Raw genomic sequence first — 84986 nt, forward strand, 5'->3', positions numbered from 1 at the left:
CGACCCGGCCTTCGGCTCGCCGGCCAGCGTCGTGGTCAGCACGGGCCCGGTCTCGGTCAGCCCGTAGCCCTCGAACACCGGCAGCCCCACGACCCGCCGCACCCCGTCCAGCACGCCGGGCGCCAGCGGCGCGGCGCCGGAGGTGAACAGCCGCACGGTCGCCAGGTCCTCGCGCAGCCGCTCGACCGGCAGGGTCAGGATCGCCTGGTACATCGGCGGCACGCCGACCAGCGTGGTCACCCGGTGCTCGCGGATCGCGGTCAGCGCCTGGTCCGGGTCGAACCGCTCCAGCAGCACGGCCGTCGCGCCCGCGCCCGCGACCTGGAGCAGCCCCGGCCCGAGCCCGTAGACGTGGAACAGCGGCAGCGCCAGCAGCACCCGGTCGCCGGCGGTCACCGGCGCGGGCCGCAGGGACGCGCACTGCTCGACGTTGGCCAGCAGCGCCCGGTGCGACAGCATCGCGCCGCGCGGCGTGCCGGAGGTCCCCGACGTGTAGCCGAGCACGGCCAGGTCCTCGGCCGACCCGATGGCGGTGAACTCCTCGCCCGGCTCGAACCCCGGTTCCGGCAGCGCCTCGACGTCGACCTCGCCGGCGTCGCCGACCAGCAGCCGCGCCCCGCTGTCCTCGATCAGCCGCCGCAGCTCGCGGGCCGGCTGGCCGGGCCCGGCGGGCACCACGACCCCGCCCGCGCGCAGCGCGCCGAACACCGCCACGCAGAAGCCCGGACCGGTCGGCAGCCGCACGGCCACCCGGTCGCCCGGCGTGACGCCCGCCCGGACCAACCGGTGCGCCTCGGCGTCCACGGCGGCGTCGAACTCGGCCCACGTCCAACTGCCCGAGGTGGTGACATCCACCAGTGCGACGTGCTTGGGTCCTCGGTGCGCGGAGGCGCGAACCAGGTCGGCGACGTTGCGAGCGGATGCGGTCAACTCGACCTCCTGGGGACCACGGCGTACCTCAGCGCAGTCTGTCACGCGCGGGCGGCGTCGCGAAGCGCCTCCACCCGCGTCGCGGACGGGGGACCGGCCACCGTTACCTACTACGGAGTAACAAGACGTATGCTGCCTCGACGGCGACCCCGCGGAGGTGTCGCGAACCGATGACCGCGAGGGCACGCGAGAACCCCGTCCGAAACATCCGCGCGCTTCGTCCGATGTGGAGCACGGAAGGGCGGTCAAGCACGATCGTGAGCGTGGAGAGCGAACCGGCGGACGAGCCGTGGAACCTGGTCCGTGCCGCGCAGGGCGGCGACACGGACGCGTTCGGCGCGCTCTACGACCGGTACGTCGACGTCGTGTACCGGTACGTGCTGTTCCGCGTGGGCGACCGGACGCTGGCCGAGGACGTGACCAGCGAGACGTTCCTGCGCGCCCTGCGCAGCATCCGGTCGATCAGCTACCAGGGCCGCGACGTCGGCGCGTGGTTCGTCACCATCGCCCGCAACATCGTCTTCGACCACGTGAAGTCCAGCCGCTACCGGCTGGAGGTCACCACCGCCGAACTGACCGACAACCGCGAGGTCACGGACGGTCCGGAACAGGAGGTCCTGACCGGTGCGGCCAACGCGGAGCTGCTGCGCTGCGTAGCCCAGCTGGGGAACGACCAGCGGGAATGCATCACACTGCGTTTCATCCAGGGCTTGTCCGTGGCCGAGACGGCCGCGAGGATGGGCCGGAACGAGGGCGCGATCAAAGCCCTCCAGCACCGGGCGGTGCGCCGGTTGGCCCAACTGCTGCCGAACTGGTTGCGGTGACCGCCGGCGCGTAACCCCGGGAGCGCCCGGTTCGTTACTCGGGACAGGATCGCTCGAAAACGGTGCGGGATGGTGGGCAGAGGGATCACGCCGTTGTGGCGTCACAGGCAGCGCGAGCAGTTCGCCCGCGCCGTCGAAGCGCACCCCGAACCGGGCGACGAGGCGTTCGCCGACGAGCTGGCGGTCGTCGCGCTGCTACGTGAAGCCGCAGTCACTTCGGGCCCGGACGAGGCCACCCGGGCCCGGATGCGCGAGCGCGTCCTCGGCACCGCCCCGCCGGCCCCGACCAAGGTCGAGCCCCACCGCACCGGCGCGCGCGGCCGATTAGCGGTCGCGCTGGCCGCCGCGCTGTGCCTGGTGTTCTCGCTGGCCGGCATGAGCCTCCTGCTCAGCCGCGACGCGCTGCCGGGCGACGCGCTGTACGGCGTGAAGCGCACCGCCGAGTCGGCCTCCCTGGGCCTGACCTTCGGCGAGGACTCCAAGGGCCACAAGCTCCTGGAGTTCGCCTCCGCGCGCCTGACCGAGGTGGAGACCCTGGTCGACCGGTACGCGGGCGGCGGCCCCCTGGGCGGCTACCTGACGGCGCTGACCGACTTCGACACCGACGCCGCGGCGGGTTCCCGCGCGCTGACCGCGTTCGGGTCGGCCGCGGACCACCGCGCCCTGGCGGACCTGCGCGACTGGGCGACGTCGCAGACCGCACGCCTGGAGCAGCTGCGCCCCACCCTGCCGGAAGACGCCGTCACCCTCTCGAACACCTCCCTGGACCTCCTGGCCCGCATCGCCGACCGGGCCACCGCGCTCCAGTCCAGGACCACGTGCACCTCCACCACGTCCGGCGAGACCGACCAGCTCGGCCCGCTGCCCGCGCGGGACGACTGCGCCCCCACCCGGCAGGAACCCACCCCGACCGGCCCGACCCCCTCGCTCCTCTCCCCCACCCCCGCCGTCCCCACCCCCCTGCCGCCCGGCAACGCCCCCGCCACCACCACCGACAACATCCCCCCGCCGCCGACGCCGACGACCTCCGTCAACGCCCCGCCGGCCCCACAACCGACGTCCCCGACCACCACGACCCGGGGCGTCCCCGTGCTGCCCCTGCCCACGTTGCCGCTGCCGTCGCTGCCGCTGCCCGGCCTCGGCGGCTGATCGCTACCCTGTCCCCATCGGACCCCGGGAGGCGCTGACGTGGTGAAAAGGGCTGTGGAAGGCACGGCCGAGCGGGAAAGGCTCGCCGCGATCGCGGGAGAGGCTTCGGCCGAAGCCGCGCTGGCGGCCGCCGACCCCACCGCCACCGACCTCACCGCGGCGGCCTTCTTCGACGTCGACAACACCATGATGATGGGCGCGTCGATCTTCCACTTCGCCCGGGGACTGGCGGCCCGCAAGTTCTTCAAGAACTCCGACCTCCTCGGTTTCGCCTGGCAGCAGTTCAAATTCCGCGTAGGCGGCCGAGAAGACCCACAAAGCGTCGCCGCGTCCCGTGAACAAGCCCTCTCTTTCGTAGCCGGCCGTTCCGTGGCGGAAATCGTCTCCCTGGGTGAGGAGATCTACGACGAACTGATGGCGGACAAGATCTGGACCGGCACCCAAGCCCTGGCCCAGATGCACCTGGACGCGGGCCAAAGGGTCTGGCTGGTCACCGCCACCCCGGTGGAACTGGCCCAGATCATCGCCCGCCGCCTGGGCCTGACCGGCGCCCTGGGCACGGTCTCGGAAAACTCGAACGGCATCTACACGGGCCGCCTGGTGGGCGACCTCCTGCACGGCCGGGCAAAAGCCCACGCGGTCCGCGCCCTGGCCGCCAAAGAAGGTCTCGACCTCCGCCGCTGCACGGCCTACTCGGACTCGGCCAACGACGTCCCGATGCTGTCGGTGGTGGGCACGGCGGTAGCCGTGAACCCGGACTCGGCCCTACGCGAAACGGCGCGCAAGCGAAGCTGGGAAATCCGCGACTTCCGCACGGGCCGCAAGGCGGCGAAGATCGGCGTGCCGTCGGTCCTGGGAGCCGGCCTCCTGGCAGGCGCGACAGCAGCCACGATCGCCTACCGCCGCCGCCACTGACCACCCCGAACGCAGGGAACAGCAGGTCCTGAACGCTGAACTCACCGGTCCCGAACGTACGACACGCCCGACCTGAACGTACGACACGCGCGTCTCCAACGTACGACACGCGAGGTCCGAACGTACGACTCGCGCAACCCGAACGTAGAACTCACCCGTCCCGAACGTTCGACACGACGGTCCCGAACGTTCGACTCGCGCGAGCCTTCACAAGACGCCGACGAGACCGGTTGCACGACGGGACCGGGGCGCGCAGTCTCCAACTGTGGGGTGCTCGTGGTCTCCCGTATGGCCTGGGCGCAGCCCTACCGCGCTTGTCCAGGGGGTGTCGCACGCTTTTCGCGACGCCCCCTGGACAAGGGTGGTTGCCTCAGGCAGGCCATACGGGAGACCACGAGCCGAGCCCTTCCCCCGGCGGCCTGCCCAGCGGCGAGCGACAGCCCGTGAACCCCACCCACCTCAGCCCAGGAAAACGTTCCGCCGCTGGGTCAACAACCGGTACAGGGTCTGCTGAATCGTCTCCCGCACCTGATCCGTCAGGTTGAACACCAGCATCGGGTCATCCGCCGCGTGCTCCCCGTACTCATCGGTCCGAATCGGCTCACCGAACTCGATGTACCACTTCGAGGGCAGCGGAACAGCCCCCAACGGCCCCAACCACGGGAAGAACGGCGTCACCGGAAAATAGGGGAACCCGAACAACCTGGCCAACGCCTTGACGTCACCGATCTTCGGGTAGATCTCCTCCGCGCCCACGATCGAGCAAGGGATGATCGGCACCCCGGTGTTCAACGCCGCCGACACGAACCCGCCACGCCCGAAGCGCTGCAACTTGTACCGGTCCTTGAACGGCTTCCCGATCCCCTTGAACCCCTCGGGCCACACGCCGACCACCTCGCCGGAGCACAGCAACCGCTCCGCGTCCGGGTTGCAGGCCAGCGTCTGCCCGGACTTCCGCGCCAACGCCCCCAGCACCGGCGTCTTGAACACCAGGTCCGCCCCGAGCATCCGCAGGCGCCGCCGCGCCGGGTGGTCGTTCCGCACCGCGAACGCCGTCATCAGGGCGTCCAGCGGCAACGTCCCCGAGTGGTTGGCCACGATCAACGCCCCACCCCGGGCGGGCACGTTGTGCATCCCGATCGTCTCGACCCGGAACCACTTCTCGTACAGCGGCCGCAACGGCGGCATGAGCACGTTGTCGGTGAGGTCCCGGTCGAACCCGAACTCGTCCACCTCGTACTCGCCCTGGATGCGCCTGCGCGCGAAGTTCAGCAGCTCGGCCAGCCGCCGCTCCCACTCGGCAGGCCCAACCGCCTCAGCTTCGGCCTCAGGGCCGGCAGCAGCACCGGCACCAGCGCCGGCAGTGGACGCCTGCCCGGCCGACCCGGCACCACCCCGCCGCCGAGGAGCCTCCCGGTCCGCCCCGTGCAACGGGATCACCCGCGCCTCCGCCACGTCCACCTCCTCACCGTCGCCCCCAGCCGCACCCACCACCGTCAACGCCCGCCCAAACTCGGCAACACCCGCCCAAGCCCCGCAGCACCAGCCAGCACCAGCCAGCGCCCCTCAACGCCACCGGGCAGCCGCACCCAGCACGCCCCGCTCCACCGCCGCCACCACCACGCCGGAGTCGACCAACGGCCGCAACCCCCGCCCGCTCACGTAGTCGTCGAACGCCTGTTGCGTGGTCCACCGCGGCGTGAACCCGAACTCGCCCTTCAGCAACGTCGTGTCCACCACCCGCCCCCAGTTGAGGAACCTCATCTGGTCCGGCGAGAAGTCCACCAACCGGGCACCGCGGAAGAACCGCCCCATCGTCGGCACCGCCGCGCTGGGCACCCTCAGGTTCACCCGCCCGGCCCGCCGGATGGCCTGCGACAGCAGCAGCACCCCGTCGCCACCCACGTTGTACACCCCGGGCAGCTCGTGCAGCGTCGCCCGCTCCAGCACCGCCAGCGCGTCCTCGGAGTGCAGCAGCTGCACCCGCGCGTCGTAGCCCAGCACCGTCGGCACCACCGGCAGGGCGAAGTACCTGGTCATCACCGTGTCGATGCGGGGCCCGATGAAGTTCGTGAACCGCAGCGTGGTCACGCCCACGTCCGGCCGCCGCCGCGAGAACCCCCGGACGTAGCCCTCGACCTCCACCGCGTCCTTGGCGTACCCGCTGGACGGCAGGTCCTTAGGCCCCATGTCCTCGGTGAACACGGCCGGGTCCCGCGAGCTGGACCCGTACACCGCGCTGGTGGACTTCACCACCAGCTTGCGCACGTGCGGCGACTTCTGGCACGCGGCCAGCAGCTGCATCGTGCCGATGACGTTCATCTCCTTCATCGCGCTGCGCCCGGTGGGCCCGGCCGGGTTCGCCGTCACCGACGCGTGCACGACCGTGTCGACCTGCGCGGTGGCGATGACCTTCGCGATGAGCGGGTTGCGGATGTCGGCCCGCACGAACTCGGCGCGCCCCATCCGGCGCAGCACGTCGCGCGGCGGCGGCTCGGTGTCCACACCGAGCACGCGCTCGACGTCGGGGTTCGCCGCGAAGCGCGCGGCGAGGTGGCCGCCGAGGAAGCGGCTGCAACCGGTGACCAGAACGACCTTGGGCGCCATGCGACTCCATGTCCGGTGCTGCGACTCGACGATGCTAACCGGCTCCGCGCCAACGCGAAGGACGGGACGCCCGCGCAGGTCGCCCCGAGCGGCCGCCCCCGGAATCCACCCGACCGAACCCCGAAGCCCACCGGCCCCCGAAGCCCCCACGCCCCCACCAACAACAACACCGCCAGTCCCCGGCACGAGACCGGGGCCTGGCGGTGTGAGAACCCGCAGGGGTTACTTGCCGCGCTTGCGACGCTGCACCCGCGTCTTGCGCAGCAGCTTGCGGTGCTTCTTCTTCGACATGCGCTTGCGGCGCTTCTTGATGACCGAGCCCATGCGGGTTCCTTAACTACTAGACGTCGGTTGCTCTCCACGCGCCTGTGGAGACACCCGTCAAGAGGGCGCGCCGACACCAGGCACGAACGGCCTTCCACTTTACCCGGCGGCCCGCGCGCCCCGTCAGGCACCCGCCCCAGAGGGGGTCCGGACGGCCGGCCACACGCTCCGGACGACCGGGCACACCTCAGGGACCAGCGCCGACACCACCTCCCGCCGACTCCTCCACCGGGGCGTCACCCGGCGTCGAAGTAGGCGTTGCGCAGGTACTCGTCCACCGCCTTCTCGGGCACCCTGAACGACTTGCCCACGCGCACCGCCGTCAGCTCACCGGAGTGAACCAACCGGTACACCGTCATCTTCGACACGCGCATCACCAGCGCGACCTCGGCGACCGTCAGGAACTTGACTTGGCCGAGCGACTTCTCCTCCGCAGGCATAGATCACCGCGTCCTTCGACACGCGTCGTGCCGTCGGCTTCCCCACCGACGGTTCGACACGCACGTGCTCCCCTGAGGGTAACGGGACACCTGGGACTGGTGCGACGGCCAATGGCGGGATCAGCCCTCTTCGTGGGCCCGTCCCAGCTCCACGGAGCGGTCGCGGGCGGCCTCCAGGGCGGCCAGCAGCGCGGCCCGGACCCCGTGCTTCTCCAGCTCGCGGATGGCCATGATGGTGGTGCCGGCGGGGGATGTGACGGCCTCGCGGAGGATCACCGGGTGCTGGTCGCCCTCGTTCAGCATGGTGGCCGCGCCGACCGCCGACTGGATGATCAGCCGCCCGGCGAGGTCGCGCGGGATGCCGAGCAGGATGCCCGCGTCGATCATGGCCTCGACCAGGTAGAAGAAGTACGCGGGCCCGGACCCGGACAACGCCGTCACGGCGTCCTGCTGGCCCTCGGGCACCCGCGCCACCTGGCCGACCGTGCCCAGCAGCTCCTCGACCAGCCCGAGGTGCTCGTCCGTCGCGTACCGGCCGGCCGAGATGGCGCTCATCGCCTGGCCCACGACCATCGGCGTGTTGGGCATCACCCGGACCACCGGCGTGCGGTCGGGGAGGCGGCGCTCGTAGAGCGAGGTCGGCAGGCCCGCGCACAGCGACACGACCAGCGTGCCGGGCTTGAGCACGGGGTTCAGCTCGTCGAGCAGCGGCTCGATGTCCTGGGGCTTGACCGCGACCACGAGCACGTCGGCCCGCTGGGCGGCGCCCGCCACGTCCAGCGCCTCCACGCCGTACTGCTCGGTCAGGGCGGTGGCCCGCTCCGGGTGCTTCTCGGTGAACAGCAGCTCGTCGGCCCTGCGGCCACCCTGCAACAGCCCCGAGAGCAGGGCTTCACCGATCTTGCCAGCCCCCAGCACGGCGATGGTCGTCATGCCCCTCAGCCTGCCACGCCCCGCCAACCCGGAATTCCGGGCGCTCCGCCCCAGGGTGCCCAGCCCCGGGTGCCCAACCCCGGACTCCCAGCCCCACGTGCCCAACCCCGGCTGCCCAACCCCGGCTGCTCAGCCCTGGGCGGCGGGCGTCAGGGCCAACTGCCGCGCCTGGCACACCAGCCGCCCCGTCGAGTCGACGACCACCGCGTCCTCGTCGAACCACTGCCCGTGCACCGCGCTGCACGACACCCGCACCCGCAGCCACCCCGGCGCGGGCTCGGCCCGCAGCAACGCCGTCAGCTGCACCGTCGGGGACCACCCGAACCGGCCGAGGTTGAACGTCACCGGCATCGAGATGTCGCCCACGACCAGCGCGAAGTACGGGTCCGGCCGCTCGCCGAGCGGGCGCGCCCACAGCCGCAGCACCAGCGGGTCGCCGACGCGCCCCGCCAGGAACCCGGCCCCCTCCGGGTCCAGCCGCACCTCGCACACCGAGCCCAGCTTGTAGACCCCGCCGGGCCCCATCGACGCCAGGTCCACCGCGTTCGCGGGCGGCGCGGCGGGCACGTCCGGCAGGTCCACGTAGTCCGGCGCCGCCGTCGGCATCCGCCCGACCGTCACCACCGCCTCCACGCAGCCGCGCCCGCGCTGCTCCAGCACGGCCGACACCACGGTGGCCGTGCGGCCGGCCTTGCGGACCTCCGTCCTGATCAGCACCGGACCGATCTCCGGCGCGCGCAGGAACTGGGCGCTCACCGACAGCGGCGCGAGTTCGCCGGGCATCACCGACCGCGCGCCGTCCACCGCCGCCCGCGCCAGCACGGCCAGCAGGAACCCGCCGTGGGGCTTGGGCCCGATCGTCCACTCCGCGGGCAGCGACGCGGTGTACGTGCCGTCGCCCAGCGGGCGGACCGCACTTGCTACCGAGAAGGACACGGGACTCCTCACGACCGGCCGAACAGCGAGCGCAGGAAGAGGGCGGCGTCCGCCGGGCGCTCGGCCAGGCGGCGCGCCAGGTAGCCGTACCACTGGTCCCCGTACGGGACGTGGACGCGCACCACGTGGCCCTCGGCCGCGAGGCGCCGCTGCTCGGCCGGGCGGACGCCGTGGGGCACCTGGTACTCGAAGTCCGCCGCGGACCGGCCGTACCAGCGGGCGCGTTCGGCGACGACCTCCACCAGGCGCGGGTCGTGGGTGGCGAACACCGGGTAGCCGGACCCCGCGAGCAGGACGTTGGCGCAGCGGACGTAGTTGAGGTCGACCTCGTGCGGGTCGGTGAAGGCCACCGACGCGGGCTCGTCGTAGGCGCCCCCGCACAGCCGGACGCGGGTGCCGGCCAGCTCGCGGCAGTCGTCGGGGGTGCGCCGCAGGCGCGCCTGGAGGACCACGCCCGTCGACGGCCAGGCGCGCCGCAGCTCGGCCAGCACGCGCAGGGTCGAGTCGGTGGTGGTGTGGCGCTCCGCGTCCAGGGTGACCGTGGTGCCGGCCTGCTCGGCGGCGGCGCAGACGCGGGAGGCGTTGTCCAGGGCCCGCGTCTCGCCCAGCGCCTGCCCGACGGCGGACAGCCTCACGGTGACCTCGACGTCCCCGGCCAGGCCGGCGGCGTGCAGCTCGTCGAGGAGCCGCAGGTGGGCCAGCACGGTCCGCTCGGCGGCGGACCGGTCGACCGCGTCCTCGCCGAGGTGGTCCAGGGTCACCCGCAGGCCGTCGCCCACCAGGCGACCGGCCGCCTCGATCGCGTCGGCGGTGGTCTCGCCGGCCACGAACCGGCGCACCACGTCGCGGCTGACGGGCGCGGTGGCGACGACCCGGCGCACCGCCCCGTTGCCCGCGGCGGCCAGGATCAGCGTCCGCAACGGATTCACGATCAAGACCCTAACCGCTGGGTGGCACGAGTACAGCCACGCGGACCGGACGCGGTGCGCCGAACGCGGGGTTGCCGACCGGCCCGAACGTGGAACTCACCCGTCCCGAACGTTCGACACGGTGGTCCCGAACGTTCGACTCGCGCGGTCTGAACGTGTAGTTCGGGGGGTCTGGACGTACGACTCGCGAGGTCTGGGGGTACGACTCGCGCGGGTCTAGGGGAGGTGGCGGCGGGCGTAGGTGAGGGACTCGGCCAGGAGGGCGGTGCGGTCGGGGGCCGTGCGGGCGCGGCGGGTGTTGACCTCCAGGACGACCTGGCCGGTGAAGCCGGTGGCGGCCAGGTGGGTCAGCAGCTCCGCGCACGGCTGGGTGCCCCGGCCCGGCACCAGGTGCTCGTCCTTCGGCAGGCCGGAGCCGTCGGCCAGGTGGACGTGGGTGAGGTTGTCGCCCATCCGCTTGGCCAGCTCCATCGCGTCCACGTGCGCGGCGGAGGCGTGCGACAGGTCCAGGGTGTAGTTGCGGTGGCCCACGTCGGTGGGGTCGGTGGACGGCCGGAACGCGGTGATCTGCACCGAGCGGCCGCGCCCGAGCGCCCGGCGCACCGGGAACATGTTCTCCACCGCGATCGCCACGCCGCTGTCGTCCTCCAGGGACGCCACCAGCTCCGGGAACGCGTCGGCGTAGCGCCGCTGCCAGGCGAACGGCGGGTGCAGCACGACCGTGCGCGCCCCCAGGTCGCCGGCCGCCGAGACGCTGCGCCGCAGCCGCTCGACCGGGTCCGGCGACCACACCCGCTGGCTGATCAGCAGGCACGGCGCGTGCACGGCCAGCACCGGCACGCCGGTCCGGTTCGACAGCCGCCGCAGCGCGCCCACGTCCTGGCTGATCGGGTCGGCCCAGACCATGACCTCGACCCCGTCGTACCCCAGCTCGGCGGCCGCCTCGAACGCGGCCCCGGCGGGTTGCGGCCACACGGCCGCGGTGGACAGGCCGACCGGGATCAAGACTTCACCAGCAGCATCGCCGCCGGCGAGACCGTCACGATCAACCCGACGAGCACGGCGAGCACGGTGGTCTGGAGGTCGTCGGCCCGGCGGATCTTGCGGACCAGCATCACCAGGCCGACGGTCACCGCCAGCGCCACGACCAGGGCCGCGGGCGCCAGGGTCCGCCAGAGGAAGTTGAAGCCGAGCCACAGCGCCGCGCCGCCGACCACGCCGACGGCCAGCTGGCCGAGCATGACCAGCCACTCCTTGCCCGCCGACCGGTCGCCCGCGGGGTCGTCGTCGTCCACGTCGTCCAGGTCGGAGAGCCCGGCCGGTTCGTCGTCGTCGTCGAAGCGGCGACCGCGGGACGGCGGCGGGTAGTCGTCGTCGTCCTCCTCGTCGAGGTCGACGTAGGGGTGGAACTGGGTGCTCTCCGGCTCGACGCGCCCACCCCGGTCCGGCCGGTCACCCCGGTCCGGCCGGTCCCGCCGGTCGCCGGGTCCGGGGGCGCCGGCGGGCCCGTCGTCGCCGAACCAGTCCTCGGCGCTCTGGTCGGGCAGCGGCTCGGGCAGCCTGGGCGGCGCGGGCGGCACGATCAGCACCGACTCGGTGGGCAGCGACTCCAGCGGCACGTTGGGCCTGAGCTCGTCCGGGATGCGCGGCAGCACCTCGGTCACCGGTTCGCGCGGCGGTCCGGGCGGCGGTGGTCCGGGCGGCGACACCGGGCGGACCAGGCTGGTCCTGGCCGCTTCCGGCACCACCGGCGTGGTGAGCCTGGTCGCCTCGGGACCGACCGGCGTGGTCAGCCTGGTCGCCTCGGCCCCGGTCGCGGGCGTGAGCCGGGACAGGTCCGGCCTGGGCAGGTCCTGCCGCGACAGGTCCGGCCTGGGCAGGTCCGGCGCCGGGGGGACGGGGCGGGGCGGCTCGCCCCCGAAGTCGTCCACGATCGGCGGGACGACGCGCGTCTCCTCGGCCGGGTCGACGTCCGGCGCGCGCCGGCGCCCGCCGGGCTCCGGCGCCGACGGCGGCCGCTTGCCGGGCGGGACGGGTCGCGCCGGCGGCTCGACCCGCGGCGGCGCGACCGTGGCGGCGGCCGGTGGCGGCGGGGGCTGGACCGGCGGCTGGTAGGCCGTCCGCTCCAGCTCGGCCTCGACGTCCCGCGACGGGGGCGGGGGCGGCCCGGCGGGCTCGTCCCGCACCGGCAGCAACCGCCCGCTGTCGGAGTTGACCCGCTCGATGATCGCCTGCGGAGCGGTGTCCGAGGTGTCCTCGGCCCGTCGCCGTCGCCGGCGCGGCGCCACCTCGCCGTCGCCGCCGCCGTACTGGGCGAGCAACTCCGCGACGGTGCGCTGGGTCCGCTCCGACTCGCTCTCTCGACTCATCAACTCCACCGTGCCCCGTGGCGGCCAGTCCGTCCAGTGACGCCCGGCGGGCGGCTGCGGCCCGCCGCGTCGTCCTGGTCCAGCCCATCAGTGTGGTCCAGCCGGCGCAGGATGACACCTTCCCGGAGAGCCCAGGGGCAAATCTCCAGTTCGCTCAGCGACAGGGCCCGCATGGTGGCCTCCGCCACCAGCGCGCCCGCCACCAACTGGTGCGCCCGGCTGGGGCTCACCCCTTCGAGATCGGCCAGGTCGGCCGACGGCATCCGGGAGATGAACGCGATCAGCTGCCGCAGGCCGGCGGCGGTCAGCACGCGCCGCGCGTGCGGCCCGGCAGATGACGGCGCGGCCCCGGTCAGCCTCGCCAGCGTCCGGAAGGTCTTCGAGCTGGCAACCACCCGATCGGGCACACCGGCCCGGCGCAGCTCCTTGGCCACCGGCGCGAGCTGCTCGTCCAGCCACTCGGCGGTCCCGTCCACCTCGTCCCGCGTCGGCGGGTCGTGCGCGAACCGCGTGCGCGTCAGCCTGCCCGCGCCCAGCGGCACCGAGAACGCCTCCTCCGGCTCCTCGTCCACGCCGGTGGCCAGCTCCAGCGACCCGCCGCCGATGTCGAGGCACAGCAGCCGGCCCGCCGACCACCCGTACCAGCGGCGCACCGCGAGGAACGTGTACCGCGCCTCGTCCTCGCCGGACAGCACCCGGAGGTCCACGCCGGTCTCGCCGCGCACCCGCTCCAGCACCTCGGCCGAGTTGCCCGCCTCGCGCACCGCGGACGTGGCGAACGCCATCAGGTCCTCGCAGCCCAGCCGCTCCGCCGCCGCCTTGGCCGCGGCGACGGAGCGCACCAGCCGGTCGGCGCCCGAGCGCGAGAGCATGCCGGAGCCGTCCAGCTGCTCCGCCAGGCGCAGCACGGACTTCTCCGAACTCATCGGCGTGGGGTGGGCACCCCGATGAGCGTCCACCACCAAGAGGTGGACCGTGTTGGAACCGACGTCTAGCACCCCGAGGCGCACGCGGTGCACCGTACCTGGTCGGGGTGGTCAGGACTCGAACTTGTATCCCAGTCCGCGCACGGTCACCAGGTGCCGCGGGGCCGACGGGTCCGGCTCGATCTTCGACCGCAGCCGTTTGACGTGCACGTCCAGGGTTTTGGTGTCGCCCACGTAGTCCGCGCCCCACACCCGGTCGATCAGTTGGCCGCGGGTCAACACCCGGCCGACGTTGCGCAGCAGGTACTCCAGGAGGTCGAACTCCTTGAGCGGCAGGCTCACCTCGGCGCCGTCGACGGTCACCACGTGCCGCTCGACGTCCATCCGCACCGGGCCCGCCTCCAGGACCTGCGGCAACAGCTCCTCGGACTCGCCGCCGCGGCGCAGCACCGCGCGGATACGGGCGATCAGCTCCCGCGCCGAGTAGGGCTTGGTGACGTAGTCGTCCGCGCCCAGCTCCAGCCCGACGACCTTGTCGATCTCGCTGTCCCGGGCGGTGACCATGATCACCGGCACGGCGGAGCGGGCGCGCAGCTGCTTGCACACGTCGGTGCCGCTCATGCCGGGCAGCATCAGGTCCAGCAGCACGATGTCGGCGCCGTTGCGGTCGAACTCCTCCAGCGCCTCTTGGCCGGTGGCCGCGAGCGCCGCGGTGAAGCCCTCCTTGCGCAGGAGGAAGGCGAGCGGATCGGCGAAGGAATCCTCGTCCTCCACGATGAGCACCCTGGTCACAGCTCTCCTCCGTGGTTGCCTGCCGCGCCGGTCGGCACGGTGGTCAGCTCCTGCCCGGTCGGGGCGACCCCGGCCGGCGCGCCCCGGGTCGGGTCGGTGGTCGACGTCTCCCGGTCCGGGTGGGCCGGGAGGCGCAGGGTGAACGTGGAGCCGGTGCCCGGCAGGCTCCACAACCTCACCTCGCCGCCGTGGTTGTTGGCGACGTGCTTGACGATGGCCAGGCCGAGTCCCGTGCCGCCGGTGACGCGCGAGCGGGCCTTGTCGACCCGGTAGAAGCGCTCGAACACCCTGGTCTGCTGGTCCTCGGCGATCCCGATGCCGCGGTCGGTGACGGCGATCTCCACGTACCCGTCGACGAGCTTGCGGCTGACCGAGACGGGGCTGCCCGGCGAGGAGTACGCGATCGCGTTGTCCAGCAGGTTGCTCAGCGCGGTGACCAGCAGCGTCCGGTCTCCCTCGACGGCCAGGCCGCCGGGCTCGTCGGTGGTGACCGCGATCTCGGCGCGCTCGGCGGCGAGCCGGGTGCGGCCCATGGCCTCGCTGACCACCACGTCGACCTCGACCGGGCTCAGCTCCGGCAGCTTCTCGGCGCCCTGGAGCCGCGACAGCGCGATCAGCTCGGTGACCAGCGTGCCCAGCCGGGTGGCCTCCTGCATGATCTTGGCGCTGAACCGGCGCACCTGCTCCTGGTCGTCGGAGGCGTCCAGCACCGCCTCGGCCAGCAGCGCCAGCGCGCCCACGGGGGTCTTCAGCTCGTGGCTGACGTTGGCCACGAAGTCGCGCCTGGTCGCCTCCAGCCGCACGGCCTCGGACTCGTCGGACGCCTCGACCACGACGAAGGACTCCGTCAGCACCTTCACCGACGCGTGCACGGCCGTGGGCTGGCGGCCCTTGATGACCTCCAGCGACGACAGGTCCACCGAGACCACGCCGCCGTCGCGGCGGGCCAGCTCGGCGGCGCGGCGGGCCCGGTCGTCCACCCGGCTGCCGCGCACCACGCCCAGTTCCTCGGCGCGCGCGTTGTGCAGCACCACGTCGCCGAAGGCGTTGAGGACCGCGATGCCGTCGTGGGAGGAGCGGACCACCATCGCCATCAGGTCGGCGACGGTGAGGCCCCGGGGGCGGCTGTCGCGGGGGCGCGCGGTGGCGCGGCCCACCAGGAACGCCACGCCGCCGATCAGCAGAGCGCCGATCGACAGGATGAAGTAACCCGTTGCGGTCACGGTCGCATGGTAAGCAGGTCAGGGCGGGGGTGGCCTAGTGCGCGAACGCGGTTCGTGACTCCCGTGACACGTCCGGGACCGATGTTCTCCCGGCAGACGACCGCAGTTCACCCAATCGTGTCCAATTGAGCCGGGTCCTGTTCGGACAGGTGCAGGTTCGCCCACGCCGGGCTCTCCTCCAGGTGACGCGCCGAGGACGTGGCGGGGTCGCGGCGGGGGCCGTGCCGGAGGTCGCGGCGGAGGTCGCGCCGAGCACGCGGTGGGGAACGTGCGGGAGGTCGCGGCGAGGCCCCGCGACCCCCGGTGGGACGAACGCGGCGGCGGCGCGGGCGCCGGGGTGTCCCCGCGCACGCGCCGCCGCCGGGCGGTGGAGCGGAAGAGCTCTAGCGGCCCTGGTTGGCCACGGCCTTGATGGCGTCGGCCGCCGCGTCCGGGTCCAGGTAGGTGCCGCCCGCCGTGATCGGCCGGAGGTCGTCGTCCAGGTCGTAGCGCAGCGGGATGCCGGTCGGCACGTTCAGGCCCGCGATGGCCTCGTCGGAGACGCCGTCGAGGTGCTTGATCAGGGCGCGCAGCGAGTTGCCGTGCGCGGCGACCAGCACCGTCCGGCCGGCCCGCAGGTCGGGCACGATCGCGGTCTCCCAGTAGGGGATCATCCGCTTGACCACGTCCAGCAGGCACTCGGTCATCGGCAGGTCGGACCCGAGGTCCGCGTAGCGCGGGTCGCGGTCCTGGCTGAACTCGGCGCCGGGCTCGATGACCGGCGGCGGGGTGTCGTAGGAGCGGCGCCAGAGCATGAACTGCTCCTCGCCGAACTCCTCCAGGGTCTGCTTCTTGTTCTTGCCCTGGAGCGCGCCGTAGTGGCGCTCGTTGAGGCGCCAGTCCCGGCGCACCGGGATCCAGTGCCGGTCGGCCGAGTCGAGGGCGATGTTCGCGGTGGAGATCGCCCGCCGCAGCAGGGACGTGTGCAGGACCTCGGGCAGCACGCCCGCCTCCCGCATCAGCACGCCACCGCGCTTCGCCTCGGCGACGCCCTTCTCCGACAGGGGGACGTCCACCCAGCCGGTGAACAGGTTCTCCGCGTTCCAGACGCTCTCGCCGTGGCGGAGCAGCACGAGGGTTCCGACAGCCATGGGCGTCAGCCTGCCAGATGGGCCCGGCCTGCTCACGAGGGTGGTCGCCGGGGACTTGATCGGTGCAGCGGGCCGGTCGCTCCTGCCGGTCCGCCGCACCGGTTCGAGCGGGGGTCAGCCGCCCAGGGCGCCGCCCAGACCACCGGTCAGGCCGCCACCGGGGGTGTTGCCGGTGCTGCCCAGGGTGCCCGTCGGACCGCTCACGCCGGTGCCCAGGGCGCCGAGGACCTGGTTCAGCACCGGCAGGCCGGGCAGGAACTTGGCGGCGCCGCCCGACGAGCCGGCCTGCGGGCCGAGGTCTCCCAGGTTGCCGGGGGCGGCGAGGGCCGCCGGGGCCGCGAACAGGACAGCCGCCGTCGCGCCGGCCGCGACGACCAGCCTTCCAAGGGTGCGCATGAGTGGATCTCCGTAACGAATCATCGGGGTGCGTGCGAAGTGCACCCGGACATGCTGGGGCGCACCCGGGCCCCGAACCACCCCGCGACCACGACATAGACACGATCGTGGGACCGACCCGCCGCAGTCGGGTGACAGCGGGCGCGACCGACCTCCGGCCGCGCCCACCGGCACCGCCTAGGACGCGGTTTCGCGGGCCCGCAGGTCCTTGCGCAGGATCTTGCCCGCCGACGACTTCGGGATGGCCTCGATGAACTCGACCACCCGCACCTTCTTGTGCGGCGCGACCTGCGAGGCCACGAACGCCATCACGCCCGCCCCGTCCAGCGACGCCCCGGGCTGGAGCACCACGAACGCCTTGGGCACCTCCTCGCCCTCCGCGTCGCGCACCCCCACGACCGCCGCGTCCGCGATCCCCGGGTGCGTCAGCAGCACGGCCTCCAGCTCGGCGGGCGGCACCTGGTAGCCCTTGTACTTGATCAGCTCCTTGACCCGGTCGACGATGGTGACCAGACCGCCCTCGTCGATCACCGCCACGTCGCCGGTGTGCAGCCAGCCGTCCGCGTCCAGGGTCGCCGCGGTGGCCTCGGGGTTGTTCAGGTAGCCCTTCATCACGTTCGGGCCGCGGCACCACAGCTCGCCGCGCTCGCCGACGCCGACGTCCTCGCCGGTGGCCGGGTCGACCAGGCGGCACTCCATGCTCGGGAGGATCACGCCGACCGTGCCGACGGAGATGTCGTCGCGGTTGTCGGGGATGGCGTGGCTGACCGGGCTCATCTCGGTCATGCCGTAGCCCTGGGAGACGCGGCAGCCCAGCCGCTTCGAGACGGCGGCCGCCAGGTCGACGTCCAGCGGCGCGGCCCCGGAGAAGATCGTGTCGATGCCCGACAGGTCGTACTGGTCGACCACGGGGTGCTTGGCCAGCGCCAGCGCGACCGGCGGGGCGATGTAGACGAGGTTGGTCCGGTGCTCCTGGATCACCCGCAGGAACTCCGGCAGGTCGAACCGCGGCATGGTGACGACCGTCGCGCCCACGTGCAGGCCGTTGTTCATCGCCACCTGCATGCCGTAGATGTGGAAGAACGGCAGCACGGCGAGGATCCGGGAGGCGTCCCGGACCTCCAGGATGGGGCCGCACTGGACGATGTTGGCCACCAGGTTCCGGTGGGTCAGCATCACGCCCTTGGCGCGCCCGGTGGTGCCCGACGAGTACGGCAGCACGGCCACGTCCTCGGCCGGGTCGATCTCCACCACCGGCACCGGGTGGTCGCCCGCCAGCAGCTCGCCCAGGCTCGGGTACCCCTCCGCGCCGTCGAGCAGGACCACGTCGGACACGCCCGCCCTCGCCGCGCCCGGCGCGGCGTTGGGCAGCAGCGCGGACACCGTGAACAGCATCTTCGCGCCCGCGTCGGCCAGCTGGTGGGCGACCTCGTCGGCGGTGTAGAGGGCGTTGATCGTGGTCGCCGTGGCGCCGGCGCGCAGGACGCCGTGGAAGACCACGGCGTAGTACGGGGTGTTCGGGCTGAGGATGCCGACCACGTCGCCCTTGCCGATGCCCCGCGCGGCCAGCGCCGCGGCCATCCGGTCGACCGCGCCGGCCAGCTGGGAGTAGGTCAGGGACGCGCCCGTGCCGCCGTCGACCAGGGCCACCCGGTCGGACCGGTCGCCGAGGTCGGCGAACAGCAACTCGTGGAGCGAGACGTCCGGGACCACGACATCGGGGTACGGACTGCGGAAGACCATGCGGCTGCCTCATTCTTCCGGGGGGCGGTGATCCCGCCATCGTGTGGTACGCACCACCCCCGGTCAAGGCGCACCGGGGACGTGACCGGTGGTCTCACCGATTCGCGCCGGCGTTACTTAACTCGGCTAAGAACACTCGAACGGAGCAACGCCGGCCCTTGTGGTGATCACCGCACTTCTGCCAAGTTGGCAGGGCCGCGCGGGTCGGCTCCCACGCACTCCGACGACTCGCCCGGCGACCGCCGCGGCTCGCCTTTCCCCCCGTCGAGCCGCGGTCCCGCTGGGAATTCCGGGCTCCCCCCGCCCGGGTCCACCGCAGCGGGGACCGACGCGGGGCGGCTTGAACTCGTGACTCCCCCTCTCTCCCAAGCCGCCCCGCGCTCCCCGCCGGGCAACCCCCCGTGCAACTCTGGGTAGCACCCCTACTTCGGCAGGCTGACCCCCGTCAGCGCGGTCTTGCGCCGGCGCCACCACAGGTACGCCGCGGCCCCGGGCAGCCCGAGCACCAGGGCGAACGGCAGCACCGCGCCCACCACGACCAGCAGCAGCCCGACGCCGTCCACCAGGGCCCGCCAGCCGCCGGCGAAAGCGCCCAGGAAGTCCTGGTCGTCCGGTTCCGGGGGCGCCGGCTCGCCCGGCCGCTCGCCGACGGTCACGGTCAGCGTCGCCATCGCGACCTGCCCCTTGAGCACGTCGTGCCGGCGCTGGAGCGACTCCAGCTCGGCCAGCCGCCCGGTCAGCTCCTCCTCGATGTCGGTGATCTCCGAGGTGGAGGAGGCGCGCTCCAGCAGCGCGCGCACGCGGCCCACGCTCGCCCGCTGGTTGGCCAGGCGCGCCTCGACGTCCACGACCTGCTCGGTCACGTCCTCGGTGCGCACCTCGCGCCGGACGACCTCCGCGCCGTCCAGCTCGCCGACCGACCTCAGCACGCCGTCCAGCTGCTCGCCCGGCACGCGCAGGGTGACCGAGGCCCGGGTGGGCGTCGCGTTCTCCTGCGACGAGTAGCCGCCCCGCAGCGCGACCAGGTCCTTGAGCCTGGTCACCGTGCCGCCGACGTCGGCGGCCACCAGCTCCACCGTCGCGCTGCGCACCAGCTGCCTGGCCGTCTGCTCGGCGGCGGGCCGGTCCTCCTTCGCCGCACCGCCCGGCACGCCACCGGGCTCACCGTTCTCGGCGACGCCACCCGGCACCTGCGCCGGCGCCGGCGCGGCGACGTCGGCCGCGCCGGACGACGTCCCGCCCGCGCCGCACCCGGTCAACACGATCAACGCGGTGGCCAACGCCACCCCGACCCGTGCACCCATCCGCTACCCCTCCCCTTCGTCGGGGAAGGGACGGGAGCGGGGGTGGGGTCAGTTGCGCCGGCGCCATCACGATTCGGACACCAGGTGCCGGAACGCCTGGAGGTTCGCCAGCGACTCGCCGCGCGAGACGCGCCAGTCCCACTCCCGCCGGATCGCGCCGGCGAACCCGATCTCCAGCAGGGTGTTGAAATCGCCGTCGGCCGCCTCGACCACCTGCCCGAGCACCCGGTCCAGCTCGTCGGGCGTCACCGCGTGCGGGGCGAGCCTGCCCACCAGGTAGATGTCGCCGGCCGGGTCGATCGTGTAGTGCACCCCGTAGAGCCTCGCGTTGCGCCGCAGCAGGAACCGGTAGACCTCCTCGTGCGCCTCGTCCGGCCGGCGGCACACGAACGCCTCCACGACCAGCGCGTGCCGGCCCACCACCAGCCAGCAGTTGGTCTGGAGCTTCTTGGTCCCGGGCAGGGTGACGAAGTACCTGCCCGGCTCCTTGCGCTCGTAGTCCAGCTCGCGGTCGTCCAGGGCGGCGCGGATCACCTCGTCGGTGTTCAAGCGGGGGACCTCCTCGGGGTGGGTCGGGGTGCTCAAGCGAAGACCTCCTCGCGGAATACCTCGCCCGCCTGCGCGTACACGGCCAGCAGCGAATCCGTCGTCCGGTCCCAGGAGAACCGGCGGGCGTGGCCGACCGCGTTGGCCGCCAGCCCCTCGCGGCGGAGCAGCGCGACCTCCGCGAGCACCCGGGCCCACGCGCCCGGCTCGTGGCCGTCGACCAGCGCGCCGGACACCCCGTCGCGCACCGCCACCGGCAGCCCGCCGACCGCCGCCGCCACGACCGGCGTGCCGCACGCCTGCGCCTCCAGCGCCACCAGCCCGAACGACTCGTTGTGGCTGGGCACGGCCACCACGTCGGCGGCGCGGTAGACCCGGGCCAGCGCCTCGCCGCCCTGCGGCGGCAGGAACCGCACCACGTCGGAGATCCCCAGCCCGGCCGCGAGCCGCACCAGCTCCTCGGGCGTCTTCAGGCCGGTCCCGGACGGGCCGCCGACCACCAGCACCACCAGCCGCGAGCGCAGGCCGGGGTCCCGGGCGAGCATCTCCGCGGCGGCCCGCAGCAGCACGTCCGGGGCCTTGAGCGGCTGGATGCGCCCCACGAACGCCAGCACCACCGCGTCGGCCGGCAGGCCCAGCACGGCCCGCGCGGGCCGCGGGTCGCCCGGCGTGAACCGCTCCAGGTCCACGCCCGGCGGGACCACCAGCACCTTCGCCGGGTCGGCGGCGTAGAGGTCGACCAGCTCGCCGGCCTCGACGTCGGTGTTCGCCACCAGCCGGTCCGCCTCGGCGACCACCTGCTCCTCGCCGATGACCCGCATCCGGGGCTCGGGGGTGTCGGCGGCGGCCAGCGCCAGGTTCTTCACCTTGGCCAGCGTGTGCGCGGTGTGGACGAGGGGCACCGCCCAGCGCTCCCGGGCCAGCCAGCCGACCTGCCCGGACAGCCAGTAGTGCGAGTGCACGACGTCGTAGTAGCCGGGCTCGTGCCGCGCCTCGGCGCGCAGGACACCGGCCGTGAACGCGCACAGCTGGGCGGGCAGCTCCTCCTTGCCCAGCCCCTCGAACGGGCCGGCCACGACGTGCCGCACCTTCACGCCGGGCGCCAGCTCCGCGACCGGCGGCAGCTCGGAGGAGGTGGCGCGGGTGAAGATCTCCACCTCGATGCCGCGCCGCGCCATCGAGGTGGCCGTCTGCACGATGTAGACGTTCATGCCGCCCGCGTCGCCCGTGCCGGGCTGCTCCAGCGGGGAGGTGTGCACCGAGAGCACCGCGACGCGCCTCACCGGCAGACCTCCGCGACGAAGCCCAGCAGGTCGTCGGCGAACCGCTCCTGCCGTTCCAGGAACGGCACGTGCCCGGTCCGCTCGTAGCGGCGCAGCTCGGCCCCCGGGACGGTCCCCGCCGCGTGCTCGCCGGCGGACGGGTCCACCACCCCGTCGGCGGTCCCGTGCACCACCAGGGTCGGCTTGTCGACACCCTTGAGCACGGTGGAGCCGTCCACGTCCCGCCGGAACAGGTCGCGGCGCACCCCCGGTGGCACGCGCAGCGCCGTGCCCAGCAGCCGCTGCACCAGTCCGCCCGGCAGGTCGGCCTGGTCCCGGAAGAACCCGGCGAGGGCGGGCACCGCGACCGCCGGGTCCTCGGACAGCGCGGCGGGCAGCGCGCGGCGCATGACCGGGCCCGCGGCGCCGCCGGGCCGGTCGCGCCCGATCTCGGTGATGGCGCCCACCAGCACCAGGCCGTCGACCCGCGCCGTGCCGTGCTCGCGCAGGTAGTCGGTGATCACCAGGCCGCCGTAGGACCAGCCGACCAGGGTCGCCGGCCGGCCCACGTGGTCCAGGACCGCCCGCAGGTCGGCGGCCCAGGCCGCCGAGTCCCGGTAGCCGGCGCCGGTGACCTCGGAGTCGCCGTGGCCGCGCAGGTCCGGTGCGACGACGCGCACACCGGGATAATCCGGCCACACCTCCCCGGACTGGGCCCAGCCGTGCACCAGCACTACCGGCGGAGCGTCGACCGGGCCCGCCTCGCGGAGGGAGAGCCGCACGCCCTCCGCGGTGAGGAGAGAAGTCTGCACGACCTACGACAACACCGGGATCATCCCATGGCTTCCCGAAGCGGCCGCTTTCGCGGGCTCCGGACGGCGTGTGTGGCACGGGTTACAGCGCGGACATCTCCTGCCACTGCGCCCAGGGCACCTGCCAGTCGTACCAGTCGTACTGGGCGGGCAGCGTGGTGATCGAGTTGGTCACCTCGACCGGGTCACCCACCAGCGCGCTGTCGTAGTACGCCTTGGCGTCGGCCTCCAGCAGGTTGGCGCAGCCGTGCGAGGTGTTGTTCTTGCCGATGTTGGCCGCGTTGTCGTTGTTCTCGTGGATGAACTCGCCGTGGTTGGAGAAGCGGACGGCCCACTTCTTCAGCACGTTGGTGTAGCCGTACCGGGGGTTGTCGAAGCTGAACTCCGAGAACTTCTCCATCACGACGAACGTGCCGTTCGGGGTGGTCAGCTCGGGGTCGGCGTCCCGCCCGAAGGACGCCGGGTAGCTCGCCACCGTCTGGCCGTCGCGCTGCACCACCAGCTGGTGGGACGGGTTGTCGATCTTCACGACCTGGTTGCGGCCGATGGTGAAGTCGCTCGTCACGTCCGCGCGGCCGACCGCGCCGCCCCCGTAGGGCACCCCGTACAGCTTGGCCTCGACGTGCACCCGCGTGTTGGCCGGCCAGTACTTCTCCGGGCGGTAGTGCACCTCGCGGGCGCTGAGCCAGGCCCAGCTGCCTTGCACGTCCGCCGAGCTGGTGACGGTCAGGGCCTTCTCCACGGTGGCCCGGTCGGTCACGTCGGCCTCGAACTTCACCATGATCGGGATCGCGACGCCCACGGTCTGGTCGTCGCCGGGGAACAGGGTGGCGCGCACCTGGGCGGCCGGGTCGAGGGTGGTGAAGGAGCCGGTGAGGTCGACGGGCTTGCCGTCGGTGCCGGTGGCGCGGCCCGCGTAGGTGTACTCCTTGCCGAAGCCCAGGGGTTCCGTGCTCGACCACGACCTCTTGTCCTCGGCGAGCGCGCCCGCGACCGCCGCGCCCTCGGGGTTGGTCAGCGCGACCTGGTCGATCGTGCCCTCGGCCACGGTGACCCGCACCGGCGTGCCGACCGGGGCCCCGGTGGCGCCGTCGGCGGGTTCGGTGGTGAACTTCGCCACGGGCGGGGCGTCCCCGCCGAGCGGCTTGGGCGTGCCCTGTTCCACGGACGCGCCGCAGCCGGTCAGCAGCGCGAGCGCGGCCAGCAGGGCGACAAATCTCCTGTGCACAACGACCTCCTGGTCGGAAGACGTCCGACGCGCCTCCAGGTGCGGGTGACATGCCTCACACGGGCAGGTGTCCCACGGGTGGGACGTACCCGGTGGACGCGCGGGCCGCACCTAGGATCGGCGCGTGAACCGTCCTACCGCAGTCGTGACCGGAGCCAGCGCGGGCATCGGTGAGGCCACCGCCCGGCGGCTCGCCGCCGAGGGCTTCCACGTGGTGCTGGGCGCCCGGCGGCTCGACCTGCTCCAGGGTATCGCGGACGAGATCGGCGGCACGGCCGTCGAGCTGGACGTGACGTCCGCCTCCTCCGTGGCGGACTTCCTGGCGGCGGTCCCGGCGGCGCGGGTCCTGGTGAACAACGCCGGCGGCGCCAGGGGCCTGACCACCGTGGCCGAGGCGGACGAGGACCACTGGCGGTGGATGTGGGAGACCAACGTCCTCGGCACGCTGCGCGTCACCAAGGGCCTGCTGCCGAGGCTGATCGCCTCCGGTGACGGCCACGTGGTCACCGTCACCTCCATCGCCGCGGTCGAGGCGTACGACAACGGCTCCGGCTACACCTCCGCCAAGCACGCCCAGTCGGCGCTGCACCGCACCCTCCGGGGCGAGCTGCTGGGGCAGCCGGTCCGGGTGACCGAGGTCCTGCCCGGCATGGTGGAGACCGACTTCTCCGTCAACCGCTTCGACGGCGACGCCGAGCGCGCCTCGGCCGTCTACCGGGGCCTCACCCCGCTGACCGCGGACGACGTGGCGGACGTCATCGCGTTCGCGGTCACCCGGCCGTCGCACGTGAACCTGGACCAGATCGTGCTCAAGCCCCGCGCGCAGGCGTCGGCGACCCGCGCGCACCGCTCGTGAGCAGGTCCACGTCGAGCTGGTCGAGCACCGGCTCGACGGGGTTGGCGAAGCCGCGGCGGCCGCTGCCGCCCAGGTAGAGCCCGACCACCCGGTTGGCGTCGTCCAGCAGGACGGCGCCCGAGTCCCCGTGGTCGCCGAACCGGGGCGACTCGACGCGGATCTGGTCGTGCAGCGTGCGCACGCCCAGGCCCACGCCGAAGTCGAGCGTGATCGCGGCGTCCGTGGAGGCCACCACGCCCTCGGTGACGGCGGTGGTGCGCCCGCGCTTGCGCACCCGCTGGCCGACCCGCGCCGCGGCGAACCCGCGCACCGGGCCGAGCTCCGCCACCTCGGCCCGGTGGCGCGGGGTGGTGAGCAGGATCGCGGCGGCGTCCACCCGGGACGACAGCGCGGCCCGCGCCAGCGCGCCGACCCGGTCGTGCAAGGGGTGGCCGCCGTCCACCCGGGACGGGTGCACCATCGGGTCCCCGACCGCCCACGCGTCGTCCACGCACGCCACGTGGAACGCGGTCAGGCCCATCACCAGGAACCGGTGGCGGGGCGTGACCAGCGCGCCGAGCGTGCCGGCCACCACGTAGTCGTCCGGTTCGGGCACGTCCGGCGGCACGAACCGGATCGCCCGGCTGGGCCCGATCCCGATGCCGCCGATGAGCAGCTCGTGCCGCTCCGCGCCGCCGACGCCCTCCGGCGAGGCGATGGTGTGGTGCGGCGAGAAGGAGTCCTCCACCACGTCGGTGGGCACGCCCAGCACGTCCGGCGGGATGGTGAACTGCGCGGCGGGACCCTTGCGGCGCACGAACACCAGGATCGCCGACCGCCCGGTCCGGCGCCCGCGCGTGGTCTTCTCGCCGAGGTCCACGCCCACCACACCGGGCCGGCTCAGGAAATCGTCCTCGACCAGCCTCTTGATCGGCCTGACGGCCGCGCGCTCGTCGTCTTGGTGAGCCATGACGACCTCCCACGGGTGCCCCTGACTCCATGAAACGCGCGGAGTGAGGCTTCGTCACACGCAGTCACCCATTCGGCCGGTCGGCTCCCCGGTGGTGGTCCCCCGGTAGCCCGGCGCAGGTCAGCGCGAGGTCACCCGAGGTCGCAGCCCACCAGCACCGGCTCGGGCCGCAGCTCCACCCCGAACGCCGCCCGCACCCCGTCGCGCACCTCGCGCGCCAGGTCGAGCAGGTCCTCCGTGGACGCGCCGCCGCGGTTGGTCAGCGCCAGGGTGTGCTTGCCCGACAGGGCCACCCGGCCACCGGCACCGCGGTACCCGCGGGTGAACCCGGCCCGCTCGATCAGCCACGCCGCCGACAGCTTCGCCCGCCCCCCGCCGGCCGGGTAGGTGGGCACCTCGACGTGCCGCCCCAACCGCTCGGCGATGCGGATCAGCGCGCCGGCCAGGGTGGACTCGTCGAGCAGCGGGTTGGTGAAGAACGAGCCCGCGCTCCACGTGTCGTGGTCGGCCGGGTCGAGCACCATGCCCTTGCCGCGCCGCAGGTCCAGCACGGCCTTGCGGGCCGCGTCGGCGGGCACCCGCTCGCCCTGCGCCACGCCGAGCACGCGCGCCAGCTCCGCGTACCGGATCGGCGCGGACTGGCCGCCCGCGGTCAGCGCGAACCGCGCCCGCAGCACCACCGCGTGGTCGGTGCCCTTCAGCACGCTGGTCCGGTAGGCCAGGCCCAGCCCCTCGGCGGGCACCTGGTGCACCCGGCCGGTGCGCCGGTCCAGCAGGTCGACCGAGGTCAGCACCTGCGAGACCTCCACGCCGTACGCGCCGACGTTCTGCACCGGGGTCGCGCCGACCAGGCCGGGGATGCCGGACAGGCACTCCAGCCCGCCCAGGCCCTGCGCCACGGCCTCCGCCACCACCGAGTCCCAGTCCTCGCCCGCCTCGACGGTGAGCTGCACCAGGCCGTCGCCGAGCGGGTCGAGCCGGCGGCCCACCGTGCCGACCTGCACCGCGGTGCCGTCGAACCCGGCGTCCGCGACGACCAGGTTGGACCCGCCGCCGACCAGCAGCACCGGCTCGCCGGAGGCGTCCAGGTCGCGGACGGTCTCGACGAGTTCGGCGGCCGTGGTGGCGCGCGTGAACCGCGCGGCCGGGCCACCGAGCCGCAACGTGGTGCACTCGGCGAGCCACGTCCGGGCACTGGACGGCGGGGTGGTCACGGGCGTCAACGGTAGCCTCCGCGACATGGCACGCCGCATCGAGCACCGAACCGCGTCCCCCTGGCCCGCGCGGGACGTGTACGCCGCGCTGGTCGACGAGGGTCACCTGCGGGACCGCCTGGCCGTCCTGGGCGGCAAGGGCGCCGAGCTGGTGGCGTTCACCACGACCGGTCAGACCACGACCTACCAGCTCAGGCAGGGCGTGGACGCGGCGGACCTGCCCCCGGTCGCGCGCGGCGCGCTCGGCGGCGACCTGGTGATCACGCGCACCGAGACGTGGACCGAGGCGGGCCCGGCCGGGACGATCGAGGGCCTGCTGGGCGGCGTGCCCGGCCGCATCGAGGGCGCCATCACCCTGGCCGACACCGCGGGCGGCAGCGAGCTGCACCTCGTGGGCCAGGTCGAGGTCGGCATCCCGCTGCTGGGCGGCAAGGTGGAGAAGATGGTCGTCGAGCAGGTCGCCAGGCTGCTGGACAAGGAGACCGGGTTCACGTCCGACTGGTTGGCGCGCCGCTCCTGACGATGGCCCGCACCCCACGCCTCGCCGCGGGCCGGGCCCGCGCGCTCGGCCTGCCCACGAGGGGCACGACCAACCCGAACCGGCTGCGCCGGGTCGACCGGTGGCTGGCGCACGCCCACCGCGACCTGCTGGCCGCCGGCGACCCGCTGGTGGTCGACCTCGGCTACGGGTCGTCCCCCGTCACCACGGTCGAGCTGGCGACCCGCCTGCGCGCGCTCAACCCGGACGTGCGGGTGCTCGGCCTGGAGCTGGACGCCGACCGCGTGGCCGCGGGCAGGGCGGCGGCCGACCCGCCCCGGCTGGACTTCCGGCGCGGCGGGTTCGAGCTGGCGGGCGCCAGGCCGGTGCTGCTGCGCGCGTTCAACGTCCTGCGGCAGTACACCGAGGACCAGGCCGCCGAGGCGTGGGGCACCATGCTGTCCCGCCTGGCCCCCGGCGGCGTGCTGGTGGAGGGCACGTGCGACGAGGTCGGCCGCCGGTGCTGCTGGGTGTCGCTGACCGCCGACGGGCCGCGCACGCTCACGCTCTCCTGCCTGCCCGCCGATCTGGAGACCCCCGGCGAGCTGGCCGAACGCCTGCCCAAGGCGCTGATCCACCACAACGTGCCCGGCGAGCGGGTGCACGCGCTGCTGGCCGAGCTGGACGCGTGCTGGGCGACCGCCGCGCCCTACGCCCCGTACGGGCCGCGGGCCCGGTGGGTGGAGTCGGTGCGGCTGCTGGCCGCGCGCGGGTGGCCGGTGCTGGACGACCGCAGGCGGTGGCGGCTGGGCGAGATGACGGTGCCCTGGGACGTGGTGAGTCCCTAGGGTGTGACGGGTGGAACACGCGGACTTCGTCACCCAGCTGAAGACCCAGATCGCCGCCCTGCGCGCCGCCGCGGTGGCCGCCGGTCCCGACGCGCCCGTGCCGACCTGTCCCGGGTGGACGGTCAGGGACCTGGTGGACCACGTGGCGCTGGTGCACTCGTGGGTGCTCAAGGCCCTCGCCGCCCCGCCCGACGGCCCCGCCCCGGACGCCGAGGCGCGCCCGGAGGGGTGGGACGAGCTGCTGGCGTGGTGGGACACCCGGGCGGACGAGCTGGTGGGCGCGCTGGCCGGCACCACGTCCGACACCCCCGCGTGGACGATGTCGCCGGACCACCGCACCCACGGGTTCTGGGCCCGCAGGCAGGCGCACGAGATCGCGATCCACCGGCTCGACGCCGAGCACGCGGGGCTGGGCACCGAGGTGCCGTCGCTGCTGTTCGACGCGGTGTTCGCGGCCGACGGGGTCGACGAGTACCTGACCTGGGTCCTCCCCCGCCAGGCCGGCCGCCGGCCGATCGAGCGCGAGGGCAGGCTGGTGCTGCACGCCGCCGACGCCGGCCGCGCCTGGGAGGTCCGGCTCGCCCCGGGGCAGGTGCCCGAGGTCGGTCCGATCCAGGACGCGGCGACCGAACCGGACGCCACCCTGGCGGGCACCGCGGACGCGCTGTACCGGGCGGTGTGGGGCAGGCCGAGCGGCGCCGTCGCCTCCGGGGACAGGTCGTTGCCCGCCTCGCTGCCGCGACCGTAGATACTTCCGTCGTGCCACTGCCTGAGCGACGTTACGTGATCACCTTCGGCTGCCCCGACCGGACCGGCATCGTGGCCGGGATCTCCTCGTTCCTGGCCGAGCACGGGGGCTGGATCGTGGAGGCGGCCTACCACACCGACCAGGACACGAACTGGTTCTTCACCCGGCAGGAGGTGCGCGCGGACTCGCTGCGGTTCGACGTGGCGGAGCTGCGGGCGCGGTTCACCGGGGTGGCGCGCGAGCTGGGCGCGCACCCCGGGTCGTGGCGGGTCACCGACACCGCCGAGCGGCGGCGGGTGGTGATCCTGGTGTCGAAGGAGGGCCACTGCCTGTACGACCTGCTGGGCCGGGTGGCCTCGCGGGAGCTGGACGTGGACGTGGCGGCGGTGATCGGCAACCACGCCGACCTGGCGGGCATCACCCGGGCGCACGGCATCCCGTTCCACCACGTGCCGTTCCCGGTGAGCGACCCGGAGGGCAAGCAGGCGGCGTTCGCCCAGCTGCGGCAGCTGGTGGACGCGCACGACCCGCACGCGGTGGTGCTGGCGCGGTTCATGCAGGTCCTGCCCGTCGAGCTGTGCGCGGCCTGGTCCGGGCGGGCGCTGAACATCCACCACAGCTTCCTGCCGTCCTTCATCGGCGCCCGCCCCTACCACCAGGCGCACAACCGGGGCGTCAAGCTGGTCGGCGCGACCTGCCACTACGTCACCGCCGAGCTGGACGAGGGCCCGATCGTCGAGCAGGACGTGATCCGCGTGGACCACACCGACTCGATCCCCGACATGGTCCGCAAGGGCCGCGACATCGAGAAGGTCGTCCTGGCCCGCGGCCTCCGCTGGCACCTGGAGGACCGGGTCCTCCTCCACGGCAACCGCACAGTGATCTTCTAACCCGCGAGTCGTACCCCCAGACCCCGCGAGTCGTACGCCCAGACCCCCCGAGTTACACGTCCAGACCCCCCGAACTACACGTTCAGCCCGCGCGAGTCGAACACCCAGGACCACCGTGTCGAACGCTCAGGACGGGTGAGTTCCACGTTCGCGTCCCCGGCGCGAGCCCGGGACGTAGGCTGCGCCGGTGCGCACGGAGTTCACCACCCTCGACGAGGTCCGCGCGGCCGACGACCTCGGCAACGCCGTCGTCGTCGGGCTGGACCTGAGCGCCGAGGAACTGCGCGTGCCGGTGGACGGCGCGCTGTTCCTCGGCTGCACCCTCTCCCCCGTCGCCCAGCGCCGGGCGGCGGCGGCCGGCGCGCTCGTGTTCCCCGCCATCCCGGACCTGCCCTACGACGTCTACCGGTCGCGCCTCTACACGCCCGCCGAGCTGTTCGCCGGGTTCGACCCGGCCGACCCGGGGTCCTACGCCGACACGCCCGACGCCGTGATCTACCGGCACGCCCGCGCCCAGGGCCAGAACCCCGACCCGCTGCACGCCCTCGCCGAGCGCCTGCACGACCACGCCATCACCGACGCCCTGGGCGACGCCCTGACCTGCGCGCCGGTCGCGGTCATGGGCGGGCACGCGCTGGGCCGCGACACCCCCGGCTACCGGCGCGCGGTCCGGCTGGGCGCGGCCCTCGGCGAAGCCGGGTTCACCGTGCTCACCGGCGGCGGGCCGGGCGTGATGGAGGCCGTGCCGCTGGGCGTGCGCGTCGGCGAGGACGAGTCCGTGCTCAGGGACCTGGCCAGGGCGCCGAGGTTCGGCGACGACGCCGGGTCCATCGGCCGCTGGCTCGCCGCCTGCCCCGCCGACCTGCCGACGTCGGAGCGGCCGCGCACCATCGGCATCCCGACCTGGTTCTACGGCCACGAGCCGCCGAACCCGGCCTGCGAGCTGCACGCCAAGTACTTCGCCAACTCGGTCCGCGAGGACGGCCTGCTCACCATCGCCACCGGCGGCATCATCTACACGCCGGGCAGCGCGGGCACCGTGCAGGAGGTCTTCCAGGACTACTGCCAGAACCACTACGGCTCGGTCGGCCCGGCCGCGCCCATGGTGTTCCTGGGCCGGGACTTCTGGGTCGACGAGGTGCCCGCCGCGCCGCTGGTCCAACGGCTGGCCCGGGGCCGCGAGGCCGAGCGCTGGATCCTGGTCACCGACGACGTGGCCGAGGCCGTGGAGTTCATGCGGGCGTACGCGGGGTGAGCACCCGCTCGACCACCTCCGCCGCGTCCAGGCACGTGTCCTCGCGGTAGGCGCGGCCGATCAGCCGCACGCCGACCGGCACGCGCCGTGGTCGCGCCGGCCGACGGCCTCACCGCGCACGTGCTCATCGGGCACCTCACGCCGGAGCAGGCGCACGAGGTGCTCGACCGCTGCCTAACGGGCCAGGCCCTCGACCACCTCGGCGCCGGGCAGCTTCGCCAGCACCTCGCCGGGCACCAGCAGCTTGCTGCCCCGCACCCCGCTGCCGATGACCAGCTCCGGCGCGGCCGCCACCTCGGGCGACAGCAGCACCGGCCAGTCCGCGGGCAGCCCGACGGGTGTGATGCCGCCGTACTCCATGCCGGACAGCGACACCGCCTCGTCCATCGGCGCGAACGACGCCTTGCGCGCGTCCAGCCGCCGCCGCACCACCCCGTTCACGTCCGCCCGCGTGGTCGCCAGGACCACGCACGCCGCGTACCGGACGGTGTCGCCGCGCTTGCCCGCGACGACCACGCAGTTCGCCGACGCCGCCAGGGGCGAGCCGTAGTGCGCGCAGAACTCGGCGGTGTCGGCCAGCCCCGGGTCGATCTCGGCGACGGCGAGCCGCGAGCCGTCGGGCAGCGACCGCAGGGCCGCGGCCACCGGTTCGGCCACCAGGTCGAGCCGGTCGAGCACGGGTACGGGCGTCAGGCTGCCTGCGATGGTCCACACACCACACATCCTGCCAAACGCCGCTTGACCTTGACGCTGCGTCAACACCTACCGTCGACGGGGCAGGAGGGAGGACGGTCATGGCCTGGTCGATCGCGCAGGTGGCGCGGATGTCGAGGGTGACCTCGCGGACGTTGCGGCACTACGACGCGATCGGACTGCTGGAGCCGGCGAGGATCGGCGGCAACGGCTACCGGTACTACGAGCGCGAACAGCTGCTCAGGCTCCAGCAGATCCTGCTGCTGCGCGACCTGGGCCTCGGTCTCGACACCGTGGCCGAGGTCCTGGACGGGCGGCACACCGCGGTCGACGTGCTGCGCAACCACGCGCGGTGGCTGTCGACCGAGCAGGAGCGGCTGGCGAGGCTGGCCGAGACCGTCGCCAGGACGATCGAGGAACTGGAAGGGGGTTACCGCATGAGGATGGAAGAGCTGTTCGAGGGCTTCGACGCCGACCGCCAGGCCCGCTACGAGGCGGAACTGGTGGAGCGCTACGGCGAGGGCGCCCAGGAGCACATCGACGAGGGCAAGCGCCGGCTGCGGACCTGGACGAAGACCGACGCCGACGCGTTCATGGCGGAGTGGGGGGCGATCCGGGAGGCGTTCGCCGCCCTGTTCGACGCCGGGGTCGCGCCCGACGCGCCCGAGGTGCTGGAGGTGACCGACCGGCACCACACGTGGCTGTGCCGGAGCTGGACGCCGAACCGCGAGTCCTACACCGGGCTGGGCCGGCTCTACGTCGACTCGCCCGAGTTCAAGGCGCAGTTCGACGAGCACGCCGAGGGCTTCGCCGAGTACGTCCGCGACGCCATCGCGGCCTACGCGCAGGCCAGGCTGTAAGCACCCCCCAGAAGGGTGATCACCAGGGGGTGACCACGGGGAGCTGCAGATCCCCGTGGTCGGACCCGGGTCAGAGGCCGCGCAGCCCGAACGCCTTCAGGGCCTCCCGGTTGAACGCGGGCAGGTCGTCGGGGTTGCGGCTGGTGACCAGCGTCCACCCGTTCGCGGTGCAGACCCGCACCTCCTCGTCCGCCCAGTCACCGCCCGCGTTGCGGATGTCGGTGGCCAGGCTCGGGAACGAGGTCAGCGCCTTGCCGCGCACCACGCCCGCCTCCACCAGCAGCCACGGCCCGTGGCAGATCGAGGCGACCGGCTTGCCCGCGGCCACGTGCTGCTCGACGAACCGCACCGCGTCGCGGTCCATGCGCAGGAAGTCCGCGTTCGCGACCCCGCCGGGGATCACGACGCCGTCGTAGTCGTTGGGGTCGGCGTGCGCGTAGGGCACGTCCACGTCGAACTCGTCGGCGGGCGTCAGGTGGTGGAACCCGCGCACCGTCCCCAGCTTCGGCGCGAGCAGCCTGGGCACCGCGCCCGCCTTCTCCACGTGCTGCCAGGGATCGGTCAGCTCGACCTGCTCGATGCCCTCCGTGTCGACCAGGAACGCGATCCTCTTCTGTTCGGCCATGCGCTTCGGCTACCCGCGCAGGAAGTCGACCAACCACCCGCGCACGTCACCCCGGTGGGTCAACCACGAGGGCACCAGCTCCAGCCGGCCGTTCGGGAACGCGGCGGCGACCTGCTTGGCCACGTCCTCCGGGTGCAGCGGGTCCCGGGTCGCGCCGACCACCAGCACCGGGGCTGTGACCAGCGCCAACGCCGCCCGGTCGGGCACCGCGACCTGGCCGCGCAGGGCGTCGGGGGCGTCGCCCAGCCGGGCGAACGCGGCCCGCCGCTCGGCCTGGTAGTCGGGTGGCCCGCCCACGGCGGTGATCGCCTCCTCGCGGGTCAGCGCCGGCCGCGGCTCGTCCAGCACGGCGGGCAGCAGCAGGACCACGCGCTCGAACGCGTCGGGCTCGCGGGCCAGCAGCGCCAGCAGGGCGCCGGCCGTCAGGGACACCCCGACGGCGCGGGTCGCACCGGTGGCACGGGCGAGTTCCCGCAGGTCGGCGGCTATTCGCGGGTAGGTCCAGTAGCCCTCGGGCGCGTCCGGGGCGTCCCCGTGCGAGGGCAGCGTGACGACGACCCTCGTGCCCGGCAGCCCGGACGTGGGCAGGCGCGCCTCACCGGGCGTCGCGCCGAGGCCGTGACCGACGAGGGTCACGGGTTCGCCGGAGCCGAAGCTCCGGTGGGTCACCACCGGGGGCCGCGCTGCACCTCGATCAGCCGCGGGCGCACGTCCACGACGTAGACGGTCACCGCGACGAGCCCGGCGAGCCAGAACATGGCGCCCGCCGAGAACGGGCTGAACAGCAGCAGCGCGAACGCGCCGCCGCCGGTGATGCCCAGCCACGCGGGCTTGGTCATGCGATCCGCGGCCTGGTAGGCGTCGGCCCGCTGCGAGAGTGCGTGCGCGAACGCGAACACACCCATGCCCAGCGCGGCGTAGTAAGCCACGAACATGACCCAGTGGTCCAGGTACAAGGGGCTGAGTTGCGGGATCGGGAAAAACACAGCACCAGACTACGTGCGTCGCGCGCTCCCGGTACAGCCGAAACGGGGCGTCCCGGCGGAACGCCCCGTCACGGCGGGTTCACCCCTCGCTACCGGGGGTCCTGGTCGACGCCGGTGGCCGGCTTGCGGGCCGCGGTGCTGCCGCGGGTCGTGCCGGTCTTGCGGGTGGCGGTGCGGTCCGTCGCCTTGCGGGCGGTGGCGCGCACCTCGTGGGCGACCTCGCCACCCACCTCCACGACCGCCTCGGCCAGCTTCTCGGTGGCCTCCTCGACGTCGCCGGCGGCCTTCTCGCCGACCTCGCGGGTGCGGCGGGTCACCTTGCCGAGCACGTCGTCGGCCAGGTCGCGGGCGTCCGCGGCGGCGGTGCCGGTGCGCTTCTGCGCGGTGTCCACGGCCCCCTCCACCTGGTGGAGGGCCTTCTGGAGCTGCGGCTGGGTCTTCAGCTTCTCCAGCGCCTCCTCGCCGTGGACGGCGAGGAACTGGTACAGGTTCAGCGCCGACTGCGTGTAGGCGTCCACGACCTTGCGCAGCTCGGCCGGGTCGAACCTGTCCTTCAGACCGGTGAGGTCGGCCGACTCGGCGGTCTGCTTGGCCGCCTCGGCGCGCTCGCGGGCCTTGTTCAGCGCCTCGACGACGGCCTTGGCGGCCAGGTCGCCGGCGCCCAGGGCGGCGAGCAGCGGGGTCCGGGCCGCGGCGACGGCCTGCTCGCCCGCCTTGCGCAGCTCCTCGGTGGTGGGCAGGTTCGGCATGGCGATCTCACTCCTCGGGCTTGGTCGGGACGGCGGGCGCGGGCCGGTGGTCGGCCGCCGCGTTCTCCCGCCGGAAGGACTCGTAGACGTCGAGCAGCACCTGCTTCTGCCGCTCGGTCAGGTCGGGGGCCGTGACGATGGCGTCCGCCAGCGCACCGCCCTCGCGCTGCTCCAGGATCCCGGCCTCGACGTAGAGCGCCTCGGCCGAGATCCGCAGACCCTTCGCGATCTGCTGGAGGATCTCCGCGCTCGGCTTGCGCAGGCCCCGCTCGATCTGGCTCAGGTACGGGTTGGACACCCCGGCGAGCTTGGCCAGCTGCCGCAACGAGATCTTCGCGGTGCTGCGCTGCTGGCGGATGTACTCGCCGATGTCGCGGCCGAGGTCGGCCACCGCCTTGTCGATGGGCTTGTCCACTGCGCGGCACCTCCTCGATCCGGCTTCGACGCTACGCGCGGGTGCTAGCTGTTGCAAGCGGACTGCTAGCAATCCGGACGTGGGCTCGCCCACAGGGCTACGGTGGGGGGTGTGGACCTTGCGGCGGAGCTGCGCGACCGGATGGTCGACTCCCTCACGGCCTCCGGCGTGCTGCGCGACCCGCGCTGGGAGGCGGCGTTTCGCGAGGTCCCGAGGCACGTGTTCCTACCGGGCTTCTTCGTGCAGCGGCCGGACGGCGCCTGGTCGGCGGTGACCGCCGACCACCCGGACCACCTGGCGCTGGTCTACCGCAACCAGGTGTGCGTGACCCAGTTGAACGGCGACGACCGGGCCTGGGAGCAAGCACTCGCCGGTCGTCCCGCGGTCGGCGTCCCCACCAGCTCGTCGAGCATGCCGGCCATCATGGCGATCATGCTCCAGGCGCTGGACGTGGCCGAGGGCTCGCGGGTGCTGGAGATCGGGACCGGCACCGGCTACAACGCCGCCCTGCTCTCCCACGTGGCGGGGGCGGGCAACGTCACCTCGATCGACGTGGACCCGGGCGTGTTGGCGCGGGCCTCGGCCCACCTGTCCGCCGCCGGCCACCACCCCGAGTGCGTCCTGGGCGACGGCGAGCTGGGCCACCCGCCCGGGGCGCCCTACGACCGGGTCCTGGGCACCTGCGCGGTGTCCCGCATCCCCCCGGCGTGGCTCACCCAGACCGCGCCCGGCGGCCTGGTCGTGACCACGTTCAACCGGGCGATCGGCGCGGGCCTGGTCCGCCTGACCGTGCGCGACGGCGTGGCCACCGGGCCGGTGCTGGTCGAGGACGGGCGCTTCATGCCGCTGCGCGCGCACCACGCCGCGTGGGCCGACGAAGCACTGGACAACGCCCTGGACGCGGAGCCGACCAGTGCGCGCGGCACCCTCCTGGGCGCGGAGGTGGTGCTCGACCCGGCGCACGGGTTCGAGTTCTTCGCGGGGCTGGCGCTGCCCGGCGTGGTCGTGGCCGGCGACCCGCCGCGCCTGGCCCACCGGGACGGCTCCTGGGTCCGGCACCTGGGCTCCTCGATCGCCCAGGGCGGTCCGCGCCGCCTCTGGGACGACGTCGAGGCCGCCTACGCGCGGTGGCGCGAGCTGGGCAGACCCCGCCGGCGGCACTTCACCTTCACCGCCACGTCCGCGGACCAGCACTTCTCCCTGCCCCGCACCCCCCACACCTGGCGCCTCTGACCCCGCTTCAGTCGAACAGCTCCTCCAGGAAGCCGCGCCGGCGGCGGTGGCCGTGGTACGGGTCGTGGTAGCCGGGGTGGACGGGCGGTGGCGTTCCGGGTGGTGGCTGGTAGGCGGGCACCGGGCCGGACGGCGTGCCGGGAGGGGGCTGGTAGGCGGGCGGCGGCTGGTACGCGGGCGGCGGACCGGCGGGCTGGGGCATGACGGGCTGGTGCGGAGGGGGCTGGTGCGGAGGGGGCTGGTGCACGGCCGGCGGGTGCGCGGCGGGTGGGTCGACGGGCGGCGGGTCGGCCGGTGCCGGGGTGTCGTCGGGCTGCCGGTCGTCGAACGGCTGGTCGTGAGGCTGCCGTTCGTCGGCGGTCTCGTCCGCCGCGGCCGGCACGACCCGCGTCTCCTGCTCCCCGTCCTGCGCCGGGTCGGGCCCCGCGACCGGCTCCGGAGCACGCTCCACGACGGGGACCGGCACCCCCACCGGCCCCGGGACCGGCACCCCCACCGGCAACGCCGGCACCGGCCCGCCCACCGGCAGGTACGGCGGCGCGTAGTGGGCCCGCTCGGCGGCGATGATCTGTTCGAGCTCACCGCCGTCGAGGAAGACGCCGTGGCAGTTCTCGCACTGCTCGACGTGCACGGAGCCGCGGGTGATGGTCCGCATGAGGTCCTGGCATTTCGGACAGATCACATGTTCGAGGGTACGCACGACACAAAGGTGACCGCTCCAGCACCTTGAGTCACCCCCGGGCCGTCGGTGAGCCATGATTCCTTGGTGTCCAGATTCCACCAGCGGGCCGTCCTGACCGGGTGCGTGCTGGCCGCCGTCCTCGCGGTGGCCGGCCTGTTCGTCACCGACTACGGCATCGACCCCGACGTGTGGCTGATCGGCCTGGTCCTCGGCTTCCTGGCGCTGCTCGCCGCGCTCGACCCGTGGCTCCAGCGCAGGCGCGCCGCCGGTCTCGCCACCGATGACAACCTCGCCGCCGCCGCGAACGCCCTCACCCAGGCCCTCCACACCCAGTGGAACGAGGAGTGCCGCGCCCGCGGCCTGACCGACCACCTGCTCGACCTGCACTGGAGCGCGCTGGAGGGTGAACCCGGGCACAGCGACGGCGTCCTGGGCGCGTACCGGCGCAGCGGCGGGCGCATGGTGTTCCTGGGCGAGGCGGGCGCGGGCAAGAGCACCACGGCGATGCTGCTCACCACCGGCCTGCTCGACCGGCGCCCCGACGAGGCGGTGCCGTTCCTGCTCCCCCTGTCCACCTGGGACCCGGGCGCGGAGGACGTGCGCACCTGGATGACCCGCCGCCTCTACGAGGACCACCCGGCGCTGCGCAACACCGAGCTGTACGGCAGCTACGCGGCCGAGCTCCTGGTGGAGCAGCGGCGCGTGTTCCCGGTGCTCGACGGCCTCGACCAGATCCCCGCCGAGCGCCGGGCCGACGCGCTGGACCGCATCAACCGGGCGTTCCCGAGGACCCAGCCGCTGGTGCTCACCTGCCGCACCGACGAGTTCGCCGGGGCGCGGGTGCCCGGCGCGCACGTGGTCGAGCTCCAGCCGCTGGACCACGAGGAGATCGCGGGTTACCTGCGGGCGACCTCGGACCCCGTGACGGCGGCCCGCTGGGAGCCGATCTTCCTGCACCTGCGCGACGAGCCGGACGACCGCCTGGCGGAGGCGCTGTCCACGCCGCTCTCGGTGTGGCTGGCCAGTGTCGTCTACGCCTACGGCGAGCCGAGCGAGCTGCTCGACCGCGGCCGGTTCCCCGACCGCCGCGCGATCGAGGACCACCTGGTGGACGCGCTGGTCACGGGCTCGTTCGGCGACCGCGGGATAGCCCACCAGGCCCGGTTGAGCCAGGTGTGGCCGAGGGACCGGGCGCGGCGCTGGCTGGCGTTCCTGGCCGGTCAGATGTGCGACCGGGGCGTGCGCGAGCTGGCCTGGTGGGACCTGCGGCACTCGGTCCGCGGCTCGTGGCTGGCGCTGCTGGGCGCGCTGGTGCTGGGCCTGATCGGCGGGTTCGGCGTGGCCTGGCTGATGGCCTACGCGAGCACGCCGGAGTTCGCGCCGCTGACCGGTCTGGTCGCCGGGCTGGCCGTGGCGGCGGCCGCGCTGCACGCGTCCCGGCAGCGCGCGCCGAAGCAGAAGCTGGGCGTGTGGCGCAGCCTGCTGGTGGTCAGCGGCGTGCTCGGCACGGCGGCCGGCCTGGTGTTCGGCGCCCTGTACGGGCTGTCGGCGGGCCTGGTCGTGGGCCTGGGCATCGCGGTGGCGGTGGCGCTGCGGTTCGCGCTGGGCAGCAGCGCCGAGCTGTCCCACCCGTCGAGTCCGAAGTGGACCATGGCGCGGGACCGCGTGGCGGTGTGGACCGGGTCGCTGGTGCTGGCCGTGGTGTTCGGCGCGGCCGGCGGGCTGGTGTTCGGGCCGCACCAGAGCGGCATGGTGGGCCTCGGCCTGGCGTGCGGGCTGATGCTCGGCTTCACGCTGTCCGTGCTGCACCTGCGCTGGTGGTGGTTCACCGTGGCGCGGGTGTGGCTGGCGCTGCGCGGCAAGCTGCCGTGGGAGCTGACCGCGTTCCTGGAGGACGCCCGCAAGCTCGGCGTGCTGCGCCAGGCGGGCGCCGTCCACCAGTTCCGGCACGCGCTGGTGCAGGACCGGCTGGCGGGCGCCCGCGACCGGGTGAGGTCAGGCGCCTAGCCGGCGCAGCCTGGTGATCGCCTCGTCCAGCACCTCGTCGCGCTTGCAGAAGGCGAAGCGCACCAGGTGCCGCCACTCGTCGGGGTGGTCGGTGAACACCTGCACCGGCACGCCCGCGACGCCGATCCGCTCCGGCAGCTCGCGGCACAGCTGCTCGCCGTCGGTGAAGCCGAGCGGGCGGACGTCCGCGGTGATGAAGTAGGTGCCCTCGCTGGGCCGCACCGCGAACCCCGCGTCGGCGAGGCCGGCGGCCAGCCGCGACCGCTTGTCCTGCAACGACGCCCGCAGCCGCTCGACCCAGTCCAGCTCGTGGCGCAGCGCGTGCGCCACGGCGGGCTGGAACGGCGCGCCGCCCACGAAGGTCAGGAACTGCTTGGCCGCGCGCACCGCGCCGACCAGCTCGGGCGCGCCGCACGCCCAGCCGATCTTCCAGCCGGTGCAGTTGAACGACTTGCCGGCGCCGGAGACGGTCAGCGTGCGCTCGGCCATGCCGGGCAGCGTGGCCAGCGGCACGTGCTCCCGGTCGTCGAACACCAGGTGCTCGTACACCTCGTCGGTGATGGCCACCACGTCGTGCTCGACGCACAGCCGCGCGACGGCGGCCAACTCGTCGCGGGTGAAGACCGTGCCGGTGGGGTTGTGCGGCGAGTTGACCAGCACCGCCCTGGTCCGCGGCCCGAACGCCGCCGCCAGCGCGGCCACGTCCAGGCCGAGGCGTCCGGTGCCGGGCTCCTCGACCAGGCCGACGGTGCGCCGGGTCGCCCCGGCCAGCGCCACGGACGCCGCGTACGAGTCGTAGTAGGGCTCGATCAGCACGACCTCGTCACCGGGCTCGACCAGCGCCAGCAGCGCGGCGGCGACGGCCTCGGTGGCGCCGACCGTGACCAGGACCCCGGTGTCGGGGTCGTGGTGGGTGCCGTAGCGCGCCCGGTGCTCGGAGATCGCCTGCCGGAGTTCCGGCGTGCCCGGACCCGGCGGGTACTGGTTGAGGCCGCCGTCGATGGCGTCCTTGGCGACCCGGAGCATCCCGGCAGGTCCGTCGGTGTCGGGGAAGCCCTGACCGAGGTTCACCGCCCCGGTGCGGTTCGCCAACGCGGTCATCTCCGCGAAGATCGTCGAGGTGAACGGCCGCAACCGGGGGACTAGCGCTGGTACCCGCACGACTCCGAATCTTCACGGACAATGGCGGTGTGGAGCAACTGACCGCAGCTGACCAGCTCAAGCGCCGTGGCCTGCGCCGGATGAAGCTCGTGGCGACGGGCTTCTTCCTGGCCGCCACCGCCGTCTTCGTCATCGCGCTGCTGTTCGAGGAGGGCGGTCCGGCCTGGGTGGGGTACGTGCGCGCGGCCGCCGAGGCGGGCATGGTCGGCGCGCTGGCCGACTGGTTCGCGGTGACGGCGCTGTTCCGCCGGCCGCTGGGGCTGCCGATCCCGCACACCGCGATCATCCCGAGCCGCAAGGACACCTTCGGCGACGCGCTGGGGTCGTTCGTCGGGCAGAACTTCCTGTCCGAGGCGGTGGTGCGGGACAAGCTGCGGCGCGTCGGCGTGGGGCGGCGGCTGGGCGAGTGGCTGGTGCGGCCGGAGAACGCCGAGCGGGTGACGTCCGAGCTGGCCAACGTGGTGCGCGGCGCGGTGACCGTGCTGCGGGACGAGGACGTGCAGGCGATCGTCGAGCAGGCGGTGGTGCGGCGGCTGGTGGACCGGCCGTGGGGCCCGCCGCTGGGCAAGCTGCTCGGGCAGGTGCTGTCCGACGGGGCGCACCACAAGCTGGTGGACCTGGTGTGCGACCGGGCCTACGACTGGGTGCGGGACAACTACGACAAGGTCATGGGCGTGGTGTCGGACCGCGCGCCGACGTGGTCGCCGAAGTTCGTGGACTCGCTGCTCGGCGACAAGGTCTACAACGAGCTGCTGAACTTCGCCTGGGCGGTGAAGACCGACGTCAACCACCCGATGCGGCTGGCGGTGGACCAGTTCCTGATCGAGTTCGCCGACGACCTGTGCACCGATCCGACCACCATGCAGCGGGCCGAGCAGGTCAAGCAGCAGGTGGTGGAGCACCCGGACGTGCAGCGGCTGATCGGGTCGGCCTGGGGCACGGCGAAGAAGATGCTGCTGGACGCGGCGGAGGACCCGTCGTCGGAGCTGCGGCGGCGGGTGCGCGAGGGGCTGCTGTCGTTCGGCCGGCGGCTGGTGGAGGACGAGTCGATGCGCGCGAAGGTCGACGGGTGGCTGGAGGGCGCGGCGGCGTACGTGGTGACCCACTACCGCGACGAGATCACCACGCTGATCACCGACACGGTCGAGCGCTGGGACGCCGAGGAGACCTCGCGCAAGATCGAACTCCAGGTCGGGCGGGACCTCCAGTTCATCCGCATCAACGGCACGGTCGTGGGCGCCCTGGCCGGCCTGGTGATCTACACCGTCGGCCAGCTGGTCACCTGACCAGCGCGCCACCCCGCGAGTCGTACGCCCAACCCGCGCGAGTCGTACGCCCAGACCCCGCGTGTCGTACGTTCCGGCCCGGCGAGTCGTACGTCCAGACCCGTCGAGTTCGCGGTTCAGGTCACGCTCAGGGCGCGGCGCTCGCGCCAGTTGCGCGCCTTCTCCCGGTTCCCGCACGTCTGCATCGAGCACCAGGTGCGCGAGCGGTTGCGCGATCGGTCGAAGAACGCCCACCGGCAGTCGTCCGCCTGGCAGATCTTGAACCGCTCCCACGAGCCCAGGACCGCCAGCCGCGCCGCCGCGCCGAGCACCGCGCCCAGGGCGTCGGTGCCGGACATGGTCGGCACGCCGCGGCTGAGGTCGACCCGGACCAGGCCCGCGGCGGGGGTGGGATCGGGTCCGTCGTGCCGTTCACCCAGCGAGGCCCGCAGCGAGTCGCGGGCGGCGCGGACCTCCGCCGGGTCACCCGGCCGGCCTAGGCCGCGCTCGGTGACCCACGCGCGCCAGGCGGCGACGCTGTCCAGCACGTCCGTGCCGAGTTCGAGGTCCCTGGTGTTCAGGAAAGCGAGCAGCAGCTCCACATCGTGTTCCGCATCGCCGGCTCGACCCTGCGCGAGAGCCGCGTGGTCCCAGCCGGCCGCCAGACCAGTCACCCCTCCACTGTAGGCGTCGGATGGTCACGATGTGGCTAAGTAACCGTCAAGTGGTTTTCAGCGGTTAGCCCTTCTGCCCTTTCGGGTGGCATCCCCCGTTCCTCCGATCGGGTTATGAACACGGTGTATACCTCGTGTGTATAGTCGCTCTCATGTCGATCGGACACGCCCTGCTGGGCCTGCTGGAAAAGGGCCCCCGGCACGGGTACGACCTGAAGAGGGCCTACGACGAGCGCTTCGGCCACGACCGGCCGCTGCACTACGGGCAGGTCTACACGACGTTGTCGCGCCTGCTCCGCAACGGCCTGGTCGAGGAGGCCGGGGTCGAGGCGGGCGACGGCCCGGAGCGCAAGCGGTACGCCATCACCGACGCGGGCGTGACGGACGTGGAGCGCTGGCTGACGACCCCGGAGAGACCGGAGCCGTACCTCCAGAACACCCTGTACGCGAAGGTCGTGCTGGCCCTGCTGTCCGGCCGCAGCGCGGACGACGTGCTCGACGTCCAGCGCTCCGCGCACCTGGGGACGATGCGCGAGCTGACCAGGCGGAAGGCCGACGGCGACCTGGTCGACCAGCTGATCTGCGACCACGCCCTATTCCACCTCGAAGCCGACCTGCGCTGGCTGGAGCTCACCGCCGCGCGCCTCGGCCAGCTGAAGTCGGCGGTGACCCGGTGAACCCCCTGCTGGAAGCGGTCGACCTGCACAAGTCGTTCGGGCCGACCCCGGCGCTCGACGGCGCGGGCCTGCGGGTGCGCGCCGGCGAGGTCGTCGCCGTCATGGGCCCGTCGGGCTCGGGCAAGTCGACCCTGCTGCACTGCCTGGCCGGCATCCTCCAGCCCGACTCGGGCACGGTGCGCTACCGCGACGTGGAGCTGAGCGCGCTGGGTGACGGACCGCGCAGCGAGCTGCGGCGCACCGACTTCGGGTTCGTGTTCCAGTTCGGCCAGCTGGTGCCGGAGCTGAGCTGCCTGGAGAACGTGGCGCTGCCGCTGCGCCTGGGCTCGGTGAAGCGGCGCGAGGCCGAGGCGCGCGCCCGCGAGTGGCTGGAGCGGCTGGAGGTGGCCGACGTGGCGGACAAGCGCCCCGGCGAGACCTCCGGCGGCCAGGGCCAGCGCGTCGCGGTGGCGCGGGCGCTGGTGACGGGCCCGAGGGTGGTGTTCGCCGACGAGCCGACGGGCGCGCTCGACTCGCTCAACGGCGAGCGGGTGATGCAGCTGCTGGTCACCGCCGCCAAGGAGACCAACGCGGCCGTGGTGCTGGTGACGCACGAGGCGCGCGTGGCGGCGTACTCCGACCGCGAGGTCGTGGTGCGCGACGGCCGGTCCCGCGAGATGGAGCCGGTCCGGTGATGAGGTGGCTCTCCGACCTGGCCCTCGGCGTCCGGCTCGCCCTCGGCGGCGGGCGCACGTCATGGGTCCGGCTCGCGCTGACCGGCGCGGGCATCGGCATCGGCGTCGCCGTGCTGCTGGCGGCGTCGTCGGTGACGACCGTGCTGTCCGAGCGCGACGCCCGCTCGTCCGCGACCCAGGAGGTCACCGCCGAGTCGCCGCCGAGCGGTCAGGACGTGCTGTACCAGGCGTACTGGAACACGGAGTACCGCGGCGACTCGATCGACGGCCGGTTCGTGCGGGCCTCGGGTCCGGGCGCGCCGGTGCCGCCGGGCACGTCGCGGGTGCCGGGCGACGGCGAGGTCTTCCTGTCACCCGCCCTGGCGGAGCTGCTGGCCTCCCCGGAGGGCGAGCTGCTGCGCGAGCGGTTCCCGCAGGAGGTGGTCGGCACGATCGGCCGGTCCGGCCTGAACGCGCCGCACGACCTGCGGTTCTACGCGGGTGACGCGACGGTGTCCGAGGAGGACGGCACCGCGGTCGTCTCGTTCGGGGGCCAACTGCGGGAACGCTCGCTGGACCCGATCCTGTCGCTGCTGATCGTGGTCGGCGTGGTGGCGCTGCTGTTCCCGGTGCTGGTGTTCGTGGGCATCAGCACGCGGCTCGCGGGTTCCGAGCGGGACCGCAGGCTGGCGGCGCTGCGGCTGGTCGGCGCGGGCGCGCAGCGCGTGCGGCGGATCGCGGCCGGCGAGTCGCTGCTCGGCGCGTTCGTCGGGTTGGCCGTGGGCGTGGCGCTGTTCCTGGTGGCCCGCCAGTTCGTGGAGCGGGTCCGGTTGATGGGCCTCAGCGTGTTCGTCGAGGACCTGACCCCGTGGCCGCCGTCGGCGGTGCTGATCGGCGTGCTGGTGCCGGTGCTGGCCGTGGTGACCTCGATCGTGGCCATGCGCCGCACGGTGATCGAGCCGCTGGGCGTGGTGCGCCGCACGAAGCCGGTGCAGCGGGTGCTGTGGTGGCGGGTGCTGCCGATCATCATCGGCTCCGGCGCCCTGCTCACCCAGACCGGCACGATGGGCGGGGCGGACGGCCGGGCGTCCGAGCCGATCCTGATCGGCGGCATCATGATGCTGCTGCTGTCCATCCCGCTGCTGCTGCCGTGGGTGGTCGAACGAGCGGTCGGTCGCCTGTGCGGCGGCGCGCCGTCGTGGCAGCTGGCCATCCGCAGGCTCCAGCTGGAGAGCGGCACGGCCGCCCGCGTGGTCGGGGGCGTGGCCGTGGTGCTGGCCGGCGGCATCGCCCTCCAGTCGATGCTGGCGAGCGCGGAGACCCTGGTCGTCGACCGCCGGCAGCCGGAGGCCGACCTGAGCCGGGTCCAGGTCAACCTGCGCGACGCCACGCCGGAGGTGACCGCCGAGACCGTGGCGCTGCTGGGGCGGTCGGTGGGCGTGGAGCGGGTCCACCCGCTCCAGGGCCTGGCGTTCGTCCGCGGCGAGGACGAGTACGGCTCGATGAACATCGGCACGTGCGAGGTGCTGCGCGCCTACGTCGCGCTGCCGTCCTGCCAGGAGGGTGACGCGTTCTTCGTGGTCCCCGAGGAGGAGCCGAACTCGGGCTTCGACACGCCGCTGGAGCCGGGCCAGCGGGTGACCGTGGTGCTCGACCAGGAGCAGGTGCCGTCCGGTCCCCGGTGGACGATCCCGGAGTTCACCGAGGTCGAGCAGGGCGCCGAGAGCGGGGGCCGCCACTACGGCCTGATGGTGACGCCGTCGCTGGCGGAGGGGCTGCCGCTGGAGTCCGCGTACGCAAGCGTGCTGGTGCGGGTCGACCCGGCGCAGCCGGACATCGCCGAGCACGTCCGCAACGCCCTGGCGCCGATGACCTGGCAGGTCCACACGTCGTACTTCGGCGACACCGGCGTTTCGCAGCGGGTGGAGGAGTTCCAGAGCATCCGGAGCGCCCTGCTGGCGGGCTCGCTGATCACCCTGCTGCTGGCCGGTGCGAGCCTGCTGGTGCTGGCCCTGGAGCAGGTGCGGGAACGCCGGCGGCCCCTGGCGGTGCTGGCCGCCAGCGGTGTGCCCCGGGGTGCCCTGGGGCGGTCGCTGCTGTGGCAGAACGCCGTGCCGCTCCTGCTCGCCCTGGTGGTGGGCATCGCGGTGGGCGGCACCCTGGCCGCCCTGCTGCTCAAGATCATCACGCAACCGATCGTGCTGGACTGGGCGGGCATCGGCGTGCTCAGCGGCACGGCGGCCCTGATGGTCGTGGTGGTCACGCTGCTGTCCCTGCCGTCGTTGCGCCGGGCGACCGGTGCCCTGGGCCTGCGATCGGAGTGACGCACGACACCACCGGCGCCGCCGTCCCACGACTTTCTCGCGACGGCGGCGCCTCCCCAGGCCACGCGACCCGGCTCCGCGGCGTCTTAAAGGACGTGATCTCTTTCCTCGACGACATCGTGGGAGCCGGCGGCCGGAGCGCGCGGGGTGCGCTCCGATGAGGTGGGTCGCCGATCTGGTCCTGGGCGTCCGGCTGGCTGTCGGGGGCAGCCGGACGTCGTGGGCCAGGTTGGCGCTCACCGCCACCGGGGTCGGGCTGGGCGTGACCGTGCTCCTCCTGGCCGCCTCGATCGGACCGGCCCGCGAGGCCAAGTCCGAGCGGGTGCGGGCCGCGGCGGTCACCTCGGCCGAGGACCGGGCGGCCACGCTGAAGGTCCGCCGGGTCACCGTCCCGTGGCAGGGGCGCGTGATCAGCGGGGTGGAGCTGGCCGCCACCGCTCCCGACGCGCCCGCCCCGCCGGGGGTCGGCCGCGTCCCCGGTCCGGGCGAGTTGGTCGTCTCGCCGGAGCTGTTCGAGCTGATGCGCACCGACGACACCGTCCGCGCCCGCTTCCCGGAGAGCGTGATCGGCGTGATCGCCGACGCGGGCCTGCCCAGGCCGAAGTCGCTGCTCTTCTACGCCGGGCTGCCACCGGCGCACGTCGAGGCCGCCGACGGTGCCACCGGGTTCGGCAGCGACCTGCCGGGCACGACGCTGCTGCCCGCCTACCGCCTGCTGATGGTCGCCGCGATCAGCGCCCTGCTGGTGCCGCTCGGCATCTTCGTCGTGGTCGCCACCCGCCTCGGCGCCACCGGCCGCGCCCGGCGCCTGGCCGCGATCCGCCTGGTCGGCGCGTCCCGCCGGCAGCTGCGGTGGATCGCCGGCGGCGAGACGCTGACCGGGGCGGTGCTGGGCCTGTTCGTCGGCGTGGCGCTGTTCTTCGCCGCCCGGCCGCTGGCCCGGTTCATCGAGGTCGAGGGCGTCGGCTTCTTCCCCACCGACCTGCTGCCCGACCCGCTGCTGGGCGCGCTGATCGCGCTGGGCGTGCCGGTGGTCGCGGTGGTGTCGGCCCTGCTCGCCCTGCGGGCCGAGGAACCGGGGCCGCTGGGTCTGGTCCCCGCGGTCGAGGTGCCCGCCCGGCGGGCGTGGTGGCGGTTCGCGCTGGTCGGCGCCGGGGCCGTGGTGCTCGTGGTGATCTCCGCGGTCGGCGGGTTCTGGGAGGTCATGACCGACTCACGGCTGGCCGTCGGCATGGGCCTGGGCATCGCGCTGGTCCTCGCGGGCACCGGCGCGGTGTTGCCGTGGCTGGTCGGGAAGGTCGCCCACCACGTGCAACCGGACGGCGTCGCGCCCATGCTCGCCCTGCGCGCGCTGCGGTTCGACGCCGGCACGGCCCGCGTCCTGTCCGGTGTCGTGGTGGTGCTGACCGGGTCGCTGACGCTCCAGGTGCTGCTCGGCGTGGCCGCGCAGATCACCGCCGCCCCGCCCGTGGACGACCCCGACCGCTGGGTGCTCGACCTGTCCGGGCACACGCCGGTCCGCTCGCTGGAGGAGGCGATCTCCCTGGTGGGCGGGGTGGAGCGGGTCGACGAGGTCCGCCGGTACCACCCGCGCGAGGTGCCGGGCACCTCCCTGGTCAGCGCGGACTGCGCCGAGCTGGCCGAGCGCCTGCGGGTGGAGGACTGCGCGCCGGGCTCGGCCTACCTGGTCGGCGGCCGGGGTCCCGCGCCGGGCACCGCGCTGACCGTCGAGGGCAGGCGGTGGGTGGTCCCGCAGCACCGGCGGGTCGAGGTCGACGACGTCCGGTGGGGCCTGTACGTCGCGGGGGGCGCGGACCCCGTGCTGGCGGCGGTCCCCCCGGCCGAGCTGGTGGTGCACGGCGCGCCGGACGAGTCGTTCGGCGACCGGCTGCTGGCCGCCACCGGGCGGGTCGACCGGGCCGTCACGCTGCGCGCGCCGTTCGAGGCGGGCCAGGTCGAGCTGTTCACGTCGCTGCGCGGCGGCGTGATCGGCGGTTCGGTGCTGCTGACCCTGCTGGCCGTGGTCGGGCTCGTGGCGGCGGCCGTCGACCAGGTGCTGGAGCGCGCCCGACCGACGGCCGTGCTGGCGGCGAACGGCGTGCCGCACCGGGTGCTCGCGGTGTCCGCGCTGTGGCAGTCGGCCGTGCCCACGGCGCTCGGCACCGGCCTGGCCGTGCCCATCGGCGTCGGCACGGCGTGGCTGGTGGTGCCGACCTCGTCGTTCCGCGTCGAGTGGACCGAGATCGCCGCCCCGGTGGCCTCGGCGGCGGTCGTCGTGCTCGCGATGTCGGCGTGCACGCTGCCCGCGCTGCGCTCGGCGATCCACCCGACCGCCCTGAGAACCGAGTAGCGACGCACCGGAACGATCTTCGGTTCCCAGCACCACACCATCGAGCGGTAGGAGTATCCCCAGGTCAGACCGGCGGCCTTTGTTGATGTGCAAGATCGAACCAACACCGAACTGCTCGCTCTCGCCCACGCCGGCGACGAGACCGCCTGGCAGGAGATCGTCCGCAGGCACGTGCGCCTGGTCTGGGCGGTGCCCCGCTCGCACCGCCTGGGCCCGGAGGACGCGGCCGACGTCTGCCAGACCACCTGGCTCGCGCTGGCCGAGAACCTGACCCGCATCCGCCGCCCGGAACGGCTGGGCGCGTGGCTCGTGACCACGGCCCGGCACGAGTCGCTGACCGTGCTGCGGCTGCGCGGCCGCGAAGCGCCCGCCGAGCTGTGGCCACCACCCGACCACGCGCCGACGCCCGAGGACGCCGTGCTCGCCGACGAGGCCGACGCCCGGCTGTGGCGGGCGTACGCGACGCTGGGCGACCGGTGCCGGGAGATCCTGCGGCTGGCCGCGTTCGCGCCGGAACTATCGTTCACGCAGGTCGCGGAGGCGGTGGGGCTACCGGTCAACAGCCTCGGGCCCACACGCTCCCGGTGCCTGGCCGCGTTGCGCCGGCGCATCGGCGTGGAGGTGGCCAGGTGACCGCCGACCGCCTGCTGCTCGACGCCCTCGCCCACCTGGTCGACCACCTCGACCCCACGCCCGACGAGCTGGCCGGGCGAGCCGCCGGGGCCCTCGCCGAACGCGTCGAGGCGACCCCGATGCGGATGCTCACCGACTCGGCCCTGGTCACGCCGCCGGGGACGCGCGGTCGGTGCGCCACCCGAACGCTGCGCTTCGTCGGCCTGGACCTGCTGCTCGACCACGCCATCAACGGCCTGCACGCCACCGGACTCGCCGGCGCCGGACTCACCGGCACCGGACCAGCCAACGCCGCCGCCGTGCTCCACCACGCCGGCGCTCCCCAGCCGCACCACTCCATCCCCCGTCCCGCGAACGCTTCCCACCCACACCACTTCGCCCCCGATCCCGCCAACGCTCCTGCGCCCGGTTCCGTCCACCCCGGCCCCGTCCACCCCGGCCTCCCAACCTCCGACCTCCTCGCCCCCGGCGCGGTGGCCGTGGCCCGGTGGCCCGGCGGCGAGGCCCGGACGACAGTGGACCGGGCGGGCTGGTTCCACCTGGACGGCGTGCCGTCCGGACCGGTCCGGTTCCTGCTGCTCGGACCGGCGACCCGCCACGCCACCCCGTGGTTCGTCGCATGACGCCCGAACGCACCCGCGCCCTGGTCGACCGGGCGGAAGCGCTGCTCAGCACCGGCCTGGTGCGGGAGGCGAACGCCGTGCTCCGGGCCGCCGTGACCTCGCGCCTGCCGGAGGCCCTGCTGCTCGCGGCGCGCTGCGCGTTGCGCGACGGCAACGCCATCGTGGCGCGCGCCCTGGCAGCGGAAGCGGAAACCTCCTTCCGCGCCGAGGACCGGCCGTCCTGGGTGCCGGTCGCACGGGCGTTCGCCCTGCGCGCCGGCGCACCGGGTTCGGCGAGCGCGGTCGCGGCGGCGTGCGACGAGCAGGGCCACCACGAGGCCGCGGCCGAACTGCGGCTGGCCCTCGTGCCGGCGGAGGCCGCCGCGCACCGGCACCGGGGCACCACGCGGTCCAGGGCCGTCGGCTGGCTCGCCCGAGCCCGCCTGGCCACCTCGCGCAGGGACGCGGTCGCCGCGTGCCGCGCGGGACTCGCCCTCACCAAAACCGACCCCGACACCGACACCCGCGGAGACCTGGTGGAACTCGCCCTCGACCACGCCCTGACCAGCCGGGACGCCCGATCGGTGCGGTACTGGGGTGAGCGCCGCCACGGCGCGCCGCCCGTGCCGACGCCCGAGGTGGGCGAGGTGCGCGCCGAGCTGAGGCTGGCGCGCGTGCGGGGCGAGCACGACCGGATCGCGTACCTGGAGCGGGAGGTGCGCAGGCTGTCGTTCGCGGCGGGCACCGCCCACGACCCGGTCGTGCCGCTGGCGGACGTCGTGGACGTGCTGGGCGACCGGGCCCTGCTGATGTTCATCAGCCACCGTGGTCGCCTGGTCGCGGTGTCGGTCGCGGGTGGTCGGGTCAGGCTCCACGACCGCGGCGACGCCCGCACCGCGGCTCGACACGTTCGAGCGATCTCTCTCGCCGCCACCTCACGCGCAGTGGTCGGCTCGCCGGGGACCGGATCCGCCGCACCGCACGCGGTGGCCGAGCTCGACGGCCTGCTGCGGCCGGCCGGGGACCGGGGGCTGGTGATCGTGCCGAGCCCGGAGCTGGCGCGGGTGCCGTGGGCGGCGCTGCCGTCGGCGCGGGGGCGGGCGGTGTCCGTGGCGCCGTCGGCCGGCTGCTGGTTCCGGGCCGCCTCACGGCCGTTGGCGCTGGACAGGAGGTTGTGGGTGGCCGGTCCCGAGCTCCGGCACGCGTGGCGCGAGGTGGAGGCTTTGCAGCAATTGCACGGTGGCGGGTTCCGCTCCACCGTGGACGAAACGCTGGCGGGAATGGCGCACGTGGACGTCGCCCACATCGCCGCACACGGGGTGCGTCAAGATGAGCTGTTTTCCTATTTGCAACTTGACGATGGACCTTTGCACGGACATGACCTGGACAGCCTGACCAAAGTTCCCCCGATAGTGGTGCTGTCCGCGTGCGAATCCGGTTTGGCGCGGGTCCTGCTGCGCCGGGGCGCGCGCGTGGTCGTGGAAAGCGTGCGGGCCGTGCCCGACGACCGGGTGGTCGACGTCATGATCGATCTGCACGCCGGGCTGAAACACCCAGCGCAAGCGCTTGCGGATGCCCAGGCGCGGCACGGGGACCTGGGTTTCGTGTGCGTGGGGGCCGGATGAGCAGTCGAACACGAGCTACCTTCGGGTATGCCGGTCGACCCCGCCACATATTCACCTGATCAGCTTAATCATTTCGTTGGTACCGAGGATCACCCCACGCCACCCGCAGCACACCGAACCCCACAACGTCGATCGAGTTCAGGCAGCAAAAGGCGCACACCTCCGTCCACACAGGACAAAACCACCACCACCCGGCGCGGACCTGAGAAACTCTCACCCGATGTGGTGGAGGCGACGGACGGTGTTCACGGAGGGGTGCGACAACCCGGACAGCCGCACCGCACCGCCCTTCCGAGTGGGTTCCGCCGGAGAAAGTTCGAAAATGCGGTGACCAGTGATAGACATAGCGAAACGTCGACCTCGAACGGTCCGTCCCGTTCGCCGTAACCGGAACGGTGGTGATCCCCAGTGGCAGTTCCCGACGCGGTGCGCCGCAGCGGATCACTGCTGGTGCGGGCCCTGACCGTAGGCGGTTTGGCGACGGCGGCTTGGCTGGTGTGCGCCGGTTCGGCGGCGGCGGAGGACCACCCCGGCGACGTGGCGGACCTCCTCGCCGCACCGGACCTCCACTCCCCGGGTGCCTACTCCCCCGGCGCCCACTCCCCCGCCGCGGACTTCGCGTTCGGCACGGACTTCCCGTCCACGGCGGCGGACCTCGGGTTCGACGAGCGGCGGGCGCAGGCCGACGCGCTGCTCCACGCCGCGGTGCCGGCACACGGGTCGGCGGGGATCTTCGAGATCCCCCCACTGTTCTTCGTCCCGCAGCTCGTCGTCCCGCAACCGGTGGAGCAACCCGCGGGGGTAAGCCAGGTCCTGGCGAACGAGGCGTTCTTCGCCGACACCCCCTTCGCCGACGACCCCTTCACCGACGAGGGCCAGTCGTACTCGGGCTCCACCCACTCCACCTACAGCCACTCGGGCTCGGCGACGAACACGATGCCCGCACCGATGTACGAGGCGAAGGTGGCCGCGAAGGCAGCCGCCCGAGCGGCAGCCGAGGCCACCCCCGCCTCACCGATCGAGGACCCGCCCCCAACCCCACCGGCCACCCCCACAGCGGACCCGGCACCCTGGGCGATCACCACGACGTTCTCGACCGCGGCACCGGACGCGCAGTCCACCAGGACCGCCGAGGTGACCTGGGAAGCGCCGGAGCACAACGTGCCCGCCCCGGCCCCGAAGCAGGCCCCCGCGCCCAGCGCGCCGACGGCCTCCTCCTCCAGCGCCGACAACGGCGGCGGTCACCGAGGTGGCCTCATCGCCTCCCTCACCGGCCAGTCCGGCGTGGAGCGGACGACCGCCTGGTCGGTAGAACGCCGCGACGACGGGCGGTCGCCCGGCAGCGTGCCAGGTCTGCCCAGCACGTCACCCGACTGAGTTCCGCGGGACCCGTGTGCCCCGAGCACACGCCAGCCGCAGTCATCCGGCACTGAGAACGAAGCCGCTGTCCGGCGCCGACGCGCCCCAGCACACCAACAGGCTTCCCGTTCCTGCCGACCGCGCCCCGGCAGGAACGGGCATGGATCCCGTCGCAGCGCTGCCCCCGCAGCGATGGGATCGCACGGGAGCCTGCGGTGGGGGATGCCACTCCCTGGAGCGTCTCCCACCGCAGGTCCAAAGACCACCGTCGGGTTCCGGCCCATCGAGGGGCTGCGCCGGAACCCGACGGGGCGGTTGATCACACGATGGAGTGATCAACGCCAAAACATGTACGAAAACGGGCCCCTCGCGCATCGGTTGAACATGAGGAACCCCGAGCGACCACCACCGCCACCCCACGAGCCGACCGCCCCTCCGGTCCATTGGACGAGCCGGCAGGAGGACCAGGCGGGGGCAGACGACCCGAGCGGGCAGGCAAAGCGGCAGGGTGATCGAGCAGCCGGGCCGACCAGCTTGCCGCACCGAACGGTCACACGAGCCGAGCCAGCAGCCGAAGCAGGTGGCCGGAGCAGGTGGCCGAGACAGCAGGCTGGCAGGGCCGGGCAGCCGAGCAGCCGGCCAGGCGAGTCGGGTAGCCAGGCAGCCAGCTGGCAGGGCCGCCGGGTAGCCAGCGGGGCGAGTCGCGGGTAGCCAGACGGCCAGCTGGCAGGGCCGGGCAGTCGGAGCCGGGCCGGAGCCGGAGCCGGAGCACAGGGTGACCCAACCCGGTCAAGCGACCGGGATGGCGATGTCCTCCTCGCTCACCAACCCCGTGCCGTTGACCGACCCCGCCACCACCCCGAGCCGGCGAACGGCGTCGCGCAGGACGTCCGGCGGCTGGACGTAGGGCAGTCGCAGCCAGCGCTCGAAGCCGCCGTGGGCGCCGAAGCGGGCCCCCGGCGCCAGACGAAGACCGTGGTTCTGGGCCACCACCGCGATCCGGGTGCTGACCGGCGCGTCGAGCTCGCACCACACGCTCAGCCCACCCGCCGGGCGGGTGAAGCGCCACGTTGGGCAGTGCTCGCGCAGGCCGGCCATCAGGACGTCGCGGTGGGCGGCCAGCTGGGCGCGACGCTCGCGGAGCGCGGGGTCCGGGTCCGCGAGGAGGTCGGCCAGGACCAGCTGGTCGACCACCGCGGACCCCAGGTCCAGGGCCGTTCGCGTGGAGATCAACCGGTGGACCACCTCGGCCGACGCGCGGATCCAGCCGATGCGCAGGCCGCCCCAGTGGGACTTGCTTGCCGACCCCAGGGTGATGACCACGTCGTCGGCGAGGGCCGCCATCGCGGGTGGGCCGTCCAGGGGGTCGCCGTCCAGGTCCAGTTCCACGATGGTCTCGTCCACCACCAGCGGGGTCCTGGCGCGGCGGGCGATGTCGGCCAGTTCGACGCGCCCCTCGGCGTCCAGGCGGTGCGCGGTGGGGTTGTGGAAGTCCACCACCACGTACGCCATCCGCGGCGCGGCCTGGCGGAGCGCGGCGGCCATGCCGGGCAGGTCCCAGCCGGTGTCGGTCATGGCCACCGGGACGGGGATCGCCGAGACGGCCTTGATCGCGTCCAGGGCGTTGGGGTAGCTCGGTTGCTCGACCAGCACCCGGTCGCCGGGGCCGGTCAGCAGGCGCAGCGTCATGGCCAGCGCGTGCTGGGCCCCGCTGGTGACCACGATCTGGTCGGGTGTCGTGGGCACGCCCCGCATTTCGTAGCGGGCGGCGATGCGCGCGCGCAGGTCCGGGTGCCCGTGCTCGTAGTAGCCGTGGTCCGCCAGCTGCTCGGGGAGGCGGCGGCGGACGTTGTCGAAGGCGGTCAGCACGCCGGGCAGGGCGGGTGGGGCGGCGCGGGCGAAGTCGATCATGCTGTGGCCGACGAGCGGGGTGTCCGGGGTGATGCCCATCGTGCCGCTCGGCAGGCTGATCCACGTCCCGGCGCCGCGGCGGCTGGCGACGAGGCCCTCCGCGCGCAGCTGGTCGAGGGCCGCGGTGATCATGGTGCGGCTGACCGGGAGGGCTTCGGCCAGTTCGCGCTCCGCGGGCAGCCGGGTGCCGGCGGGCAGTCGGCCGTCGAGGACGAGCAGGCGGATGGCGGCGGCCAGGTCCGCGGAGCCCTGGCGCGCTCCTCGACGACGCCACTCCCCCAGCAGGCGGGCCAATCGGGTACCGGAGATGCGTCCACCGGGCACGGTCATGAGGCCAATTATCGGTTATTGGCTCTGGAGTACAAGGCCAATAGCGACAGAAGATGGCCACATGCTTGCTGCGCTCATCCCGGTGCCCGTCTCCGTCTCGCCGCTCCGCCGCGTCCCGCAACTCCTGGTCGGGCTCTGGCTCTACGGCGCGAGCATGGCCCTCCAGCTCCGCGCGGGCCTCGGGCTGGAACCGTGGGGCGTGCTGCACGAGGGCCTGACCGAGCTCACCGGGTTCTCCTTCGGCCTGGTCACGGGCCTGGTGGGCGCGCTGGTGCTGCTCTGCTGGATTCCGCTGAGACAGCGACCGGGCGTCGGCACGGTGGCCAACGTCGTCGTCATCGGTGTCGCGGTGGACGTGACCCTGGCGTTCCTGCCGGGGCCGACGGCCCTGCTGCCGCGCGTCCTCTTCCTGGTCGCGGGCATCGTGCTGAACGGCCTGGCCGCCGCCACCTACATCGGCGCCCGGCTGGGCCCCGGTCCGCGCGATGGCCTGACCACCGGTTTCTGCGCGCGGACCGGGACCTCGGTGCGCCTGGTGCGCACGGTCGTGGAGGTGGTGGTGCTGTCGGCGGGCTGGTTGCTCGGCGGCACGATCGGTGTGGGCACCGTCCTCTACGCCGTCGCGATCGGCCCGCTGACCCAGGCGTTCCTCCCGCTGGTCACGTGGGCTGGTTCACGACCCGCTTCCTGAGTTCGACGTAGTTCACGCCGCGCGCCCCCAGCACCTCGGCCACCAGCCCCCGCTGGGACAGCAGCGCCAGCAGCACGTGCTCCTGCCTGAGCGTGTTGTGGCCGAGGTCACGGGCTTCGAACAGGCTGCGCTCCAGCGTCTGCTTGGCGGCGGCGGTGAACGGCAGGTGGTTGCCGAAGAACCGCCGTCGCCGCTTGGGCGCCGCGGCGAGCGCGCCCTCGCCGTGGGTGCGCTCGACCGACGCCACGATCCGGTCGACATCGATGCCCAGCCCGCGCAGCGCCTCGGCGTCGGCGTCGCTGAGGCCGCCCTTGCGCCGGGCGGCGGCGAACGCGCCGACCACCTCGTCGCGCACCAGGTCGAAGCCCGCGAGCACGGGCGCGTCGAGCAGCGCCAGCGCCAGGTGCTCCGGCCCGATCTCGGGCGCGTCGAGCCGCTCGGCCTCGACGACGGCGTCGTGCACCGCCTGCCGGGCCTCCCTGGTGAACCGTTCCGCGATCATCGTCCTCCCCCGTGCTTCTTGTGGACGGCCTGCCGGGTGACCCCCAGCTCGGCCGCGATCTCCTGCCAGGACCAGCCGCGCGCGCGGGCGTTGCGCACCTGGACCGCTTCGAGCGTTTCGAGCAGCCGACGCAGTGCGCTGACCGCCCGCAGCCCGACCCTCGGGTCCTGGTCGCCCGCCGCCGAGGCGAGTTCGGTTGCCTCCGTCATGGCGTCAACTCTGGTTGACAAGCGCGCTCTTGTCAACCCAGGTTGACGGTCTAGGCTCGGGAACCGATGCCCGAGATCACCACCGTCGAACGCGCCGGCGTCGGCCTGGACGGCCTGCCGCGCCCCACGGAGGACCGGGTCGTCGTCCTCCCCGACGCCGTGGTGCTGCTGGACGGCGCCACCTCGCCGACCCCGCGCGCACGCGATGGCGGCTGGCACTCCCGGCACCTCGCCGCGGCCCTGACCACCGAGCTGACCCGCGCACCCACCGGTTCACCGGTCGACCTGGCCGACGCCCTCGCGCGGGCGATCGAACGGCTCGCTCGCGAGCACGGCCTGACCCCGGGCGACTCCCCGTCCAGCACGGTCGCCGTCCTCCGCTGGACCGACACCTCGGTGGACGCGCTGGTGCTGGCCGACAGCCCGGTGGTGGTGTTCACCGATCGCGGGGTGGACGTGCTCGCCGACACCCGGCTGCGCGACCTGCGCGGGCAGGTCGACCGGATCACCGACTGGCGCAACCGCGAGCACGGCTGGTGGGTGGCCGAGGCCGATCCGGCGGCCGCGCACCGGGCGCTGCGGCGCAGGTGGCCGCGCCACGAGGTGCGCGCCGCCCTGGTCGCGACCGACGGCGTCTCGTGCGGGGTGGACGACTACGGCCTGTTCGACTGGCCGGAGGTGCTGGAGATCACGCGGGAAAAAGGCGCGGAAGCCGTCCTGGACGCCATTCGCGCGGCCGAGGCCGGCGATCCGGACCGCATCGCGTGGCGGCGGCCGAAAGCGCACGACGACCAGGCGCTCGCGGTCGTCGCATTCGGGGGTGGAAAATGAAGAAAGCCCCTCGCGCGATCGCGAGGGGCTTTCTTCGACGTAGTGGTGGCCAGGGGCGGGGTCGAACCGCCGACCTACCGCTTTTCAGGCGGTCGCTCGTACCAACTGAGCTACCTGGCCAGGTGGCAACCCGGCCGTGTAGCCGAACTGCTCTTGCGACCCAGACGGGACTCGAACCCGCGACCTTCGCCGTGACAGGGCGACGCGCTAACCAACTGCGCCACTGGGCCTTGCTGCACTGCTCTGCCTTGCCGATCTTACTGTACTACGTGCCCCCAACGGGATTCGAACCCGCGCTACCGCCTTGAAAGGGCGGGGTCCTAGGCCGCTAGACGATGGGGACCAGTTCCTCCAGCAGCCTCTTGGGCCACCTTCTTCCCAGGCCCTCCACGCTGTCCGGTGGAAGCATCGTAAGCATAGGGCACAAGGGTGCGCACTTCCAAAACGGGGGTGGCACTTCGCGTTGACCTGCGCGAATTACCCCGCCGGATACCCCGGAACCCCGTCGCGGCGACCCGGCCGACGCCCGCGCGACCGCGGACCCGACCGGGCCGACCGGACGTCCTAGCGCTGAACGGGCGGCGGACCCCCGTCCTCGCCCGGTGACAGCCCGAGCATCTCGAGCAGCAACCGGCAGTCCTCGGCACTGGTGGCACCACGCGCGACCGACAGCCGCGCCCGGTGCACCTGGTCGTCCGAGATCCGCGATGGTTCACCGGTCCGCTGGGCGGGCACCCCACCGCCGCCCGGCCTGGACATGATGTCGTCCTGGTTCCACAGGAACTGACGTACTTCTAGGGACCCGCTCATGACGCCTCCCCGACTTGAGGTTGGCGCGAGGCTAAGCGAGCCCGACGAACCACCGCAGCCCCCCGCAGAGTGATTCGAGGGCGACACAGCGTCACTTTCCGTGTAGGCCACTTGGTGTCGAGCACCGCGTGGTCTGCTTGACGCGAACGAGGAGGGTGAATCCATGACCGAACCGGTACCGGAGCGGACGTCGGCGGATGCAGCAACCGGGACGCCGCCGGCCGCAGGTGGGCGGGCGGCGGAACAGCCGCCGGCCGAACAGCCGAGCGCCCCGCGCGACCCCGACCCCGCCGAACCGCTGCCGGGCACCACCGGCGCGGGGCAGGCCGCGCCCGTGGAGCAGCCGCCGGCGGGGCGCGGGGACGCCGCCGCGCCGACCGCCACCGGGGAACCGTCGGGCACCGACACACCGTCGGCCACCGACGATTCGACCGGCACCGACACCGGCGATCCGACCACCGCCGGGCCGTTCGGCCAGGCCGGGGCCGACCCGCACGACCTGCTCGGCACCCTCTCCCTGGCGGACATCGAGGCGGACATCGACCGCCTGATGACCGAGAAGATGAGCGAGCTGGACGGCATGCTGGCGGGCCTGGAGGAACTGGTGCAGCGCCTGGAGGGGGAGATCACGCACCTGGAGCCCCCGCACGACGACACCGCTACCCCCTAGGGGTATCCTCATCGGCAGGAACCGAAGAGGAACGAGGGGCTCATGTCCGTCACCAGCACCTACACCGTCACCGGCATGACCTGCGGTCACTGCGTCAGCTCGGTCACCGAGGAGCTGACCGCGGTCGACGGCGTCACCGACGTGGACGTGCGGCTCGACAGCGGCGCGGTCACCGTGACCAGCTCCCGCGAACTGTCCCGCGACGAGGTCCGGGACGCCGTCACCGAGGCGGGGTACCAGCTGGCGTGAGTCCGAACACCACCGGTGCCGGGCACCGCGTCGAGCTCCCGGTGGGCGTGGAGGTGGCGTACCCGGTCGCCGCGGTGCGGGCCACCGGGTACGGGCCGCGCGGGCGGTCGGCGTCACCGCGGTCCCGGACGGGCGCGCGGTGTTCGCGGGGCGGCCCGGCGGGGTGGAGCTGCCCGACGACCTGGCGGCGCTGGTCCGGGAGTGGCGCGGGCTGGGCCGAACGGTGATCGCCGTCGTGGTCGAGGACCGGCCGCCGGGCCTGCCGGCGTTGACCGATCGGGTGAAGCCGACCAGCGCCGAGGCGGTCCGGGGGCCGCGCGCGCTCGGCCTGGAGCCGATCCTGCCGACCGGCGACGGGGTGAACGACGCGCCGGCGCCGACCCGGGGCCGGCGGTGGGCACCGGCGCGGACGCGGCGATGGAGGCGGGCGACCTGACGCCGGCGCGGGGCGGCCTGCGGGTGGTGCGGGGTGACCTGGGGGTGGCGGTGGACGCGATCCGGTTGTCCCGCCGAACCCCGCGCACCGTGAAGGGAAATCTTTTCCGGGCGTTCGCCTACAACGTTGCGGATTTGCCACTCATGGCGCCCGGATTGCCCAACCCCGTGCTCGCGGGCGCGACGATGGCGTTCTCCAGCCTGTTCGTGGCCACCAACAGCCTGCGCCCGCGCGGGTTCCGGGCATCGGTCGGCTGAAATTTCGAGCCAACCCACTCCCCAGGCCCGCGTGCGCGTGCAACAATCCGTTTTGCTGACACACCCCCGGTCAGCACCTGTGGAGATCCCCTCCGGCCCCCGCGTTCCTCCCCCTGGCGCGGGGGCCTCTCCCTGCACACATTTGTGACCCACGCCACAGTTCGTGCCCGTCCGCAATCCAACCGTTATCGTGTCGCCGTGCCTCTTGGATCGCTTGGACGCTCGAAGTCGGGCCGTCACCGCCCGCCTCAGCGCGAACAGGATGAGCTCGTGCCCGACGAGGAGCTCCAGACCTACCTCGCGGCGCTGGCCCCCGAAACCGCCGACCCGGAGACGACCGGGGCCGGAACCAGCTTCGGCAACGCGCAGGTCTACCAGCTCCGCCTCCAGCTCGTGGCGAACGAGCAGCTGAAGGAACTGGCCGCCGAGCGGCAGACCTCCCCCCAGGCGCTGGCCACCGAGTGGGTCATGCAGCGGCTGGAGTGGGAAGCCCGTCAGCGCGGCTTCTAGGACACCCGCGGGATCCCACCACCCGCGCGAGACGACCCGGGCCCCCGACCGTTGCCGGTCGGGGGCCCGCGCCATACCGGAAGGGTCAGACCTTGCGCACGTTCTGGGCCTGCGGGCCCTTGGTGCCCTGACCGATCTCGAACTCGACCCGCTGGTTCTCGTCCAGGGTCCGGAAGCCCGAGCCCTGGATCTCCGAGTAGTGGACGAAGACGTCGGGCCCGCCGTTCTCCTGGGCGATGAAGCCGAAGCCCTTCTCGGCGTTGAACCACTTGACCGTGCCCAGTGCCATGTACCTGCCTCCATCGCAGGGATGCTTGGGGCTGCACCGTGCAGCCCCGGCCGTCCCGGGCGACTCCCCCGCTACCTGCAGCGGGGGGCGGCACGCCCGCGTGTCGTTCCGCGAGCGTGAGACACGAACACAGAAACCACGGCCTGCACCACCGAGCGTATCGGTAGGCCATGCCCGAGCACTACCACTCGGATGGCATCCGTCAACCGGTGGGTTACTTCTCGGTCACCTGGGGTGGCTCCGGCAGCTCCAGTTCCGACTGGCCGATGTTGCGCTCCAGCGCGGCCCGCCACTCGCCCGAGTCGACCATCCGCTCGATCGCGGCGTTGACCGCCGACCGGCCCTCCAGGTCGTCCTTGGCCAGCCCGACGCCGTACCGCTCGGTGGTGAACGCCTGGCCCACGACCTTGAGCAGCTCGGGGTTCTCGGCCACGTAACCTGCGAGGATGACCTCGTCGGTGGTCACCGCGTCCACGTTCTCGGCGAGCAGCGCGACGACGCAGTCGGAGTACTGGCCGTACTCGACCAGCTGCACGTCCTGCGCGAACTCGTCCTTCACCTTCTGCGCGGAGGTCGACCCGGTCACCGAGCACAGCTTCTTGCCGTTGAGCGTCTCCGGGCCGGAGATGTCGGTGTCGGTGAAGCGGACCAGCAGCCCCTGGCCGGTCTGGAAGTACGGACCCGCGAAGGTGACCCGCTCCTTGCGCTTGTCGGTGATGGAGTAGGTGGCCACCACGAAGTCCACCTGGCCCTCGGCGATCAGCCGCTCCCGGTCGGCGGAGCGGGCCTCCCGCCAGGTGATGCCGGACTCCTCGACGCCCAGCCGGCCCGCGATGTACTTGGCGACGTCCACGTCGAAGCCGACGTACTTGCCGTCGAGCCGGCGCTGCGCCATGCCGGGCTGGTCGAACCGGATGCCGACGGTGAGGGTGCCGTCCTGGGCCTTGCCCGCCAGGGTGTCGTCGCCCGGTCCGCCGCAGGCGGCGCCGAGGGCCAGGGCCGCCGCCAACGCGGTCGCGGGCAGCAGTCGTCGGAACAGCATCAGCTGCGTACCTCTCGGGTGCTCGGTAACGCTCGGGCGCGGCGCGGATCTGCGCGCCGGACGTCATTCATGCTAGGCAAACCCATTGAGACGCCTTATGCGACGAAGGTCGCACTGGTCCGAACCACCAGGTTTTTCCTCGTGGGGGCGATGTGTGATCCCTATGACGGCAGCAGCGCGCGCCTCGGCGCGGCGTGGCGGCCGAGGCGGCGCACCGCTTCGTTCACGTGGCCTTCGGGCACGCTCCACCTGATCGGGCCGGGCACCGCCAGGGCGGCGGCGCGGGTGGCGCGCAGCAGCGCGGTCGCGACCGGCCCCGGGTAGGGGCGTTGGCCGTGCAGCGCGATGGCCCACGGCGGCAGCAGCGAGTACGCGAGCCGGCCGAGCAGCGGCTCGTAGGCGCCCAGGGCCAGGCGCGGCGGGCCGGTCAGCGGCGGGCGGAGCAGGAACCGGCGCACCAGCTCGGAATCGGCGGTGCGGCGCAGCCCGGGCAGCACGCCCGCGAAGTAGTCGGCCACCGCGCGGGCGCTGCCGGGCACCTCGTCCTCGTGCAGGCCGACCAGGGCGGCGGTGCGGCGCTGCTCGTCGTAGTAGCGGTCGACCTGCGCGTCGGTGAGCCGGTAGCCGGCGCGGCGCACCACCTCGACGAAGGAGTGCACCTCGGCGCAGTGCACCCACAGCAGCAGTTCCGGGTCGTCGACGCGGAACGCGCGGCCCGAGGCGTCGGTGGCGCGGAGGGTCCGGTGCAGGCCGCGGACGCGGGCGGCGGCCTCGTGGACCCGCGCGGTGGGGCCGTAGCTGACCGTGCCGACGAAGCTCGCGGTGCGGCGCAGGCGGCCGAGCGGGTCGCGGCGGAAGTCGGAGTTCTGCACCACGCCCGCGACCGCGCCCGGGTGCAGCGACTGGAGGTGCAGGCTCGCGATGCCGGCCACCCACATCGCCGGGTCCGCGTGGAGCTGCCAGGTCACCGTGGCGGGGCCCAGGATGCCGACGTCCATTCCCCGATCGTGGCACCGGTGGTGGTCGCGGGTCCACGGTCGGGGAATCCCCACCTTCCCGAACGGGCTGCTGGGTAACGACTTCCGCCGCGCGGACGATTCCACGTGACACCGTGGACCGTGGGATCGGGTGCTGGGATGAGCAGTGGCAGACGGACCGCCTTCGCCGGCACCGCGCTCGCGCTGGCGATCGGCGCGGTGGTGGTCGTGGTGCTCTCGGTCGAGCCGCGACCGGTGGACGTGCGGCGGGTCGACCTCAGCCCGGTCGAGCCCGGCGTGCTCAGCGCCACCTACACCACGACCATCGTGGCGCAGCGCTCCTCCACCGCCGTCGGGGTGATCGCCCCACCGGCCCCGCGCCCGGCACCCCCGAACCCCGACTCCACCACCTCACCACCCCTGCCCCCTCATCCCCCACCTCCCCCTCCCAACCACCAGACCTGCACCCGCACCCACCCACCCGGCAAGCCCTGCCGCCCGGACCACGGCCCGGACCACCCCCGGCGCCACTGCGACCGGCTGCGCGAGCACGGCCTCCCGGACCTCTCCGCAGCGGGCCGCCACCCCCGCCCACCCCACGACCCCTGCCGCACCCGCCCCTAGGGAACCCGCGCGAGTCGAACGCTCAAGACGACCGTGTCGAACGTTCAGGACACCCGAGTTCGTCATTCGCGCACCCCTCGGACCCCCGCCACCGCGTTCCGAACGCGGAACTCGGGGGTCCCGGGTGTTCGACACGGTGGGTCTGAGTGTTCGACTCGCGCGGGTGGGACGCCCCGGTCAGTAGGTGAGCAGCCCCGAGACCCGGGTCAGCGGGTTGCCCGCGTAGCTGACCACGGCGCCGTCCTCGAACGGCATGGCGCGGATGCTCATGCCCGCGAACCCGGCGTCGGTGACGAACCAGCCCCACGTGGTCAGCCACGGCCGGTCGTCGCCGGGCACCTCGTCCGGCGTGGGCCGCACGCGTTCCTGCACCACGTACGCGTCGCCCTCGACCTCGTCGAGCAGCGCGGCCCACTCCCGGTCGGTGACGAGCCAGCCGGGGTGCACGCCCTTGGCCGCGAACTCGCCCGCCGACTTGACGATCAGGTTCTCCCGGTCGGCCCGGACCTGGTCGCGCGGCACGTCCTTGAGGTACCGCGTCCACGGCAACAGCTTGTCCACCAACGCCTTCTCCGCGTCGGCCAGCTCCTCGCGGCGCTCCGACAGCAGGGCGAGCGTCGACTTGTTGTCGTAGTAGTAGGACGACAGGGGCGTGTAGAGCTCGGTCTTGTGGCCCTTGGTGAGCACGTCGGCGTACCCGACGGCCTGCTTGGCGGAGAAGTACCGCACGGCCACGTCCAGCTTCGTGCCCCGCAGGTGGAGGTGGCCCTCGCGCACGGTCAGCTCGTGCAGCTCGCCGAGCAGCACGTCCACGCCGTGGTGCGCGCACGCCTCCTGGATGCTCGCGAAACCCTTGGCGAACCGCGCGAGCATCCCGCCCTCCTCCAGGAAGGCGATGGTCCGGTCCCGCCCCACGGCGTCGAGCAGCTTCTCGATCGGGTTGTGGTGGCCCAGCCCGTGCGCCTGCGCGAACGGCTTGAAGTCCGGGGTCTCCCGCATGACGCGCGCCAGCTCGCCGAGGTCCACGCCGCCCAGGTGCGCGCCCGCGTTCAGCTCCAGCAGCCGGAACCGGTCGCCCACGCGGTAGAGGTCGGCGCGGCCGTGCCTCGGGGGCCGGTCGGCGCTCATCAGCGCGGCCTCCTCGGGCGGGATGCCGAGCGCGGCGGCGTAGCGGGTGAAGCTGCCGCCGAAGAACCGGGCGGGCAGGGTGGAGAGCAGGTCGAACAGGGCGAGCACGTCGGCGGCGATCTCGTGCGCGACGGAGTCCTGGAGGAAGAACGGCCGGCCGACCAGCCGGTGCCCGTAGTTGGCCTCGAAGCACGGGGGTAGGTCGAGCCTGCCCATCGCCCCGTGCACGCCTTCGTCGGACAGGTAGGACTGGGTCACGCGGTCGGTCACGGCTGCTCCTCGCTGGATCGGGTCGCGGCACATGATGTCGGAGCGGTCAACCGGCGAGAATCCCCCGAAGCACCGCGCGGATCGCCCGCTCGGGGTCGAACCCCGCCCGCGGGTTGGCCAGCTGGTTGGACAGCAGGCCGTCGACCACGGCGAGCAGCACGGCCAGGTCGGCGGGCGGGTCCGGGCAGCCCAGGGCCGTGACCAGGGGCAGGGCCCAGGACGCGAGCTCGCGCTGGGCCGCGTCGACGTGCTCGCGCAGTTCCGGGCGCCGGGCGACCTCGACGAACAGGGCGTGGCGGGCGAGGGTGGTCGTCCGCTCCGCGACCAGTTCGGTGACCAGACCGCCCACGGCCCGCGCGAAGGACTCCGGCGTGGTCACGTCGTGGGCCAGCGCGCCCCAGATCCCGGTCTCGCGCTCCAGCAGCCGGCGCAGCACGGCGGCGACCAGGGCGTCGCGGGTGCGGAAGTGGTTGGACGTCGAACCCTGCGGCAGCCCCGCCTCGGCGTCCACGGCCCGGTGGGTCAACTGCCGCGTGCCGCCCGCGCCGAGCACCCGGATCGCGGCGTCGAGCACCTGTCGTTGCCTGGTCATCGGCCTGCACACTACACCCGTAGTCATCGGCACTACAGCTGTAGTACGGTGGCCGGCATGAGGAGTGCCGCGGTGATCGGGGGCGGGGTCGGCGGCTTGGCCGCGGCCATCGGGTTGCGGCGGGCCGGGTGGCACGTCGTCGTGCACGAGCGGGCGGCGGCGCTGCCGGAGGTCGGCACGGGACTGGGGATCTGGCCGGCCGCGCTGGGGGCGCTCGACCGGCTCGGCGTGGGCGACGCCGCGCGCCGGGCCGGTCGGCGGCAACCGGGCGGGGTGGTGCGCAGGCCCGACGGGACGATCCTGGGCCGGCTGGGGGCCGACGGGGTGCGCCTGATCACCAGGCCCGCGCTGCTGCGCGTGCTGGCCGACGCCCTGCCGGCGGACGTGATCCGCTTCGGCTCGGACGCCGACCCGGGCTCCTGCTCCGGGCACGACCTGGTGGTCGGCGCGGACGGCGTGCACAGCCGGGTGCGTGCCGCCCTGTTCGACGCCCGCGTCCTGACCTGCGGCGCGGTCGGCCTGCGGGGCACCGTGGACGTGCCGGTCGAGGTCGGCGGCGAGACGTGGGGCCGGGGCGTGAAGTTCGGCCTGACCCCGCAGGCCGACGGCCGCACCAACTGGTACGCGATGACCCCGCCGACCGGTGACCTGTCGGTGTTCCGGGACTGGCACGACCCGATCCCCCGGGTGGTCGCCGAGGCGCGCGACGTGCTACGGCACGACCTGCTGCGCCTGTCGCCGCTGCCGTCCTACGTCAGCGGTCGGGTGGCGCTGCTCGGCGACGCCGCCCACGCCATGACGCCCGACCTGGGGCAGGGCGCGTGCCAGGCGATCATCGACGGTCGGGTGCTGGCCGAGTGCCTGACCGGCCCGTCCGTCGAGGCGGGCCTGCGCGAGTACGACCGCAGGCGGCGGCGCGCCACCCAGCGCCTGGCGTTCCTGTCGTCACGGCTCAACGACCTGGCCCGGGTGCGCAGGTTCACCGGCGCGCGCGACCTGGGTCTGCGCCTGGCGCTGGCCCTCGCGCCGAAACCCGGGCCGTCGTGGAGCGAGGACCTGGAGCCGGACGAGTTGGCCGGCTAGCGGGGCGCCCTGACCGACTTGCCGCTGCGCGGAGCCGACGGCGGCGGCACCACCGGCCCGATGTCCCCGTCCGGCGCCTCGTCGAGGTCGACGAACACCGGCGCGTGGTCGCTGGGCCCCGCCACCTTGGGCGCCCCGTCCTTGGACGCGGCGGCCTTGGACCCGGCGCTCTTGCGGGCCTGCCGGTCCACCCACGCGGCCTTCGCCCGCGCCGCCACCGACCCGGAGGCCAGGATCAGGTCGATGCGCATGCCCAGGTTCTGCTGGAACATGGCGGCGCGGTAGTCCCAATAGGTGAAGATCCGCTCGGTAGGCCACCGATCCCGCACCACGTCCCGGAGCCCCAGCGCGTGGAACTCCCCCAACGCCCCCCGCTCAGCCGCGGTCACGTGCGTGTGCCCCTCGAACGCCCCCGGCTCGTACACGTCGGCGTCAGCGGGCGCGATGTTCACGTCACCGCACACCATGACGTCCTCGGGCCCGGCCGCCACCACGTCCCGCAGCGCCTTCAACCACTCCAGCTTGTAGCGGTAGTGGTCGGAGTCGACCTCCCGCCCGTTGGGCACGTAGACGGAGTGCACCCGCACCCCACCGCAGGTGGCGGCCACCGCGCGGGCCTCCTGGTCCGGGAAGCCGGGCCCGTCCGCCAGCCCCTTGACCACGTCCTCCAGCCCGACCCGGGAGAGGATCGCCACCCCGTTCCACTGGGTTTGCCCGTGGACCGCGGCCTCGTACCCGCGACGGGCCAACTCCTCGCCCAGCAGGTCGTCGAAGGCGGCGTCGGCGAGCTTCAACTCCTGGAGGCACACCACGTCGGGGCGCCTCTCGTCGAGCCAGGGCAGCAACCGCGGCACCCGCTGCTTGACCGAGTTCACGTTCCAGGTAGCCACGCGCACTTGGTCAACGTTAGCGGCGTGCGGGTTCTTGTGCTGCACAGGACGCGGTTGGTTGGTTGTCGGTGCAGGGCGGGGCTGATCCGCTCCTCCGGCCCGGCCTGTCGGGGCTGCTACCGGGTCGAGTCCTGAGAGGTGTTGGGTGCGGCAAGGCATGACTGAAGACCCAGGTCTGGAACCTGGGGTTTTGGTGGGCCGCCAGGGGCTCGAACCCTGAACCCGCGGATTAAAAGTCTCATCCGCCCGGTGCCAGCCTGTCCGGCTGCGTCCCGCTGAATCCTGCTGCGTCCCAGCGTGGGGGCGGTGTGCGTCCCTCATCGTCCGCCGCTGTCCGCGTGCGTCCCAAGGCATCCGCTCACCCGTCGCTCACACGCGGCGCACACGTGACGCGGCCCGCTTCCGGGGCACGGCCGCCGCCGTCGCCTCGGCCGCGTCAGTCGCCACCTGCGGAAACACCGACGTGTAGGTGTCGAGCGTGAGCACGATCGACGAGTGCCCCAGCGTCTCCTGAACCACCTTGACGTCGACCTCGGCCGCCAGCATCACCGACGCGGCGGTGTGCCTCAGGTCGTGCAGCCGCACCGGCGGCAGCCCGGCCTCGGCCACCTGGCGCTCGTGTTGATCGGTCACCCACTCGGGCACCAGCGGCGCGCCATCCTCGCGAACGAACAGGCGCCCGCTGTCGGCCCACGCCGCCCCCCACTGCATCCGTTCCTTGCGCTGCTGCCGCTGGTGTGCACGCAGCACCCGCACGGTCTCAGCGTCCAGGGCGATCCGGCGCCGGCTCGCGGCGGACTTCGGCTTGCCGACCACCACCGCAGTCCCGAGCATCACCAGCTGCTCGCTGATGGTCAGCAACGACGAGTGCGAGTTGAAGTCGACGTGCCTCGCCCCGCACGCCTCGCCGCGGCGCAGCCCTCGGTACACCAGCAGGTGCCACATCGCGTACAGCCGATCGCCCTCCAGGTAGTCCAGGTAGGCCCCGGCCTGCTCGGGCGTCCACACCATGACCGGGCTCGGCCGCTCGCCGGTGGCCTGCCAGTGGGTCACGTGCTCGTCGGTCCACACCACCGGCGTCGGCCTCTCGCCGGGTGCCAGCTCAACCCATTTGGCAGGGTTGAACGTCATCACGGGATCGGTGCGGATCAGGTCGTTCAGCGCCTTGCGCAGCGTCGCCCTGATCCGCTGCTGGGTGGCCGGTCCGGTTACCCGGCGGAATGCGGGCAGCACCTCCAGCTCGGCGCGGATCGCTCGGCGTTCGGCGCGCGAGGTGGCCACAGCCAGCCGGGCCCGCGCGTCGCGGCGCAGCGCGTTCCCCTCTTCGACCTCGCGGTTGCGCTCGTCGATCTCGCTGAACATGTGGTCCAGCTGCGCCACGGTGAGCCGGTCGCGCCGGACGTGCCCGATGGCCGGGATGATGTGCACCCGGAGGTGCCCCTCGTAGCTGCGCCGGGTGGTGGGCCGCAGAGTCTTCCGGCCTGCCAGCCAGGTATCGAGCGCGTCGCCCAACGTCCCGGCCGCCTGGAGGGAGTGCCCGCGGCGAAGCCGCGCTGCGGTCTCCTCATAGCTGGGCAGAGGATCGCGCGTCCGGGCCAGCTCCACCAGCATCCCGACGATCCGTTCCATCCCGTCGGGATCGTCGTCACCGGGGATGTCGAGCAGTGCGCGCACGCGATCGAGATCGGCCTGGGCTTCCCCGCTGCTTTCGTAACCGCCGCGCGGGAAGTTCCTCCGCTGTCCAGTCTTGGGGTGTGGCGGCAGTTCCTGGCGTAGCGCCCACGTGCCGTGCCCGCGCCTTTTGAGCTTCGGACACTGCGCTCCCAGCTGTCGTTTCGTGAGCGGGTCGCGGCACCCGCAGCGTCTATAGATCGAGCCCTTCAACTTCTCCCCTTCCCTCGGTTGGTGATCCCTGAGGAGGGGCCACGTCTAGTTGTTGTCGACGCGGCTCAGGTGCCGGCGGCCGGGCGCTCCGTTGACGAGCTGCCGCACGTCGTCCACGCCCCTCAGGGTGTTGTTGAGCTTCGCCAGCACGAGCGCAGTCCGCTCTTCCTGCTGGCGGGACAACCGGTTACACGCGATGACGGCGATCAGGCCCACCCAGGACACCTGGGTGGCAGTGCGGATGACGCCACTCACCGGCGCGGAGAACAGGCCCACCGTGCCGGATGCCATCACCGCCTTGATGTCGAGCAAGTACGTGATCGTCAGCAGTGCGGTAGCGACCAGGACGGCGGATCGCAAGGTGAACAAGTGTCCTCCCCGAACGAGCTATTCCGCATCAGTGCGGACTAGTCCGCCTATCCCCGCCTTGCCGCCAGTTGTTACTACGCAGCGTGACTCGCCCGACTGGAACACCCGATCAGCCGATCGGATCAACGCGATCCCGACGCTCCGTGTGCCTCGCCACCCGACTCGGCGCGCAGTTGTGCTAGTGCCGCATCAAAAATGACTTGACCGAACGCTCCACGTACGGCACGGAGCATCTCCAGGGCCTGCCCAATGGCTTGCGCGGGGGAATCGCCGCTCGGGATGGGTGTCATCACCGTGCGTGGCAACGGCTCCCCTTCCAGCGGTGTGGGCTCGCGCCCTTCCAGGACTGCGGTCACGCTGTGCGAAGCCCAGAGCATCCCTCGCTCGTAGCCACGCAGCGTCCGCGCGCGGTAGCCGGTGCGCCGTGCCCCTTCGATCGACTGGACGGTGTCCAGGGAGATGCCTCCCCGAGTGGCGACCTCGGCCTGGGTCCACCCGTGGTAGTCGCGGCGGGCTGTCGCCACCTCCGCTAGGTGAGCCCACGCTGACTCGTCGTAGTCCATAGACGTAGATGGTGCCCGACGTTTGGCCACTGGTCCAGGCGGGATCAGGCGGGATCTGGCTCACTCTGACCTGCGATTACTCCAATCGGGCCCGCCCATGCCCGCCCGATACGAAGGTTTCAGGTCGTTTCAGGCTTGAAACCCGCCTGATCCCGTCTTAGTGTGTGCGCTATGCCCCGAACCTCCGCCAAGACCGACGGCTCGGCGATCCGCGCCATCCGGGTGCGTCGCGGGCTCAGCGTCCGTGACGTTGTCAACCAGCTCGAAGAGCAGGGCGTTCAGCTTCACGAGGACCACCTGCGCAACATCGAGACGGGCGCGAGGAAAGGCGCCCGAGAAGAGCTGATAGCCGGTCTCGCGCACGTCTTGGACGTGCCCGTGGACTCGATCGCGAGCACCGCATGACCGCCTCGAACTCGAACGACCGTTCGATGCGGCAAGACGAACTGCTCGCACTGCCAGCGGCCGTCCCACTCGACACCGCCAACCGCGCTCTCGGTCTCAGCCGATCCCGCGGCTACGAGCTGGCCAAGCACGGCGAGTACCCGGTGCGGGTGCTGCCCATCGGCCGCGGCTACCGCGTGCCGACCGCCGACCTGTGGGCGGTCCTCGGGGTGACCGCGCCACAGGAAACCGCTGCCGCACAAGAAGAAGAGGCCGCCGCGCCCGGCATGGCGTGACGGCCCCACGACCAGAGAGAGGTACCTCTCGTGACCGATCACATGATCCCAGATCACGCCCCGGTGGGGCCAGTCCGTGACGAGGCGGGGGTGCGGGCGGTGCGCCCGTACGCGCAGCAGCAGCTGCCGTCGGCGCCGGCGGCGGTGGGGCCGGGCAGCGCGGCGTACGTGCCGCGGCTGCCGGCCGCGCCCTCGGCGCACGCCCGGCCCGGCGCGCCGGTGGACCTGCGCGACCCGATCGACCGGCTGCTGCACGGCTACCTCGGGCGCGGGTCCCGGTTCGCGCTGGCGAACGCCCTCTCGGCGTACGTCCACCTGGAGGACGACGAGCGCGGGCTGCTGTCGACGGGCTACGTCCAGGCCCAGGACGCGGCGGTGGCCGCGCTGCGGGTGGGCGTGGTCGACGAGCCGGTGGCGGCGTCCGCCCAGGGGGCGGCGTACCTGTGGGCGCAGCCGTGCCTGGAGTGCGGGGCCGAGGCCGAGCGGGCGTGCATGGGCGTGCCCAGCGCGCTGCACGTGCACCTGCCGCGGCTGTGCTCGCTGCTGATGTTCGCGCTGGTCGACCTGGTCGACCTGCCCGAGGCCGCCGAGCTGGTCCACCGCGCGGAGCGGCTGGTGGTGACCCACCGCGTCAACGGCGCGGGTGCGGGTGCGGCCGGTGGCGACGAGGACCAGGCCGCCGTGCGGGAGCTGGCCGAGCTGCACCTGTCCGGTCGCGTGACCGGGGACCAGGCCGCCGACGCGGTGGCCCGGGGCGGTGACCGGTGATGCCGCAGACGAACGAGGAGCAGCTGGCCGCGCTGCACGAGCAGCTGGAGACGGTGCGCGCCGAGTGGGCCGCGTCCCTGGCCATGCCGGACCCCGACACCCCGGTGGACTGGTTCGCCTACTTCACCCGCCGCGCCGAGCTGCACGAGGCGATGCACGGGCTCTACGAGCAGATGTGGGAGCTGGTCCCGTCCACGTCACTGCTGTGGCGGGCGGTCTGCGACGCCCGGCGGGCGCACGAGCTCGACGCGGAGCGCTCCCGCGAGCTCGCGGCGGTGTGGGCCGTGCCCGCCGAGCAGGGCCCGGCGGTGACCGCATGACCGGAGGTGGGGACATGACGATGCCCGAGGCGCGGGCGTGGTGGCTGTCCGAGCTGGTGGCGCTGCGCCGCCGGCTGGGGCTGCACGAGGAGCCCGAGGGCGCCGAGCTGGGCGCGGTGATGGCCGAGGCGCAGCACGCCGCCACGGACCTGATGCAGCAGCTGGGCGAGTTCGCGATGCTGGCCCGCGCCGCCGCCGGCGCGGGCCGGCACTTCGGCCGGGTCTCCCCGGCCGAGGGCGGGGACGGTACCTGGTCGGCGCACTGCTGGCTGTGCTGCACCACCTCGGTGGGCTGGCCGGCGGAGTCCGCGGCCTGGGTGGAGCTGGACCGGCACTGGCACACCTGCCGGCCGGTCCCGCCGACCCCCGAGCCCGTGGTGGAGCCCGGCGCCCGGGTCGGGTGGCGGATCGGCCGCGACGTGCTGATGACCGGCGAGGTCGACCAGGTCGTGGGCGGCTGGGCCTACGTCGTGGCCGACGGGTCGACGATCCGGGCGACCTGGGGTCTGCCCGTGGACCGGCTGACGGTGATCACCCCGGCCCCGCGCCCCGCGGGCGCGCCCTGGACCCGGCCGCTGCTCTCCGAGCTGCTGCACCAGGCCGCCGAGCACCGCGCCACCGCGGCCGCCGAGGGCGGTGACCGCCGTGGGTAGGAGTTCCCGCCCCGCCCGGCCGACCTCGGACCCGGCCGCGCACCCGTGCCCCGGCGGCTGCGGGGAGCAGGTGCCCAAGCGGCTGCTGGCCTGCCGGTCGTGCTGGTGGCTGCTGCCCGCCGGGCTGCGCGAGGAGGTCATGCGGCTGGCCCGGACCGGACCGCGCGTGGCGCACCTGGGCGCGGTCGGTGACGCCCTGCTCTGGTACCGGGCCAACGTCCGCGACGGCGACCTGGTCGACCTGGTCGACGGTGGGCCGGTCGACGGGCAGGCCGGGCAGGTGGCCCGGTGAACGCCCTCGTGACGATCGCGGTCGGGGTGGTCGTGGTCCTGGCCGTCGGCGCGGTCGCGCTGCTGGCCTGGCTGAACCTCACCGTCGAGTGCCGGCGCGACGAGTTCGGGCGGCCGGGCCGGTCCGGGTCGACCCGGGCGCGGGACGTGTCCGACCTGGCCGGTCCGGGGGTGCCCGATGGCCGGTGACCCGATCCCGACCCCGGTGGCCGAGGCGCTGGCCGGTCGGTTGGTCGACGTGGTGGCCGCCCGGCTGGCCGACCCGGTCACCGACCGGGACCCGGCCGAGGTGCTGGTGCGCCTGGTGCTCGACGAGCTGCTGGAGTCGTGCGTGCTGGACCCGGCCGGTGAGGCGCTGCTGACCGGCCTGGCCGAGCGGGTGAGCGCGTGGTGACCCGCACCCGGCCGACCCCGGCCGGTTGGTCGGGGCCGGACTGGCTGGACTGGCTGGTGGCCGCTCTGGTCATCGGCTCGGCGGTGGTGCTCAGCTTCGCCGGGCTGGCCGAGCTGGCTCGGGCCAGCCTGGTGGCCGGGTGGCTGGTCTACCTCTGGCCGGTCAGCCTGGACGCCACCGGCGTGCTGTCCACCCGCATCTGGTTGAACCGCCGCGCGCCGGCCGACGCCCGGCGCGCGGCCCGCGCCCTGGCCCTGACCGCCATCGGCCTGTCCATCGGCGGCAACGGCCTGTGGCACTGGCTGATCGAGCAGGGCGAGCGGCCGCACGTGCTGGTCCAGATCGCGGTCGGCGCGGTCCCGCCCACCGTGCTCGCCGCGACCCTGCACGTGCTGTCGCTGGCAGCCCGCCGCCCCGACCAGCCCGCACCGGCCACCGGCCAGGCCGCGACCGACCGGCCAGCGACCCGACCGGCCAGCCGGGCGGCGGGCTGGTCGGGGCGGGTCGTGGTCACCACCGCCCGCCCGGTCCCGCCGCCGATGGCCGTGCTGCACCTGCCCGCCCCGACCCTGGCCGGTCAGCCGACCGACCCGATCGACCAGCCGATCAGCCACCCGACCAGCCAGCCCGCCCGCGTGCTGGCCGAACGGCTCGACGCCCTGCACCGGCCACCGGCCAGCCCACCGCTGGCGCTGGCCGCCGAGCTGGCCGGGCGGCGCGGCGCGTGGCGGGCGCTGGTCGACCCGGCCCGGCCGATCGTCGCGGCCCGGCCGGGCATCGGCCGGGAGGCGCTGGCCGCCGAGCTGTCCGCCCGGCTCGGCCAGGACGTGCCGACCAGCCAGGCCCGCAAGGTCTTGGACTGCCTGGCCGCCGAGCAGCCCACCACGAACACCCGGCCGCAGCAGACCGAGCTGCCGGCCGCCGACACCACCAAGGAGACCGCCGGTGTCTGACGACGACTTCGACGAGCCCACCGCGCCGGACACCTCGCGCCTGCACCTGCCCTACGTGCGGGCGGTCGCGGACGCGGTGGACGACACCACCGACCCGTGGACCTGGGTCACCACCCGGCTGATCCAGCCGACCGAGCCGCGCTCGGCCGCCCTCCAGGTCGGCACCGCCCAGGACGGCGCCCCGCGCGACTGGCTGTGCTGGTCGGAGCGGTTCGGCTGGTGGCTGGGCACCGACCCGGACGGGCAGTCCCCGCTGACCCTGATCCGGTGGGCGTGCATGGGCCCGGTGCCCGCCCCGGCCCGGGTCGCGGCCTGGCTGGTCGACGTGATGGCCACGCCGCGCGAGGCCGGGACCGTCCACGGCCCGGACTACCGGCTGTGGCGCGACCACGACGAGACCAACGCCTTGCTGGTCGACCCGGCCGGCTGGGACTGACCGGCCCGTCGGCGGCCGGCGCGCACCCCTCGCGCGCCGGCCGCCTCGGCGCATCCCCACCCCGTCCACACCGGACACCACCGCACCCGCGGTGCGCAGTCCAGGACCCACCGACGTCCCCCGCCGGTGGGCCCCGGAGTGCCCGCACCGGGCCCCCGCCGACGGCCACCAGGCCGCCGGCCGTCCGCGTTCCCGAGGAGCCCCACCTTGCACACCGGTCCGTTCCTGCACCGGCTGGCCGCGCGCGTCGTGCTCGACGTCCGCCAGGCCCCGGTCGACCTGGAGGAGCGCCTGGCCGTGCTCGTCGACCTCGCGGCCGCCGACCCGCGGCTGGCGGTCGACCTGCTGGCCGAGGTCGCCGCGCTGGTCGACGACACGGTGGTGGCCCGCCTGGTCACCACCCCGCCCGCCGGGTCCGCGGCCGAGCTGGTCGACCGCGAGGCCCGCCGCCGCCACGCCGCCGGCGACCACGCCGCCTGGGTGCGCACCGGCGCGACCCGCTACTGGTGCGCCGCCTCGCGCCGCCGCCAGCGAAGCGGTGGGAGCGCCCGGTGACGTACTTCCTGCTGGGCGACGAGTGGGCGACGGACCCGGCCTGGTCGGTGCTGGCCGAGGGCAGCGCGCGGCTGATCCGCGACCTCAAGGCCGGGCTGGTCGACCTCTACAGCGAGAGCAGCCACCACCGGCACGACGGCTACCTGACCCAGGAACAGGTCGACCGCTGGTGCTCCCGGCGCGTCGTGGCCCTGCTGACGATGAGCGTGCTCGGCCGCGCCCCGAAGCTGCACCGCAAGGGCGACGAGTGCGCGTGCCTGGGCGAGGAGTGGGTGCCCGGCTTCACCTACCGCATCCACAAGTTCCTCAAGCGCAACCCCAGCCGCAAGGAGCAGGACCGCGAGGCCCAGAAGCGCGCCGACCACCGCAACACCGCCCTCAAGCACGCCGTGTGGGTCCGTGACGGCGGCTGCTGCCGCTACTGCCGCAGCGGCGTGCTGGGCAAGAAGTCCGGGCGCAACAAGGACCTCAGGAAGGTCCTGAACTTCGACCACGTCGACCCCGACCAGCCCGCGGGCCCCGACGGCGAAAACCTCGTCACCGCGTGCAAGCGCTGCAACACCTACAAGGGCGCCCGCACCCCGGCCGAGGCCGACATGGTGCTGCTGCCGGCGCCCACCGAGGCCGAGACGGCGGCCTGGACCAAGCGCGGCCGCCGCGCGTTCGACCTCGTGCTGCACGAGTCCCCGATCAGCGAACCGATCAACGACGGATCAGCCGCCGATCAACAACAACAGCATCACCACGTCGGTGATCGCGCGGTTGATCCCGCCGCTGATCACCAACCGGCGCACAACACCCCCACCACCGACGACACCACGCCACCGGTGGATCACCAGCACACCGACGAGCAGCGAGAACAGCGCCGGCCAGGGCCTGCGAGGTCTCCGGGTCGGGTCGGGTCCCCGCCATCCGGCACCGGCACCTCCCACCCCACCGGCCAGCCCGTGCGCACCGGCGACGCGCCGGACATCTACCACCAGCGCGCCCGCCTCCCGCACGCCCCGCCGGTGCCCCGCTCGTCGACCCCCCGACCCCCCGCCGCCCCGCCCTCGGAAGGGAGACCTCCCTCATGACCCGAACCCGCCGCCACCACCACGCCCAGGGCACCTACGACCTGCTGGAGGAGCGCACCCACGTGCTGCGGGTCGCGTGCCCCGCCCCACCCGACGGGTGCGGCGCCCCGGTCGACCAGCCGTGCCGCCAGCCCCACCGCCCCCGCGACGAACGGGAGCCCTGCCCGCCCGCCCCCGAGGGCTGCGGCGTACGGGCCTGGGAGCCCTGCACCAGCTGGCACGGCGCGCCCCGGCCCGGCCTGTCCTGCTGGCGGCGCATCCGGGCCGCCGACGCCGCGCACCCCGAGGACGCCCACCCCGCCCTGCCCACCCCCGACCCGGCCGCGGCCACCGAGCCCGGCCGCCGGCTGCTCCCCGTCGACCAGGTCCGCGGGGACGTCGCCGGTCACGTCGAGCCGTGCGGCTGGTGCCACCGCCGCGTCGTGTGGGCGGCCAACCCGCGCGGCGACCGGCTGCCGGTCGACGCCGAGCCCTCGGCCGACGGGCACCTGGTGCTCTCCGTCGTGGCCGACGGCGACGCCAGCCACGTGCGCGCCCACCCCCTCGCGCACGGCCAGCTCGACGGCGCCCGCCGCCACGGCCACCGCCTCCACCTGCCCCACCGCGAGACCTGCCCCCAGGGCACCCGCTGGTCCCGCCACCACCCGACCCGCAAGTCCTGAGGAGAGACCCATGGACGTCCGAGAGGCCTGGATCGTGTCCACCTCCGACCAGCCGCTGGTCGACCGCTCGGCGCAGCTGCGCGCCATGACCGGCCGCAGCCTGTGCCTGGATCGCGTCGTGATCGACGAGATCGAACGGCGCTGGCGCGCGGCCGCCGAGGCGATCGGCCCCGTGCTGGCCGAGACCCTGCGCGCCCTGGCCCCGGCTGTCGAGCAGGCAAGCCGAGCCCTGTCGGACATGGCGAAGTCGTTGCGGGAGATGGGCCTGCTCGACGAGGCCCCGCCGACCGAACCGCAGGCGCGGGCGCTGTGGCTGCGGCAGCACCGCAGCACCGGCCCGGCCACCCGGCAGCGTCCGCCGCGCTCGATCCACGCCCGGCGGTCGCGTTGACCCTGTGCACCTCCCCGAGCTGCCGCACGCCCGACGCGCACGTAGAAGTCGACTCCCTGCTGTGCGTGCCGTGCGTCGACCGGCTGTGGCAGCTGCTGCGGTGGATCGAGTGGCACCTGGCCATGCTGTCGCCGCGCCGGCGGGTCCGGCCGCAGATGGTCGCCACCGCCGGCGGGTTCGGCCCCTCCAGCCCCGCCAACGACGACGCCCTGGTGCTGCTCGATCCGCGCAGCGCGGCCCGGGGTGTCGGCCGCTCCCTCACCGGCCCCGAGGACGACCCCAACCCGCTGCTGTCGGCCCCGGCCGTGCTCGGCGGCTGGGCCGAACAGGTGTGGGAGGCACGCACCCCCGAGTCGCTGCGGTCGCTCATCCCGGCCCCGGCCACGCTGCGCGAGGCGGTCTCCACCCTGCTGCTGGCGCTGCCCTGGGTGGCCCGCCAGGCGTGGGTCCTGACGTTTGCCGACGAGGTCGACCAGCTGGCCCGCCAGGTGCGCGGCGTGGTCGGTGACGCGCCGGACAAGCCGGTGGCCACCTGCACCCGGCTCGTCGGGGCCGCCCCGGCCCCAGGCGCGGTCGACGACCGGCCGGTGTGCGGCGAGGACGTGACCATGTGGAAGCACGAGCGCGACGGCCAGGCCCCGCTCGTCGGCGCCCGTTGCGGCGGCGGCCACACCTTCACCGGGTTCGAGCTGATCGACCTGGCCAGGAAGAAGCACAAGGAGATAACCGCGATGAACAACCCCGCCCGCCTGTTGGAGCTGCTGGAGATCGAGGCCGCCGAGCTGTGGCCCGTGCCCGACGACACTGAGGTCGACGCCAGCGCCATCCACGAACGCGTGTACCGGGAGGAGCACTCGTGCGTGCGGTGCGGCCAGCGCGCCCAGGTCGCCTACGCCCTCCAGACCGGCGCGGGCAGGCGGTGGCTGGACCTGTGCGCCGCCGACTCCGAATGGCTGGTCGACGCCGCGAGCCGACCGTGATCGCCCGCCGGGTCCGGATCACCGCGGCCGAGCGCCTGCCCGCCGGCCGGGTGTCGGCCGCCGAGCTGCTGGCGCTGCTGCACGCCGAGGCCGACCGCACCGGCGACGAGCGGCTGCGCGTCACCCAGAGCACGCTGCGCACGTGGAAGAACCGGACCGGCGTGCCGGTGAGCCCCGGCAAGGGCTACGACGTCCACGAGGTATACGACTACCTGCGCACGCGCGGCGACCGCGGCCAGCGCCGCGCCGACCGGCCAGCAGGTTTGACCGCTGATCAATCCACGTGAGACGCTTCGGGCGCGGAGCTATGCCCACAGGCCCCCGGACCACTCCCCGGTCCGGGGGCCTGTCGCATGTCCGGGGGTGGTGGTGATGCCCCAGCGCGTGCTGTTGATCTGCGGACCGCCCTGCAGCGGCAAGACCACCCGCGCCCTCGGCCTCGCCCGCCAGGACGGCGGCCAGGTGATCGACCGGGATCTAATCGCCCGCGCCCTGGGCAGCGCCCGCAGCCACATGCACGCCCCCGACATCACCGCCCGCGCCGAGCGCGAGATGCGCGCCCAGCTGGACCGCCTGGCCGCCGCGCGCACGGGCACCGCCTACGTGGTCCGCTCCCTGCCGCACCCCGACAGCCGCCGCGTGGAAGCCGAGCGCCTGGGCGCCGAGGTCGAACTGCTGGACCCGGGCATGGCCGAGTGCATCCGCCGCGCCCAGCTGGACCACCGGCCCCGCGGCACGGTCGCCGCGATCCGCCAGTGGTACCACCGCGCTGAGTGGCCCGGAGAACACGCCGGTGTCCTCGGCAATCCCTGCTGCGACTGCAGGCAACCCGCCGCCGCCAGCGTGCGCTGTTACCGCTGCTGCGAGAAGCTGCGCGCCTCGCGCCGGTGGCGGCGGCTGAAGCTGCAGGTGTTCGCCGAAGAGGTCGAATGCTGGGTGTGCCAGGAGTACGTCGACCAGGCCCTGGCCGTTGAGGACCCGCGGTCCCGCACCGTCGACCACGTGTGGGCCCTGCGCGACGGCGGACCGGCCTACGAGCGCAGCAACTGCCGCCTGGCGCATCGCGCGTGCAACACGATCCGCACCAACCAGCTGCGGGCCGAGCGCGGCCCCCAGCTGCTGATCGTCAACCCGTACACCATCTGACCCGAACGGACACCGCCATGCCCGAGCGCGTCTCCATCCACCTCACCGGCCCCGGCCGGGGCACTGTCCACGTGGGCGAGGCCAACGTGTCCGACCTCGTGCGCGGGGTCGCCATCACCGCCCAGGCCGGGCACCTGCCCACGGTGACGCTGGACCTGATGGCCTGGCCGGTGGCGTTCGACGGCGAGGCCGACGTGCAGCTGCCCGCCGACGTGGTCGCGATGCTGGTCCGGCTGGGCTGGGCCCCGCCCGGCAGCGTCGACCTCGGGGGAGCGTGAGGTCATGGCCGTTCGCATGATCGCCTCCAGCCGCGACACCAAGGCGGCACGTGCCCGGCGGCGGCGACCGGTCCGCACGTGCACGGCGCAGACCGGCCCCGTGTGGAAGCTGGGCGGCGAGCCGTGCGGCTGCATCCTCCGCGAGGGTCACCGCGAAAGGGACTGGCCCCACTACCGCCCCTACCACGAGTGCTCGTGCGGGTCGTGGTGGTCCAACTCCATTCGGGCTAACCGTCCCCCCGGGACGGACACCCCCTCTGACCTGCGGAAATAGGGTCACCGGCGCAAGCCTCTGACCTGCGGAAACGTGCCCCGTCCTTTTAGGAAGGGGTGGCAGCCCCACCCCGCGCCCAACCTCCCCTCAATCTCCCCCCGCACAAAAATAAGGGGGTCGGAATGGTCGATTCGAATGCACTGCGGGCGCGTCGATATCGCCTGCACAGACGGGGTGACCACTCGCTGTGCAAGGTCGGGAATTGCGCCGAAGTAACGCGGCCCGTTACGCGTGACACGGGGTCTGATCAGCGGGAACGTACCGGCGGACTGGACGCTCCGGGCCGCGCCTTGTGGTCGGAGGTGACCGGTGGCGAAAAGCTTCCGCCGATGCAGGCGGCATTGCTGTTGCAGATTTGCCGGACGGTTGACCGGCTCGACAAGATCGACGCTCAACTGCGCGGCGACGAATCGAGCTGGCTCACGATCGAGCGCGACTACGACGACCCGGCCGCCCCGGTCGTTGTCGTGGTCGACAAGGCGCTGGCCGAGGAGCGGCTGCAGGCAACCGCGCTCAAGACGTTGATCGGGGAGTTCCGCCAGGCGCTGCGGGCACCGCGGCCGGGCCGCGCCGGTGCCTCGGGCAACCCCGCGCCGTCCCCCGCCGCAGCGCCCTACGCCGGTGGCCAGGCCGCCACCGGCACCGCGGGGGGTGGTGGTTCCGTTGTCGACGTTGCCGCCCGCCTTGCTGCGAGGCGCAAGCCACCCACGGGTTGAGGTCCGGCCCCCGGGCGTTGCCGACGACTTCGGGGCCGAGGCCGCCGACCTGATGGCGCGGGCGGGCAAGCCGCTCTACGAGTGGCAGCGCGACTCGGTGCAGCTGCTGCTGTCGATCCGGGACGACGGCCGGTGGGCGTGCGTCGAGTACGCCGAGATCGTCGCCCGGCAGAACGGCAAGGGCGGGGTGTTGGAGGCCCGCGTCCTGGCGGGGTTCCTGCTGTTGGGCGAACGCCTGATCATGTGGTCGGCGCACGAGGTCAAGACCGCGTCTGAGGCGTTCATCCGGATCAAGGAGCTGCTGCAGGCGCTCGATCCGCGCCCCGACGAGGAGAAGGCCGCAGACCCCAACTTCATCCTGGTCGACGGCGACGTGCCGGTGAAAATCAGCGAGGCCAACGGCCAGGAGGGGTTCAAGCGGCTCGACACCGGCCAGCGCATCCGGTTCATCGCCCGCAGCAAGGGCAGCGGCCGGGGCTTCTCGGGCGATTTGAACATCATCGACGAGACGTTCGCGTACACCGGGGCGCAGCACGCCGCGCTGTTCCCGACGATGCTGGCCAGGCCGAACCCTCAGATCATCTACACGTCCACGCCGCCGCTGTCTCCGGACAGCGGCGAGGTCATGCACACGCTGAGGGCGCGGGCCAAGGCGGTGCTGGAGGCGCTGGCCGCCCTCGGCAACCACGGCGGCGACGACCGGTTCGGGTTCCGGGACTGGGGCCTGGAGGGCGACCTGGACAACCTGGACCAGGTCGACCTGGACGACCCGCGGCTGTGGGCGCGGGTCAACCCGTCGCTGGGGCACAGCTGGATGACGCTGGAGATCCTGGCGATCGCCCGACGCACCCTGCCGCTGCTGGAGTTCGCCCGCGAGGTGCTGTGCATCTGGCCCAGGGCGCAGGACAACGCGGGCGCGATCGACGCCAACCGGTGGGCGGCGCTGCGCGATCCGGAGTCGCGGCGGGTGGGCGAGATCGCCCTGGGCGTGGACATCAGCCCGGACCGCGAGTGGGCGGTGATCGCGTTCTACGGCGTGCGCGCCGACGGGGTCGGGCACCTGCAGCTGCTGGACTACCGGCCCGGCACGGACTGGGTCATCGAGCGCCTGGCGCTGCTGCGGCAGGTGCTGCGGCCGATCGGGATCGGCATGGGTAAAGGCACCTACGCGTCGTTGGAGAACGCGTTGCGCGACAACGGGTTCACCGTGCCCGAGGACCCGGACAAGCCCCGGCGCGGGCAGGTGCTGGTGCTGGACTACCTGGACATGTCCGCCGGGTGCAGCCAGATGCTCGACGCGGTCAAGCACAGCCGGCTGCGGCACGTGGGTGACGACCCGCTGGACAAGGCGGTGGCGGCGGCGAAGGTGCGGCAGACCACCGACAGCGTGGTGTGGGCGCGCAAGCAGGACAAGGCCAAGAACGACATCGGGCCCCTGGTCGCGGGCACCGAGGCGAAGTACGTCCACGAGACGTGGCTGGGGATCGTCGTGGACGACGACTACGACCCGCTGGACTCGATCGCGTGAGGAGGCGGTGACGTTGTCCCGCGAGATGATCACGACCCTGTTGGACCTGGCCGCGCTGCTGGCGGTGGCGGTCGGTGCCACCGCGGCGGTGTGGCTGGCCGTCGGTGCCCCGGCCGTGGCGGTCGGCGGCCTGGTGCTCTACGGCGGCGCACGGCTGATCGAGCACCTGGCCGCCACCTCGGGCAAGGGCGGTGGTGCGGGGTGAGCCTGTTCTCCCGCCGGTCCGTGACGTGGCCCGACGCGGGGCAGCTGGTGGCCGAGCGCACCGCCGGCCGCACCGGCGCCGCACCCGTCACCACGTCGAGCGCGATGCGCAACAGCGCGGTGTGGGCGGCGGTGCGGCTGCGTGCGGACCTGCTGTCCACGATGCCCGTGGACGTGTTCCGCAAGGTCGGGCCGCTGCACGTGGAAGTGCCCACACCGCCGGTGCTGACCAGCCCCGACGGCCCGATCGACGAGTGGCTGTACATGAGCCAGCAGGACCTGGACCGGGCCGGGAACTGCTTCGGGATCATCACCGCGGTCGACGGGCTGGGCCTGCCCGCGCGGATCGAGCTGCAGGACCTGGCCGAGGTCACCGTGCGGGTGCGCGACGGCCGGGTGGCCCGGTACCGGATCGGGCGGCAGTGGTACGAGCCGCACCAGGTGTGGCACGAGCGACAGTTCCCGGTGGCCGGGTTCCCGCTCGGGCTGTCGCCGGTCGCGCACGCGGCGCTGACGCTGCAGCAGACGATGAGCGCGCAGCAGTTCGCGGTGGCCTGGTTCACCCAGGGCGGGATGCCCTCGGTGGCGTTGAAGAACACCGCGAAGACGCTGAACAAGGAGCAATCGGCCGACATCAAGGCGCACTACAAGGCGACCGTGGGCCAGGGGGACGTGTTCGTGCACGGCTCGGACTGGGACCTGAAGCCGATCAACGCCACGGTGAGCACTGCGGCGTTCGTCGAGTCGCAGCAGGCCGGCATCCCGGACATCGCGCGCTTCCTCGGCGTGCCGGCCGACCTGATCGACGCGGCGGTGTCCGGGCAGTCGGTCACCTACGCCAACATCGGGCAGCGCAACCTGCAGTTCCTGATCATGAACCTGGGGCCCGCGGTGCGACGGCGCGAACGCGCGCTGTCGACGCTGACCCCTCGGCCGCGCACGGTCAAGCTCAACTCCAAGGCCCTGCTGCGGATGGACCCCGAGACCCAGGCCCGGGTGATCGACATGCAGGTCAAGGGCCGGCTGCTCGCGCCGTCCGAGGCGCGTGAGCTGGACAACCGGCCGCCGTTCACCCCCGAGCAGCTGGAGGAGTTCGACCGGCTGTGGGGGCGCCCCAACACCAAACCGTCGTCGGGAGGTAACCCGTGATCACCGAGGAGATGCGGGCCGCTGCGGCGGTGCGCGCACAGCAGACCAGGGCGCCGGCGGACCGGCCGAGCAAGCGCCGGTGCGCCGAGGAACCCGGTTCGCTGCCGGTGGTGCGGGTGGCCGTGCGCGGCCTGGACGTGCGCGCCGCCGGTGCCGGCGGCGGGTCGCACAAGTTCCGCGGCTACGCCTCGGTGACCGCGACCGGCTACGAGATGTACGACTGGGCCGGCCCCTACACCGAGCTGGTCGACGTCGGCGCGTTCGCGGTCACGCTGTCCCGCTCCGACCTGGACGTGCCGCTGGTGCTGCAGCACGAGTCGCTGCGCCGCATCGCGCGCACCACCTCGGGGTCGCTGTCGCTGACCGAGGACGACACCGGGCTGCTGGTGGAGGCCGACCTGGACCCCGACGACCACGACGTGCAGTACATCGTGCCGAAGTTGACGCGCGGCGACATCGACGAGATGTCGTTCAAGTTCCGCATCACCAGCGGGCAGTGGTCGCCGGACTGGACGGAGTACCACATCAAGGAGGTCGACCTGCACCGCGGTGATGTGGCGATCGTCGGCTACGGCGCGTCCCCGCACACCGCGGGCGCCGGTCTCCGCGCACCCGCTCCCGACCCGCTCACGCTGGTGCGTGGGCTGCCCGACGACCAGGCCCGCGTCGCGTTCGAGGCGCTGCGCGCCCGCCTGGCCCCCGACCCCACGCCCTCGGCGGTGCGCATCACCGACGAGGACGTGCAGCTGCGCGTGCTCTGACACGCGCCACCCCCTGCTGTTCCGCGCGCACGTCCGACCTCCCGCGCCGCGCCCGCCGAGGGCCTGGCCTGGGTGTCGCTGCCTGCTGCCCGCAGGGCCATCACCCCACGACACCCGCACCGCGCGGGAGGAAGGACGGCGTCATGACGCTCGCCCAGCTCATCGAGCAGCTGCGCGGCCAGATGGCCACGAAGCTGTCGGAGCGCAACCAGAGGGCCCAGCGGCTGGCCGAGCTGCGCGCCCAGGCCCAGCCGGACCAGGCCGAGGTCGACCAGCTGCGCGCGGCCAAGACGGCGCTGGACGCCGAGCTGGACCAGATGCAGGCCCGGCTCAGGGACCTGGAGGAGGAGAAGGAGCGCGACGAGGCGGCCGACCGCCTGTCCCGCGAGATCGCCCCCGGCGCGGGCCGTCCGGCCTACGACCGGGTGGCCCGGGTCGGCGCGGAGGAGCGCACCTACCGGCCCGACCAGGACCGCCGCGGCGTGCGGTTCGCCCGCGACGTCGCGGCCGCGCACCTGAACGACTACGCCGCCCAGGCTCGCCTGGCGCAGCACATGCGTGAGGAGCAGGTGGAGCGTTCCGAGGCGGTGGCCGGTGCGGAGGAGCGCGCGGTGGGCACCGGCGCGTTCACCGGCCTGGTGGTCCCGCAGTACCTGGTGGACATGTTCGCGCCGATGGCCACCAACGGCCGCCCGTTCGCGGACGCCGTCTCCCACCACGACCTGCCCGAGACCGGGATGACGGTGGAAATCGGGCGCGGCACCACCGGGACGTCGGTGGCCAACCAGGCGTCGGAGAACGCGGCGGTGTCCGAGACCGACTTCGACGACACGGTGTTGTCGGTGCCGGTGCGCACCGCGGCCGGTCAGCAGACCGTGTCGCGGCAGGGCGTGGACCGTGGCGTGCGGGTGGAGGACACCATCTGGGCGGACCTGATCCGCCGCTACCACGCCAACCTGGACTCCAACCTGCTCAACCTCGCCACGGTGGGGCTGTCGGCGGTGTCCACGGCGGTGGCCTACACCGACGCCAGCCCCACCGCGTTGGAGCTGTACCCGAAGATCCCCGAGGCGCTGGCGGGGATGGAGGGCGCCCTGGTCGACGTCGCCACCGGCGAGAACCTGG

At 73.6% G+C, this 84986-nt stretch carries 99 protein-coding genes and 4 tRNA genes (1 of these 103 cut by a window edge); 54 read left to right on the top strand and 49 right to left on the bottom strand.

From position 1 onward, the window contains the following. Positions 1 to 930, bottom strand: the 5' portion of a protein-coding gene (locus ACFP3R_RS08745; protein WP_380634493.1) for an AMP-binding protein. 534 nt of this gene lie to the left of the window's left edge; only the first 930 of its 1464 coding nucleotides appear in the window; its start codon is at positions 928 to 930; its stop codon lies beyond the left edge, outside the window. Between the two features lie 224 nt (positions 931 to 1154). Here ACFP3R_RS08745 and ACFP3R_RS08750 point away from each other — a divergent pair, with 224 nt between their 5' ends. The 3 genes from ACFP3R_RS08750 (at position 1155) to ACFP3R_RS08760 (ending at position 3818) form a co-directional block, all read left to right on the top strand. Further along, a complete protein-coding gene (locus ACFP3R_RS08750; RefSeq protein ID WP_380634495.1) occupies positions 1155 to 1754 on the top strand; it encodes a sigma-70 family RNA polymerase sigma factor in 600 nt (199 codons plus the stop codon). A gap of 93 nt (positions 1755 to 1847) precedes the next feature. Further along, complete coding sequence (locus ACFP3R_RS08755) at positions 1848 to 2903, top strand: DUF5667 domain-containing protein (protein ID WP_380634497.1); 1056 nt, start codon at positions 1848 to 1850, stop codon at positions 2901 to 2903. Between the two features lie 54 nt (positions 2904 to 2957). Beyond that, positions 2958 to 3818 carry an HAD family hydrolase gene (locus tag ACFP3R_RS08760; RefSeq protein WP_380634499.1) on the top strand — a complete coding sequence of 287 codons (861 nt, stop codon included), beginning with the start codon at positions 2958 to 2960 and terminating at the stop codon, positions 3816 to 3818. Between the two features lie 459 nt (positions 3819 to 4277). Here ACFP3R_RS08760 and ACFP3R_RS08765 read toward each other — a convergent pair whose 3' ends face one another. The 20 genes from ACFP3R_RS08765 to ACFP3R_RS08860 form a co-directional block, all read right to left on the bottom strand. Continuing rightward, positions 4278 to 5273 (bottom strand): lysophospholipid acyltransferase family protein, encoded by a 996-nt coding sequence (locus ACFP3R_RS08765; RefSeq protein WP_380634656.1) that lies wholly within the window; start codon positions 5271 to 5273, stop codon positions 4278 to 4280. Between the two features lie 111 nt (positions 5274 to 5384). Continuing rightward, positions 5385 to 6425 (bottom strand): NAD-dependent epimerase/dehydratase family protein, encoded by a 1041-nt coding sequence (locus ACFP3R_RS08770; RefSeq protein WP_380634500.1) that lies wholly within the window; start codon positions 6423 to 6425, stop codon positions 5385 to 5387. A 222-nt stretch (positions 6426 to 6647) separates the two neighbouring features. Next, positions 6648 to 6749, bottom strand: a complete 102-nt coding sequence (locus tag ACFP3R_RS08775) for a 30S ribosomal protein bS22 (RefSeq protein ID WP_015105422.1) — start codon at positions 6747 to 6749, stop codon at positions 6648 to 6650. 236 nt (positions 6750 to 6985) lie between these two features. After that, positions 6986 to 7189, bottom strand: coding sequence for a helix-turn-helix domain-containing protein (locus ACFP3R_RS08780; RefSeq protein WP_033428478.1), 204 nt, complete (start codon positions 7187 to 7189; stop codon positions 6986 to 6988). Between the two features lie 120 nt (positions 7190 to 7309). Further along, entirely contained in the window at positions 7310 to 8122 is an 813-nt protein-coding gene (gene proC, locus ACFP3R_RS08785) for a pyrroline-5-carboxylate reductase (protein ID WP_380634502.1), read from the bottom strand. 129 nt (positions 8123 to 8251) lie between these two features. After that, positions 8252 to 9058: a thioesterase family protein gene (locus ACFP3R_RS08790; RefSeq protein ID WP_380634503.1), complete on the bottom strand. Its 807-nt coding sequence runs from the start codon at positions 9056 to 9058 to the stop codon at positions 8252 to 8254. Between the two features lie 8 nt (positions 9059 to 9066). Then, on the bottom strand, positions 9067 to 9987 hold the full coding sequence (locus tag ACFP3R_RS08795; protein ID WP_380634505.1) for a proline dehydrogenase family protein: 921 nt from the start codon (positions 9985 to 9987) through the stop codon (positions 9067 to 9069). Between the two features lie 216 nt (positions 9988 to 10203). Beyond that, positions 10204 to 10992 (bottom strand): sugar phosphate isomerase/epimerase family protein, encoded by a 789-nt coding sequence (locus ACFP3R_RS08800; RefSeq protein ID WP_380634507.1) that lies wholly within the window; start codon positions 10990 to 10992, stop codon positions 10204 to 10206. Next, positions 10989 to 12356 (bottom strand): hypothetical protein, encoded by a 1368-nt coding sequence (locus ACFP3R_RS08805; RefSeq protein WP_380634508.1) that lies wholly within the window; start codon positions 12354 to 12356, stop codon positions 10989 to 10991. The genes ACFP3R_RS08800 and ACFP3R_RS08805 overlap by 4 nt, the downstream gene beginning before the upstream one ends. Further along, positions 12356 to 13366: a Ppx/GppA phosphatase family protein gene (locus ACFP3R_RS08810; RefSeq protein WP_380634510.1), complete on the bottom strand. Its 1011-nt coding sequence runs from the start codon at positions 13364 to 13366 to the stop codon at positions 12356 to 12358. Before ACFP3R_RS08810 ends, ACFP3R_RS08805 begins: the two co-directional genes overlap by 1 nt. A 27-nt stretch (positions 13367 to 13393) precedes the next feature. Further along, positions 13394 to 14074 carry a response regulator transcription factor gene (locus ACFP3R_RS08815; RefSeq protein WP_344036284.1) on the bottom strand — a complete coding sequence of 227 codons (681 nt, stop codon included), beginning with the start codon at positions 14072 to 14074 and terminating at the stop codon, positions 13394 to 13396. Beyond that, the gene (locus tag ACFP3R_RS08820; protein ID WP_380634512.1) at positions 14071 to 15297 is read right to left on the bottom strand and encodes a sensor histidine kinase; all 1227 of its coding nucleotides are present in this window, start codon (positions 15295 to 15297) and stop codon (positions 14071 to 14073) included. The genes ACFP3R_RS08815 and ACFP3R_RS08820 overlap by 4 nt, the downstream gene beginning before the upstream one ends. Positions 15298 to 15680: 383 nt before the next feature. Further along, positions 15681 to 16427, bottom strand: coding sequence for a phosphoglyceromutase (locus tag ACFP3R_RS08825; protein ID WP_380634514.1), 747 nt, complete (start codon positions 16425 to 16427; stop codon positions 15681 to 15683). 114 nt (positions 16428 to 16541) lie between these two features. Then, positions 16542 to 16823 (bottom strand): hypothetical protein, encoded by a 282-nt coding sequence (locus tag ACFP3R_RS08830; RefSeq protein ID WP_380634516.1) that lies wholly within the window; start codon positions 16821 to 16823, stop codon positions 16542 to 16544. A 177-nt stretch (positions 16824 to 17000) separates the two neighbouring features. After that, positions 17001 to 18566: a 4-coumarate--CoA ligase family protein gene (locus ACFP3R_RS08835; RefSeq protein WP_380634518.1), complete on the bottom strand. Its 1566-nt coding sequence runs from the start codon at positions 18564 to 18566 to the stop codon at positions 17001 to 17003. Positions 18567 to 18988: 422 nt separating this feature from the next. Next, positions 18989 to 19870, bottom strand: coding sequence for a DUF4349 domain-containing protein (locus ACFP3R_RS08840; protein WP_380634520.1), 882 nt, complete (start codon positions 19868 to 19870; stop codon positions 18989 to 18991). Between the two features lie 66 nt (positions 19871 to 19936). Next, complete coding sequence (locus tag ACFP3R_RS08845) at positions 19937 to 20419, bottom strand: type III secretion system chaperone family protein (RefSeq protein WP_380634658.1); 483 nt, start codon at positions 20417 to 20419, stop codon at positions 19937 to 19939. Positions 20420 to 20451: 32 nt separating this feature from the next. Further along, positions 20452 to 21699: a D-inositol-3-phosphate glycosyltransferase gene (mshA, locus tag ACFP3R_RS08850; protein ID WP_380634522.1), complete on the bottom strand. Its 1248-nt coding sequence runs from the start codon at positions 21697 to 21699 to the stop codon at positions 20452 to 20454. Then, the gene (locus ACFP3R_RS08855; RefSeq protein ID WP_380634524.1) at positions 21696 to 22490 is read right to left on the bottom strand and encodes an alpha/beta fold hydrolase; all 795 of its coding nucleotides are present in this window, start codon (positions 22488 to 22490) and stop codon (positions 21696 to 21698) included. The genes mshA and ACFP3R_RS08855 overlap by 4 nt, the downstream gene beginning before the upstream one ends. 82 nt (positions 22491 to 22572) lie before the next feature. Next, positions 22573 to 23718, bottom strand: a complete 1146-nt coding sequence (locus ACFP3R_RS08860; RefSeq protein WP_380634526.1) for a L,D-transpeptidase — start codon at positions 23716 to 23718, stop codon at positions 22573 to 22575. Positions 23719 to 23842: 124 nt separating this feature from the next. Between ACFP3R_RS08860 and ACFP3R_RS08865 the strand changes: the two genes are divergently transcribed. Next, positions 23843 to 24574 carry an SDR family NAD(P)-dependent oxidoreductase gene (locus ACFP3R_RS08865; RefSeq protein ID WP_380634527.1) on the top strand — a complete coding sequence of 244 codons (732 nt, stop codon included), beginning with the start codon at positions 23843 to 23845 and terminating at the stop codon, positions 24572 to 24574. On the opposite strand, the gene ACFP3R_RS08870 is transcribed toward ACFP3R_RS08865, so the two are convergent. Next, positions 24528 to 25523 carry a chymotrypsin family serine protease gene (locus ACFP3R_RS08870; RefSeq protein ID WP_380634528.1) on the bottom strand — a complete coding sequence of 332 codons (996 nt, stop codon included), beginning with the start codon at positions 25521 to 25523 and terminating at the stop codon, positions 24528 to 24530. The genes ACFP3R_RS08865 and ACFP3R_RS08870 overlap by 47 nt on opposite strands. Positions 25524 to 25654: 131 nt before the next feature. Continuing rightward, positions 25655 to 26764 carry a UDP-N-acetylmuramate dehydrogenase gene (locus ACFP3R_RS08875; protein ID WP_380634529.1) on the bottom strand — a complete coding sequence of 370 codons (1110 nt, stop codon included), beginning with the start codon at positions 26762 to 26764 and terminating at the stop codon, positions 25655 to 25657. Between ACFP3R_RS08875 and ACFP3R_RS08880 the strand changes: the two genes are divergently transcribed. From ACFP3R_RS08880 to ACFP3R_RS08900, 5 genes are all read left to right on the top strand, one after another. Then, a complete protein-coding gene (locus ACFP3R_RS08880) occupies positions 26763 to 27257 on the top strand; it encodes a DUF2505 domain-containing protein (protein WP_380634531.1) in 495 nt (164 codons plus the stop codon). The genes ACFP3R_RS08875 and ACFP3R_RS08880 overlap by 2 nt on opposite strands. Before the next feature lie 2 nt (positions 27258 to 27259). Next, entirely contained in the window at positions 27260 to 28063 is an 804-nt protein-coding gene (locus ACFP3R_RS08885; RefSeq protein ID WP_380634533.1) for a class I SAM-dependent methyltransferase, read from the top strand. A 10-nt stretch (positions 28064 to 28073) separates the two neighbouring features. Further along, complete coding sequence (locus tag ACFP3R_RS08890) at positions 28074 to 28811, top strand: maleylpyruvate isomerase family mycothiol-dependent enzyme (RefSeq protein WP_380634534.1); 738 nt, start codon at positions 28074 to 28076, stop codon at positions 28809 to 28811. An 11-nt stretch (positions 28812 to 28822) separates the two neighbouring features. Next, complete coding sequence (gene purU, locus ACFP3R_RS08895) at positions 28823 to 29701, top strand: formyltetrahydrofolate deformylase (protein ID WP_380634535.1); 879 nt, start codon at positions 28823 to 28825, stop codon at positions 29699 to 29701. A gap of 187 nt (positions 29702 to 29888) precedes the next feature. After that, complete coding sequence (locus ACFP3R_RS08900) at positions 29889 to 30956, top strand: LOG family protein (RefSeq protein ID WP_380634536.1); 1068 nt, start codon at positions 29889 to 29891, stop codon at positions 30954 to 30956. A 174-nt stretch (positions 30957 to 31130) separates the two neighbouring features. Here ACFP3R_RS08900 and ACFP3R_RS08905 read toward each other — a convergent pair whose 3' ends face one another. Then, positions 31131 to 31679: a YbaK/EbsC family protein gene (locus tag ACFP3R_RS08905; protein WP_380634538.1), complete on the bottom strand. Its 549-nt coding sequence runs from the start codon at positions 31677 to 31679 to the stop codon at positions 31131 to 31133. Between the two features lie 71 nt (positions 31680 to 31750). On the opposite strand from ACFP3R_RS08905, the gene ACFP3R_RS08910 reads away from it, so the two are divergent. Further along, positions 31751 to 32509 (top strand): MerR family transcriptional regulator, encoded by a 759-nt coding sequence (locus tag ACFP3R_RS08910; protein ID WP_380634539.1) that lies wholly within the window; start codon positions 31751 to 31753, stop codon positions 32507 to 32509. A 70-nt stretch (positions 32510 to 32579) separates the two neighbouring features. Here the strand turns inward: ACFP3R_RS08910 and ACFP3R_RS08915 are convergent, their stop codons facing one another. The 5 genes from ACFP3R_RS08915 to ACFP3R_RS08935 all read right to left on the bottom strand — a co-directional run bounded on the left by ACFP3R_RS08915 (position 32580) and on the right by ACFP3R_RS08935 (position 35284). Beyond that, complete coding sequence (locus ACFP3R_RS08915; protein WP_380634541.1) at positions 32580 to 33134, bottom strand: type 1 glutamine amidotransferase domain-containing protein; 555 nt, start codon at positions 33132 to 33134, stop codon at positions 32580 to 32582. Between the two features lie 9 nt (positions 33135 to 33143). Further along, positions 33144 to 33806: an alpha/beta fold hydrolase gene (locus tag ACFP3R_RS08920; RefSeq protein WP_380634543.1), complete on the bottom strand. Its 663-nt coding sequence runs from the start codon at positions 33804 to 33806 to the stop codon at positions 33144 to 33146. Beyond that, a complete protein-coding gene (locus ACFP3R_RS08925) occupies positions 33800 to 34090 on the bottom strand; it encodes a DUF2516 family protein (RefSeq protein ID WP_380634660.1) in 291 nt (96 codons plus the stop codon). Before ACFP3R_RS08925 ends, ACFP3R_RS08920 begins: the two co-directional genes overlap by 7 nt. Positions 34091 to 34209: 119 nt before the next feature. Next, the gene (locus tag ACFP3R_RS08930) at positions 34210 to 34869 is read right to left on the bottom strand and encodes a hypothetical protein (protein ID WP_380634544.1); all 660 of its coding nucleotides are present in this window, start codon (positions 34867 to 34869) and stop codon (positions 34210 to 34212) included. Between the two features lie 7 nt (positions 34870 to 34876). Then, positions 34877 to 35284 (bottom strand): helix-turn-helix domain-containing protein, encoded by a 408-nt coding sequence (locus ACFP3R_RS08935; protein ID WP_380634546.1) that lies wholly within the window; start codon positions 35282 to 35284, stop codon positions 34877 to 34879. A gap of 111 nt (positions 35285 to 35395) precedes the next feature. Between ACFP3R_RS08935 and ACFP3R_RS08940 the strand changes: the two genes are divergently transcribed. Next, positions 35396 to 36517, top strand: coding sequence for a methyltransferase domain-containing protein (locus ACFP3R_RS08940; RefSeq protein ID WP_380634547.1), 1122 nt, complete (start codon positions 35396 to 35398; stop codon positions 36515 to 36517). Between the two features lie 7 nt (positions 36518 to 36524). Here ACFP3R_RS08940 and ACFP3R_RS08945 read toward each other — a convergent pair whose 3' ends face one another. Then, entirely contained in the window at positions 36525 to 37274 is a 750-nt protein-coding gene (locus ACFP3R_RS08945) for a TFIIB-type zinc ribbon-containing protein (protein ID WP_380634548.1), read from the bottom strand. 9 nt (positions 37275 to 37283) lie between these two features. On the opposite strand from ACFP3R_RS08945, the gene ACFP3R_RS08950 reads away from it, so the two are divergent. Further along, on the top strand, positions 37284 to 39206 hold the full coding sequence (locus ACFP3R_RS08950) for an NACHT domain-containing protein (RefSeq protein ID WP_380634550.1): 1923 nt from the start codon (positions 37284 to 37286) through the stop codon (positions 39204 to 39206). Here ACFP3R_RS08950 and ACFP3R_RS08955 read toward each other — a convergent pair. Beyond that, positions 39195 to 40367 carry a pyridoxal phosphate-dependent aminotransferase gene (locus ACFP3R_RS08955; RefSeq protein ID WP_380634551.1) on the bottom strand — a complete coding sequence of 391 codons (1173 nt, stop codon included), beginning with the start codon at positions 40365 to 40367 and terminating at the stop codon, positions 39195 to 39197. The genes ACFP3R_RS08950 and ACFP3R_RS08955 overlap by 12 nt on opposite strands. A gap of 80 nt (positions 40368 to 40447) precedes the next feature. Here ACFP3R_RS08955 and ACFP3R_RS08960 point away from each other — a divergent pair, with 80 nt between their 5' ends. Continuing rightward, positions 40448 to 41653 (top strand): DUF445 domain-containing protein, encoded by a 1206-nt coding sequence (locus ACFP3R_RS08960; RefSeq protein WP_380634662.1) that lies wholly within the window; start codon positions 40448 to 40450, stop codon positions 41651 to 41653. A gap of 116 nt (positions 41654 to 41769) precedes the next feature. Here the strand turns inward: ACFP3R_RS08960 and ACFP3R_RS08965 are convergent, their stop codons facing one another. Then, positions 41770 to 42306 (bottom strand): CGNR zinc finger domain-containing protein, encoded by a 537-nt coding sequence (locus ACFP3R_RS08965; RefSeq protein WP_380634553.1) that lies wholly within the window; start codon positions 42304 to 42306, stop codon positions 41770 to 41772. 152 nt (positions 42307 to 42458) lie between these two features. Here ACFP3R_RS08965 and ACFP3R_RS08970 point away from each other — a divergent pair, with 152 nt between their 5' ends. From ACFP3R_RS08970 to ACFP3R_RS09005, 8 genes are all read left to right on the top strand, one after another. Next, on the top strand, positions 42459 to 42983 hold the full coding sequence (locus tag ACFP3R_RS08970; protein WP_380634555.1) for a PadR family transcriptional regulator: 525 nt from the start codon (positions 42459 to 42461) through the stop codon (positions 42981 to 42983). After that, positions 42980 to 43657 (top strand): ABC transporter ATP-binding protein, encoded by a 678-nt coding sequence (locus tag ACFP3R_RS08975; protein ID WP_380634556.1) that lies wholly within the window; start codon positions 42980 to 42982, stop codon positions 43655 to 43657. The genes ACFP3R_RS08970 and ACFP3R_RS08975 overlap by 4 nt, the downstream gene beginning before the upstream one ends. Then, positions 43657 to 45960 carry an FtsX-like permease family protein gene (locus ACFP3R_RS08980; RefSeq protein WP_380634558.1) on the top strand — a complete coding sequence of 768 codons (2304 nt, stop codon included), beginning with the start codon at positions 43657 to 43659 and terminating at the stop codon, positions 45958 to 45960. The genes ACFP3R_RS08975 and ACFP3R_RS08980 overlap by 1 nt, the downstream gene beginning before the upstream one ends. 157 nt (positions 45961 to 46117) lie before the next feature. Beyond that, on the top strand, positions 46118 to 48310 hold the full coding sequence (locus ACFP3R_RS08985) for an FtsX-like permease family protein (protein WP_380634560.1): 2193 nt from the start codon (positions 46118 to 46120) through the stop codon (positions 48308 to 48310). 87 nt (positions 48311 to 48397) lie between these two features. Next, a complete protein-coding gene (locus ACFP3R_RS08990) occupies positions 48398 to 48943 on the top strand; it encodes an RNA polymerase sigma factor (protein ID WP_380634561.1) in 546 nt (181 codons plus the stop codon). Next, positions 48940 to 49566 (top strand): hypothetical protein, encoded by a 627-nt coding sequence (locus ACFP3R_RS08995; protein ID WP_380634563.1) that lies wholly within the window; start codon positions 48940 to 48942, stop codon positions 49564 to 49566. The genes ACFP3R_RS08990 and ACFP3R_RS08995 overlap by 4 nt, the downstream gene beginning before the upstream one ends. Continuing rightward, a complete protein-coding gene (locus ACFP3R_RS09000) occupies positions 49563 to 51170 on the top strand; it encodes a CHAT domain-containing protein (protein ID WP_380634565.1) in 1608 nt (535 codons plus the stop codon). The genes ACFP3R_RS08995 and ACFP3R_RS09000 overlap by 4 nt, the downstream gene beginning before the upstream one ends. A gap of 408 nt (positions 51171 to 51578) precedes the next feature. Next, on the top strand, positions 51579 to 52547 hold the full coding sequence (locus tag ACFP3R_RS09005) for a hypothetical protein (protein WP_380634566.1): 969 nt from the start codon (positions 51579 to 51581) through the stop codon (positions 52545 to 52547). A 771-nt stretch (positions 52548 to 53318) separates the two neighbouring features. Here the strand turns inward: ACFP3R_RS09005 and yczR are convergent. Further along, the gene (gene yczR, locus ACFP3R_RS09010) at positions 53319 to 54770 is read right to left on the bottom strand and encodes a MocR-like transcription factor YczR (protein ID WP_380634568.1); all 1452 of its coding nucleotides are present in this window, start codon (positions 54768 to 54770) and stop codon (positions 53319 to 53321) included. A 61-nt stretch (positions 54771 to 54831) separates the two neighbouring features. Between yczR and yczE the strand changes: the two genes are divergently transcribed. Then, on the top strand, positions 54832 to 55461 hold the full coding sequence (gene yczE / locus ACFP3R_RS09015; RefSeq protein ID WP_380634569.1) for a membrane protein YczE: 630 nt from the start codon (positions 54832 to 54834) through the stop codon (positions 55459 to 55461). On the opposite strand, the gene ACFP3R_RS09020 is transcribed toward yczE, so the two are convergent. After that, entirely contained in the window at positions 55430 to 55963 is a 534-nt protein-coding gene (locus ACFP3R_RS09020) for a Clp protease N-terminal domain-containing protein (RefSeq protein WP_380634570.1), read from the bottom strand. The two genes, yczE and ACFP3R_RS09020, sit on opposite strands and share 32 nt — an antisense overlap. Further along, positions 55960 to 56172, bottom strand: coding sequence for a hypothetical protein (locus tag ACFP3R_RS09025; protein ID WP_033428438.1), 213 nt, complete (start codon positions 56170 to 56172; stop codon positions 55960 to 55962). The genes ACFP3R_RS09020 and ACFP3R_RS09025 overlap by 4 nt, the downstream gene beginning before the upstream one ends. Positions 56173 to 56238: 66 nt before the next feature. Between ACFP3R_RS09025 and ACFP3R_RS09030 the strand changes: the two genes are divergently transcribed. Beyond that, positions 56239 to 57003 carry a protein phosphatase 2C domain-containing protein gene (locus ACFP3R_RS09030; RefSeq protein ID WP_380634571.1) on the top strand — a complete coding sequence of 255 codons (765 nt, stop codon included), beginning with the start codon at positions 56239 to 56241 and terminating at the stop codon, positions 57001 to 57003. 43 nt (positions 57004 to 57046) lie between these two features. Here ACFP3R_RS09030 and ACFP3R_RS09035 read toward each other — a convergent pair. From ACFP3R_RS09035 to ACFP3R_RS09050, 4 genes are all read right to left on the bottom strand, one after another. Then, positions 57047 to 57123 (bottom strand) — tRNA-Phe (locus tag ACFP3R_RS09035). Between the two features lie 36 nt (positions 57124 to 57159). Beyond that, positions 57160 to 57233: transfer RNA gene (locus ACFP3R_RS09040), tRNA-Asp, on the bottom strand. Positions 57234 to 57273: 40 nt separating this feature from the next. Continuing rightward, positions 57274 to 57346 (bottom strand) — tRNA-Glu (locus ACFP3R_RS09045). Positions 57347 to 57567: 221 nt separating this feature from the next. Then, the gene (locus tag ACFP3R_RS09050; protein ID WP_380634572.1) at positions 57568 to 57813 is read right to left on the bottom strand and encodes a hypothetical protein; all 246 of its coding nucleotides are present in this window, start codon (positions 57811 to 57813) and stop codon (positions 57568 to 57570) included. Between the two features lie 163 nt (positions 57814 to 57976). On the opposite strand from ACFP3R_RS09050, the gene ACFP3R_RS09055 reads away from it, so the two are divergent. The 5 genes from ACFP3R_RS09055 to ACFP3R_RS09075 all read left to right on the top strand — a co-directional run bounded on the left by ACFP3R_RS09055 (position 57977) and on the right by ACFP3R_RS09075 (position 59935). Continuing rightward, positions 57977 to 58483 carry a hypothetical protein gene (locus ACFP3R_RS09055; protein WP_380634574.1) on the top strand — a complete coding sequence of 169 codons (507 nt, stop codon included), beginning with the start codon at positions 57977 to 57979 and terminating at the stop codon, positions 58481 to 58483. Between the two features lie 42 nt (positions 58484 to 58525). Further along, positions 58526 to 58732 carry a heavy-metal-associated domain-containing protein gene (locus tag ACFP3R_RS09060; RefSeq protein ID WP_380634575.1) on the top strand — a complete coding sequence of 69 codons (207 nt, stop codon included), beginning with the start codon at positions 58526 to 58528 and terminating at the stop codon, positions 58730 to 58732. Positions 58733 to 58871: 139 nt separating this feature from the next. Beyond that, positions 58872 to 59168, top strand: coding sequence for a hypothetical protein (locus ACFP3R_RS09065; protein WP_380634576.1), 297 nt, complete (start codon positions 58872 to 58874; stop codon positions 59166 to 59168). Next, entirely contained in the window at positions 59126 to 59425 is a 300-nt protein-coding gene (locus ACFP3R_RS09070; protein WP_380634578.1) for a hypothetical protein, read from the top strand. The genes ACFP3R_RS09065 and ACFP3R_RS09070 overlap by 43 nt, the downstream gene beginning before the upstream one ends. Positions 59426 to 59695: 270 nt before the next feature. Next, on the top strand, positions 59696 to 59935 hold the full coding sequence (locus ACFP3R_RS09075; RefSeq protein WP_380634579.1) for a hypothetical protein: 240 nt from the start codon (positions 59696 to 59698) through the stop codon (positions 59933 to 59935). Positions 59936 to 60020: 85 nt separating this feature from the next. On the opposite strand, the gene ACFP3R_RS09080 is transcribed toward ACFP3R_RS09075, so the two are convergent. From ACFP3R_RS09080 to ACFP3R_RS09090, 3 genes are all read right to left on the bottom strand, one after another. Further along, a complete protein-coding gene (locus ACFP3R_RS09080; protein ID WP_380634580.1) occupies positions 60021 to 60224 on the bottom strand; it encodes a cold-shock protein in 204 nt (67 codons plus the stop codon). A 214-nt stretch (positions 60225 to 60438) separates the two neighbouring features. Next, the gene (locus tag ACFP3R_RS09085) at positions 60439 to 61266 is read right to left on the bottom strand and encodes a glutamate ABC transporter substrate-binding protein (RefSeq protein WP_380634581.1); all 828 of its coding nucleotides are present in this window, start codon (positions 61264 to 61266) and stop codon (positions 60439 to 60441) included. Between the two features lie 161 nt (positions 61267 to 61427). Next, the gene (locus ACFP3R_RS09090; protein ID WP_380634583.1) at positions 61428 to 62264 is read right to left on the bottom strand and encodes an oxygenase MpaB family protein; all 837 of its coding nucleotides are present in this window, start codon (positions 62262 to 62264) and stop codon (positions 61428 to 61430) included. Positions 62265 to 62402: 138 nt separating this feature from the next. Between ACFP3R_RS09090 and ACFP3R_RS09095 the strand changes: the two genes are divergently transcribed. Next, positions 62403 to 62867: a hypothetical protein gene (locus ACFP3R_RS09095; RefSeq protein ID WP_380634585.1), complete on the top strand. Its 465-nt coding sequence runs from the start codon at positions 62403 to 62405 to the stop codon at positions 62865 to 62867. 177 nt (positions 62868 to 63044) lie between these two features. Here the strand turns inward: ACFP3R_RS09095 and ACFP3R_RS09100 are convergent, their stop codons facing one another. Beyond that, complete coding sequence (locus tag ACFP3R_RS09100; protein WP_380634587.1) at positions 63045 to 64265, bottom strand: hypothetical protein; 1221 nt, start codon at positions 64263 to 64265, stop codon at positions 63045 to 63047. Positions 64266 to 64311: 46 nt separating this feature from the next. After that, entirely contained in the window at positions 64312 to 64857 is a 546-nt protein-coding gene (locus ACFP3R_RS09105) for a TetR/AcrR family transcriptional regulator (RefSeq protein ID WP_380634589.1), read from the bottom strand. A gap of 57 nt (positions 64858 to 64914) precedes the next feature. On the opposite strand from ACFP3R_RS09105, the gene ACFP3R_RS09110 reads away from it, so the two are divergent. Beyond that, entirely contained in the window at positions 64915 to 65940 is a 1026-nt protein-coding gene (locus ACFP3R_RS09110; RefSeq protein ID WP_380634590.1) for an FAD-dependent monooxygenase, read from the top strand. Here the strand turns inward: ACFP3R_RS09110 and ACFP3R_RS09115 are convergent. From ACFP3R_RS09115 to ACFP3R_RS09135, 5 genes are all read right to left on the bottom strand, one after another. Further along, a complete protein-coding gene (locus ACFP3R_RS09115; protein ID WP_380634591.1) occupies positions 65937 to 66836 on the bottom strand; it encodes an exodeoxyribonuclease III in 900 nt (299 codons plus the stop codon). The two genes, ACFP3R_RS09110 and ACFP3R_RS09115, sit on opposite strands and share 4 nt — an antisense overlap. A gap of 185 nt (positions 66837 to 67021) precedes the next feature. Continuing rightward, positions 67022 to 67104 (bottom strand) — tRNA-Lys (locus ACFP3R_RS09120). Positions 67105 to 67199: 95 nt separating this feature from the next. After that, positions 67200 to 68714, bottom strand: coding sequence for a tyrosine-type recombinase/integrase (locus ACFP3R_RS09125; protein ID WP_380634593.1), 1515 nt, complete (start codon positions 68712 to 68714; stop codon positions 67200 to 67202). Positions 68715 to 68759: 45 nt separating this feature from the next. Continuing rightward, a complete protein-coding gene (locus ACFP3R_RS09130; protein WP_380634595.1) occupies positions 68760 to 69083 on the bottom strand; it encodes a hypothetical protein in 324 nt (107 codons plus the stop codon). A 122-nt stretch (positions 69084 to 69205) separates the two neighbouring features. Next, on the bottom strand, positions 69206 to 69646 hold the full coding sequence (locus ACFP3R_RS09135; RefSeq protein WP_380634597.1) for a helix-turn-helix domain-containing protein: 441 nt from the start codon (positions 69644 to 69646) through the stop codon (positions 69206 to 69208). A gap of 171 nt (positions 69647 to 69817) precedes the next feature. On the opposite strand from ACFP3R_RS09135, the gene ACFP3R_RS09140 reads away from it, so the two are divergent. From ACFP3R_RS09140 to ACFP3R_RS09255, 24 genes are all read left to right on the top strand, one after another. Beyond that, the gene (locus ACFP3R_RS09140; protein ID WP_380634599.1) at positions 69818 to 70051 is read left to right on the top strand and encodes a hypothetical protein; all 234 of its coding nucleotides are present in this window, start codon (positions 69818 to 69820) and stop codon (positions 70049 to 70051) included. Next, entirely contained in the window at positions 70048 to 70326 is a 279-nt protein-coding gene (locus ACFP3R_RS09145) for a DNA-binding protein (RefSeq protein WP_380634601.1), read from the top strand. Before ACFP3R_RS09140 ends, ACFP3R_RS09145 begins: the two co-directional genes overlap by 4 nt. A gap of 63 nt (positions 70327 to 70389) precedes the next feature. Continuing rightward, entirely contained in the window at positions 70390 to 71094 is a 705-nt protein-coding gene (locus tag ACFP3R_RS09150; RefSeq protein ID WP_380634603.1) for a hypothetical protein, read from the top strand. Continuing rightward, positions 71094 to 71414 (top strand): hypothetical protein, encoded by a 321-nt coding sequence (locus tag ACFP3R_RS09155; RefSeq protein WP_380634605.1) that lies wholly within the window; start codon positions 71094 to 71096, stop codon positions 71412 to 71414. Before ACFP3R_RS09150 ends, ACFP3R_RS09155 begins: the two co-directional genes overlap by 1 nt. Positions 71415 to 71428: 14 nt before the next feature. After that, positions 71429 to 72067 (top strand): hypothetical protein, encoded by a 639-nt coding sequence (locus ACFP3R_RS09160; protein ID WP_380634606.1) that lies wholly within the window; start codon positions 71429 to 71431, stop codon positions 72065 to 72067. Further along, a complete protein-coding gene (locus ACFP3R_RS09165; RefSeq protein ID WP_380634608.1) occupies positions 72060 to 72359 on the top strand; it encodes a hypothetical protein in 300 nt (99 codons plus the stop codon). The genes ACFP3R_RS09160 and ACFP3R_RS09165 overlap by 8 nt, the downstream gene beginning before the upstream one ends. Next, entirely contained in the window at positions 72356 to 72547 is a 192-nt protein-coding gene (locus ACFP3R_RS09170) for a hypothetical protein (RefSeq protein WP_380634610.1), read from the top strand. The genes ACFP3R_RS09165 and ACFP3R_RS09170 overlap by 4 nt, the downstream gene beginning before the upstream one ends. After that, complete coding sequence (locus tag ACFP3R_RS09175) at positions 72537 to 72752, top strand: hypothetical protein (RefSeq protein ID WP_380634612.1); 216 nt, start codon at positions 72537 to 72539, stop codon at positions 72750 to 72752. Before ACFP3R_RS09170 ends, ACFP3R_RS09175 begins: the two co-directional genes overlap by 11 nt. Next, positions 72746 to 73705, top strand: a complete 960-nt coding sequence (locus ACFP3R_RS09180) for a DUF2637 domain-containing protein (protein ID WP_380634614.1) — start codon at positions 72746 to 72748, stop codon at positions 73703 to 73705. The genes ACFP3R_RS09175 and ACFP3R_RS09180 overlap by 7 nt, the downstream gene beginning before the upstream one ends. Beyond that, complete coding sequence (locus ACFP3R_RS09185; protein WP_380634616.1) at positions 73698 to 74141, top strand: DUF6292 family protein; 444 nt, start codon at positions 73698 to 73700, stop codon at positions 74139 to 74141. The genes ACFP3R_RS09180 and ACFP3R_RS09185 overlap by 8 nt, the downstream gene beginning before the upstream one ends. 207 nt (positions 74142 to 74348) lie before the next feature. Then, complete coding sequence (locus ACFP3R_RS09190) at positions 74349 to 74696, top strand: hypothetical protein (RefSeq protein WP_380634618.1); 348 nt, start codon at positions 74349 to 74351, stop codon at positions 74694 to 74696. Beyond that, positions 74693 to 75772, top strand: a complete 1080-nt coding sequence (locus ACFP3R_RS09195) for an HNH endonuclease (RefSeq protein WP_380634620.1) — start codon at positions 74693 to 74695, stop codon at positions 75770 to 75772. The genes ACFP3R_RS09190 and ACFP3R_RS09195 overlap by 4 nt, the downstream gene beginning before the upstream one ends. Next, positions 75769 to 76434: a hypothetical protein gene (locus ACFP3R_RS09200; protein ID WP_380634622.1), complete on the top strand. Its 666-nt coding sequence runs from the start codon at positions 75769 to 75771 to the stop codon at positions 76432 to 76434. The genes ACFP3R_RS09195 and ACFP3R_RS09200 overlap by 4 nt, the downstream gene beginning before the upstream one ends. A 10-nt stretch (positions 76435 to 76444) precedes the next feature. Continuing rightward, a complete protein-coding gene (locus ACFP3R_RS09205; RefSeq protein ID WP_380634624.1) occupies positions 76445 to 76825 on the top strand; it encodes a hypothetical protein in 381 nt (126 codons plus the stop codon). Next, the gene (locus tag ACFP3R_RS09210; RefSeq protein ID WP_380634626.1) at positions 76822 to 77805 is read left to right on the top strand and encodes a hypothetical protein; all 984 of its coding nucleotides are present in this window, start codon (positions 76822 to 76824) and stop codon (positions 77803 to 77805) included. Before ACFP3R_RS09205 ends, ACFP3R_RS09210 begins: the two co-directional genes overlap by 4 nt. After that, the gene (locus tag ACFP3R_RS09215; RefSeq protein WP_380634627.1) at positions 77775 to 78092 is read left to right on the top strand and encodes a hypothetical protein; all 318 of its coding nucleotides are present in this window, start codon (positions 77775 to 77777) and stop codon (positions 78090 to 78092) included. The genes ACFP3R_RS09210 and ACFP3R_RS09215 overlap by 31 nt, the downstream gene beginning before the upstream one ends. A gap of 85 nt (positions 78093 to 78177) precedes the next feature. Continuing rightward, positions 78178 to 78951 (top strand): AAA family ATPase, encoded by a 774-nt coding sequence (locus tag ACFP3R_RS09220; RefSeq protein WP_380634629.1) that lies wholly within the window; start codon positions 78178 to 78180, stop codon positions 78949 to 78951. A 17-nt stretch (positions 78952 to 78968) separates the two neighbouring features. Next, positions 78969 to 79229, top strand: a complete 261-nt coding sequence (locus ACFP3R_RS09225; RefSeq protein ID WP_380634631.1) for a hypothetical protein — start codon at positions 78969 to 78971, stop codon at positions 79227 to 79229. Positions 79230 to 79805: 576 nt separating this feature from the next. Then, positions 79806 to 80219: a hypothetical protein gene (locus ACFP3R_RS09230; RefSeq protein WP_380634633.1), complete on the top strand. Its 414-nt coding sequence runs from the start codon at positions 79806 to 79808 to the stop codon at positions 80217 to 80219. Next, positions 80188 to 81747 carry a hypothetical protein gene (locus ACFP3R_RS09235; RefSeq protein WP_380634635.1) on the top strand — a complete coding sequence of 520 codons (1560 nt, stop codon included), beginning with the start codon at positions 80188 to 80190 and terminating at the stop codon, positions 81745 to 81747. The genes ACFP3R_RS09230 and ACFP3R_RS09235 overlap by 32 nt, the downstream gene beginning before the upstream one ends. A gap of 7 nt (positions 81748 to 81754) precedes the next feature. Beyond that, on the top strand, positions 81755 to 81952 hold the full coding sequence (locus tag ACFP3R_RS09240) for a hypothetical protein (RefSeq protein WP_380634636.1): 198 nt from the start codon (positions 81755 to 81757) through the stop codon (positions 81950 to 81952). Next, entirely contained in the window at positions 81949 to 83100 is a 1152-nt protein-coding gene (locus ACFP3R_RS09245) for a phage portal protein (RefSeq protein WP_380634638.1), read from the top strand. The genes ACFP3R_RS09240 and ACFP3R_RS09245 overlap by 4 nt, the downstream gene beginning before the upstream one ends. Next, the gene (locus ACFP3R_RS09250; RefSeq protein ID WP_380634640.1) at positions 83097 to 83861 is read left to right on the top strand and encodes an HK97 family phage prohead protease; all 765 of its coding nucleotides are present in this window, start codon (positions 83097 to 83099) and stop codon (positions 83859 to 83861) included. Before ACFP3R_RS09245 ends, ACFP3R_RS09250 begins: the two co-directional genes overlap by 4 nt. 143 nt (positions 83862 to 84004) lie before the next feature. Continuing rightward, positions 84005 to 84986: hypothetical protein (locus tag ACFP3R_RS09255; protein ID WP_380634642.1), on the top strand; the 982-nt coding region annotated here is incomplete at its 3' end.

Source organism: Saccharothrix lopnurensis (genome assembly GCF_042658445.1).
GTDB lineage: Bacteria > Actinomycetota > Actinomycetes > Mycobacteriales > Pseudonocardiaceae > Actinosynnema > Actinosynnema lopnurensis.

Coding starts and splice junctions, on each gene's coding strand:
- ACFP3R_RS08750 (WP_380634495.1), top strand. CDS start 1,155: ATGTGGAGCACGGAAGGGCGGTCAAGCACGATCGTGAGCGTGGAGAGC.
- ACFP3R_RS08770 (WP_380634500.1), bottom strand. CDS start 6,425: ATGGCGCCCAAGGTCGTTCTGGTCACCGGTTGCAGCCGCTTCCTCGGC.
- ACFP3R_RS08775 (WP_015105422.1), bottom strand. CDS start 6,749: ATGGGCTCGGTCATCAAGAAGCGCCGCAAGCGCATGTCGAAGAAGAAG.
- ACFP3R_RS08780 (WP_033428478.1), bottom strand. CDS start 7,189: ATGCCTGCGGAGGAGAAGTCGCTCGGCCAAGTCAAGTTCCTGACGGTC.
- proC (WP_380634502.1), bottom strand. CDS start 8,122: ATGACGACCATCGCCGTGCTGGGGGCTGGCAAGATCGGTGAAGCCCTG.
- ACFP3R_RS08805 (WP_380634508.1), bottom strand. CDS start 12,356: ATGAGTCGAGAGAGCGAGTCGGAGCGGACCCAGCGCACCGTCGCGGAG.
- ACFP3R_RS08825 (WP_380634514.1), bottom strand. CDS start 16,427: ATGGCTGTCGGAACCCTCGTGCTGCTCCGCCACGGCGAGAGCGTCTGG.
- ACFP3R_RS08830 (WP_380634516.1), bottom strand. CDS start 16,823: ATGCGCACCCTTGGAAGGCTGGTCGTCGCGGCCGGCGCGACGGCGGCT.
- ACFP3R_RS08835 (WP_380634518.1), bottom strand. CDS start 18,566: ATGGTCTTCCGCAGTCCGTACCCCGATGTCGTGGTCCCGGACGTCTCG.
- ACFP3R_RS08840 (WP_380634520.1), bottom strand. CDS start 19,870: ATGGGTGCACGGGTCGGGGTGGCGTTGGCCACCGCGTTGATCGTGTTG.
- ACFP3R_RS08870 (WP_380634528.1), bottom strand. CDS start 25,523: ATGGCTCACCAAGACGACGAGCGCGCGGCCGTCAGGCCGATCAAGAGG.
- ACFP3R_RS08880 (WP_380634531.1), top strand. CDS start 26,763: ATGGCACGCCGCATCGAGCACCGAACCGCGTCCCCCTGGCCCGCGCGG.
- ACFP3R_RS08875 (WP_380634529.1), bottom strand. CDS start 26,764: ATGTCGCGGAGGCTACCGTTGACGCCCGTGACCACCCCGCCGTCCAGT.
- ACFP3R_RS08885 (WP_380634533.1), top strand. CDS start 27,260: ATGGCCCGCACCCCACGCCTCGCCGCGGGCCGGGCCCGCGCGCTCGGC.
- ACFP3R_RS08905 (WP_380634538.1), bottom strand. CDS start 31,679: ATGTGTGGTGTGTGGACCATCGCAGGCAGCCTGACGCCCGTACCCGTG.
- ACFP3R_RS08910 (WP_380634539.1), top strand. CDS start 31,751: ATGGCCTGGTCGATCGCGCAGGTGGCGCGGATGTCGAGGGTGACCTCG.
- ACFP3R_RS08915 (WP_380634541.1), bottom strand. CDS start 33,134: ATGGCCGAACAGAAGAGGATCGCGTTCCTGGTCGACACGGAGGGCATC.
- ACFP3R_RS08930 (WP_380634544.1), bottom strand. CDS start 34,869: ATGCCGAACCTGCCCACCACCGAGGAGCTGCGCAAGGCGGGCGAGCAG.
- ACFP3R_RS08945 (WP_380634548.1), bottom strand. CDS start 37,274: ATGGCTCACCGACGGCCCGGGGGTGACTCAAGGTGCTGGAGCGGTCAC.
- ACFP3R_RS08960 (WP_380634662.1), top strand. CDS start 40,448: ATGAAGCTCGTGGCGACGGGCTTCTTCCTGGCCGCCACCGCCGTCTTC.
- ACFP3R_RS08970 (WP_380634555.1), top strand. CDS start 42,459: ATGTCGATCGGACACGCCCTGCTGGGCCTGCTGGAAAAGGGCCCCCGG.
- ACFP3R_RS08980 (WP_380634558.1), top strand. CDS start 43,657: ATGAGGTGGCTCTCCGACCTGGCCCTCGGCGTCCGGCTCGCCCTCGGC.
- ACFP3R_RS08985 (WP_380634560.1), top strand. CDS start 46,118: ATGAGGTGGGTCGCCGATCTGGTCCTGGGCGTCCGGCTGGCTGTCGGG.
- ACFP3R_RS09000 (WP_380634565.1), top strand. CDS start 49,563: ATGACGCCCGAACGCACCCGCGCCCTGGTCGACCGGGCGGAAGCGCTG.
- yczR (WP_380634568.1), bottom strand. CDS start 54,770: ATGACCGTGCCCGGTGGACGCATCTCCGGTACCCGATTGGCCCGCCTG.
- yczE (WP_380634569.1), top strand. CDS start 54,832: ATGCTTGCTGCGCTCATCCCGGTGCCCGTCTCCGTCTCGCCGCTCCGC.
- ACFP3R_RS09020 (WP_380634570.1), bottom strand. CDS start 55,963: ATGATCGCGGAACGGTTCACCAGGGAGGCCCGGCAGGCGGTGCACGAC.
- ACFP3R_RS09025 (WP_033428438.1), bottom strand. CDS start 56,172: ATGACGGAGGCAACCGAACTCGCCTCGGCGGCGGGCGACCAGGACCCG.
- ACFP3R_RS09030 (WP_380634571.1), top strand. CDS start 56,239: ATGCCCGAGATCACCACCGTCGAACGCGCCGGCGTCGGCCTGGACGGC.
- ACFP3R_RS09050 (WP_380634572.1), bottom strand. CDS start 57,813: ATGAGCGGGTCCCTAGAAGTACGTCAGTTCCTGTGGAACCAGGACGAC.
- ACFP3R_RS09055 (WP_380634574.1), top strand. CDS start 57,977: ATGACCGAACCGGTACCGGAGCGGACGTCGGCGGATGCAGCAACCGGG.
- ACFP3R_RS09060 (WP_380634575.1), top strand. CDS start 58,526: ATGTCCGTCACCAGCACCTACACCGTCACCGGCATGACCTGCGGTCAC.
- ACFP3R_RS09080 (WP_380634580.1), bottom strand. CDS start 60,224: ATGGCACTGGGCACGGTCAAGTGGTTCAACGCCGAGAAGGGCTTCGGC.
- ACFP3R_RS09085 (WP_380634581.1), bottom strand. CDS start 61,266: ATGCTGTTCCGACGACTGCTGCCCGCGACCGCGTTGGCGGCGGCCCTG.
- ACFP3R_RS09090 (WP_380634583.1), bottom strand. CDS start 62,264: ATGGACGTCGGCATCCTGGGCCCCGCCACGGTGACCTGGCAGCTCCAC.
- ACFP3R_RS09095 (WP_380634585.1), top strand. CDS start 62,403: ATGAGCAGTGGCAGACGGACCGCCTTCGCCGGCACCGCGCTCGCGCTG.
- ACFP3R_RS09105 (WP_380634589.1), bottom strand. CDS start 64,857: ATGACCAGGCAACGACAGGTGCTCGACGCCGCGATCCGGGTGCTCGGC.
- ACFP3R_RS09110 (WP_380634590.1), top strand. CDS start 64,915: ATGAGGAGTGCCGCGGTGATCGGGGGCGGGGTCGGCGGCTTGGCCGCG.
- ACFP3R_RS09135 (WP_380634597.1), bottom strand. CDS start 69,646: ATGGACTACGACGAGTCAGCGTGGGCTCACCTAGCGGAGGTGGCGACA.
- ACFP3R_RS09140 (WP_380634599.1), top strand. CDS start 69,818: ATGCCCCGAACCTCCGCCAAGACCGACGGCTCGGCGATCCGCGCCATC.
- ACFP3R_RS09145 (WP_380634601.1), top strand. CDS start 70,048: ATGACCGCCTCGAACTCGAACGACCGTTCGATGCGGCAAGACGAACTG.
- ACFP3R_RS09155 (WP_380634605.1), top strand. CDS start 71,094: ATGCCGCAGACGAACGAGGAGCAGCTGGCCGCGCTGCACGAGCAGCTG.
- ACFP3R_RS09160 (WP_380634606.1), top strand. CDS start 71,429: ATGACGATGCCCGAGGCGCGGGCGTGGTGGCTGTCCGAGCTGGTGGCG.
- ACFP3R_RS09175 (WP_380634612.1), top strand. CDS start 72,537: ATGGCCGGTGACCCGATCCCGACCCCGGTGGCCGAGGCGCTGGCCGGT.
- ACFP3R_RS09200 (WP_380634622.1), top strand. CDS start 75,769: ATGACCCGAACCCGCCGCCACCACCACGCCCAGGGCACCTACGACCTG.
- ACFP3R_RS09205 (WP_380634624.1), top strand. CDS start 76,445: ATGGACGTCCGAGAGGCCTGGATCGTGTCCACCTCCGACCAGCCGCTG.
- ACFP3R_RS09215 (WP_380634627.1), top strand. CDS start 77,775: ATGGCTGGTCGACGCCGCGAGCCGACCGTGATCGCCCGCCGGGTCCGG.
- ACFP3R_RS09220 (WP_380634629.1), top strand. CDS start 78,178: ATGCCCCAGCGCGTGCTGTTGATCTGCGGACCGCCCTGCAGCGGCAAG.
- ACFP3R_RS09225 (WP_380634631.1), top strand. CDS start 78,969: ATGCCCGAGCGCGTCTCCATCCACCTCACCGGCCCCGGCCGGGGCACT.